General features: G+C 42.1%; 102 protein-coding genes and 1 pseudogene (2 of these 103 cut by a window edge). 68 read left to right on the forward strand and 35 right to left on the reverse strand.

Annotated elements, in window-relative coordinates:
• Positions 1 to 906 carry the 5' portion of an acyl-CoA dehydrogenase family protein gene (locus V6E90_RS11295; RefSeq protein ID WP_332605370.1) on the reverse strand. Its footprint begins 246 nt before the window's first position, so the window shows 906 of its 1,152 coding nt (coding positions 1-906); its start codon is at positions 904 to 906; the stop codon falls past the left edge of the window.
• Positions 907 to 1,235: 329 nt separating this feature from the next.
• Between V6E90_RS11295 and V6E90_RS11300 the strand changes: the two genes are divergently transcribed.
• Entirely contained in the window at positions 1,236 to 2,453 is a 1,218-nt protein-coding gene (locus V6E90_RS11300) for a CaiB/BaiF CoA transferase family protein (protein ID WP_023270082.1), read from the forward strand.
• A 161-nt stretch (positions 2,454 to 2,614) separates the two neighbouring features.
• Positions 2,615 to 3,460 carry an IclR family transcriptional regulator gene (locus V6E90_RS11305; protein ID WP_000996082.1) on the forward strand — a complete coding sequence of 282 codons (846 nt, stop codon included), beginning with the start codon at positions 2,615 to 2,617 and terminating at the stop codon, positions 3,458 to 3,460.
• A gap of 9 nt (positions 3,461 to 3,469) precedes the next feature.
• Here V6E90_RS11305 and V6E90_RS11310 read toward each other — a convergent pair whose 3' ends face one another.
• The 6 genes from V6E90_RS11310 to V6E90_RS11335 form a co-directional block, all read right to left on the reverse strand.
• Positions 3,470 to 4,663 (reverse strand): MFS transporter, encoded by a 1,194-nt coding sequence (locus V6E90_RS11310; RefSeq protein ID WP_332605371.1) that lies wholly within the window; start codon positions 4,661 to 4,663, stop codon positions 3,470 to 3,472.
• 63 nt (positions 4,664 to 4,726) lie between these two features.
• Positions 4,727 to 5,569, reverse strand: coding sequence for an IclR family transcriptional regulator (locus V6E90_RS11315; RefSeq protein ID WP_332605372.1), 843 nt, complete (start codon positions 5,567 to 5,569; stop codon positions 4,727 to 4,729).
• Positions 5,570 to 5,678: 109 nt separating this feature from the next.
• Positions 5,679 to 6,884, reverse strand: coding sequence for a 3-oxoadipyl-CoA thiolase (locus V6E90_RS11320; RefSeq protein WP_332605373.1), 1,206 nt, complete (start codon positions 6,882 to 6,884; stop codon positions 5,679 to 5,681).
• A 14-nt stretch (positions 6,885 to 6,898) separates the two neighbouring features.
• Entirely contained in the window at positions 6,899 to 8,422 is a 1,524-nt protein-coding gene (locus tag V6E90_RS11325) for a 3-hydroxyacyl-CoA dehydrogenase (RefSeq protein WP_332605374.1), read from the reverse strand.
• Between the two features lie 61 nt (positions 8,423 to 8,483).
• Complete coding sequence (locus V6E90_RS11330) at positions 8,484 to 9,245, reverse strand: SDR family oxidoreductase (RefSeq protein ID WP_332605375.1); 762 nt, start codon at positions 9,243 to 9,245, stop codon at positions 8,484 to 8,486.
• A 29-nt stretch (positions 9,246 to 9,274) separates the two neighbouring features.
• Positions 9,275 to 10,063 (reverse strand): enoyl-CoA hydratase, encoded by a 789-nt coding sequence (locus tag V6E90_RS11335; protein ID WP_332605376.1) that lies wholly within the window; start codon positions 10,061 to 10,063, stop codon positions 9,275 to 9,277.
• A gap of 311 nt (positions 10,064 to 10,374) precedes the next feature.
• Between V6E90_RS11335 and V6E90_RS11340 the strand changes: the two genes are divergently transcribed.
• Genes V6E90_RS11340 through V6E90_RS11365 form a run of 6 tightly spaced genes read left to right on the forward strand, consistent with a single transcriptional unit; the run spans position 10,375 to position 16,831 of the window.
• Positions 10,375 to 11,529, forward strand: a complete 1,155-nt coding sequence (locus tag V6E90_RS11340; protein WP_016541027.1) for an acyl-CoA dehydrogenase family protein — start codon at positions 10,375 to 10,377, stop codon at positions 11,527 to 11,529.
• 58 nt (positions 11,530 to 11,587) lie between these two features.
• Positions 11,588 to 12,871, forward strand: coding sequence for an MFS transporter (locus V6E90_RS11345; protein WP_212749887.1), 1,284 nt, complete (start codon positions 11,588 to 11,590; stop codon positions 12,869 to 12,871).
• Positions 12,872 to 12,918: 47 nt separating this feature from the next.
• Complete coding sequence (locus tag V6E90_RS11350; RefSeq protein WP_005316637.1) at positions 12,919 to 13,587, forward strand: 3-oxoacid CoA-transferase subunit A; 669 nt, start codon at positions 12,919 to 12,921, stop codon at positions 13,585 to 13,587.
• On the forward strand, positions 13,587 to 14,240 hold the full coding sequence (locus V6E90_RS11355) for a 3-oxoacid CoA-transferase subunit B (protein ID WP_332605377.1): 654 nt from the start codon (positions 13,587 to 13,589) through the stop codon (positions 14,238 to 14,240). The genes V6E90_RS11350 and V6E90_RS11355 overlap by 1 nt, the downstream gene beginning before the upstream one ends.
• A 39-nt stretch (positions 14,241 to 14,279) precedes the next feature.
• Positions 14,280 to 15,596 carry an outer membrane trimeric porin-like protein DcaP gene (dcaP, locus tag V6E90_RS11360; protein WP_332605378.1) on the forward strand — a complete coding sequence of 439 codons (1,317 nt, stop codon included), beginning with the start codon at positions 14,280 to 14,282 and terminating at the stop codon, positions 15,594 to 15,596.
• Positions 15,597 to 15,613: 17 nt separating this feature from the next.
• Positions 15,614 to 16,831 (forward strand): MFS transporter, encoded by a 1,218-nt coding sequence (locus V6E90_RS11365; protein WP_262757111.1) that lies wholly within the window; start codon positions 15,614 to 15,616, stop codon positions 16,829 to 16,831.
• 23 nt (positions 16,832 to 16,854) lie between these two features.
• On the opposite strand, the gene V6E90_RS11370 is transcribed toward V6E90_RS11365, so the two are convergent.
• Positions 16,855 to 17,307 (reverse strand): PaaI family thioesterase, encoded by a 453-nt coding sequence (locus V6E90_RS11370; RefSeq protein WP_141669887.1) that lies wholly within the window; start codon positions 17,305 to 17,307, stop codon positions 16,855 to 16,857.
• 305 nt (positions 17,308 to 17,612) lie between these two features.
• On the opposite strand from V6E90_RS11370, the gene V6E90_RS11375 reads away from it, so the two are divergent.
• From V6E90_RS11375 to V6E90_RS11390, 4 genes are all read left to right on the forward strand, one after another.
• Complete coding sequence (locus V6E90_RS11375; protein WP_332605379.1) at positions 17,613 to 19,415, forward strand: acyl-CoA dehydrogenase C-terminal domain-containing protein; 1,803 nt, start codon at positions 17,613 to 17,615, stop codon at positions 19,413 to 19,415.
• A gap of 43 nt (positions 19,416 to 19,458) precedes the next feature.
• On the forward strand, positions 19,459 to 20,247 hold the full coding sequence (gene paaG / locus V6E90_RS11380; protein WP_023270078.1) for a 2-(1,2-epoxy-1,2-dihydrophenyl)acetyl-CoA isomerase PaaG: 789 nt from the start codon (positions 19,459 to 19,461) through the stop codon (positions 20,245 to 20,247).
• 82 nt (positions 20,248 to 20,329) lie between these two features.
• Positions 20,330 to 21,085: a class II aldolase/adducin family protein gene (locus tag V6E90_RS11385; RefSeq protein WP_023270077.1), complete on the forward strand. Its 756-nt coding sequence runs from the start codon at positions 20,330 to 20,332 to the stop codon at positions 21,083 to 21,085.
• Entirely contained in the window at positions 21,082 to 22,005 is a 924-nt protein-coding gene (locus V6E90_RS11390) for a 2-hydroxyacid dehydrogenase (protein ID WP_023270076.1), read from the forward strand. Before V6E90_RS11385 ends, V6E90_RS11390 begins: the two co-directional genes overlap by 4 nt.
• A 119-nt stretch (positions 22,006 to 22,124) precedes the next feature.
• Here V6E90_RS11390 and V6E90_RS11395 read toward each other — a convergent pair whose 3' ends face one another.
• Positions 22,125 to 25,598: an indolepyruvate ferredoxin oxidoreductase family protein gene (locus V6E90_RS11395; protein WP_332605380.1), complete on the reverse strand. Its 3,474-nt coding sequence runs from the start codon at positions 25,596 to 25,598 to the stop codon at positions 22,125 to 22,127.
• Positions 25,599 to 25,800: 202 nt separating this feature from the next.
• Here V6E90_RS11395 and V6E90_RS11400 point away from each other — a divergent pair, with 202 nt between their 5' ends.
• A complete protein-coding gene (locus tag V6E90_RS11400) occupies positions 25,801 to 26,739 on the forward strand; it encodes a LysR family transcriptional regulator (protein ID WP_332605583.1) in 939 nt (312 codons plus the stop codon).
• A 232-nt stretch (positions 26,740 to 26,971) separates the two neighbouring features.
• On the opposite strand, the gene V6E90_RS11405 is transcribed toward V6E90_RS11400, so the two are convergent.
• From V6E90_RS11405 to V6E90_RS11425, 5 genes are read right to left on the reverse strand one after another with little or no spacing between them, the layout of a single operon-like run.
• A complete protein-coding gene (locus tag V6E90_RS11405) occupies positions 26,972 to 27,874 on the reverse strand; it encodes a hydroxymethylglutaryl-CoA lyase (RefSeq protein ID WP_332605381.1) in 903 nt (300 codons plus the stop codon).
• Positions 27,871 to 29,862, reverse strand: coding sequence for an acetyl/propionyl/methylcrotonyl-CoA carboxylase subunit alpha (locus V6E90_RS11410; RefSeq protein ID WP_332605382.1), 1,992 nt, complete (start codon positions 29,860 to 29,862; stop codon positions 27,871 to 27,873). The genes V6E90_RS11405 and V6E90_RS11410 overlap by 4 nt, the downstream gene beginning before the upstream one ends.
• Before the next feature lie 11 nt (positions 29,863 to 29,873).
• Positions 29,874 to 30,677, reverse strand: coding sequence for an enoyl-CoA hydratase/isomerase family protein (locus V6E90_RS11415; RefSeq protein WP_332605383.1), 804 nt, complete (start codon positions 30,675 to 30,677; stop codon positions 29,874 to 29,876).
• Positions 30,678 to 30,686: 9 nt separating this feature from the next.
• On the reverse strand, positions 30,687 to 32,288 hold the full coding sequence (locus V6E90_RS11420; RefSeq protein WP_171552145.1) for a carboxyl transferase domain-containing protein: 1,602 nt from the start codon (positions 32,286 to 32,288) through the stop codon (positions 30,687 to 30,689).
• 24 nt (positions 32,289 to 32,312) lie between these two features.
• Positions 32,313 to 33,485, reverse strand: coding sequence for an isovaleryl-CoA dehydrogenase (locus V6E90_RS11425; protein ID WP_016541042.1), 1,173 nt, complete (start codon positions 33,483 to 33,485; stop codon positions 32,313 to 32,315).
• Between the two features lie 148 nt (positions 33,486 to 33,633).
• On the opposite strand from V6E90_RS11425, the gene V6E90_RS11430 reads away from it, so the two are divergent.
• The 6 genes from V6E90_RS11430 (at position 33,634) to V6E90_RS11455 (ending at position 40,894) form a co-directional block, all read left to right on the forward strand.
• A complete protein-coding gene (locus V6E90_RS11430) occupies positions 33,634 to 34,251 on the forward strand; it encodes a TetR/AcrR family transcriptional regulator (RefSeq protein WP_332605384.1) in 618 nt (205 codons plus the stop codon).
• A 113-nt stretch (positions 34,252 to 34,364) separates the two neighbouring features.
• Entirely contained in the window at positions 34,365 to 36,059 is a 1,695-nt protein-coding gene (locus V6E90_RS11435) for an AMP-binding protein (RefSeq protein WP_016541044.1), read from the forward strand.
• Between the two features lie 87 nt (positions 36,060 to 36,146).
• The gene (gene bioB, locus V6E90_RS11440; RefSeq protein WP_332605385.1) at positions 36,147 to 37,139 is read left to right on the forward strand and encodes a biotin synthase BioB; all 993 of its coding nucleotides are present in this window, start codon (positions 36,147 to 36,149) and stop codon (positions 37,137 to 37,139) included.
• Positions 37,140 to 37,163: 24 nt separating this feature from the next.
• Positions 37,164 to 37,904 carry a class I SAM-dependent methyltransferase gene (locus V6E90_RS11445; RefSeq protein ID WP_332605386.1) on the forward strand — a complete coding sequence of 247 codons (741 nt, stop codon included), beginning with the start codon at positions 37,164 to 37,166 and terminating at the stop codon, positions 37,902 to 37,904.
• Positions 37,905 to 38,155: 251 nt separating this feature from the next.
• Positions 38,156 to 39,442 (forward strand): DcaP family trimeric outer membrane transporter, encoded by a 1,287-nt coding sequence (locus V6E90_RS11450; RefSeq protein WP_332605387.1) that lies wholly within the window; start codon positions 38,156 to 38,158, stop codon positions 39,440 to 39,442.
• Between the two features lie 84 nt (positions 39,443 to 39,526).
• Positions 39,527 to 40,894, forward strand: a complete 1,368-nt coding sequence (locus V6E90_RS11455; RefSeq protein WP_332605388.1) for an MFS transporter — start codon at positions 39,527 to 39,529, stop codon at positions 40,892 to 40,894.
• Between the two features lie 68 nt (positions 40,895 to 40,962).
• Here V6E90_RS11455 and V6E90_RS11460 read toward each other — a convergent pair whose 3' ends face one another.
• Positions 40,963 to 41,883: a LysR family transcriptional regulator gene (locus tag V6E90_RS11460; protein WP_332605389.1), complete on the reverse strand. Its 921-nt coding sequence runs from the start codon at positions 41,881 to 41,883 to the stop codon at positions 40,963 to 40,965.
• A 96-nt stretch (positions 41,884 to 41,979) separates the two neighbouring features.
• Here V6E90_RS11460 and V6E90_RS11465 point away from each other — a divergent pair, with 96 nt between their 5' ends.
• The 3 genes from V6E90_RS11465 (at position 41,980) to V6E90_RS11475 (ending at position 46,476) form a co-directional block, all read left to right on the forward strand.
• Complete coding sequence (locus tag V6E90_RS11465; RefSeq protein ID WP_332605390.1) at positions 41,980 to 43,362, forward strand: aspartate aminotransferase family protein; 1,383 nt, start codon at positions 41,980 to 41,982, stop codon at positions 43,360 to 43,362.
• Between the two features lie 61 nt (positions 43,363 to 43,423).
• Positions 43,424 to 44,986, forward strand: coding sequence for a CoA-acylating methylmalonate-semialdehyde dehydrogenase (locus tag V6E90_RS11470; protein ID WP_332605391.1), 1,563 nt, complete (start codon positions 43,424 to 43,426; stop codon positions 44,984 to 44,986).
• A gap of 98 nt (positions 44,987 to 45,084) precedes the next feature.
• Positions 45,085 to 46,476, forward strand: coding sequence for an amino acid permease (locus V6E90_RS11475; protein WP_332605392.1), 1,392 nt, complete (start codon positions 45,085 to 45,087; stop codon positions 46,474 to 46,476).
• A 33-nt stretch (positions 46,477 to 46,509) separates the two neighbouring features.
• Here V6E90_RS11475 and V6E90_RS11480 read toward each other — a convergent pair whose 3' ends face one another.
• On the reverse strand, positions 46,510 to 47,370 hold the full coding sequence (locus V6E90_RS11480; protein ID WP_332605584.1) for an EamA family transporter: 861 nt from the start codon (positions 47,368 to 47,370) through the stop codon (positions 46,510 to 46,512).
• Positions 47,371 to 47,490: 120 nt separating this feature from the next.
• Here V6E90_RS11480 and V6E90_RS11485 point away from each other — a divergent pair, with 120 nt between their 5' ends.
• Entirely contained in the window at positions 47,491 to 47,958 is a 468-nt protein-coding gene (locus tag V6E90_RS11485; RefSeq protein ID WP_332605393.1) for an Lrp/AsnC family transcriptional regulator, read from the forward strand.
• Positions 47,959 to 48,048: 90 nt separating this feature from the next.
• On the opposite strand, the gene pdxR is transcribed toward V6E90_RS11485, so the two are convergent.
• A complete protein-coding gene (pdxR, locus tag V6E90_RS11490) occupies positions 48,049 to 49,557 on the reverse strand; it encodes a MocR-like pyridoxine biosynthesis transcription factor PdxR (protein WP_065342874.1) in 1,509 nt (502 codons plus the stop codon).
• 161 nt (positions 49,558 to 49,718) lie between these two features.
• Here pdxR and V6E90_RS11495 point away from each other — a divergent pair, with 161 nt between their 5' ends.
• From V6E90_RS11495 to V6E90_RS11510, 4 genes are all read left to right on the forward strand, one after another.
• The gene (locus V6E90_RS11495) at positions 49,719 to 51,029 is read left to right on the forward strand and encodes a 4-aminobutyrate--2-oxoglutarate transaminase (protein WP_016541056.1); all 1,311 of its coding nucleotides are present in this window, start codon (positions 49,719 to 49,721) and stop codon (positions 51,027 to 51,029) included.
• On the forward strand, positions 51,026 to 52,474 hold the full coding sequence (locus V6E90_RS11500) for an NAD-dependent succinate-semialdehyde dehydrogenase (protein ID WP_332605394.1): 1,449 nt from the start codon (positions 51,026 to 51,028) through the stop codon (positions 52,472 to 52,474). The genes V6E90_RS11495 and V6E90_RS11500 overlap by 4 nt, the downstream gene beginning before the upstream one ends.
• A gap of 248 nt (positions 52,475 to 52,722) precedes the next feature.
• On the forward strand, positions 52,723 to 54,438 hold the full coding sequence (locus tag V6E90_RS11505) for an amidohydrolase (protein ID WP_332605395.1): 1,716 nt from the start codon (positions 52,723 to 52,725) through the stop codon (positions 54,436 to 54,438).
• Positions 54,439 to 54,628: 190 nt separating this feature from the next.
• Positions 54,629 to 55,384, forward strand: coding sequence for a TorF family putative porin (locus V6E90_RS11510; RefSeq protein ID WP_065342870.1), 756 nt, complete (start codon positions 54,629 to 54,631; stop codon positions 55,382 to 55,384).
• A 239-nt stretch (positions 55,385 to 55,623) separates the two neighbouring features.
• On the opposite strand, the gene V6E90_RS11515 is transcribed toward V6E90_RS11510, so the two are convergent.
• The 3 genes from V6E90_RS11515 to V6E90_RS11525 form a co-directional block, all read right to left on the reverse strand.
• Positions 55,624 to 56,019, reverse strand: coding sequence for a hypothetical protein (locus V6E90_RS11515; RefSeq protein WP_016660364.1), 396 nt, complete (start codon positions 56,017 to 56,019; stop codon positions 55,624 to 55,626).
• Positions 56,006 to 56,935 carry a hypothetical protein gene (locus V6E90_RS11520; RefSeq protein ID WP_332605396.1) on the reverse strand — a complete coding sequence of 310 codons (930 nt, stop codon included), beginning with the start codon at positions 56,933 to 56,935 and terminating at the stop codon, positions 56,006 to 56,008. Before V6E90_RS11520 ends, V6E90_RS11515 begins: the two co-directional genes overlap by 14 nt.
• Before the next feature lie 113 nt (positions 56,936 to 57,048).
• A complete protein-coding gene (locus V6E90_RS11525) occupies positions 57,049 to 57,426 on the reverse strand; it encodes a hypothetical protein (protein ID WP_016660363.1) in 378 nt (125 codons plus the stop codon).
• 505 nt (positions 57,427 to 57,931) lie between these two features.
• On the opposite strand from V6E90_RS11525, the gene V6E90_RS11530 reads away from it, so the two are divergent.
• The 5 genes from V6E90_RS11530 (at position 57,932) to aguA (V6E90_RS11550) (ending at position 64,889) form a co-directional block, all read left to right on the forward strand.
• Entirely contained in the window at positions 57,932 to 59,191 is a 1,260-nt protein-coding gene (locus V6E90_RS11530; protein WP_332605397.1) for a Zn-dependent hydrolase, read from the forward strand.
• A 76-nt stretch (positions 59,192 to 59,267) separates the two neighbouring features.
• Positions 59,268 to 60,668, forward strand: coding sequence for an aminotransferase (locus V6E90_RS11535; RefSeq protein WP_332605398.1), 1,401 nt, complete (start codon positions 59,268 to 59,270; stop codon positions 60,666 to 60,668).
• A 207-nt stretch (positions 60,669 to 60,875) separates the two neighbouring features.
• Positions 60,876 to 62,291, forward strand: a complete 1,416-nt coding sequence (locus V6E90_RS11540; protein ID WP_332605399.1) for an aldehyde dehydrogenase family protein — start codon at positions 60,876 to 60,878, stop codon at positions 62,289 to 62,291.
• Positions 62,292 to 62,407: 116 nt separating this feature from the next.
• Entirely contained in the window at positions 62,408 to 63,736 is a 1,329-nt protein-coding gene (locus V6E90_RS11545; RefSeq protein WP_016541065.1) for an APC family permease, read from the forward strand.
• Between the two features lie 67 nt (positions 63,737 to 63,803).
• Positions 63,804 to 64,889, forward strand: a complete 1,086-nt coding sequence (gene aguA / locus V6E90_RS11550; protein WP_332605400.1) for an agmatine deiminase — start codon at positions 63,804 to 63,806, stop codon at positions 64,887 to 64,889.
• Positions 64,890 to 64,954: 65 nt separating this feature from the next.
• On the opposite strand, the gene V6E90_RS11555 is transcribed toward aguA (V6E90_RS11550), so the two are convergent.
• Genes V6E90_RS11555 through aguA (V6E90_RS11565) form a run of 3 tightly spaced genes read right to left on the reverse strand, consistent with a single transcriptional unit; the run spans position 64,955 to position 66,724 of the window.
• Positions 64,955 to 65,269: a DMT family transporter gene (locus V6E90_RS11555; RefSeq protein ID WP_016541067.1), complete on the reverse strand. Its 315-nt coding sequence runs from the start codon at positions 65,267 to 65,269 to the stop codon at positions 64,955 to 64,957.
• Positions 65,270 to 65,272: 3 nt separating this feature from the next.
• Positions 65,273 to 65,581 (reverse strand): DMT family transporter, encoded by a 309-nt coding sequence (locus tag V6E90_RS11560; RefSeq protein ID WP_016541068.1) that lies wholly within the window; start codon positions 65,579 to 65,581, stop codon positions 65,273 to 65,275.
• Between the two features lie 51 nt (positions 65,582 to 65,632).
• Complete coding sequence (aguA, locus tag V6E90_RS11565) at positions 65,633 to 66,724, reverse strand: agmatine deiminase (RefSeq protein WP_332605401.1); 1,092 nt, start codon at positions 66,722 to 66,724, stop codon at positions 65,633 to 65,635.
• Between the two features lie 654 nt (positions 66,725 to 67,378).
• On the opposite strand from aguA (V6E90_RS11565), the gene V6E90_RS11570 reads away from it, so the two are divergent.
• From V6E90_RS11570 to V6E90_RS11580, 3 genes and pseudogenes are all read left to right on the forward strand, one after another.
• On the forward strand, positions 67,379 to 67,651 hold the full coding sequence (locus V6E90_RS11570) for a hypothetical protein (RefSeq protein ID WP_016660359.1): 273 nt from the start codon (positions 67,379 to 67,381) through the stop codon (positions 67,649 to 67,651).
• A 250-nt stretch (positions 67,652 to 67,901) separates the two neighbouring features.
• Positions 67,902 to 68,356: pseudogene (locus tag V6E90_RS11575) on the forward strand (SRPBCC family protein).
• Positions 68,357 to 68,474: 118 nt separating this feature from the next.
• Positions 68,475 to 69,290, forward strand: a complete 816-nt coding sequence (locus V6E90_RS11580; protein ID WP_332605585.1) for an SDR family NAD(P)-dependent oxidoreductase — start codon at positions 68,475 to 68,477, stop codon at positions 69,288 to 69,290.
• A 64-nt stretch (positions 69,291 to 69,354) separates the two neighbouring features.
• Here the strand turns inward: V6E90_RS11580 and V6E90_RS11585 are convergent, their stop codons facing one another.
• Positions 69,355 to 70,167: an IclR family transcriptional regulator gene (locus V6E90_RS11585; RefSeq protein WP_016541072.1), complete on the reverse strand. Its 813-nt coding sequence runs from the start codon at positions 70,165 to 70,167 to the stop codon at positions 69,355 to 69,357.
• Between the two features lie 267 nt (positions 70,168 to 70,434).
• Here V6E90_RS11585 and V6E90_RS11590 point away from each other — a divergent pair, with 267 nt between their 5' ends.
• The 14 genes from V6E90_RS11590 to V6E90_RS11655 all read left to right on the forward strand — a co-directional run bounded on the left by V6E90_RS11590 (position 70,435) and on the right by V6E90_RS11655 (position 83,916).
• A complete protein-coding gene (locus V6E90_RS11590; protein WP_004652920.1) occupies positions 70,435 to 70,740 on the forward strand; it encodes a non-heme iron oxygenase ferredoxin subunit in 306 nt (101 codons plus the stop codon).
• Positions 70,741 to 70,765: 25 nt separating this feature from the next.
• Entirely contained in the window at positions 70,766 to 71,065 is a 300-nt protein-coding gene (locus tag V6E90_RS11595) for a recombinase-like helix-turn-helix domain-containing protein (RefSeq protein ID WP_005271432.1), read from the forward strand.
• Between the two features lie 17 nt (positions 71,066 to 71,082).
• Positions 71,083 to 72,150, forward strand: coding sequence for an aromatic ring-hydroxylating dioxygenase subunit alpha (locus V6E90_RS11600; protein ID WP_332605402.1), 1,068 nt, complete (start codon positions 71,083 to 71,085; stop codon positions 72,148 to 72,150).
• Entirely contained in the window at positions 72,143 to 72,907 is a 765-nt protein-coding gene (locus tag V6E90_RS11605; RefSeq protein WP_332605403.1) for an SDR family oxidoreductase, read from the forward strand. The genes V6E90_RS11600 and V6E90_RS11605 overlap by 8 nt, the downstream gene beginning before the upstream one ends.
• An 11-nt stretch (positions 72,908 to 72,918) precedes the next feature.
• Positions 72,919 to 73,851 carry a VOC family protein gene (locus V6E90_RS11610; protein WP_332605404.1) on the forward strand — a complete coding sequence of 311 codons (933 nt, stop codon included), beginning with the start codon at positions 72,919 to 72,921 and terminating at the stop codon, positions 73,849 to 73,851.
• 27 nt (positions 73,852 to 73,878) lie between these two features.
• Positions 73,879 to 75,090 (forward strand): NAD(P)/FAD-dependent oxidoreductase, encoded by a 1,212-nt coding sequence (locus tag V6E90_RS11615; RefSeq protein ID WP_332605405.1) that lies wholly within the window; start codon positions 73,879 to 73,881, stop codon positions 75,088 to 75,090.
• A gap of 86 nt (positions 75,091 to 75,176) precedes the next feature.
• Entirely contained in the window at positions 75,177 to 76,400 is a 1,224-nt protein-coding gene (locus V6E90_RS11620) for an MFS transporter (RefSeq protein ID WP_004772867.1), read from the forward strand.
• A 33-nt stretch (positions 76,401 to 76,433) separates the two neighbouring features.
• Positions 76,434 to 76,955 carry a cupin domain-containing protein gene (locus V6E90_RS11625; protein WP_004652930.1) on the forward strand — a complete coding sequence of 174 codons (522 nt, stop codon included), beginning with the start codon at positions 76,434 to 76,436 and terminating at the stop codon, positions 76,953 to 76,955.
• 33 nt (positions 76,956 to 76,988) lie between these two features.
• Complete coding sequence (locus tag V6E90_RS11630; protein WP_332605406.1) at positions 76,989 to 77,804, forward strand: alpha/beta fold hydrolase; 816 nt, start codon at positions 76,989 to 76,991, stop codon at positions 77,802 to 77,804.
• Positions 77,805 to 77,826: 22 nt separating this feature from the next.
• Positions 77,827 to 78,621 carry an SDR family oxidoreductase gene (locus V6E90_RS11635; protein ID WP_332605407.1) on the forward strand — a complete coding sequence of 265 codons (795 nt, stop codon included), beginning with the start codon at positions 77,827 to 77,829 and terminating at the stop codon, positions 78,619 to 78,621.
• Between the two features lie 9 nt (positions 78,622 to 78,630).
• Positions 78,631 to 79,422 carry an aspartate dehydrogenase gene (locus tag V6E90_RS11640; protein ID WP_005187293.1) on the forward strand — a complete coding sequence of 264 codons (792 nt, stop codon included), beginning with the start codon at positions 78,631 to 78,633 and terminating at the stop codon, positions 79,420 to 79,422.
• 12 nt (positions 79,423 to 79,434) lie between these two features.
• The gene (locus tag V6E90_RS11645; protein WP_332605408.1) at positions 79,435 to 80,901 is read left to right on the forward strand and encodes an aldehyde dehydrogenase; all 1,467 of its coding nucleotides are present in this window, start codon (positions 79,435 to 79,437) and stop codon (positions 80,899 to 80,901) included.
• A 38-nt stretch (positions 80,902 to 80,939) separates the two neighbouring features.
• On the forward strand, positions 80,940 to 82,580 hold the full coding sequence (locus V6E90_RS11650) for a thiamine pyrophosphate-binding protein (protein WP_332605409.1): 1,641 nt from the start codon (positions 80,940 to 80,942) through the stop codon (positions 82,578 to 82,580).
• A 142-nt stretch (positions 82,581 to 82,722) separates the two neighbouring features.
• Positions 82,723 to 83,916, forward strand: coding sequence for a hypothetical protein (locus tag V6E90_RS11655; protein ID WP_023270039.1), 1,194 nt, complete (start codon positions 82,723 to 82,725; stop codon positions 83,914 to 83,916).
• A 70-nt stretch (positions 83,917 to 83,986) separates the two neighbouring features.
• Here V6E90_RS11655 and V6E90_RS11660 read toward each other — a convergent pair whose 3' ends face one another.
• Positions 83,987 to 84,982 carry an AraC family transcriptional regulator gene (locus V6E90_RS11660; RefSeq protein WP_332605586.1) on the reverse strand — a complete coding sequence of 332 codons (996 nt, stop codon included), beginning with the start codon at positions 84,980 to 84,982 and terminating at the stop codon, positions 83,987 to 83,989.
• A 349-nt stretch (positions 84,983 to 85,331) separates the two neighbouring features.
• Between V6E90_RS11660 and V6E90_RS11665 the strand changes: the two genes are divergently transcribed.
• A complete protein-coding gene (locus tag V6E90_RS11665; protein WP_332605410.1) occupies positions 85,332 to 86,813 on the forward strand; it encodes a flavin-containing monooxygenase in 1,482 nt (493 codons plus the stop codon).
• Between the two features lie 105 nt (positions 86,814 to 86,918).
• On the opposite strand, the gene V6E90_RS11670 is transcribed toward V6E90_RS11665, so the two are convergent.
• The 3 genes from V6E90_RS11670 to V6E90_RS11680 all read right to left on the reverse strand — a co-directional run bounded on the left by V6E90_RS11670 (position 86,919) and on the right by V6E90_RS11680 (position 89,741).
• The gene (locus V6E90_RS11670) at positions 86,919 to 87,848 is read right to left on the reverse strand and encodes a metal-dependent hydrolase (RefSeq protein WP_332605411.1); all 930 of its coding nucleotides are present in this window, start codon (positions 87,846 to 87,848) and stop codon (positions 86,919 to 86,921) included.
• Entirely contained in the window at positions 87,838 to 88,701 is an 864-nt protein-coding gene (locus tag V6E90_RS11675) for an alpha/beta fold hydrolase (protein ID WP_332605412.1), read from the reverse strand. The genes V6E90_RS11670 and V6E90_RS11675 overlap by 11 nt, the downstream gene beginning before the upstream one ends.
• Before the next feature lie 182 nt (positions 88,702 to 88,883).
• A complete protein-coding gene (locus V6E90_RS11680; protein WP_065342847.1) occupies positions 88,884 to 89,741 on the reverse strand; it encodes a LysR family transcriptional regulator in 858 nt (285 codons plus the stop codon).
• A gap of 167 nt (positions 89,742 to 89,908) precedes the next feature.
• On the opposite strand from V6E90_RS11680, the gene V6E90_RS11685 reads away from it, so the two are divergent.
• From V6E90_RS11685 to V6E90_RS11700, 4 genes are all read left to right on the forward strand, one after another.
• Complete coding sequence (locus tag V6E90_RS11685) at positions 89,909 to 90,595, forward strand: ankyrin repeat domain-containing protein (protein ID WP_023270033.1); 687 nt, start codon at positions 89,909 to 89,911, stop codon at positions 90,593 to 90,595.
• A gap of 1 nt (position 90,596) precedes the next feature.
• Positions 90,597 to 91,058 (forward strand): nucleoside deaminase, encoded by a 462-nt coding sequence (locus V6E90_RS11690; RefSeq protein ID WP_023270032.1) that lies wholly within the window; start codon positions 90,597 to 90,599, stop codon positions 91,056 to 91,058.
• Between the two features lie 19 nt (positions 91,059 to 91,077).
• Positions 91,078 to 92,250: a cyanate transporter gene (locus V6E90_RS11695; protein WP_332605413.1), complete on the forward strand. Its 1,173-nt coding sequence runs from the start codon at positions 91,078 to 91,080 to the stop codon at positions 92,248 to 92,250.
• 440 nt (positions 92,251 to 92,690) lie between these two features.
• Positions 92,691 to 93,146: a hypothetical protein gene (locus V6E90_RS11700; protein ID WP_332605414.1), complete on the forward strand. Its 456-nt coding sequence runs from the start codon at positions 92,691 to 92,693 to the stop codon at positions 93,144 to 93,146.
• 172 nt (positions 93,147 to 93,318) lie between these two features.
• Here the strand turns inward: V6E90_RS11700 and thiM are convergent, their stop codons facing one another.
• The gene (thiM, locus tag V6E90_RS11705; protein ID WP_332605415.1) at positions 93,319 to 94,134 is read right to left on the reverse strand and encodes a hydroxyethylthiazole kinase; all 816 of its coding nucleotides are present in this window, start codon (positions 94,132 to 94,134) and stop codon (positions 93,319 to 93,321) included.
• 24 nt (positions 94,135 to 94,158) lie between these two features.
• Positions 94,159 to 95,319 carry a hypothetical protein gene (locus tag V6E90_RS11710; RefSeq protein WP_065342842.1) on the reverse strand — a complete coding sequence of 387 codons (1,161 nt, stop codon included), beginning with the start codon at positions 95,317 to 95,319 and terminating at the stop codon, positions 94,159 to 94,161.
• A 230-nt stretch (positions 95,320 to 95,549) separates the two neighbouring features.
• On the opposite strand from V6E90_RS11710, the gene V6E90_RS11715 reads away from it, so the two are divergent.
• The 3 genes from V6E90_RS11715 to V6E90_RS11725 all read left to right on the forward strand — a co-directional run bounded on the left by V6E90_RS11715 (position 95,550) and on the right by V6E90_RS11725 (position 97,334).
• Positions 95,550 to 96,023, forward strand: a complete 474-nt coding sequence (locus V6E90_RS11715) for a DUF2147 domain-containing protein (protein WP_332605587.1) — start codon at positions 95,550 to 95,552, stop codon at positions 96,021 to 96,023.
• Between the two features lie 143 nt (positions 96,024 to 96,166).
• Positions 96,167 to 96,643, forward strand: coding sequence for a DUF2147 domain-containing protein (locus V6E90_RS11720; protein ID WP_016541098.1), 477 nt, complete (start codon positions 96,167 to 96,169; stop codon positions 96,641 to 96,643).
• A 217-nt stretch (positions 96,644 to 96,860) separates the two neighbouring features.
• The gene (locus V6E90_RS11725) at positions 96,861 to 97,334 is read left to right on the forward strand and encodes a DUF2147 domain-containing protein (RefSeq protein ID WP_004808015.1); all 474 of its coding nucleotides are present in this window, start codon (positions 96,861 to 96,863) and stop codon (positions 97,332 to 97,334) included.
• A gap of 62 nt (positions 97,335 to 97,396) precedes the next feature.
• Here the strand turns inward: V6E90_RS11725 and V6E90_RS11730 are convergent, their stop codons facing one another.
• The gene (locus V6E90_RS11730; protein ID WP_004652954.1) at positions 97,397 to 97,654 is read right to left on the reverse strand and encodes a hypothetical protein; all 258 of its coding nucleotides are present in this window, start codon (positions 97,652 to 97,654) and stop codon (positions 97,397 to 97,399) included.
• Between the two features lie 340 nt (positions 97,655 to 97,994).
• Here V6E90_RS11730 and pepN point away from each other — a divergent pair, with 340 nt between their 5' ends.
• From pepN to V6E90_RS11760, 6 genes are all read left to right on the forward strand, one after another.
• A complete protein-coding gene (gene pepN, locus V6E90_RS11735) occupies positions 97,995 to 100,601 on the forward strand; it encodes an aminopeptidase N (RefSeq protein ID WP_332605416.1) in 2,607 nt (868 codons plus the stop codon).
• A 111-nt stretch (positions 100,602 to 100,712) separates the two neighbouring features.
• Positions 100,713 to 101,399, forward strand: a complete 687-nt coding sequence (locus V6E90_RS11740; RefSeq protein ID WP_332605417.1) for a dienelactone hydrolase family protein — start codon at positions 100,713 to 100,715, stop codon at positions 101,397 to 101,399.
• 65 nt (positions 101,400 to 101,464) lie between these two features.
• A complete protein-coding gene (locus V6E90_RS11745; RefSeq protein WP_016541101.1) occupies positions 101,465 to 101,902 on the forward strand; it encodes an RDD family protein in 438 nt (145 codons plus the stop codon).
• A 310-nt stretch (positions 101,903 to 102,212) separates the two neighbouring features.
• On the forward strand, positions 102,213 to 102,905 hold the full coding sequence (locus V6E90_RS11750; RefSeq protein WP_332605418.1) for a hypothetical protein: 693 nt from the start codon (positions 102,213 to 102,215) through the stop codon (positions 102,903 to 102,905).
• 56 nt (positions 102,906 to 102,961) lie between these two features.
• Positions 102,962 to 103,681, forward strand: coding sequence for an MgtC/SapB family protein (locus tag V6E90_RS11755; protein WP_065342838.1), 720 nt, complete (start codon positions 102,962 to 102,964; stop codon positions 103,679 to 103,681).
• 114 nt (positions 103,682 to 103,795) lie between these two features.
• On the forward strand, positions 103,796 to 105,628 hold the full coding sequence (locus V6E90_RS11760) for a monovalent cation:proton antiporter-2 (CPA2) family protein (RefSeq protein ID WP_016541104.1): 1,833 nt from the start codon (positions 103,796 to 103,798) through the stop codon (positions 105,626 to 105,628).
• Positions 105,629 to 105,666: 38 nt separating this feature from the next.
• Here the strand turns inward: V6E90_RS11760 and V6E90_RS11765 are convergent, their stop codons facing one another.
• The 4 genes from V6E90_RS11765 to V6E90_RS11780 form a co-directional block, all read right to left on the reverse strand.
• On the reverse strand, positions 105,667 to 106,845 hold the full coding sequence (locus tag V6E90_RS11765; RefSeq protein WP_016541105.1) for a benzoate/H(+) symporter BenE family transporter: 1,179 nt from the start codon (positions 106,843 to 106,845) through the stop codon (positions 105,667 to 105,669).
• Between the two features lie 108 nt (positions 106,846 to 106,953).
• A complete protein-coding gene (leuE, locus tag V6E90_RS11770; protein WP_262757168.1) occupies positions 106,954 to 107,604 on the reverse strand; it encodes a leucine efflux protein LeuE in 651 nt (216 codons plus the stop codon).
• A 72-nt stretch (positions 107,605 to 107,676) separates the two neighbouring features.
• Positions 107,677 to 108,666 carry a transaldolase gene (tal, locus tag V6E90_RS11775; RefSeq protein WP_332605419.1) on the reverse strand — a complete coding sequence of 330 codons (990 nt, stop codon included), beginning with the start codon at positions 108,664 to 108,666 and terminating at the stop codon, positions 107,677 to 107,679.
• Positions 108,667 to 108,782: 116 nt separating this feature from the next.
• The gene (locus V6E90_RS11780) at positions 108,783 to 109,676 is read right to left on the reverse strand and encodes a LysR family transcriptional regulator (protein WP_332605420.1); all 894 of its coding nucleotides are present in this window, start codon (positions 109,674 to 109,676) and stop codon (positions 108,783 to 108,785) included.
• An 87-nt stretch (positions 109,677 to 109,763) separates the two neighbouring features.
• On the opposite strand from V6E90_RS11780, the gene aceI reads away from it, so the two are divergent.
• The 5 genes from aceI to V6E90_RS11805 all read left to right on the forward strand — a co-directional run.
• Positions 109,764 to 110,195, forward strand: a complete 432-nt coding sequence (gene aceI / locus V6E90_RS11785; RefSeq protein ID WP_016541109.1) for a chlorhexidine efflux PACE transporter AceI — start codon at positions 109,764 to 109,766, stop codon at positions 110,193 to 110,195.
• Between the two features lie 185 nt (positions 110,196 to 110,380).
• A complete protein-coding gene (locus V6E90_RS11790) occupies positions 110,381 to 110,776 on the forward strand; it encodes a tautomerase family protein (RefSeq protein ID WP_016541110.1) in 396 nt (131 codons plus the stop codon).
• A 95-nt stretch (positions 110,777 to 110,871) separates the two neighbouring features.
• Positions 110,872 to 111,246 carry a hypothetical protein gene (locus tag V6E90_RS11795; RefSeq protein WP_023270024.1) on the forward strand — a complete coding sequence of 125 codons (375 nt, stop codon included), beginning with the start codon at positions 110,872 to 110,874 and terminating at the stop codon, positions 111,244 to 111,246.
• Between the two features lie 106 nt (positions 111,247 to 111,352).
• Positions 111,353 to 114,811, forward strand: coding sequence for a transcription-repair coupling factor (mfd, locus tag V6E90_RS11800; protein ID WP_016541112.1), 3,459 nt, complete (start codon positions 111,353 to 111,355; stop codon positions 114,809 to 114,811).
• A gap of 198 nt (positions 114,812 to 115,009) precedes the next feature.
• Positions 115,010 to 115,343 carry the 5' portion of an HIT domain-containing protein gene (locus tag V6E90_RS11805; RefSeq protein ID WP_004652971.1) on the forward strand. The gene runs 101 nt beyond the window's last position, so 334 of the gene's 435 nt are visible here — the first part of the coding sequence; it begins with the start codon at positions 115,010 to 115,012; its stop codon lies beyond the right edge, outside the window.

The following is a 115,343-nucleotide window of genomic DNA, read 5'->3' on the forward strand; positions in this document are numbered from 1 at the left end:
ATCTAGAACCATACATTTAGCCGCATAAATTTCTGCTTTGGAATCAGCCAACATGGCTTGGATTAACTGAAAACTAGCAATCGGTTGACCAAACTGTTTACGCTCAATCGCATACTTTAAAGAATCATCCAACATGCGTGTGGCTGCCCCTACACTCAGGGCAGCAATATGCAAACGACCTTTATCCAGAACTTTCATGGCTGTTTTAAAGCCCATACCTTCTACGCCGCCAATTAATGCAGACGCAGGAACACGACAATTTTCAAAAATCACATCACAGGTATGTGCGCCTTTCTGTCCCATTTTTTTATCTCGTTTGCCAAGAAAAATCCCCGAATTTTGACTATCGACAATAAATGCAGAAATACCAGCAGCCCCTTTAATTTCAGGGTTGGTACGTGCCATCACTGTAAATACACCAGCATGTGGGGCATTGGTAATAAAACGCTTGGTCCCGTTTAATACATAAAAATCACCATCTTTTACCGCACTGGTTTTGAGCGCAGCAGCGTCAGAACCTGCATCTGGTTCAGTAAGACAGAACGAACTAATTATTTCACCACGGGCTAAAAGAGGCAGGAAAAAAGATTTTTGTGCTTCTGTCCCATCAATAATTAGACCGCTAGAGCCGATCCCATTGTTGGTACCGATCAGAGAGCGAAAGGCTGGGGAAGTACGGCCAAGCTCGAAAGCAATATAAACCTCTTCTTCCATCGTCAGCCCAAGACCATCGTACTGTTCTGGAATGGTGAGTCCAAACAGGCCAAGTGATTTCATTTGCTCAATAATATCTTTTGGAATTTCATCTGTTTCAGCGACTTCATTCTCATGAGGAATTAATACACCTTCAACAAATTGTCGAATCATATCGACCAGTTGGTTCAGTGTTTCCTGATCTCGAATCATAGTCATATCCTTTGTACAAGCAGCTAAAAACAAAAATACGATGTTCGTAAAATCATCAATATTGATGCGATAGTAATCAAAGGAATCTCACAAAACAATATATTTTGAAAATAAATTTCGCAATGCGGTATGATGTTTGTTGTTAGTGGTTTCTAATCTGTTGATTTAATTAATCTATATTTATTGAATAAAAATCATATTTTTTGATGGGAAATTAAGGTTTGATTTTTTAAAATCTTGTTTGTATATTAAAAATATATATCGCTATGCGAAACTTATGTGAGGTAAGTTTTCCTATAGGAAATTAAGCACAAGTGAGTAGGATAAACATGGGCGCTTTAAATGGAATTCGTGTACTTGATTTGAGTCGGGTACTAGCTGGACCGTGGTGTGGACAGATACTTGCTGATCTGGGTGCAGAAGTGATTAAGGTGGAACGACCAAAGGTCGGAGATGATACCCGATCTTGGGGGCCACCTTGGATGAAGGATGATGCTGGATCAGACACGCGAGAAGCAGCTTACTATCAGTCGACAAATCGTAATAAGCTCTCGGTTGCAATTGATATTGCCACTCCTGAAGGACAGGAACTGATCAAAGCTTTAATTCAGGATACAGATGTTGTCATTGAAAATTATAAGGCTGGTTCGCTGAAAAAATATGGGCTGGATTATGCTGCATTGTCCGCAATCAATCCGGGTCTGGTCTATTGTTCGATCACGGGTTTTGGACAAGATGGTCCACGTGCAGAAGAGCCTGGCTATGATTTTATTATTCAGGGAATGGGTGGGCTAATGTCCGTCACAGGAGAAAAGGATGATTTGCCTGGAGGAGGTCCACAAAAAGTAGGCGTGGCATTTTCTGATTTGGCGACAGGATTATATTCTACGATTGCAATTCAAGCCGCGCTACTCAATCGTCATGTGACGGGTTTGGGCCAATATATCGATATGGCTTTATTAGATGTGCAAATTGCAACAATGGCCAATCAGGGAATGAATTATCTGTCTTCTGGAAAAGTGCCTGAACGGTATGGCAATGCACACGCCAATATTGTGCCATATCAGGTGTTTAAAGCTACTGATCGGGAGTTTATTATTGCATGTGGCAATGATACTCAGTTTATTCAGTTGTGCAGAAGTATTGGCTTACCTGATTTACCGAATGATTCTCGATTTAGTCGCAACGCAGACCGTATTCAGCATCGAGATGAAATTATTGGGATTCTATCAGCGCATTTTTTAACAAAGACAGCAGATGAATGGGTTGCTGCTATTTATGCAGCTAAAGTTCCTGTTGGAGTGATCAATAATCTGGCACAGGCTTTTCAAGAGCCGCAAGTGATTGCAAGAAAAATGCTGGTTGATATGCCGCATCCGCAACGCGAGAAGCTAACTGTGATTGGCTCGCCGATCAAACTTTCAAGAACGCCAGTTGAGTATAAAACTGCGCCACCTTTATTGGGTGAGCATACTGATACGATTTTAACTCGGGTTCTTTCTCAGGAAAAACTGGATGAATTAAAGCTGAAAGGGATTGTTGGATAACAAATGTACCAAAGTCAAAATGCATCTGTATTTTGACTTTGCTTTTTGATTGTACTTAACTAGGTTGTTTAGATATTCATGGATGAGCTTTAACTGTTTATTATAGAAAAAATAGATTATAATTTTCGCAGTGCGAAACAAATATTTAGATTGGTAAAATCATGAATGATGCCGTAGATGCAGAACAAACAGAAAAATTATTAGCGCCTTTAAGGCATGAGTTGTTACATCCGATTGAAGACATGCAAGATGAAAATGACCGCCAATTTATTACGGCTTTAGCTCGTGGTTTAGAGCTGCTACGCTGCTTCACTCCAAAACATCAGCATTTGGGAAATCAGGAATTAGCGCAAATGACAGGTTTGCCGAAGCCAACGATTACTCGTCTCACGCATACTTTGTCTCGTTTGGGATATATCAAGCAAGTCCCGAATTCGAGCAAATTCCAGCTCTCTGTGGGTGTCTTGGCTTTTGGCTACTCCATGCTTTCAAATGTATCGATTCGTTCTATTGCGCATCCCTATATGAAGAATTTAGCTGACTATGCGGGCGCTGCTGTTGCAATGGCAACACGTGATCGACTGAATATGATTTATCTGGATGTGGTACAAGGTAAAGGCAATATGACCATGCGCCGTCAAGTTGGAACCTATTTACCGATTCATTTAAGTTCGATGGGGCGTGCATGTTTAGCTGCCATGCCTGAAGATGAACGAGAATTTTTACTTGATGCGATTCGCAGTAAGCATAAAGAAGACTGGATCAAGATTAACCGTGATCTGGATAAAGCCTTTAAAGACTATCAGGATTTTGGCTATTGTTTTTCGATTGGTGAATGGCATAAAGATGTCAACTCGGTTGCGGTTCCATTAATTCATGAACAGCATGGTTTACTGGTGTTTAACTGTGGTGGGCCGAGCTTTATTATGAATCGAGAAAAACTTGAAGAGGATATTGCTCCACGTCTTTTACATATGGTGAATAATATTCGTACCGAAATTAGTTAAGCGCGTTCTTCATTTTAAAAAACCAGCATCATATTTATGCTGGTTTTTTATATCACGCACACAATAATAAAGACATAAAACGGCAAAAATTAAGCCTAGCATACAGACACCTACCCATCCGAAGTGTTTCCAAGCATAGCTTCCCGCTGTTGTACCTAATGCACCGCCAGCAAAGTAACCTGTCATATAAATCGCGTTAAACCGTGAGCGTAATTCTTGATTAAGTTTAAATACAATACTTTGGTTGGTGACATGTACCGCAGAAAGAGAGGCGTAGAGAATGAGTAAAGCAATAATGTAAAAGGTAAAATGATAGGGTAAAAGTGAAAAAAGTATCCAACTTAAAATTAGCCCAATGCCGCAATAGATCGAAATTTTATGAATATAGCCTTGATCAATAAATTTGCCTGAGAAATTAGCAATGAAAGTCCCTAACACGCCAACAAAACCAAAAAGACCAATGGTAAAGTCACTAAAAAAGTAGGGCGCTGGAGCCAGTAGCAACGACATGGTGGTAAAGGTTAGGCTAACACAAGCAAATGTAAAACCACCAATATAAGTTCTAGTCCTTAAACGTCGATTTTGAATAAAAATCTGTGGTAAAGAACGAATGGTTTTTACATAGTTTTCAGATTTGGTGGGTGGAAATAACCCGATATTACGATGCAAAATAAAGGCAATAACAAGTAATAGAAAACCACTGACCAAATAAATAATATTCCAAGCGAAAAGCGTAGACATCAGTCCAGAAAGCGAACGAGCGAGTAAAACCCCCATCATTAGTCCGCTCAGTAAAAAGCCAACCACACGGCCGCTTTGTTGAATCGGAACCAGACTTGCAGCAAGGGGTAATAACAATTGGGCTGAACTGGAAAAAAGACCAGTAATGACGGTACCAAGCAGTAAAAGATAGATGTTGTGCGAAAAACCGCTAATAATTAATCCACTTGAAGCCAATAGCATAAAGATAAAGAGTAGCTTGCGCTTTTCTATTATGTCCCCTAATGGCATTAAGAAAAGCAAGCCACATGCGTAGGTGATTTGGGCTAGAGTCGGCACCCACGCTGTAGTTGTTTCGGTTAAATTTAGGCTTACACTAATTGAATGAATGAGTGGCTGACTAAAATAATTTCCACCTGTACAAATGCCTGCGGCAATCGCCATTAAAATAATGGTTGGGGTATAGAATGCGTTTTTCATCATGCCTTAGTCATAATGAAAGTGGAACTTTAATCAACTCAACCATGATTGTTTTAAGCACGATTGTTAGTGCGTTTCATTCAAGGCATCTTGAATGTTGTGCACCATATGGATTAAACGTGGTCCAATTTCACCTTCAAGTTTTTCCGGATTTAAATGAAAACTTGGCGCACCACAGTTAAAAACATAAAGACCATGTTTGGAGCTGACCAAAGGTACAGCCACCGAGTTCACTTCTTTATGCCACTCGCCTAAAGACAAACAATATCCATAATCTTGGTAATCACGGAAAGCTCGTTCTAAAGAACGTTTTATGGCTGGCCAGTTTTCGGAATTCTTTTGTTTCAGTGCATCGAGTAGAAAGTTGCGCTCACGTTCAGGAGTTGCAGCTAAACAAGCTCGACCCATTGAACTACTATGGAGTGGTAAGGTTGACCCAATTGGACGGCGCATATTTAATGCAGTTTCAATTTGAACAACATCGATATACACCATATTTAATCGGTCACGCGTTGCCATCGCCACAGGGGCCTGAACATACTGACTCAACTCTTCCATATATTGATGAGCAATATTACGAATCGAGATGTTAGATAATGCTGCGTATCCTAAAGATAAAACACCAATGTCTAATGTGTATTTGGTTGAGTTAGGCAATTGTTTTAAATAACCTAATGACACAAGGGTATTGGTAATACGTGCAATGGTCGGTTTAGGTAAACCTATCATTTTTGCTAATTCTTGGTTGCCAAGCACCTGATTATTTGCAGAAAAACACCTTAAAAGTTCTAAACCGCGTGCTAAAGAAGCAATAAACTGCGGATTATTTTCTCGATGTATATGCGAAATAGGATCTAAACGTATCTCATCAAAATTTATTGGTTTTTCAGTTTCCATGTTTTGAGACATTCGATCCTCAAATATAATTAAAGCAATAGTTTTGCTATTATATTTCGCTCTGCAAAATAAATCCATTCATCACTGCGCTGTTGTGATGAATGGATATCAGAATCAATGGTTATGAAACGTTTTCAATCACCATCGCAAGACCTTGGCCTACACCAATACAGAGGCTCACCACTGCATATTTCTTTTTACGGCGTATAAGTTCGCGTGCCACTGTTAAGCTAAGACGAGCGCCAGATGCACCCAATGGATGACCCACTGCAATCGCACCACCGTTCGGGTTTACACGTGGGTCATTAAAATCAACGTTCAAGCCTTTTAAACACGATAAGACCTGTGAAGCAAAGGCTTCATTAATTTCAATAATATCCATGTCATCTAAAGTAAGACCTGCCCGCGCAACTGCTTTCTTAATTGCTTCAATAGGGCCTGCACCCATAATACGTGGTTCAATACCAGCTGCCGCTGCTGACAAGATTTTTGCCATTGGTTTTAGGCCATATTTTTGCCCTGCTGCTTCCGAACCAATTAAGAGCGCCGCTGCACCATCATTAATACCTGAGGCATTACCAGCAGTGACCACACCACCTTCAAACAGCGGTTTTAACTTGGTGAGTGTTTCAACAGTTGAGCTTGGGCGGGGGTGTTCATCTTCGCTCACTGATTTAGGTGGTAATTTTTTGCCTTGAAATACTTCAATTGGGGTGATTTCACCAGCAAAGAAACCATCCTCTTTGGCTTTTTGGTATTTGGCTTGTGATTGAGCTGCAAATAAATCGGCTTGCTCACGGCTAATACCGAATTCAACCGCAACATTATCACCTGTTTCTGGCATTGAATGACCGCCGTATTGAGCAATAATTTTTTTATTTGGAAAACGAGAGCCAATTGTGGTGTCATAAATTTTTGCATCACGGCTATAAGCACTTTCTGCTTTACCCATGACAAAAGGTGCACGTGACATACTTTCTACACCACCTGCGATATACAAATCACCTTCGCCACAGGTGATGGCACGGGCAGAGTCAATCACAGCACCTAAACCACTAGCGCATAGACGGTTTACTGTCTGGCCCGGCACAGTGACTGGTAATCCAGCTAGTAACAGCGCGTTGCGAGCCACATTACGACTGTCTTCACCTGCTTGGTTGGTATCGCCTAAAATTACATCTTCAATATCAGCACCTGGAACACCAGTTTTTTCTAATAGTTTTTGAATGACAGTTGCAGCTAAATCATCAGGGCGAATTGAGGCAAGTTCACCTGCATGACGGCCAAATGGGCTACGTAAACCATCATAAATATATGCATTTAACATTGAGAAATTCCTTTTCAAGACTCATGAGTAAAAGTAAGAGGTAAATGTAGTGCGACACGACGTTGTAACCACGGGCTAGGGCGGTAACGTGGGTCATGCGTAAGCGCTGTTATACGGTTCAGAATGAGTAAGATTTTTTGGCTACCGACATGATCGCCCCATTCAATTGGGCCAAATGGATAACCCAGGCCTAAGCGGACAGCGGCATTGATATCATCTACAGTTGCAACATTTTGCTGTGCAATATCACAGCCTAAATTAATCACCATGGCTAAAACACGCTGTGCAACAAAGCCAATACTTTCATTAATCATACTCACCAGATTTCCATCTAGATTGAAAATAGAGTGAGCTGCCTGACGGTATTCAGGTTTGATAATAAGTGATGGCATTAAGGTTCGATGCTTTGCAATGCCATAAAGCATGTCTATCGCAACAGTTTGTTCTGGGTTAACGCCTAGGCGAATAGCTGCTTGAGTTGTGTCTTCACCATAACAAGCGAGTAAACATAAGCTATCTGTTTGTGGCTCGGTGTTGGTGTCTAGAGCAATATTTTGCTGAGTTAAATAATCTTCGAGCTGTTTTTTATCTTCATGGAAATCTGTCGCAATCCAAACTTTTGGATATCGGGCTAAACGCTCTACAAACTTGGCAGGTTGTTCACCTGTTTTTGAACCCGTCTCATAGTTATAAAAACCTTGATTGACTTTACGTCCAAGTTGCTTGGCATCTAGCATTTGCTTGGTGAGCGGGCTTGGTTTGTAACGGGCTTCTTCATAATACTGATGATAAATCGACTCCATCACAGGGTGAGAAACATCAAGGCCAGTTAAATCCATTAATTCAAAAGGACCCATTCTAAATCCTACGCCGTCACGTAAAATTCGGTCAATTTCACTGATGTCACAGACATTCTCGTTTAAAATTTTAAGTGCTTCAGTTCCATAAGCGCGACCTGCATGATTAATAATAAATCCAGGGGTATCCTTCGCAACAACAGGGCGATGGCCAAAGGCACGAGACAGATCATTTAAGGGATTAATAATAAGAGGGTCAGTTTTTAAACCACGAATGACTTCGACCACTTTCATGAGTGGAACTGGGTTAAAGAAGTGATAACCCACAACACGTTCAGGTTTTTTACAATTTGCAGCAATCGCTGTAATAGACAGAGAAGAAGTGTTTGAGGCTAAAATGGTATTGTCGGAAACAATATCTTCAAGCTGCTGCATCAAGCTCTGTTTGATATCGAGGCGTTCAACAATTGCTTCTACAATCAGATCGCAATTTTTTAAATCTTCAATTTGCTGAGCAACAACTAAATGGCTATTTGCCTGAGCTGCTTGCTCAAGTGTAATTTTATTTTTGTCGACTAACTTTTGAAATGTGGCAGCTAGTTTTTCTTTGGCCTGTTCTGCTGCACCTGCTTTGGCATCATATAAATAAGTGGTATGACCTGACTGTGCAGCAATTTGAGCAATACCACTGCCCATAATACCGACACCAATCACAGCCATGCTTTTAATATCATAAGTCATGTCGATCATCCTGATGATTAATCTATATTTGAAATTAAACGGAAAAATAGGATTTGGTGATTTAGCTTAAGCATTGTTTATCACCATCAATCGGTAAGATTTGACCAGAAATAGAGCGTCCGCTGTCTGAAGCTATAAATAGGCATAAATCTGCAATATGCTTTGGATTGACAAAATATTTGAGCGACTGATTTTTTAGTGCGTTTTGAGTGACTTCTTCAAGTGAGGTATGGGCTACATTGGCACGGGCCTGTAATACACGTTGAACTCGATCACCATCTACCGCACCTGGAAGGATCGCGTTAACTCGAATATTGTCTGCACCAAGTTCCATAGAAAGCGTTTTGGTAAAACCAATCAGGCCCCATTTGGAAGTGGAATAGGCTAAACGGTATGGATAGCCTAAGCGTCCGGCAATAGATGACATATTAATAATTACGCCTGCTTTTGCTTGCTTTAAATAGGGAATGGCTAACTGGGTCATTAAAAAAGTGCTATTCAGGTTTAAATTAATCACCGTGTTCCAATCATCAAAACTTAGTTCATTTGCTGCAACGGTCGGGCCTGAGATGCCTGTGTTATTAACTAAAATATCAATACCACCAAACTTCTGAACTGCTTCATTAAACATGAGTTTAATTTGTTCATGATCAGCTAAATCACATGTATATATATGCAGCTTTGGATAATCTTTCTGAAACTGTTCTAGGCTTTTAGCACTAATATCACAAACAAAAACTTCATCATGATTGGTTAAAAATGCCTCGGCAATGCATCGCCCAATCCCTGAACCACCTGCACTAATCAATACTTTTCTGCTCATGTTCAATCCTTAGTTATTATCGTTTTTAATTATTTACCTTGATAAGACGGTTTACGTTTTTCAATAAAAGCTTGAACACCTTCATTTTTATCTTCGGTAGAAAATAGTAACTGGAATGATTTTCGTTCTAGGGTTAAGCCCGCATTTAACGGAACGTCTTCGCTCATCAGCGCAACTTCTTTAATTTGTTGCAAGGCAATAGGAGGCATTTTTGCGAGGCTCTGTGCCATTTGAATCGCAGTTGGGATCGTCTGGTCGTCTTCTGTGACTTGTGAAACAAGACCAATCATATAAGCTTCTTCGGCTTTCACCATAGCACCCGTCATAATCATGCGCATGGCATGGAATTTACCCACAGCACGGAACAAACGTTGTGTACCACCAGCACCTGGCATTAACCCAACTTTAATTTCCGGTTGACCAAAGGTTGCGCCTTTACCAGCAATAATAATGTCAGCATGCATTGCAAGTTCACAGCCACCTCCTAATGCATAACCATTGACAGCAGCAATCACAGGTTTAGGGCACTGGGCAATTGCGTTCCAATAACGTTCGGTATGACGTAATAACATTTCTGTGGAAGTTGCGGTTGCCATTTCCTTTAAATCTGCACCTGCGGCAAAAACTTCTTCACCACCTGTGAGTACAACCGCATTGATCTCATCATTAAAAGTCAATTCGGTAAAAGCTTGTGCTAGTTGTTTGCGAAGCTCTGTATTCAGTGCATTTTTTGCTTCAGGTCGGTTTATTTTTACAATCGCTATTTTTTGAATAGAAAAATCAACTTCTACGAAATTATTCCCTGTTAATACACTCATTTTTGAATTCCTTGTTTCGCATATCAAAACTGCATTCCTTTTATGATGCTTATTTTGGAATTTATTTCAAGTCTTATTTAGTCCCTTAGAGTAATTATGATTGGTTAAATAAGCTAAGTGATTGATATTGTGTATTGGTGATTTTTAAAATTTCGTTTAACGAAATTAATTTTCAAAAAAGCTTGAAATTTGTGTTTTTGTTCTCGTACTATGAAACACATCTGCAGTAAACAAGATTTAAAACATGGTATCCAGACAAGCTGGAGATAGCTGGTGGATACGGTGGAAATACATAAAAAGGGAGATCACAGATGATCCGTGATGAAGGGATGTTGGAGCAGTTACTTTCAACAATTCGAGATTTTGTAAAAAATGAATTGATCCCTCGTGAAAACGAAGTGGTAGAGAAAGACAAAATTCCAGATGACATAGTGCAGCAAATGCGTGAGCTTGGTTTGTTCGGCCTTACAATTCCCGAAGAATATGGGGGCCTAGGCATCACCATGGAAGAAGAAGTCAGAGTAGCATTTGAACTTGGACAAACTTCACCAGCTTTTCGCTCTTTAATTGGTACTAATAACGGTATTGGCTCAAGTGCAATTTTGATTGATGGGACAGAAGAGCAAAAGCAAAAATATTTACCACGTTACGCAAGCGGCGAAATTATTGGTTCATTTTGTTTAACTGAACCTGAATCTGGTTCTGATGCGGCATCTTTAAAAACCAGTGCAGTCAAAGATGGTGACTTTTATATTCTAAATGGCACCAAACGATTTATTACCAATGCACCCCACGCTGCAACTTTCACGGTAATGGCACGAACGAATCCTGAAATTAAAGGGTCAGCTGGTATTTCAGCTTTTTTAGTTGAGGCCAACACACCAGGCATTACGTTGGGCAAAATTGACCAAAAAATGGGGCAGAAAGGCTCTCATACCTGTGATGTCATTTTTGAAAATTGCCGTGTACCTGCTTCTGCATTGATTGGTGGGGTAGAAGGTGTCGGTTTTAAAACAGCAATGAAAGTGCTTGATAAAGGGCGTTTGCATATTGGTGCATATAGTGTGGGCGTTTCTGAGCGTATGTTAAATGACGCACTGCACTATGCAATTGAGCGCAAACAGTTTGGTCAGCCTATTGCGAACTTCCAGTTGATTCAAGCCATGCTTGCTGACTCAAAAGCCGAGATTTATGCGGCTAAATGTATGGTCCTAGATGCAGCTCGTCGCCGAGATAATGGCGAAAACATTAGTACAGAAGCATCTTGCGCAAAAATGTTTGCAACTGAAATGTGTGGCCGTGTTGCTGATCGCTGTGTACAGATTCACGGTGGTGCAGGCTATATCAGTGAATATGCCATTGAGCGCTTTTATCGCGATGTGCGTTTGTTCCGTTTATATGAAGGCACTACGCAAGTTCAACAAATTATTATTGCAAAAAATATGATTCGGGAAGCAACAGCCTAATAAAAAATCAAGTGCCATGAGGCAGGGGATGCCTCATATTCTTGCTGAGGATATGGACATGACGACAGAAACAGCTATACAAGAAAGGGATCGCGGGGAAGCGATTCAAACACCTAAAAAGATTTGGATTACCGCATTTATATTCGCTTTTTTAACATTGTTGTGTGATGGGGCAGATTTAGGTTTTTTGGCATTGAGCCTGACCAGTCTTAAAACAGAATTTCATTTAACGGGTGTACAAGCTGGAACATTAGGCAGTTTAACACTTTTAGGTTCAGCAATTGGTGGCCTGATTGGTGGTTGGGCTTGTGACCGTTTTGGACGGGTGCGCATTATTGTGTTTTTTATTGCTTATTCTTCAGTTTTAACCAGTGCGCTGGGTTTTACTGACTCTTATATGCAATTTGCAGTTTTAAGAACTTTTGGAGCGATGGGCTTAGGTGCGCTCTATATTGCTTGTAATATTTTAATGTCAGAAATGGTGCCAACAAAACATCGCTCGACTGTTCTGGCTACTCTTATGACGGGTTATACCTTAGGTTCTTTGTTAGCGACTTTATTAGCAGGTCATATTATTCCTGAACATGGCTGGCGTTTCCTTTATTGGATTGCAATCACGCCTGTGGTGCTGTCAATTTTAATGCACTTTTGTGTACCTGAACCTGAGTCTTGGAAAAAAGCACGTCAATTAAAAGCGCTAGAAGTCGCTCAAAGTAACCAACCTAAAAAACGTCAAAACCCATATATTGAAATTTTAAGAGATAAGAAACACGGCACCATGTTTGTACTTTGGATTATTAGTACAGGTGCATTGCAGTTCGGTTATTACGGGGTGAGTAACTGGTTACCAGCTTATTTAGAGTCTGATCTTGGCATCAAATTTAAAGAAATGGCTATGTATATGGTCGGTACTTTCCTGATTATGATGTTCGCCAAAGTGATTGCAGGAATTATTGCCGATAAATTAGGACGTCGCGCTGTATTTGCTTTCGGAACCATTGGTACAGCCTTATTTATTCCAGTCATTGTCTACTTAAATACACCAACCAATATTTTATGGATGATGCTGTTCTTCGGTTTCCTTTACGGTATTCCTTACGCCATTAATGCCACCTATATGACAGAAAGTTTCCCGACTTCTATTCGGGGTTCGGCAGTGGGTGGCGCTTATAACATTGGTAAAGTACTTTCTATTTTCTCTCCATTAACAATTGGTTTTCTATCTCAAAATGGCTCGATTGGTTTAGGTCTATTAGTGATGGCGGGTGCTTATTTTATCTGCGGTGTAATTCCATTGTTATTTATTAAAGACCGACTATTTAACCCGCAAAAAGCAGAGTGATGGCTTGAGCTGTTACTTCAATTGAATGATGAAAAGGGATACGTGAGATGATAAATAAAATCACCCAGAATATTGAACCGATTTTAAAAGCAATTCCAGATGGTGCAACTATCATGACAAGTGGCTTTGGGGTCACAGGCCAACCTGCTGAGCTCATTGAAGCTTTAATTGATCTGGGGAAAAAAGAGCTGACCATTGTGAATAACAATGCCGCTTCCGGTGATCGGGGATTAACAAAATTGATCATCGCAGGTTGTGTGAAAAAAATGATTAGCTCATTTCCAAAGTCGGCAGGCTCAACTGTATTTCAAGACTTGTACCGTGCAGGAAAAATTGAGTTAGAACTCGTGCCGCAAGGCAACCTAGCCTGTCGCATTCAAGCCACAGGCGCTGGTTTAGGGGCCATTTTTACGCCTACAGGCTACGGAACTAAAATTGCTGAAGGTAAAGAAACGCGAACCATTAACGGTAAAAATTATGTACTTGAATATCCAATCGAAGCTGATTTTGCCCTAATTTATGCCGACAAAGCTGATCGCTGGGGAAATTTAACCTATCGGAAGGCTGCACGAAACTTTGGTCCGATTATGGCCAAAGCAGCAAAAACAACCATTGTTCAGGTCAACGATACCGTTGAAATTGGAACACTTGATCCTGAATGCATTATTACGCCTGGAATTTTTGTGCAGCATGTTGTGAAAGTAGGAGATATTTAATGTCAGTTCAAAAACGTTCTCGAGAAGAGATTGCCATGTTGATTGCACAAGATATTCCTGAAGGTTCTTATGTGAATTTAGGAATTGGCTTGCCGACCAATGTTGCTAAATTTTTGCCAAAAGACAAAGAAATCTTTTTACATTCGGAAAATGGTGTTTTGGCTTTTGGACCTCCACCACAACCGGGTGAGGAAGATGAAGATTTAGTGAATGCTGGAAAAGAACTTGTCACCTTATTAGATGGTGGATGCTTTATGCATCATGGTGATTCTTTTGACATCATGCGTGGTGGGCACTTGGACATTTGTGTTATTGGCGCTTTTCAGGTGGCTGTCAATGGAGATTTAGCCAACTGGCATACAGGTAAGCCCGATGATGTACCTGCTGTCGGTGGTGCAATGGATCTGGCTGTGGGTGCAAAAAGTATTTATGTCTATATGGAACATGTGACTAAAAAAGGTGAAGCAAAAATTGTTGATGCACTCACTTATCCAATAACTGGGGAACAGTGCGTAGATCGTATTTATACCGATTTATGCATTATTGAGCTCAAAGATCAACAAGCCTATGTCACGGAAATGGTAGCGGGTTTAAGTTTTGATGAATTACAGGCGCTGACAGCCTGTCCATTGATTGACGCGACAGTGGTTTAGCCTTACACCCACGGGAAAGGCTTCTTAAAGGACTAAAAGATGAAAAAATTAATTTTAGCTGCAGCTTGCGCTGCGGCTTCAGGGACTATTTTTGCAAATTCTTCTGATATCACAGAACAAAGAATTAATTTGCTAGAAACCGAGCTGCAAAAATTAAAAGCAGAACTTGCGGCTCAAAAACAAACTCAAAATAATTTACAGGTCAAACAAGTAAAGATTGAAGAGAACATAGAAAAAACTAAAGCAACGGTAACAGAAAAGCCCGTTGCACCTTCTTGGGTGACATGGACAGATAATGTTAAAGTCTATGGAATTGCCCGACTAGATGCAGCAGTTGATTTTAAGTCTTCTCCAGATTCAGGCGGCAGAACCACGAGCAGTATTTATCGAACTCCATTTGAAAGCGCGCAACGCTCAAACCATTCCCGTTCGGATGCAAGCATAAATGCCAGTCGACTCGGAGTCTATTTCAACAGTCCAGATAAAGCGATCACAGGAAATGTGGAAGCCGATTTCTTTGATAGTTCCAATATGGGAACTGGTGATGGGAAGTTTCGTATTCGCCATGCTTATTTTACCTATAAAGACTGGACCTTTGGTCAAACATGGTCATTAATGTCCAATATGGAAACCCGAACAGAATCGGTCGATTACACCCAGTTTATTGGTACATCTTATACACGCACACCTCAGGTGCGTTATGACTGGAAAATTGATCAGAATCATGATTTGAAAGTGGCATTTGAATATACGGGTTCACGTGTTTCCGCTTTTCCAACATTGACGGGACGATATACCTTCAAGCAAGGACCATTAATGGCATTGGCCCAAGGCTTTGTGAATGAGAAATCTGTGGATGTGGCAAAAGAGACGGTCAAGAAAGTCAGCTGGGGAGCGGGTGCGGGACTCAAATATCAACTTGATCCACAGCAATCTGTTCAGGCGAACTATCAATATATTGTAGGTGATCAAAAGTTCATGCCTTATACCACGCAAAGTGGGTTGGTGAATGCTACGCCATTGAATGCAGCAGGGGATTTCTCTTTAGATCAGGATAAAACCGATTTAATGATGAATAAGCTAAACAGTTTTAATCTCGGTTATTCGTATAAATTTAATGATCAATGGCGTACCAATGTATCGGCTTCGCTATTTGAATATGATGACAACACTGAATATGCCAAACTGAATCAGGATGCGAATAAACGCTTAACTGATTACGCCCTCAATGTCTTCTATTCACCTGCCGAGCAAATTGATATTGGGATGGAATATCATCAAGGAAAACGTGAGGTCTTTGATGGCAGAACGGCGGATGTGTCGCGCCTTAACTTTGTGTCGATGTATAAGTTTTAACAATAAGGCAAGGGAACATGGATAAAATAGCTCGGCTCGATACAGATGCGATATTGTCAAAAAGCTTTATTTTTATCATGGCAATGACATGTGGAATTTGTGCGGGTTCAAACTATTATAACCAGCCCTTAATCTATTCAATTGCAGATGCATTAAAAGTTAACGCTGATCAAGTTGCTTTAACCATTGTCATTAGCCAACTGTCATATGCAGTTGGCCTTTTTATATTGGTTCCCTTAGGTGACTTTTTTGAAAAGCGAAGTTATATTTGCTTGCTTATGTGTTGTACAGGCCTTGCACAAGTAGGGCTATCCTTGAGTCAAACCTTGCCAGTTTTATATGGCTTTACCTTTTTAGCGACATTCTTTTCTATTGCAACTCAAGTTTTAGTTCCTTTCGCCGCAGGTTTAGCCAGCCCACAAAAAAGTCCTCAAGTTGTAGGCACTCTCATGAGTGGTTTGTTTTTGGGAATATTATTGGCACGTTCTATTGCAGGCTTACTTTCTACAGTTTGGTCTTGGCACGCGGTTTATTTGATTAGCGGAATTGTCATTTTGGGGTTTGCTTGGGTGATGTGGATGAAGTTGCCAGTTGCACGTAAGTCTCACCAACTCAATATTCTACAGATTTATGGTTCATTATTTTCATTAGCAGCTCATCAGCCTCATTTACTGCGCCGTGGTTTTGCCGGAGGAATTGGCTTTGGAATTTTGGCTCTGATTTTTACCACCATGACTTTTATTTTGGCGAATGAGCCTTATCACTTTAACGATTTTCAGATTGGTTTATTTGGAATTGTTGGTTTGGCTGGCGTATTTGCGACCCCTTGGGCAGGTAAGAAAATTGCGGCAGGGCTTGAAAATAAAATTGCGATGATTTGTATGGGGCTATTAATAAGTGCATGGATACCGCTATTTTTTGCACAGCAGTCTCTAGTTGCTTACGCTGTTGGGGTTGTTATGGCTTATTTCGGTTTGTCGGCATTTCATGTTTTAAATCAAAATCTAGTCTATCGAATTTCGGCAGAAGCGCGTTCTCGTATTAATTCGATTTATATGACCTTATATTTTGGCGGAGCGGCTCTAGGTTCCTTTATTGCCGTATATGCTTGGAAACATTGGGGGTGGACGGCATGTGTGATACTTGGAGTAATGATGGCAATCATCAGTTTTATGATTGATCGCCTAGATTTTCATGCAATGAATAACGCAGAGGCGCAGAAAAAAGCACTATAAAGAGGAGTTTGATATTGCTCTTGCTATGTTTTGCGAATGATCATTAAGGTTGCCGAGGCAAAGGCATACACTTTGCCGTTTTCATCTACGATTTTACCTTCGGTACTAATAATATTTCGGCCCGCATTAATTAACTCGGCTGTCGCATAGTAAGACGTATCAATCTGCATGGGGCGAATCATTTTTACATTTAGGTCGATGGTGCCATAACCAACCCCATGTTCCAGTAAGGTATGCGCTGCACTCCCTGTAACTGTATCCAGAGCTGTTGCACAAAAACCGCCATGTACACCGCCTTGTATATTTCGATGTTCCTGTCCAGGAGTAACTTTATAGGTTGCTTTTCCTTTTGAAACCTCAATGAGTTCCATAGGTAGCGTGTGGGCCATAGGAGAAGGAGACACCTCACCATTTTTTAAAGCCGTTAAAAATTCAAGACCAGTATATTTCGGGTTATCCATAAATCGTCCTTGGATGTTTAAGCAATCTCATCACAATACTATAAATTAAATTTTTACGGAATATTATTTCGCAAAACAAAATTTTTTAAATTCTCTTTAATTTCTGCTGTTAATTATGATTAATTAAAATATTGTCAAAATACAATAAATTATGTTTTCTGATAGAAGTCTATTGGTGTTTTTCCACAAAATAAACATTGTTAAAATGAAAATAAATTTTGCAATAAGAAATTTATTTGATATTTTTGAGGTTAGGAAAAATAAAAGTTCCCTCAGGAGCAGTGCTGTCTCTTCAGGGAAGAAAGACAAGGGAAAAAATCATGCCTTTATACAAAGCTCCTCAACGCGATATGCAATTTGTACTACATGAATTGCTTCAAACTGAACAAAGCTACCAAAAATTATCTAAATATCAGGATGTCGTCAGTCGTGAGCTGGTGGATCAATATTTGGAGGCGGCAGCAGATTTTTGTGAAAATGAACTGGCTCCAATCAATCAAAATGGTGATCAAGAAGGTTGTCATTTAGATCAAGGTTTTGTGACCACCCCGCAGGGCTTTAAAGAAGCTTATGATAAATATGTGGAGCTCGGCTTTACCTCACTCACTGCTGGTCCGGAATATGGCGGGCAGGGCTTACCTACATTGCTCCGGATTGCGATTTCAGAGATGCTTTGTGGTTCAAACTGGGCATGGGCAATGTATCCTGGTTTGTCGCACGGTGCGATGCGAACCATTGAGCATCACGGCACTGAACAGCAAAAACAGGTATTTTTAAGCAAGCTGATCCGTGGTGTTTGGACAGGAACCATGTGTTTAACGGAATCGCATGCAGGTTCAGACTTAGGCTTGATTCGTACCAAGGCTGAGCCGAATTCAGATGGAAGTTATGCCATCACAGGAGAAAAGATTTTTATTTCCGCAGGGGAACATGATCTTTCAGAAAATATTATCCACATTGTGTTGGCTCGTTTACCAGATGCGCCGACAGGCACTAAAGGGATTTCTCTGTTTATTGTGCCGAAATTTAATGTAGATGATGAAGGTAATTTAGAAGACCGTAATAAAGTCGTCTGTAGCGCGATTGAACATAAGATGGGGATTCATGGTAACGCAACCTGTGTTTTAAATTTTGATGCTGCAAAAGGTTATCTAATTGGTCCTGAAAACCGTGGGCTCAATTGTATGTTCACCTTTATGAATACCGCACGTATTGGCACTGCTGTACAAGGTCTGGCTGCCTCTGAGATTTCATTTCAAGGTGCTTTAGCTTATGCAAAAGATCGCTTGGCAATGCGTTCTTTATCTGGAGCAAAATGTCCTGATAAAAATGCGGACCCCATTATTGTTCATCCTGCTGTACGCGCCATGTTAATGACGCAAAAAGCATTGTCAGAGGGTGGGCGTGCCTTGGCCTATTTTCTGGCTCAGCATGTCGATATTGTTGAAACTTCAGATGATCCCGAGCAACGCAAAATGTCGGATGAATTACTGGCCTTTTTAACTCCGATAGCCAAAGCATTTTTAACAGAATCAGGCAATGAGTCTGCCAAGCATGGTGTTCAAGTATTTGGCGGTCATGGCTTTATTGTTGAGCATGGAATGGAGCAAATTGTACGCGATGCAAGAATATCCACCTTGTATGAAGGTACCACTGAAATCCAGTCTTTAGATTTACTGGCGCGAAAAGTACTGAAGTCTGAAGGAAAACTGTTAAAAAACATGACGGATTTAATTGAGCAGTTTGTTAGTGAACAGCAATCCAATGAAGTCTTGAAACCTTATTTAGAAAGATTAGCTGAGCTTAAACAACAGTGGTTGACACTGACTAAAACGATTGCAGAGAAAGCCAAGCAAAATTCTGAAGAAATTGGTGCTGCTTCAGTCGATTATCTCTATTTTTCCAGCTATGTGGTATTCGCTTACCTCTGGGCACGTATGGCACAAGTTGCCCATGAAAAACTGGACGAAGGCACGCAAGAGCAAAAATTCTATCAGGCTAAACTCAGTACAGCGAAGTTCTTCTTTCAGAAGCTATTACATCGTACACAAGCACATGCAGCTTCTATTGCGTCTGGAGCAGAGTCCGTGATGGAACTTGATGAGGACGCTTTTTCATTCTGAGTCCGATCCACGGGTTGTAAATTTTTTCAGAGAGTAGTGACAAATGGATTTTGAACATATTTTGATTCGTCAACACAACCGTGTTGGTTATTTGAAGCTTAATCGCCCGGAAGTGCTGAATAGTTTCAATGAACAAATGCACCGTGAAATTGCAGCAGTTTTAGACCTGTGGGCAGTTTCGAAGGAAATAAAAGTGATTGTGATCTCTGGCGCAGGTAAAGGTTTTTGTGCTGGACAGGATTTAAGATCAAGAAGTCATACTGTCATTGCTGCCCCAGATTATGATGCAGGAGCTGCTTTAGAAAAATTCTATAATCCTCTAGTGCTTAAAATTACAGACATGACCAAACCTGTAATCGCTGCAGTGAATGGTGTAGCTGCTGGTGCAGGTGCCAATCTGGCATTCGCCTGTGATTTGGTGGTGGCCAAACAGTCTGCTTCATTCATACAGTCTTTTTGCAAAGTCGGTTTAATTCCTGATGCAGGCGGCACATGGAATTTACCGCAGTTGATCGGTTTGGCTCGAGCAAAAGGGCTGACCATGTTGGGAGACAAACTTTCTGCCCAGAAAGCCTTGATTTGGGGGTTGATCTGGGAGGTTTATGAAGATGAGCTTTTCGATGCAAATGTCACCGCATTGGCTGAACAGTTAGCGGAGCAACCCAGTAGTTCGATTGCATTGATTAAACAAGCTTTAAACCGTGCTACACACAACACCCTTGCTGAGCAATTGCAGCTGGAGCGTGAATTTCAACGTATTGCAGGACAATCAGATAACTATAAAGAGGGTGTGGCAGCATTTATGCAAAAGAGGAAACCTGACTTTAGCTAGATACATTGACTGTGCATGACATTTACATCCAAAAAATGAAAAATAGTACTTGATATCGTAAGCACTTAAATAAGGAGATAACATGAGTCTAAAAGAAATGGTTTCGACAACCGAATGGGAAGCACGTTGTCAGTTAGCTGCTCTATATCGATTGATTGCCTATTATCGTATGACAGATCTTATTGATACCCATATCAGCCTACGTGTAGCAGATGAGAAAGGGCATTTTCTGATTAATCATTATGGTATTCCATTTGAAAGAATGAAAGCCTCTGATTTGGTTAAAATAGATAGTGAAGGCAATATCGTAGAACATTATGATGCTGGTAAAACGGTGAATGTGGCTGGTTTTGTCATTCATTCAGCCTTGCATACAGCGCGTGAAGATATTCACTGTGTAATCCATACCCATACCGCAGATGGAATTGCAGTTTCAGCACAGAAGCATGGCTTGTTACCCATCTCGCAACACGCACTGAAATTTTATAAAAAAGTCAGTTATCACGAGTATGAAGGAGTTGCTTTACTGACGGAAGAAAGAGCGCGATTGGTCGATGATTTAGGAGACAATCGTGTGATGATTTTAAGAAATCATGGATTGTTGGCAACTGGCGATAGTGTGCAGCGTGCATTTCATGAAATTTACTTTCTAGAGCGTGCATGTCAGGCACAAATCAAGGCACTGGCAGGGGGAACAGAACTCCATTTTCCCTTAGAAGCGGTGTGTGAACATACCACCCAGCAATTCGAATCCGCAGGTGTTGAAAAAATTATTCTAAATGCCTGGAATGCAGCCTTGTCTTTAATTGAACTGCAACGTGAGGAATACTGTACATGATTGTGATTGCCACGACTGTACCCAAAGTTCAAAAATGGCTTGAAGATGCTTTTTTACAATACGCACCACAAGGTTCGTATTGCCTAGCCGACAGCGAACAGGCTCAATCTGCGACCACTGCAGTTTCGTGGTTTCCGGATCTGGATCATTTAGAAAAATTGCCTGAATTAAAACTGATTCATTCAATGGCTGCTGGTGTTGAGCATCTGAATTTGCAGCGAATTGGCACGCAGTATAAAGTCTGTCGGGTGGTCGATCAGTTACATCAAAAAGGTATGTTCGATTATTTGCAGTGGGGCATTTTATATTATCAACGATTTTTTGATCAGGCTTTTAGACAGAAGAAACAACAACAATGGCGGCAGTATCCACAACGAGAACATGCTGAATTGAAAATTGGAATTATGGGCTTGGGGCAAATGGGCGGATATATGGCCAAGCAATTTGCTGCGCTCGGTTATCAAGTGTCTGGTTGGTCTCGTAGCCCGAAAAATATTGCACATGTGAGCTGTTATGCAGGTGATGAAGATTTTGACACGTTCTTGGGACAGGCTGAAATTCTGATTAATTTATTACCACTTACGGAAAATAATCAGGGTATTTTATCAAAATCTTTATTTGATTTGCTTCCTGAACAGGCCTGTATCATCAATTGTGGTCGTGGTCAGCATCTGGTTGAGCAGGATTTATTAAATTATTTGGATTCTGGACGTTTACGTGGTGCAATTTTGGATGTCTTTGCAAAAGAACCCTTAGTTGAAAATCATCCACTTTGGCAACATGAAAAAGTGGTGATCACGCCACATGTTGCTTCACATGCACCATGGTCGGTTGTGGTGAACCAAATTTTAGAAAATGATCAGCGTGTTATTCAGGGGCAAGCATTGTTAAATCAAGTGGACACTTTGAAGGGGTATTAGTGTATGAATATCCTCAGTTTAAGCTATCATTCAGTCATACCGACTTTTAATTGTGAATCAGCTGACTGAACATATCTTTTGTCATTTAACATGCCCAGTCAGTGGTTTATTTGAAGATTTTAGTCTTTATTACTGAGCTCTTTTGATAGCTCATCCCAGCGTTGGTTTGCGACTTGCATAGCCTGCATCTTGATATGCCCAAAGCCACGCACTTCAGCAGGTAGTTCGGCAATCTGTTCTGCAACAACTAGATTATAGCTGTTTGGTGATGAGATCAGGGTTTCAACAAAGGCGATGTAACGATCACGCCATGCCTGTTCATGTTGGCGCTCTTGCTGACGAGTAAATGGATCAAAGAAGCTTTCGCGTAGCCATTGTAAACGTGCCAGCAACATCATTGGAAAGCGCATCCAATAGCCAAAGATACGTTTACGGATATTTTGATCGGTACCCAAGGTCGGTGGTGCAAGATGATAGGAAAGACGGACACCACTTCCGAATTGTGATTCGATTGATTTTTTAAAGCTTGCACCTGTTAACAAGCGGGCAACCTCGTATTCATCTTTATAGGCCATGACACGATACAGTTGGGTTGCGATGGTGCTTGCCAATGCTTCAGGAAGCAATTTAGCCACTTGTTCTAACAGCATTCTGTAGCGATCTGCATAAGCCTCATTCCAATAGTCTTGCAGACGTATCGTGCGATCGTTGATGAGTTCAGTGAGTGTTTGTGGCGCATTGGTTCTTGGCAGGCTGGCGAGTAAAGCAGTGACTAATTCTGGATCGCTGGCGAGATGGCAACCAATACGGAAGGCTTCAAGATTTTTGTCAATCGCCGTGCCATTCAGTTGGATGGCTTTTTCAATACTTTCACGTAACAGAGGAATTTGTCCTGATTGCCAAGCCATCCCCAAGAGCAGTTGATTGGCATAGATCGCATCGCCTAAAACCTGTGTTGCGATTCGTGCAGCAGGTAAGGCGAGCAGATTTTCTTTGTGGACACGGCCACGCAGACGATCAATTAAATCGTTAATCGGTGCATACCAGTCGCGCTTGTTAATAAAGTCAGAGGTCGGTGAACCATCTTCATTGACGATTACCATCGCATCTTGTTTTAAACGGGATAGCGCGGCATTACTGCCTGCGACAATAGCATCTGCACCAATCAATAGATCACATTGATGTTCTGGAATTTTAGTCGATGATATTTGCGCATCATCTGCGGCAATTTGGATATAGGAATACACCGTACCGCCTTTTTGTGCCAGCCCAGCCATGTCCATGACACGGGTGGCTTTGCCTTCCAGATGGGCTGCCATACCCAGTAACGCTCCAACGGTGACCACACCTGTACCGCCAACACCACCGACCATAATACGATTCGGCGTATCAACAAGTTGAGGAATGATGGGGCGTTCAGGCCAACCTGTCGCAAAACCTTCAAACTTGGCGGGGCGTTTCATATCACGGGTATGCACAGTGACAAAGCTTGGGCAGAAGCCTTCGACACAGGTGAAGTCTTTATTACAGCTGCTTTGGTTAATCTGACGTTTGGTGCCTAATGCAGTTTCGACAGGTTCAATCGACAAGCAATTGGATTTTTTAGAACAATCACCGCAGCCTTCACAAATGTCACTATTGATATAAAGGCGTTCAGCTGGGTCTGGGTAAGCATCACGTTTACGGCGACGACGCTTTTCACTGGCGCAGGTTTGTACATAAATTAGTGCAGTCACCCCCGAAATATCACGTAACTCACGTTGTACTGCATCAAGATCATTGCGATGGCGGATTTCGACATGTGGCGCAAGGTGCTCTTCAGCATGGATCAGCTCAGGTTCATCCGTGACAATCACCTGTTTTTTAATACCTTCTGCATCGAGCTGGCGAGTCAGTTGCGCGACACTGAGATGTCCATCAACATGCTGACCGCCCGTCATGGCAACCGCATCGTTATAGAGAATTTTATAAGTAATATTAATGTTTGCAGCGATGGCTTGTCGAATCGCGAGATAGCCTGAATGGAAGTAGGTACCATCACCGAGATTGGCAAAAATATGCTTTTCATTGGTGAAATGTGATGCACCCGCCCAACTGACACCTTCGCCCCCCATTTGCGAGAAGGTTTCGGTGCCGCGATCTAGTGACACCGCAATATAGTGACAACCGATGCCACCCAGTGCACGACTACCTTCTGGTACGACTGTCGAGGTATTATGTGGACAACCGCTACAGAAATACGGTTTACGCTCGGCCAAATCTAGTACGCGGCGTGATTCTTGCTCAGCTTTATGCAGTAAATCGACACGACTCTGGATTTGCTGTCTTAAACTTTCAGGCAAATCTAATTTTAAAAACCGTGCTGCCAACATTTTGGCAATCGGTTCAGGTTGGAACTCGTAATGCCCAATCAGCGGTGCTTCCTCAAAAGAGGTACTCCATTCACCTTTACCATGAGGTGCTTTGCCGATCACATGTGGACGTTGCTCATCAGGTAGGGAATACAATTCGTCTTTAATTTGTACTTCAAGAATTGGACGTTTTTCTTCGACCACAATCAGTTCTTGTAAACCTTCAGCAAATTCACGTAAACCTTGTGGTTCCAAAGGCCAGATTAAACCTACTTGATAGACCCGAAGACCCAGTTGTTGCGCTGTTTCATTTTCAATACCGAGAATGCGTAAGGCTTCAATGGTATCGAGATAACCCTTACCACTGGCAGCAATGCCGATACGGGCATGCTCACACGGCCATGTGATCTGATTGAGTTGATTGGCGCGCGCATAAGCCAATACCGCAGGTAAGCGATATTGATATAGCCGTTGTTCTTGTTGGATGCCATGATCTGGCCAGCGAATATGGATGCCGTCGGCAGGCAGCTCGATTTCAGGTAAAACAGGTGTGACACGATCGAGATCGACAATCACTGAAGCTGAAGTTTCAACGATTTCACTGACCAGTTTCATAGAGGTCCACACCCCAGCAAAACGTGACATGGCCACCGCGTGGACGCCCAAATCGAGAATATGTTGCACCGAAGTTGGATAGAAAATTGGAATACCACAACCCATCATCACATGTTCAGATTGGTGGGGAACAGTCGACGATTTACAGGAATGGTCATCCCCAAACAGGGCAACTACGCCACTATGTTCGGCAGTTCCTGCGAGGTTGGCATGGCGAAGTACATCACCTGAGCGATCTACACCTGGGCCTTTGCCATACCACCATGCAGTAACACCATCATATTTGCCTTGACCTGCAAGGTTGGCTTGTTGCGTGCCCCAAATGGCAGTCGCCGCGAGGTCTTCATTGATACCGGGTTGAAAGACGACATGGTGATCTTTAAGTATGCCTCCAATTTGCCAAAGAAAATTATCATAGTTGCCGACAGGTGAACCGCGATAACCCGAAATAAAACCAGCAGTGTGCAACCCATTCAGCTCATCACGGCGTGTTTGTGCCAGAGGTAAGCGAACCAGTGCCTGAATGCCCGTCATATAGGCTGAACCGTGATCACTGATATATTTATCGTCCAGTGATACATCTTTAGTAGCGATCATTTTTGGAGTAACTTTTGTCGCTATATTCATTTATGTCTCCTTAGAATTGTATGTAGTTTTGACTACTTTCTTTTTTCAACATCCGGTTGAATATTTGGAGTAAGTACATCTGAAGCAAAAGATTAAGTGGCTGCGTAATTAAAAAAAGCTGCTCAATCAATGTACATATTTGTCATTGTGGTTGATCCAGACTGGTGCAACAATGCGTAATTTAGAAAAAGATATTTACGTTATGCGCAAAAATCTTGATGGTGGATTGTTACATGCCATGCATGCCTTCCTGAAAGTGATTGATAGCGGGAGTTTCACGGCTGCTGCAGAGCAGATGGATCTCACAACAGCGCAGGTTTCTCGATTAATTAGTGAATTAGAAGGGCGTTTAGGTACAAAACTCCTACAACGCTCGACCAGACAGCATGCCTTGACCGAAATTGGTGCAAACTATGCCGAACAGTGCCGTCAGGTATTGGCAATGGTGGAGGAATCTGAAGCCCAAGCCATGGGCATGGCCGCCAGACCACAGGGGCGATTGCGGGTATTGAGTATGGCCAGTTTTGGGCATCATTATCTGGCGCCGATGATGGCGGAATTTTGTCAAAGTTACCCAGAACTTACGGTTGAATATCGCACTTCGCAAAATGTACCTGATCTTCTCGGCAAAGGTATTGATGTCAGTTTATATCTCACTGAATCTTTGGCAGATTCACGGTTTGTGGCGCGTCGAATTGGGACCATCTTTTCGGTGTTATGTGCATCACCTGCCTATCTGGAAAAGTATGGTGAACCTCAATCCTTGGATGCTTTGCAAAAGCATGCCTGTTTACGTTTGGTCAATCCGTCAATTACCCCACAATGGCATTTGGTCAGTGAAAACAGCTGTTCTTATCAGATTGATATCACTGGGCCGTTAATTGCGGATACACCTGAATTGCTGCTGGATGTGGTACAGCAGGATATGGGGATTGCTTTATTGCCAACCTTTTCATCCATTGATGCGATTCGGGCAGGGCGACTCCGTCGTATTTTGCCTGCTTGGCGATCACCTGATATCGGGGTGTATACCTTATTGCCATCTCGTCATTTTGTAGATGCAAAAACACGGGCATGGCTGGAGTGGGTCGAACAACATATTTCACCAAAAATACAGCAAGATACGGATTATTTTTTATAAGTAATTTGAGAGAGCGTTAGAAAAAGAATAATAAGGATTAAAATTAAAAAAATGCTTCTTTATAAAGAGGCATTTTCTACAGAGATGAATAATATATTTTTAAATCAATCGCATGAGGAGTTTAATCTCAATTCATAAATAGAACGAGATAAAGATGCGACCTGATCCGCTGTACAAATTGGATTGAGTAAGTTTGTTGCCAAACGATAAGTGAATCCGAATCTAGATTTAACTAAGCACATTTTGTTTGCCAATAGGCATTGGCATAATTTGATAAGCTTTTCCTGTTGAGTACATGACTAATATTTTGGCTGGCTTGCATCAGCTTTTCTAAATCAATACCTGTTTCAAAGCCCATATGCGAGAGTAAATAGAACAGATCTTCGGTGGCGACATTGCCAGAAGCACCTTTGGCATAAGGGCAACCACCCAATCCAGCCAGTGAAGAATCAAATACACGAATGCCTTGTTGTAAGGACTGATAAATATTGGCAATCGCCATGCCGTAGGTGTTGTGGAAATGCCCAGCCAAAACTTGGCTATCGAGTTCAGCCAGACAGGCTTGCCAGACTTTTGCGACCCGATCAGGTGTGGCGGTCCCAATGGTTTCACCTAAAGAGACTTCATAGCAGCCCATGTCATATAGTCGTTTCACCACATTCGCCACTTGCTCAGGCGCAATCGCACCTTCATAAGGGCAATCCACGATACAAGAAACATATCCACGGACACGAATATTTTGTGCTTTGGCTGCACTCATGACATCGGCAAACTTTTCAAAGCTTTCATCAATCGAGCAATTAATATTTTTACGGGTAAAGCTTTCAGAAGCTGCGGTAAACACCGCAACTTCTTTGCATCCTACCGCTTGAGCAGTTTCAAAACCTTTGATGTTTGGTGTGAGCAGACTAAATTGCACATCGGTTGTTTGGGGTAATTGCTTAAATAGCTCATCACTCTGCGCCATTTGCGGCACCCATTTGGCTGACACACAGGAACCTACTTCAATTGATTTTAGTCCAGCATTGATCAGATCATGAATGAAGTTTAGGCGTTGTTCGACGCTTAACGTCTGTTTTTCGTTTTGCAGGCCATCACGCGGGCCGACCTCCACGATTTTGACAAACTCACTCATGCAACTTCCTCCTGTACAGGCTGAAATTCCACCAGTTCATCGCCAGCTTTGACCTGATCACCGACCTGAAAATAGGCATCCACAATTACGCCATCTTGCGGTGCGCGAATGGTGTATTCCATTTTCATGGCTTCAAGCGTCATTAAAATATCGTCTTTTTTGACATTATGATTAGCACCGACCAGAACCTGAGTCACCACACCCGGCATGGGTGCTTTGAGGTGTCCTTGGTCTGCTTGGCTATCGTCCTGATGATAATTTTGGTGAATATAGCCAAATTTATGGCTTTGTCCGTTATGGAACAGGGTGATGCCTTGCGGACTCTGGTTAAAAGCCAGTTTTTGCTGAGTGCCATTGATATGAATTACTGCTGTATGTGCATCCAGCAATTGTCCAGAAATCTGATAACTTTCGCCGTTATATTCAGCATTAAAACCATGCTCAGCCGAACTCAGCTTGATGTGAATGTTTTGGTCTAAATAGTTCAGTTTAATTTTTTGCTGGAACGCAATATTTAAACGCCATAACGCTTGTGCTTGCCATAATTGTTTTTGGCTAGCGCGATTGTTGTCGAGTTTACTCAGGAATTCGATAAAGGCGGTGCTGACCACCAACTCAGGCTTAATTTGCTCTGGATGGAACAAGAAATCATGTTCACGCTGAATCAGATTGGTATCCAGTTTGGCCTGTTTAAATGAATCACAACGAACAATCTTTTGCAGAAAGGCAATGTTGTTCCCTAGACCATCAACGTGGAATTGACTAAGCGCATGTTGCATTTGGATCAAAGCTGCTTCACGGTTTTTACCCCAAACGATCAATTTGGCAATCATTGGATCGTAATAGGTGGTGATTTCATCACCTTCTACAATGCCACTGTCGACCCGCACAAACTGGTTTTGCGTTGGGTAATGTAAATAGTCAATTTTGCCAATGGCAGGTAAGAAGCCTTTTTCGGGTTCTTCGGCATAAATACGTGCTTCAAGTGCATGACCATGAATCTGTAATTGATGTTGCAGTTTTGGTAGCGGTTCACCATCTGCGACGCGTAGTTGCCATTCTACAAGGTCTTCACCGGTAATCATTTCAGTAACAGGATGTTCGACTTGCAGGCGAGTGTTCATTTCCATGAAATAGGCGGTACCATCCTGTTCCACAATAAACTCGACTGTACCCGCACCGACGTAATCCACTGCACGGGCAGCATCAATCGCAGCCTGACGCATGGCATCCAGTTTTTCAGCTGGCATTTGCGGTGCAGGAGCTTCTTCAAGTACTTTTTGATGACGACGTTGTACCGAACAATCACGTTCAAATAAATGTACATAGTTCCCGTGCGTATCGCCAAACACTTGTACTTCAATATGCCGAGGCTGAATCACATAGCGTTCAATCAATACATCGTCATTGCCAAAACTGGATTTGGCTTCACGTTTACACGAGGCTAAGAACTGTAAGAAATCTTCACTACGTTCAACCAAGCTCATGCCTTTGCCACCACCGCCAGCACTGGCTTTGATCAGCACAGGATAGCCAATTGCATCGGCTTGTTGTTTTAAAAACTCGGCCTCTTGATTGGTTCCGTGATAACCCGGTGTTAATGGCACACCTGCTTTTTCCATCAAGGCTTTAGAGGTCGCTTTGAGACCCATGGCTAAAATCGCATCGACAGGTGGGCCAATAAAGCAAATATTATGTTGCTGGCAAGCGAGGGCAAACTGGTCATTTTCAGAGAGGAAACCATAACCTGGGTGAATCGCTTGGCTGCCTGTATCAATCGCCGCCTGAATAATACGATTTACCTGTAAATAACTTTGTGTGGCAGGGGATTGCCCAATATAAATCGCTTCATCCGCCATTTTGACATGTTGTGCATTGGCATCTGCATCAGAATAAACCGCAACCGTTGCAATACCGAGTTTTTTTGCGGTACGAATCACGCGGCAGGCAATCTCGCCACGGTTCGCAATTAAAATCTTTTCAAACATGATGATCGTCCTTAATTGTTGTTATTCGAGTGAGAAACCCATGCAGGCTGTTGTTTATTTAAAAAGGCATTCAAACCTTCTTTGGCTTCGCTGCCTTGACGAACTTGAGCAATATGCTGTGCTGTCTGTTGCAGCAAGTCATTGTTCATGGTCTGGTTGCTCACCATCTGAATCAATTGTTTTGCTGCAGACTGAGCCTGCGGGCCACCGAGTAACAGTGCATCAATAATTTCTTGAACTTTCTGGTCTAAGTCTTCTGCATCTGCGACTTCATGAGCCAAGCCAATCTGTTTAGCTTCCCGTGCTGAAATGCGTTCCGCAGTTAAGAAATAACGCGAAGCCTGTCGTGCTCCAATCGCACGAATTACATAGGGACTAATGGTAGAGGGCGCAAGGCCAAGTCGAACTTCTGAGGTGGCAAATTTAGCATCGGTACTGGCAATACAAATATCACAGGCCGATGCCAAACCCATGCCACCGCCAAAGGCGATGCCATGCACACGCGCAAGTGTCGGTTGCTTTAAGGTCGCGAGTGCATTTAGCATCTGTGCAAGTTTTAAAGCATCGGCTTCATTTTCTGCTGACGAAGCTTGACCTGCCTGTTTCATCCAGTTGAGGTCAGCACCTGCTGAAAAGCTTTTACCCCGTCCTGCCAAGACCACCACACGCACATCATCTCGGGTGTTGAGACTGTTAAAGCAGTCATGTAATTCTTCAATCACCGTAGTATTAAAAGCATTGTGCAATTCAGGGCGGTTCAGCCAAACATAGGCCACTTGACCGTGTTGTTCCAGTTGTAAAAATTGATAGCTCATAGACACCTCTTACATGCGGAACACGCCAAATTTGGTTGGCTGAATTGGTGCATTTAATGCGGCAGCAAGGCTTAGACCCAGTACATGACGGGTTTGAGCAGGATCAATCACGCCGTCATCCCAAAGACGGGAAGAGGCATAATACGGATGGCCTTGGTGTTCATATTGTTCACGAATCGGTTGTTTAAACTCATCTTCTTCCTGTGCTGACCACTGTGCACCTTTTTGCTCAATCTGATCACGTTTCAAGGTTGAGAGTACACTGGCAGCCTGTTCACCACCCATCACAGAAATACGCGAGTTTGGCCATGTCCATAAAAAGCGTGGAGAATAGGCACGTCCACACATACCATAGTTACCTGCACCAAAAGAACCGCCGATGATGAGCGTGAGTTTAGGTACATTGGCTGTGGCAACGGCCATCACCAACTTGGCACCATTTTTGGCAATGCCTTCATTTTCATATTGACGACCGACCATAAAGCCGGTGATGTTTTGGATAAATAGCAATGGGATATTACGTTGAGTACATAGCTCGATAAAGTGTGCGCCTTTTTGTGCAGACTCAGAAAACAGAATCCCATTATTGGCAATAATGCCAACAGGCATACCGTACAATGAGGCGAAACCTGTAATCAGGGTCGAACCAAAACGGGCTTTAAATTCATCAAAGCGTGAACCATCGACAATACGTGCAATCACTTCACGGACATCGAAAGGTTTACGTGCATCACTCGGGACAACGCCATAAAGTTCCGATGCATCAAATAGTGGTTCATCAATCTGTTTGTTTAATTCAGTTGGTTTTTTATTCAGATTGGCGACAATGTTACGGGCAATCGCAAGCGCGTGTTCATCATTTTCAGCCAAATGATCGGCAACCCCTGACAGGCGGGTATGTACATCACCACCACCCAAATCTTCACTGCTAACTACTTCACCTGTTGCTGCTTTGACCAGTGGTGGGCCACCGAGGAAAATCGTACCTTGATTACGCACAATAATGGTTTCATCCGACATGGCTGGCACATAAGCACCACCAGCGGTACAACTGCCCATCACTACCGCAATTTGGGCGATACCTTGGCTCGACATACGTGCTTGATTATAAAAAATACGCCCGAAATGATCGCGATCAGGAAACACCTCATCTTGCATCGGTAAGAATGCACCGCCCGAATCCACCAGATAAATACACGGCAAGTGATTTTGCTCAGCAATTTCCTGCGCACGTAAATGCTTTTTCACCGTCAATGGATAATAGGTACCACCTTTGACGGTTGCATCATTGGCGACGATCATGCAGGTCACACCATTAACTTGGCCAATACCTGCAATTACTCCCGCAGCAGGAATGTCATCTTCATAAACTTTGTAAGCAGCCAACTGACCAATTTCTAAAAAAGCCGTGCCGACATCAATCAGTTGGTCAATACGGTCACGTGGTAATAATTTGCCTCGGGCCAAATGTTTTTGACGGGCATTTTCGCCACCACCAAGTGCGACTTTTTGTGCCACTTGTTTCAGATCGCTGACCAATGTTTGCATGGCATGTTGATTGGTTTTGAAGTCTTCACTTCGAACATTAATTTTGCTGTGTAATTGGTTCATAAGCTGCATCCTGATTTATGGTTATTATTTGGTTTCATTAAACAGTTCGCGGCCAATCAGCATGCGGCGAATTTCTGAAGTTCCTGCACCAATTTCATAAAGTTTGGCATCACGCCATAAGCGACCTGCTGAGAATTCATTGATATAACCATTCCCACCGAGGGTTTGAATGGTTTCACCTGCCATCCATGTGGCTTTTTCTGCTGCATATAGGATTGCACTGGCCGCATCTTTACGTAAGCTACGGTCATGGTCGGCTTTGTCACAGGCTGCACCAACCGCATAAACCAAGGCTTTACAAGCCAGCCAAGTGGAATACATATCGGCCAGTTTGCCTTGCATCAATTGAAATTCACCCAAGGCCTGACCAAATTGTTCACGTTCATGTAGGTAGGGAATCACTACATCTAGGCAGGCGTCCATAATGCCTAGCGGGCCAGCACTTAAAACCGCACGTTCATAGTCCAGACCACTCATCAGTACTTTGGCCCCGTTGCCAACACCACCGAGTACGTTTTCAGCAGGGACTTCAACATTGTCAAAAAATAGTGGATAGGTATTAGAACCGCGCATACCCAGCTTATCTAGGTGCTTACCATGGCTAAAGCCAGGCATGTTTTTTTCGATCAGGAAGGCAGTCATGCCTTTGGCACCTGCATGCGGATCCGTTTTGGCATACACCACCAATACATCCGCATCACCGCCATTGGTGATCCACATTTTTGAACCATTGAGAACAAAGTGATCGCCTTTTTGTTCAGCACGCAGTTTCATACTGACCACATCCGAACCTGCATTCGGTTCAGACATGGCTAAAGCACCAACAAAGTCACCTGAAATCAGCTTGGGTAAATACTTTTGCTTTTGTTGCTCGCTACCATTGCGGTTAATCTGGTTAATACACAAGTTAGAATGTGCGCCGTAAGAAAGACCAATAGAGGCGGATGCGCGCGAAATTTCTTGCAACACGATGATATGTGCTAGATAGCCTAGATTGGTGCCGCCATATTCTTCAGAAACGGTTAAGCCCATCAATCCCATATCGCCAAATTTCTTCCAAAGATGGGCAGGGAAGACATTGTCTTGGTCGACTTGTTGGGCAATTGGTGCAATTTCCTTGGCACAAAATGCAGCAACCGAATCTTGTAAGGCAATCAGTGTTTCATCTAGTCCAAAGTTCAAGCTACGTAGGTTCATTATGTTGTCATCCCAGTGATTATATTTGTTGTTCCATTAAGCGTTGTTGTGTGTGCTTAGGAACTACCTTACAATGAATTTTTAAAAAAGTGAATAGATATTCATAAAATGATTTACAATTCACTTTATTTGTTAGAGAATAAAATTTATGAGCTATAAACGATCAATTTTAATGCAGGAGCGGATGGAACAAAATCGCAAATCGATTTTGAGTTCAGCCAGAAAATTAATTTCAGAAGGAGGATTCAAAGACGCACAGATACAAACCATTGCTGAGCAAGCAGGAGTCTCAAGTGGTTTGGTTTATCGCTACTTTGACAATAAAAGTCAGGTACTGATTGAAGTCTTGTCAGAAGCCATCAACACCGAGTTGTTGGTGATTGATGCCATTACAGAAAGTGATCTGACCGCGCAACAGAAGTTGCATAAAGCAGTTGCAACCTTTGTCAAACGGGCACTCAACAGCCCGCAGTTGGCCTATTCACTGATGTTTGAACCTGTGGATTCAAGTGTGGAACATGAGCGTTTTCGGGTAAAGCAGCTGATGAAACAAAGTATTAAAAAAATCCTTGCAGATGGAAATGCAAGTGGCGAGTTTGTTTTGGATGACTTAAACACAACCGCCATGTGTGTGGTCGGTGCGATGACCTATGTGGTGGTTGAACCTCTAGACCCTGCTCAAAATACCAAGTTTGATCAGACGCACAAAGACTATTTTTCTAAACAGATTGCTGACTTTTGTGTGGATGCAGTACAGAAAAAGTAGGGCAGACAGAACGGTTTAACATCACAACAATAGGCAGTTTGAAGAGTAGTTGCAGTCACAACAATTAGATCAGGTAAGAACAGAATTAAAAAAGAATCAAGGAGAATGATTCAATGCAACATGTACGGTTAAGCTATGCCTCTGGAACCAGCTCGCAGCCCCTGTTGGGGATGACGATTGGAGATAAATTTGATCAAGTCTGCCAGCAATATGCTGAGCAAGAGGCGATTGTCAGTTCACATCAGAACCGACGCTTAAGCTACAAAGAACTACAGCATGAAGTGAATGCATTTGCCTGTAGTCTGCTCAAGCTGGGTTTGAAAAAAGGGGATCGCTTGGCGATCTGGTCGCCGAATTGTGTGGAATGGACCGTGACCCAATTTGCCGCGTTTAAAGCTGGCATTATTTTGGTGAATCTGAATACCGCCTATAAAAGTCATGAACTGGAATATGTACTCAATAAAGTCTCCTGCAAAGGCTTGATTATTGCCTCACAGTTCAAGACTACAGATTATCAAGAATTACTCACTAAGATTGCACCTGAGCTGACATCTAGCTCCGATAAAGTGCTTCATTCAGCTCGTTTACCACATTTAAAATATGTGATCAAAATTGATGAGCAGCAGTATACCGGCATCCATCGTTTTCGTGATTTGCTTGAAACGCCGAATCAATCTCAGCTCGATGAGTTACAGCGCTTAGCCAAACAGTTGCAGTTTGATGAAACCATCAATATCCAATTTACCTCAGGCACAACAGGGAATCCGAAAGGAACCATGTTGACCCACCATAATATTTTGAATAATGGTTATTTTGTCGGTGAAGGGATTGGCTTAACGCCCCAAGATCGCGTCTGTATCTCAGTGCCTTTATTCCATTGTTTTGGCATGGTAATGGGCAATCTGGCCTGTATTACCCATGGTGCTACCATGGTTTATCCTGCGTCCGTGTTTAATCCGTTGGAAAGCTTAAAAACCATTGAGCAGGAAAAATGTACGGCGGCTTATGGTGTGCCGACCATGTTTATTGCCATTTTGGAACATGAGCAATTTGCCGAATTTGATTTGAGCAGTTTGCGTACCGGTATCATGGCAGGCAGTCCATGTCCGAGAGAAATCATGCAGCGTGTGATTGATCGCATGCATATGTCAGAAATTACCATCTGTTATGGCATGACAGAAACCTCTCCAGTCAGTGTGCAAAGTTATATTGATGATTCAATTGATAAACGAGTCAGCACGGTGGGGCATGTTCATCCACATTTGGAAGTTAAAATTGTTGATTTAGAGGGTGAAATCGTTCCGCTAGGGACACTCGGTGAACTTTGTGTCCGTGGTTATTCGGTCATGGCGGGGTATTGGGATGAGCCTGAAAAAACCAAAGAAGTCATCGACGCAGCAGGTTGGATGCACACGGGCGATATTGCTGAAATGGACGCTGAAGGCTTTGTCAAAATCAAAGGCCGAATTAAAGATGTGGTGATTCGCGGGGGGGAAAATCTATTTCCAAAAGAAATCGAAGACTTTTTATATACCCATCCCGATGTCTGCGATGTGCAAGTGATTGGTTTGCCCGATATGCGTTATGGGGAGGAGCTCTGTGCCTGCATCATTTTACACGAGCATCATCAAAGCAATGAAGATAGTATACGCAGTTTCTGCAAAGAGCATATTTCACATAATAAAGTGCCACGTTACGTTAAATTTTTTGCTGAGTTCCCGATGACCGCATCAGGCAAAGCACAGAAATTTAAATTGCAGGAAATCATGCGGGCAGAGCTGAATTTGACTGCTGAAATTTTTGATTAAAAACGTATTCCTCCTTTGTACATTGAGATTGAGGAGGAGCTTTGATGTCGTGGTTGCTATCTAAACATAGGATGTCAGGATCAAGAAATGAAGATTAGAAATGATTGGTCACGTGCGGAAATACAGGCTGTGTATGAGCAGCCTTTTTTAGATTTGCTGTTTCAGGCGCAACGGTTACACCGACAATATTTTGCTGCGAATACGATTCAGGTTAGTACTTTACTCTCTATTAAGACTGGCAAATGCCCCGAAGATTGCAAGTATTGTTCGCAATCAGCGCGTTATGATTCAAAACTGGAAGCAGAAAAACGTGTTGCGGTCGAGAAAGTCATTCAAGAGGCACAAAAATCCAAGGCTTCAGGCGCATCTCGTTTTTGTATGGGGGCCGCATGGCGCAATCCGCATGAGCGCGATATGCCTTATGTATTGGACATGGTGCGCGAGGTCAAAGCTTTAGGGTTGGAAACTTGTATGACCTTGGGCATGCTGAATGCTTCTCAGGCGGAGCGTTTAAAAGAGGCTGGTCTGGATTATTACAACCATAATCTGGATACTTCGCGGGAATATTATTCCCATATTATCAGCACCAGAACCTTTGATGATCGACTGGATACACTGGACCATGTTCGTCAGGCAGGGTTGAAAGTCTGTAGCGGTGGTATTGTCGGTTTAGGTGAAAGCCGAGCCGATCGGATTGGTCTTTTACATGAGTTAGCGACTTTGCCGCTACATCCAGAGTCTGTACCGATTAATATGCTGGTCCCGATAGAAGGGACACCATTGGCTCAAGTAGAAAAACTGGATGTAACTGAATGGATTCGGACGGTTGCTGTAGCACGATTGCTTATGCCACAAAGTTACATTCGACTTTCGGCTGGGCGCGAAGCATTAACCGATTCCGATCAAGCCTTGGCATTTATGGCCGGTGCTAATTCTATTTTTTCAGGTGAAAAACTGTTAACCACTGCCAATGCCGGTGAAAGTCGTGACCAAGCTTTATTTCAAAAACTAGGCTTAAAAATAGAAGCAAGCAAACCTTCTATAAAGCAGTTATCAGTTGATGCGATGCTAACCGTTTAAAGCTTTTTAAAAGTAGAGGATCAAATGGCAAAAGATTTTAACAGTCAGAAAGTGGTGGAACGCTATGATGATCATATCCGTCGTCTGATTCCAGGTTATGCGCTGATGCATCAACAAGTCGATGCAATTTTACAGTCCGCTTTAAGTGCAGATGCACAGATTTTAATTGTCGGTTGTGGCACAGGCTATGAGCTTGAATATTTACTGAATAGGCATCCAACTTGGAGATTTACGGCAGTTGATCCTTCCTTAACTATGTTGCAGAAAGCCCAAGCACTGATTCACGGATTGGGTCAGTCCGAGCGGGTGCAATTTATTCATGGCGAAACAGCAGCATTGCCTACACAGCTAAAATTTGATGCGGCACTGTCGATCTTGGTTGCACATTTTGTGCCGCATGCGCTGAAATCAGATTTTTTTGCAGAGATTTCAAAACGATTAAAAGCGGATGGATTGCTCATGACTTACGACCTCATGGCTTGTGACAATCCTCAACAATTTAAAGCGTTGCCATTGCTGTGTCAGAACAATGGTCTGAGTGCCGAGCAAAGCCAAGCCATGATGGAGCGTTTAGCACAAGACTTTTTCACACTCTCTTTTGACGCTTATCAGCAACTGCTTCAGCACACAGGTTTTGAACAGGTGCATTGCTTTAGCCAAGTTTTAACGTATCAAGGACTGATTGCCCAGAAAAAACAGGAGGATATCTTGACCTCGGAACTTTCTGGAAAGGTCGTTTTCACTCAACAAGGAATTCAACATTAGAACAGCAACTTAATTTTTAGCTTCTAACCGATGTTTTTGACAGTGGCTGCAATTGCCGCTGCAAGTTTCTGTTGTCTTTTAAAAAAGTGGCTATTTATTTAAATAGGAGGTGAAAATTAAATAAATCAATGGTTTGAAGTTTTAAAAATAAAAAATGTGGTGTGGTACATCTGTACGACAAAGGATAAAACACAAACAAAGAATGATCTTAAAAGGGTATTTAAGATCAGTCGAAAAGGAAATTGATTTTAATGAAAAAGTTTATTTTAACGGTACAAAAAAGCATATTGGCAACGGCAGTTTTAACGGCTATGTCCTCTGCTTATTCGGGAACTGAAAGTGCTGAAATTGCACAGCTCAGACAAGAAGTTCAAGAGTTGCGCGCCATGCTGCAACAATATGTAAAACAACCTACTCCAACACCATCTAACCCACAAGTCGCGGTTGCAGTTGTGCCACAGGCGACTGAAACACAGGTACCAAAACTGAATATCAGCAAAGGTGGGGCTGAAGTCAATTTATATGGTTATCTCCGTGCCGATGCTTCTTATCAGGCTAAAGGTGCATCCACCATGTATAACAATATCAGTGGCGTACCACTAGAACATACTGCCGAGGAAGCTCAACAAAAAGATCGTTTGCATTCGACCGTCAACGTCACCCGTTTAGGTTTGAATTTTAAAACACCGACAGCCGCTGGTGATGTCGGTGGCAAGCTGGAAATGGATTTCTTTGGTGGCAGCACACGTGATCAATTCCGTATTCGTCATGCTTATTTAACCTTTGATAAATGGTTGATTGGTCAGACTTGGTCCACTTTTATTGCACCTGAATATTATCCAGAAACCATTGATGCAGGAACCTATGTCGGTGGGGCATTACAACGCTCACCTTTGGTACGCTATAGCGATAACTTATCAGCCAATACCAGTTTTGCCGTCGCGATTGAAGATCCAAAATACACGGCAACTTCTGACCCTGATAATGAAATGCGTTTGCCTGCTTTGGTGGGGCGATTGAATCATAAATTTGAGAATGGTTCCTTGTTGTCTGGCCGAACTTTTATGGCTGAGAAAAAAACCAGTAATGATGAGGAGTGGGCATGGGGTGTGGGGCTCGGGGGCAAATACCAGTTAACGCCACAAACCTTCTTAAAAGCCGATTATTACCATGTCAAAGGTGATGGCCGTTTCCTGCTTTGGACCAATAACAGCTATGTGATTGATGACAAAAATCATATTCAGAGCAATGAATTCGATACTATTTCAGCAGGTTTAACTCATCAATTTAATTCACAGCTTCGTTCTACCTTGGGATACGGCTATATGAAAGCCAAGGATGACAACACCTTTGCCCAAATCCAGAAAACCAACCTGACTCAAAACAAAGAACTTTGGCAGGGCTGGATCAATGCCATGTACAACCCCTATAAACCAATTACTTTAGGGGTGGAGTATGTCTATGGCGAGCGTGAAACTTTTGAGGGGCGGAAAGGGATTGATAACCGCTTCAATATGATGGCGAGTTACGATTTTTAATCAAGAGCTTGAATCATCAGTTTTTTCTTTAGGGTGCAGTATGTCGTTTTAAACAAGAATTTATCTCATAGAGGAGATGATTAAATGGCAACATCGACGTTGAATGTCAATGCAATTATTGACCAAGCAAAATTTACCCCTTTTCACTGGAGCATTTTGCTTTGGTGCTTACTGATTATTATTTTTGACGGTTATGATCTGGTTATTTACGGCGTGGTTTTGCCTGTATTGATGCAAGAGTGGTCACTCACAGCCGTACAGGCGGGTATGCTAGCCAGCACCGCCTTATGTGGCATGATGTTTGGTGCCATGCTATTTGGGGCTTTGGCAGATAAAATTGGTCGCAAAAATGTGATCTTGATTTGTGTGACCTTTTTCAGTGGTTTTACTTTCTGGGGAGCTTTTGCATCGACTCCGTTTGAATTTGGGGTGTTACGCTTTTTAGCAGGTTTGGGGATTGGTGGTGTGATGCCAAATCTGGTGGCGTTAACCTCTGAATATGCCCCAAAGCGGATGCGCAGTACCTTGGTGGGGAGTATGTTTAGTGGCTATGCCATTGGCGGGATTATTTCCGCGTTATTAGGAAGCTATCTGGTGGAAAGCCAAGGTTGGCAAATCATGTTCTTGATTGCAGGCATTCCATTGTTGTTATTACCGATTTTATGGAAGTTCTTACCTGAGTCACTGACCTTCTTAGTAAAAAGTGGCAAGACCGAGCAAGCCCATGCCATTATCCAAAAAATTGCCCCAGAGCAGGCACTAAGCCCTGAGACACGCTTATGTTTGAATGACGATAATTTAGGTTCAGGCAGTTCTGCCAAAGCTTTATTTCAACATGGTCGTGCTTTAAGTACGCTGATGTTCTGGCTGTTATTCTTTATGTGTTTGCTGATGGTTTATGCATTGAGTAGCTGGTTACCAAAACTGATGCTGGCAGCAGGCTATTCATTGGGTAAAAGTATCCTATTCCTGCTGGCGTTGAATGTTGGCGCCATGCTTGGAGCAATTTTGGGTGGAATCCTCTCGGATAAATTCCATTTAAAACCCGTAATTTTAACTATGTTTGTAGCAGGGGTATTTGCACTGGTTGGTTTGGGCTATAACTCGCCAGCCTATATTTTATATGGTTTGGTGACGATTGCAGGAGCTGCAACCATTGGGACTTCAATCCTGCTGTATAGTTATGTAGCACAATATTATCCATTGAGTGTACGCTCGACAGGAATTGGCTGTGCATCTGCGGTTGGTCGAATCGGTGCCATTGTCGGGCCGATTCTAACAGGGATGCTGCTGACCTTAGGTCTACCACATAAGCTGAACTTTGTGATGATTGCCATCCCCGCGATTATTGCGATTTTTGCGGTGTTGGTGCTGAAACGGCATGAGTCAGATAGTGGGAGTAAAAGTACGGTCAATCCTGCGACAAATATTGCTGAAACTGGTGAAGCATAGCAGTGCATCATTTTTGATAAAACAAAGTCGATGAGCCCAACGCATCGACTTTTGTATTCTAGTCTGAGTTAAGTCAACGGCATGATTCGGGTTTTTAGGATCTCCATAAAGGTTTTCAAAATCATATTGTAGTTTTTGCCTTTATGGGTGATCAGGCAGATCGGGGTACTGTAATGCATTACGTCCTGCAAAATAGGCTGCATAAAACCATCTTCTACCCATTTTTTTGCATAATGATCGGGTAAAAAACCCAGAAATTTACCTGTTAAGATCAGAAAGGCGATGCCTTCACGGTCACTGGCAGTGGCCGAACAATCAAGCAGTTGGTGCAATTTCGCCGCTTCTGCTGTTGTTGCATAATTGGGTAATACTGCTTGCCAGTTTTTTAAATCCGCAGTGTGAATATCACCTAAATGTTGAAACAGCGGGTGATTTTTACCGCAGTAGAGCAAAGACTTTTCGCTATATAAATCAAAATAATCTAAGCCAGACAATGGGGTGACGAGGGGAATGGCACCTGCATGTAAGCGATTGTCTAAGACACGACATTCAATATCCGACAAGGTGCTCATACTGATATTAATCACCACTTCGGTATTTTCTTCGGCCAGCACAGCAAGCGTATTGGTGATATAGGCACTGGGCATGGTGACCAAGTTATTAATAATCCCAATATTAAACTCACCTTTGAGTTGATTGTGCATTTGATTGATCTTGGCACGAAAGTCTTCAATCGAAGCATTCAATACTTCAATATATTCTAGAATTTCTCGGCCTTCATCGGTCAGGGCGAAGCCTGCTCGACCTCGTTGGCATAACCGAATTCCGAGCCGATTTTCTAGATCACTCATGTGCAGACTAATTGCTGAACGACTGATGCCAAGCATACTTTCAGCAGAGCTAAAGCTGTGGCAGTCACACACCGTTTTAAAAATTTTAAGAAGTTTTATATCAAAATCAGTCACTTGATTTAATTTTTTCGGTTTCATTTAGTTTTGCTTTTTTATATCTAAACTCAAGATAATTTGAATTTATCAAAACTATATCGCGCTGTACACTCCAACAATAACCCCAAAACAAGAAGAGTGATTATGTTTGATATCGACACCACAAATGACCGTGATGATGCATTGGAAGCAAGTCCGTCAGAGGTCCCAATGCGCTTAAATTACCAAGCACATTGGATGCCGTTTACCGCCAATCGTAACTTTCATCAAGATCCACGCATCATCGTGGCGGCCAAAGGTTCATCTTTAATTGACAGTACAGGACGTGAGATTTATGACTCTCTGTCAGGTTTGTGGACCTGCGGTGCAGGGCATAGCCTACCTGAAATCCAGCAAGCGGTAACGCGCCAATTGGCAAAACTGGATTATTCACCTGCCTTCCAATTCGGACATCCATTATCATTTCAATTGGCTGAAAAAGTTGTGCAGCACATGCCTGAAAAACTCCAGCATGTTTTCTTTACCGATTCGGGTTCTGAGTCAGCAGATACTGCGATCAAAATGGCGCGGGCGTATTGGCGGATTAAAGGCCAACCAAGCAAAACCAAGCTGATTGGACGGGCGCGTGGCTACCATGGTGTCAACGTGGCTGGCACCAGCCTAGGTGGGATTGGTGGCAATCGTAAAATGTTTGGTCAATTGATGGATGTCGATCATTTACCGCATACCTTACAACCGCATCTAAGCTTTAGCAAAGGCTGTGCCGAAACGGGTGGAGTTGAGCTGGCTGATGAAATGCTCAAACTGATTGAGCTACATGATGCATCCAATATTGCCGCCGTGATCGTTGAACCTGTTTCGGGTTCAGCAGGTTGTATTGTGCCACCGACAGGTTATTTAAAACGTCTCAGAGAAATCTGTGATCAACACAATATCCTGCTGATCTTTGATGAGGTGATTACGGGCTTTGGCCGAATGGGCACATGGACAGCGGCTGAATATTTTGGTGTGACGCCTGATTTACTCACATTTGCCAAACAAATTACAAATGGTGCCATTCCATTAGGGGGCGTTGTCGCAAGCCACGAAATCTATGATGCCTTTATGCAACAAGACTTGCCTGAACATGCGGTTGAGTTTACTCACGGTTATACCTATTCAGGGCATCCCGTTGCCTGTGCCGCTGCTTTAGCCACATTAGATGTACTGGAACAACAGAACCTGATCACTCAATCTGCGGCCTTAGCCCCAAGTCTTGAAAAACTGATACATGAATTAAAAGGTGCGCCGAATGTGATTGATATTCGCAACTGCGGTTTGATTGGTGCATTGCAACTGGCGCCGCGAGATGGCGATGCCACCATTCGTGGTTTTGAAATGGGGATGAAGTTGTGGAAAGCCGGTTTCTATGTGCGTTTTGGCGGAGACACTATTCAGTTTGGTCCAATGTTCAATAGCACCGAAGCGCAATTATCACGGTTGATCAATGCTGTGGGTGAAACCCTTTATCAAGTGAAATAAAGCTTGGGTGGGGACTTGCCAAAAGCAAATGGAAAATAAGACACAGAGACAAGGAATACAAATGAATAATTTAGAACATTTTAATGCCAATGCGTTCAGCGATACCGATTCAGCTCAAACTCCAGCCACTCATTTGATTGGGCATTTTATCCAAGGTGGTTTGGTCACCAAATCCAACCGAAAACAAGCGGTTTATAATCCAGCAACGGGTGAGATTAGCAAAGAAGTAGCCTTGGCGGATACACAGTTGGTGAATCAGGTGGTGCAGATTGCAGAGCAGGCATTCCCTGCATGGCGCGATACGCCGGTGATCAAACGTGCGCGGGTGATGTTTAAGTTCAAACAATTGCTTGAAGAGAATGCTGAAACATTGTGTGAATTGATTGGGCAGGAGCATGGCAAGATTTGCCATGATGCCAAAGGTGAATTACAACGTGGCATTGAAAATGTGGAATATGCCTGTGGCGCACCTGAGTTTTTAAAAGGCGAGTATTCTAAAAATGTTGGCCCAGATATTGATTCTTGGAGTGAGTTTCAACCTTTAGGTGTGGTTGCAGGGATTACCCCTTTTAATTTCCCTGCAATGGTGCCGTTGTGGATGTTCCCAATGGCGATTGTGTGTGGTAATTGCTTTATTTTAAAACCCTCTGAGAAGGCGCCTTCAGCCGCACTCTATTTGGCTGAATTACTTAAACAGGCGGGTTTGCCCGATGGGGTGTTTAATGTGGTCAATGGCGACAAAGAAGCCGTCGATGCCTTACTACATCATCCTAAGATCCAAGCCATCAGTTTCGTCGGTTCAACCCCAATTGCGGAATATATTTATCGAACAGCGACCTCGACAGGAAAACGCTGTCAGGCCTTAGGCGGTGCAAAAAACCATGCCATCATTATGCCCGATGCCGATATTGATAATGTGGTGACCTCTTTACTCGGTGCCGCCTTTGGTTCATCGGGTGAACGTTGTATGGCCTTGTCCGTTGCGGTGGCCATTGGTGATGAAGTGGCCGATGTGGTGATTGCCAAGCTTAAACAAGAGATGCAGCAATTGAAGTTTGGACATTATGCCGATGCCAGTAATGACTTCGGACCGCTCATTTCGCAAGCACATAAACAGAAGGTACAAGCTTATATCCAAAGTGCCGAGCAACAAGGTGCTAAAATTGTGGTGGATGGACGTGACGCCAAAGCCGTCGGTTATGAACATGGATTCTTTGTCGGGCCGACCTTGATTGATCAAATTTCAGCAGAGATGACCAGCTATCAACAAGAAATTTTTGGGCCTGTATTACAGGTGATTCGTGTCGAAACCATGCAAGAAGCCATGCAGTTGATTAATGATCATGAATATGGTAATGGCACCTGTATTTACACCCGCGATGGTGAAGCCGCGCGCTATTTCACCAATAACATCCAAGTGGGCATGGTCGGGGTGAATGTGCCATTACCAGTTCCTGTTGCTTATCACAGTTTTGGTGGCTGGAAACGTTCACTGTTTGGTGATCTGTATGCCTATGGGCCAGATGGTGTGCGTTTTTATACCCGCCGTAAAACCATCACGCAACGTTGGCCATCTGCACAGATTCGTGAAGCCAAACAATTTGCTATGCCAACTTTAAATTAATTTTTGTTGGAGGGAAGACCGTTGGTTTTCCCTTTTTATTTTTGTAGGAATTGAAACATGTAATTAACGGTTTTATAAGTATTTTTAAGGAATAAAATATGAATAGTGATAAAACAACAAAATTAGGTGAAGGACTTTCTAACCGCCATGTCACGATGATTAGTATTGGTGGTGTTATTGGTGCAGGTTTATTTGTCGGTTCATCTGCTGCAATTGCCAAAGCAGGTCCCGCTGCGGTATTGGCTTATATTATTACCAGTATTCTGGTTTTTTTAGTCATGCGTATGCTCGGTGAAATGGCCGTTGCACAGCCTGACACAGGTTCATTTTCGACTTATGCGCGTAAAGCGATCGGTCCTTGGGCAGGGTTTAGTGTGGGTTGGCTGTATTGGTGGTTTTGGGTGTTGGTGATTCCAATTGAAGCCATTGCAGGTGCCGAAATTTTACATGCTTGGTTTCCACAGGTATCCAGTGCCATTTACGCTTTCGCATTTATTATCTTACTCAGTTTGGCCAACTTCTTTAGCACCAAAAGTTTTGGCGAGTTTGAGTTTTGGTTTGCGCTGATTAAAGTGATTGCGATCTTGGTGTTTATTGTGATTGGTGCATCCGCCGTGTTTGGACTGTGGCCTTTAGCCAAAGATGTCAGTGGTGTGGGTCATCTCTTTTCCAATGGCGGCTTTATGCCTTATGGCATGGGCGGTGTTCTATCTGCGATTTTAATCTCTGCATTTTCCTTCTTTGGTATTGAAATTCTTTCGATTGCTGCGGCAGAGTCTAAAAATCCTGAAGAGAAAATCAAACGCGCGACCAATTTGGTCCTGTATCGAATCATTCTATTTTTCGTAGTTTCAATTTTTCTGGCGGTTGCCTTGGTGGATTGGCGTTCACCCGATTTACAAAAATTAGGGACATTTCAGTATGTCTTGGTCAGTCTGAATATTCCTCAAACCAAGTTAATTATGGACACTGTGGTATTTATTGCAGTGGCGAGTTGTATGAATGCGGCTGTTTATACCTCTTCACGGATGCTATTTGCTTTGGGTGCTCGTCAAGAAGCACCGAAAATGGTCACGAAAATTAATGCAGCAGGTGTGCCAACCATCGCAGTATTTGCATCGACATTGATTGGATTAATTTGTTGTGCAGTGAATTATTTGTTTCCTGGACAAGTATTTGGATTTCTACTCTCGACTACAGGTTCGATTGCATTGGTGGTTTACTTGGTGATTGCAGTATCACAACTCTGTTTGCGCACCCAATTAGATAAAGTTGGGGCTGCTGTGCCTTTTAAAATGTGGTTATTTCCGTGGCTGACTTGGTTTGTGATTGTGGTGATCATGAGCGTGCTGGGCTATATGTTCCTGTCACCTCAATATAGCTATGAAACCACTTTATCTTTAAGTGTCACCTTCATTGTCGTGATCTGTGGACTGATCGTGACCCGAAAGAAGAAAAGTAATCGAACAGTCGCACTACATCTAGACTGATCAAACATCATCATAAGGCCTATGCTTTGAAGTTTAGGCCTTATTACTTTTATAGGAAAAATAGGAGCAGCCCGCGCACGAGAGCATGATGATGGCAATGCCCGTGATTTGATATAGATTGAGGTGTTCTTTTAAGATCAACCAACCTGCAAGGGCACTGACCGCAGGAGAGGCACTCAGTAAAATTCCAAACACTTTCGGTTCGAGTTTTTTCATGGCAAAGATATCCAGTAAGAACGGAATGGTACTGGAAAGCAGCGATACCAAAACACAGAGCAGTAAAATCCAATAAGAATGAAATAGCTGATTCAGATCAGAAATACCAAAGGGTAGTGCAAATAGAGTTGCCACCAACATGCCAATCGCTACTGTATTGCTGCCGCCTTTTGCGACTTTCGTACCGAAAATGATATATAAGCCCCAACATAATGCTGCGGCAAGCGCATAAAGCATGCCGATATAACTAAAATGCTGATTGACACTGCCCAAAGGTAATAACATCAGACCGATAAATGACAAGACGCCCCAAAGTAAATCCTGTTTCTGTTTTGACATGACAATGGCAACGGTGAGTGGACCCAAGACTTCAATTGAAATGGCAATGCCAATCGACAAATGGGAAAAGGCCTTATAGATCAAAAGATTCATGAGACTCAGAATCAGTCCATAAATGATCAGATTCTTCCATTCCATTTGGGGAGGAAAGCTGCGCCAAGGTTTGAAGATCATCCAGAGCAACAGCGCTGAAAAACTTAAACGAATCAGGGCAACCCCTTCAGCGCCAAAGATGGGAAATAGGGTTTTCGCAATCGCAGCCCCAATTTGTACTGATGCAAGTGATAGACATGCTGCAGCCAAGGCCAGTTCTTGTTTCTTTTGAGCAGAAGCATGCATATCGATGACCCATAGAGTAATCATGAGATTTTAATTCTAGAACGATGATGAAATTGTGCTAATTGATTGAGCTGAATGAGTGATTCACTCTATTATTGGAAAAATATGAGGAATTAATTCATGGCTGAGCTATCACTTGATCATTTTGATTATGCAATTTTAAGATTGTTACAGCAGGACAATAAAAGCTCACATCGGCAGATTTCGGAGCAGATCGGGCTGTCTCAAGCATCGATACAACGGCGTATTGTTCGAATGGAACAGGAATCCATTATCGAAAAAAATTGTGCAGTACTGAATCCAAAGCGATTTGGAGAAAAGGTGACTTCGATTATTGAAGTGCGTCTTGCTGAAGATCGTTCTGTGGTGATGGATCGGGCTAAACAATACTTTGCAACAGTGGATGAAATTCAGCAATGCTATTTCGTCAATGTTGGGGTATCTTTTATCATCATTATGATTTCAAATAATTTATCGCATTTTGAAGCTTTGGTGAGAAAGCATTTTGCAGATAATCAAGATGTCAAAACCTATCGGACTTTAATCGTTTTAGATCGGGTCAAAGTCAGTTTAGATCTTTGCTTTTAGTTTGGAATATATCAATGAATAAGCTTCACTTGGTTTAGCGATGGGTCAAGAAAAGACGTACGCCCTAAACCAAGTGTTATTCTGCTCTAATCAACGGCTCTGGGGGAAAAGCTCAAGACCATTTTCAATCAGACATTGACGTAAAATACTAAAAGCAAAAGTCATATCCTGTTCCTGAACACAGGCAAATCCAAGCAATAGGCCCGATTGAATTGGGGTATCGACCCCTGAATAATATTGTGACAATGGGCGAACATTGACCCCGCGCGAAAGTGCGAGTGCAGATATTTCAACATCATTGGCGTGATCAGGTAATTTGAGTACCAGATGCAGCCCCGCATCATGATTAAATTCATGGACAAACACATCGCCCAGATAACGGTGAATCAGTTCAATCAGAAATTTACGTCTTTTACTATACAGTAGGCGCATCCGGCGGATATGCGCTGCATAATGTCCTTCACGAATAAATTCGGCTAAGGCGCGTTGAGTAAGTAAGTGACCGCCTCGATACAGTTCAGCCGAAATCGTTCGTAAGGGCTGTACCAATTGTTTTGGAACCACCATATAGCCAATGCGCAAGGCGGGGTAAATGGTTTTACTAAAGGTTCCAATATAAATGACGGGTGGATTTTCTTCCAAACCTTGTAAGGAAGGATAAGGCTGACCTGAAAAACGGAACTCACTGTCATAGTCATCTTCAATAATCCAGCTACCATGCTGTTTAGCCAAATCCAGCAATTTTCTTCGTCTAGATAAACTGAGATGCGAACCTAAAGGATATTGATGAGAGGGGGTGACGAAAATCAGGCGAGGTGGGGTAGACGGATGTTCTTCTGGAATAATGCCTTCGGCATCGACAGGCATCGGAATAATATTGAGGCCATTGATACGCAGAATATTCTTGGCACCCCAATAGCCTGGATTTTCAATCCAGACATGATCATTTAAATCACATAAAGCCCGTGACACCAGATCCACTGCCTGATGGATGCCTTCTGTAATAATAATCTGGTCGGTTTCACAATTGACGGAACGCGCAATTCGTAAATAATCGGCCAGTGCATGGCGTAATTCCGCGCATCCTCCTGCATTGCTGTAGATCAAATTGGCAATTTCAGGCTGGCGACTTAAGCGTGATTTGATCCGATTAAATTCGGCATGTGGAAATTCGGTGACATCAGGCGCACCGGGTACAAAGGCACCCCACTGATAAGGGGATGCGGCTGCATGTTGAAGTAAACTTGCGCCACGATGAGAAAGTGTCTGTGTAGTCTCTTCTTTGGTTGCAGCAGCATAAGTGAGTGTTGTGCTGACCTGAATATAGCTCTCAGGGAGTGTTTCGGATACCCAAGTACCTCGACCGGTATGCGCTTGAATATAACCTTCAGCACGTAATTGTTCATAGGCATTGAGTACGGTATTCCGTGAAACATGCAGCTCATTGGCCAAATCACGTGATGCAGGAAGACGAGTATTCGGCGCAAGAATGCCTTCCAAAATGGCAGCTCTTAAACAATGAAAAACCCGAGCGGGTAAAGTCCCTTCACTGGCCTGTTGTAAATGCTGCAACAGGTAGTCTCCTAACAGGGTACGCAATTGGCTCTCTCCTTTAGTCCAAAAGTGGCTCTCGTCTATTCCTTATAAAAGGTACACATTAAGTACCCATAGCGCATTTTAGCCTTGTTTCAGCAATACATTGCCATGAAGCAATTTAAATGCCCAAAAAGATGATTGTTTTGTCGTATAGAGGTAACAAAATGGATGCAAAGCATATTGCAATAAATGCTCGTAAACAGCAAGCAACGCCACGTGGTGTTGGCGTGATGTGCCAATGGTATGCTGAACGTGCGAGCAATGCGACTTTGTGGGATACGGAAGGAAACGAATATATTGATTTTGCTGGTGGAATTGCCGTTTTAAATACGGGGCATCGCCATCCAAAAGTCATCGCAGCGGTGGCTGAACAACTGAATAAATTTACCCATACGGCGTATCAAATTGTACCGTATGAAAGTTATGTGTCTTTGGCTGAGCGAATCAATGCCCGTGCACCGATTGAAGGTCCTGCGAAAACAGCATTCTTTACCACAGGCGCAGAAGCGGTTGAAAACGCAGTGAAGATTGCACGAGCAGCAACAGGCCGTCATGGCATTATCACTTTTGGTGGCGGTTTCCACGGCCGTACGTTTATGACTATGGCCATGACAGGCAAAACAGCTCCTTATAAACGTGACTTTGGTGTCATGACAGCAGGTGTATTCCATGCCCGTTATCCAGTTGCGTCTAAAGGAATCAGTGTTGAAGATGCACTGATTAGCTTAGAAGAAATTTTTAGTGAAGATATTGCGGCGCATGATGTGGCAGCTATTGTGCTCGAGCCTGTCCAAGGTGAGGGCGGATTCAACGTTGCACCAGTTGAATTTATGCAACAACTGCGCAAGATTTGTGATGAGCACGGCATTCTTTTAATTGCGGATGAAGTGCAAACCGGTTTTGCCCGTACTGGCCAATTGTTTGCCATGCAACATTATCCAGTTAAAGCCGATTTAATTACCATGGCGAAGAGCTTGGGCGGTGGTTTCCCACTTTCAGGTGTGGTTGGTCGTGCCGAAGTAATGGATGCACCGAATCCAGGTGGTTTAGGCGGTACTTATGCAGGTAACCCGCTTGCCATTGCTGCAGCCAATGCCGTGATTGATGTGATTGAAGAGGAGCAATTGTGTCAACGTGCCAATAGCTTGGGTGAAGAACTCGTGACCATGCTAAAAGCGGCACAAAAATATTCAAACGATATTATTGATATTCGTGCATTGGGTTCGATGGTGGCGGTTGAGTTTGGTGATCATGTCACGGGACAACCGAAACCAGAAGTGGCGAAAGCGATTCAGCAATATGCGATGGATCAGGGTTTATTGCTTTTAACCTGTGGTAAGCATGGCAACGTGATTCGTTTCTTGTATCCATTGACGATTCCTGTGGTTCAGTTCAATCAAGCGCTGGTGATTATCCAGGATGCAATTGCAGCGCAACAGCCTGCACTGCAAAAGCTCGCAGGAGCTGAAGCATGATTGATATCAACTTGCAGGCGCTATTAAAGCATCCAGATATTCGTTTTGATGCAGCGCCAACTGAAGATTATTTTGTAGTGGACGATGCAGCGACAGGACAAGCTTTGGCTTGGGTCAAAGCCTCTGACCAAGCAGAGGTTGAAGCAGCGATTGCACGTTCAGCCATCGCTCAAGCCCAATGGCAGCAGCAAACTGCTTTGGCGCGTGCTGATATTTTGTTGGCATGGCATCAGTTGATCTTGCAACAGCGTGAAGGCTTAGCCCAGATTCTCACGGCAGAACAAGGTAAGTCACTCGCGGAAGCGCGTGGAGAAATTGCTTATGCAGCCTCGTTCATTCGTTGGTTTGCAGAGCAGGCGCGTCGTGTCGATGGTTCTGTGTTAACGCCTGTTCAATCACAACAGCGCTTGATTGTAATTAAGCAAGCGATTGGGGTTACTGCAGCGATTACGCCGTGGAATTTCCCTGCAGCAATGATCACCCGAAAAATTGCACCAGCTTTGGCGGTGGGGTGTTCGATGTTGGTTAAACCTGCGGAACAAACCCCATTAACCGCTTATGCTTTAGCGGTACTGGCAGAGCAGGCAGGCTTACCCGCTGATCTATTTATTTTAATCAGTGGTGATGCGGTTGCGGTCGGGCAAACCCTATGTGCCAGTGATACGGTGCGTAAACTCAGCTTTACCGGTTCAACCGATGTCGGTCGTATTCTGATGAAACAATGTGCGCCCACCATCAAAAAGCTTTCTTTAGAGCTGGGTGGCAATGCGCCTGTGATTATTTTTGATGATGCAGATGTTGAGCGTGCCGTGCAAGGGATTATGGTCAGCAAGTTCCGTAACAGTGGTCAAACCTGTGTCTGTGCCAATCGGATCTATGTGCAAGCTGGGATTTATGACACGATTTGTGAGCGCTTAAAAATAGCAGTTGAACAGCAACTTCGTGTTGGTGACGGGCGTGAAGAAGGTGTAACCCAAGGCCCATTGATTGACCAAGATGCAGTTGAGAAAGTGCAATCACATATTGCTGATGCGGTGAGTCAAGGTGCTTCAATTGTGGTCGGTGGTCAGCCGCATGCATTGGGGAAAACCTTCTTTGAACCGACCATCTTAAGAGATGTCACTCAGCAGATGAAAGTTGCCAAAGAAGAAACTTTTGGTCCATTAGCACCGTTGTTCCGTTTCAATGATGAAGCTGAAGCCGTTGCGATGGCCAATGACACCGAATTTGGCTTGGCGAGTTATATCTTTACCCAAGACATGGCACGCCAATGGCGGGTAGGTGAAGCACTGCAATATGGGATGGTCGGGGTGAATACAGGATTGATTTCTAATGAAGTCGCACCTTTTGGTGGAATTAAACAGTCTGGCTTAGGGCGTGAAGGTTCACAATTTGGGATTGAGGAATATCTGGAACTGAAATATATGTGTGTCGATATTTCTTAATGTAAATGGTTGATGGTCTGAACGAGCGTACTCCTTTCTTCAGACCTTTTTATCCATAAAGCACTTCAGAGATGAGGTGCTTTTTACTTGGAAAATTTTAACTAATTCGGGAAAGATCCATTGCATCTCGATATACGTTTTTATTGAAATGGTACCTATGTTTTCAGCCAAATTGGTTCTCGGTTTTATTGCAAAAGTACGGACAATAAAAATACAAAAATGATCATGGATAATGGAATAAAGGACTTATGAAAAAGAAACTGTTGTTGTGTGTGAGTGCTTCGATGATTGCTTTCAGTGTGCATGCACAAATGCCGCAAGCAGATGTGATTGTGGTGAATGCAGATATTCGCACTTCAAACCCAGCAAAGCCTACAGCACAGGCCTTTGCCGTAAAAGACGGTAAGTTTTTGGCCGTTGGCAATAATGCATTTATCCAAAATTTGGCAAGTCCCAAAACACAGGTGATTGATGCACAGGGTAAAACAGTCCTTCCAGGTTTGACCGATGCACATACCCATCTGTTGGGTGGTTTGGAACTGTGGGAAGGTGTGGATCTGTTTGGGATCACGGATCGACAAGAATGGTTTAAATTGATTGCCAAACGAGATAAAGAACTGGCCAAAGATGCGTGGTTGGTCGGTGGACGTTGGGATGTCAGCGCGATGAAAGACAATCGCATGCCAACACGTCAGGAGTTGGATGCCATTGTTCCTGATCGACCTGTGGTGTTACAGGATATCGATTACCATACCGTCTGGGTCAACAGCAAGGCGATGCAATTGCTGGGGATTGATAAAAATACCAAAGCACCAGAAGGTGGTGAAATTGTCAAAGACCCACAAACAGGCGAGCCGACAGGAATTTTTAAAGAAACGGCAGCCAATCAACTGGTATTAGCAAGCCCTCAATATACAAAAGCATTACTCTCAGGCAAAGCGGCACTTCCAGTGGTTGAAAAAATCGTTGCTCATTTTAACAGCTTGGGAATCACCTCCGTGCATGATATGTGGGCTGAACTCGCTACAGTATATCCAGCTTTGCTTGAGTCACCGAAACAGTTGCCGATGCGGATTCGTTTTGGATTAATGGCTGGTGAAGATCAGGCAACGCTGGCACAACTGCAAAGCTATGCCAAACAACGGGATCAACTCAATCAACGTTTTATCCAAAAAGAGCAGCAGTGGCGGAAAGGACCGCAGTTCCGTTTTGGTTATATGAAGTATTTTGTTGATGGTACGCTAATGAGCTATACCGCTGCACTGAATGAACCTTATGCAGATCGACACCATTTCAACATCGAGCCTATTACTTCGCAGCCAAAATTGAATGACATCGTGAAAAATGCCAACGACGTGGGCTTTCCTGTGGCGATCCATGCCATCGGTGACAAAAGTGTGGATATGGCATTGAATGCGATTGAAAACAGTCCGAAACATCGCCAACTGATCAATCGGATTGAACATATTGAAGTCACCACTAAAACGGCAATCCCTCGCTTTGCTGAATTAGGCGTTGTCGCTTCCATGCAGCCAGACCATGCGATTGCTGGTAATTATCAGGAGTCACGTCTCGGTGAAGCACGCATGCCATATAGCTATGCGTGGCAGTCGTTATTGAGTAGTGGTGCGTCGATGGTGTTGGGCAGCGACTGGCCAACGGCCCCTGAAAATCCAATGCTACAGTTAAGTGATGTCGTGTTCCGCGAATATAATGGCAAGACGCGTTATAGCGATAATGCCTTGAGTTTAGATGAAGCCTTGTATGCCTATACCCAAGCACCCGCCAATGTCGCAGGCTGGGGCAATGAAATTGGCAGTATTAGTGTAGGAAAATGGGCTGATTTTGTGGTTTTACAAGGGGCTTTGCAAACGCCATTAAATAAAGACATTAAAGACTGGAAAGTGGCTCAAACTTGGTTTGCGGGAGAAAAAGTTTATGACGGCAAGCTGAACAGTAAATAATAAATTGAGTGAAATAAAAAAGCCTGCGGGCTTTTTTATTTTTAGTGATTTGATTTTAAATCATGGCTAAATGCATTTTGGTTAAAAAGTAAATGGTTCCTATATTTTTATTTAAATTGGTTCTCGGTTTTATTTCAAAATTAAAGACAATAAAAATTCAAAAATAATCATGTACTAATGGAATAAGTGAATGATAAAAAATACAGTGCTGCTAGGGATTTTCACATCGGCAATATTCTCAACAATTAATGTGCAAGCCGCAGAACAGAAGGCATTTAAAGATCAATTTGCGGTCAGTGGTTCAATGGCATTTTTAACGGAATACTACTGGCGTGGCACAACTCAGACGCAGAGTAAGCCTGCCGTTCAGGGAACGTTAAGAGCAGATCATGATTCAGGTTTATACGCACAACTCTTTGCTTCGAATATACAACTTGATATCGGAAGCAGCATCGAATTCGACTATTACCTTGGCTATGATTACCACTTCAATGATCACTTAAGGCTGAATTTACAGTACTTAGATGTCAATTATCCTGGTGCAGACAAAGCTTTGCCACAGGTCGATTTTGAAGAATATTCAATTGGGCTATTTACATCAGGGCTGTTAAATCAACAAGATGAACTGAATCTTTCATTTTATTATTCGCCAGACTATACCCTTGAAACAGGCAAGATGCTGCGTTATGAAGTCGGTTACCGTTATCCTGTTGCTGATCAATGGAATGCTTATGCACAAGCCGCCTATAACCGATTTGCAAGCAATGAAGCCTACGAGCTGCTGTGGGCGACTGATGAAAAGAAACATTTTTATGATTATAAAGTAGGTGTCGATTTTAATTATCAAGATTTTATTTTTGATCTGTATTATGCCGATGCCAATGTGAATAAGGCCTTGAAAAATGCCGATTCAACTGTGGTGTTTAGCTTGACCAGAATATTCTAATTATTGCAATCAGTCTTATCATTGATTCCAAGCTAGCCATTTTATAAAAATGGTTAAGACATGCACAGTCTGCAATTGATTGAGCTTGTTGAAAGCAAAATATTGCATGTTTATTTTATATAATGAACTTATGGCAAAGAAAAAGCCCCCATCATTTCGATGAGGGCTTTTTTGAATTTGGAACAAGGAAGTAGAATCTAACTTAGTAAGATAGTTTAAATTTCTAGTTCTGGATCATATTAACCAGCAAACCAAAGAGATTGTTGATCACATAAAGAGCTCAAGTTTTTAACTGGTCGGGTCTCTGCTCCAAGTTGGCCAAAGCCACCAGCAATATCTAACTCTTCACCTAAGGTAATTTTTTTACCTTTATAAGTTAAAGTGTGATTTTGATCATCCCACTGTGCAGACTGATCGGGAAATATAATGAGCGTATCATTCACATAGAGACAGTTACCTTTGAGTTGTAAAGGTCCTTTTAACCGTGCAGAGGCAGAGAGTCCATTGGATGAATAACTCGGTATTTTTACAGCATTTAAGGATTCATTTTTTTCCTGCTCAGAGGGTAGTTGCCGTTGACATGCGACAAGTAGCCCGACAGTGGCAAGTATGAACAGTGTTTTATTGATAGACAAGTTGTGCTCCTAGATCGTTCAGATAATCCACACTGGTATAAACAACGGTATTTGTGATGGTTTCACCGCTATCTTTCCATGAGCATGAGGACTGAATACCAAAAGCTGTATTTAATGCAAACCATCGACCACCACTATCTCCACGTACGCAACGCAAAGTACCTAAGCCTGAGGTATGGTTAGTGCCTGCTCCACTTTGAGTATTGCTAACGACTATATAGGTGTTACCACCGTTATGATTTGCTCCTGTAATTGATATTACCTCACCACAGCTTTGTATCAATGCTGTATTTGTTGGTGAAGTTTGTCCAAGGTGACAAACATAAGATCCCTTTACTGTTCCACTTTTTACTACTGTACTGGTTCTATTGCGTTTGCCTGTTAAAGCACGGGCAGGGGATGTTGTATCGGCGTAAAATTCTGGTACAGCCTGTTGGGCTGTGGTTGAACCTGCTTTCATAAAGGCAAGATCCATTGCTGTATCATTACGATACATACCTGTAACTGGTGAAATTGCATATTGAGTTCCATCTTTGTCTTTATAATTTAAAGGAGTTGATGAATTAATACAGTGACCAGCTGTAATTACACCGAGTTCACCTGTTGAGTTTCTTTTTGCTGTAAAGCCTGTCATACAATGATTGCTGCCAGAATTATTGACTAACCAAGAACCACCACGGGTTTTAGTCGGTTGAATCCCTGTTGGAATTTCAGATAATTCCACTTGCATATTAAGTAATTTTTCTAGGGCCAGTTGATCGATTTGTTTTAAGGATTTTACATAGATTAAGGCTTTTGCATTTTGCTCATCATCCACAATCATTTCGACGGTTGGATAGGCTTGTTTAATGGCTGAAAATGATTGTTTAAGTTGATTGACGCGTTGTTGCTTGGTATTTGTAGCTCCTTGAATCAAGCTAATCGGTGCACTTACACCACGTTCAATGGCTCTATATGCCGACTCAACTTCAGTTTCAGTTAAATTGGCGAGTTTCCTAACTTGGATACGCTCTTGAACATTTTCATTTTTTAAAAGTTTGATGCTGCTATCAGGCTTTTTTCTAATTTAAAAATCTGTTGAGGATGGTTGTTACCTACAACATTTATTTTTAAACCAAAGTCTGAACCATTATCAAAATAGATGCCTGAAAGAACATTTTTATATTGATCATTTAAACTGGCGACTTGATTATTTGTATCATGCATAATTAATAATCTTCGCATCGCCTCATCTAAGGTGACGCCATAAGAGGCTGCATAATGTTTTGCATCAAACGCTAAGGTCTCTGCGACATTCATTACTGGTTTTGCAATATTATCTGCTGCAAGTGTATGGGTGGACATAAAGATAATCAAGAGGCTGCTTAATCGTTTATTAAATCTCAATTCCTTGTACTTAAATCTCATTGTTATCTCACTATAATTATTTTGAAATTTGAAACTAGCATATGATTTTATCTGATTCTAATCTTCGATATTTAGATTGTTTATCATAATTTTATTCAAGTTTTTGATGTTTTTATAAAAAATAGGCTTTTAAAAGAATTGTTTTATTGTGTAATTAAACATTTGATACGGTTTTAATTGTTTAAAAAAGCTGATCATATTTTCGCCCAATAAGACCAACATGTTTTACCTATAAAACAGAACAATAATTGTATAAACCAATCCTCGTTTTGCACGATTTGAAGTGGCTTAATAATAAGCATTTAAACACTTTGAAAAACATAATTTCCTTCATTTTATTATTATTTATTTTATTGAAAATTAATGATTTTTTATGGTTTGTAGGTGGTCTTTGAAATTGGTTCCTAAAAGAGTGGTGAAATTGGTACTCGTCTTTTTTTGAATTATTTATCAAAGTGGATGCTAAGGCGACTCTAAAGATATTTAAAAAGGGATGTGCAAGACAATGAGAGTGAATGCAGAGCGATTATGGCAAATGCTCATGGAAATGGCAAAAATTGGTGCGACGGATCAGGGTGGCAATACTCGCTTAGCACTCAGCGATGAGGATATTGCGGGTCGAGCTTTATTGTTGGAGTGGGCGGACAAAATTGATCTTTCTGTACATTACGATGAAGTCGGAAATTTAATCTTACGTCGTTCTGGCCTAAATGATACTGCCTTGCCGATTGTGATGGGAAGTCATTTAGATACTCAACCTAAGGGTGGCCGTTTTGATGGAATTTATGGTGTGCTGGCGGGTATGGAAGTTTTACAACGTTTAGCCGAAGAGAAAATCAGCACCACTCATCCACTTGAACTTGTGGTTTGGATGAATGAAGAGGGCGCACGCTTTACCCCAGCGATGATGGGTTCTGCGGCTTTTGCAGGAGTCATTCCTAAACAACACATTTATGACAGCACAGATAAGCAAGGTGTTTCAGTTTTTGCTGAATTGGTGCGTACAGGTCAACTTGGTAATTACCCACTGGCTCGCCCATTCCAAGCCTATTACGAAGCCCATATCGAGCAAGGCCCAGTACTGGAAAAAAATGAGATTTCGATTGGTGTGGTGACCGGTGGACAAGCGATTCTCTGGTTAGATGTTGAAACCAAAGGTCGAGCAGCACACGCAGGCACCACGCCAATGAATCTGCGGAAAGACACCATGGTCGGTACGGCTGAAATGATTGTGGCTTTAGAGCAATGTATTTTGGAGCAATTCCCTGAAGGTCTGGTGACTTTTGGTGAAATGCAAGTGGCGAATTCATCACGTAATACCATTCCTGGTCAGATTCAGTGGACCATTGACTTACGCAATCCTGATGATGCTCAGCTCAAAGCGATGGAACAAGCAACGCACAAACTATTGCATTCACTCGCAGCACAACGAGATTTAGAGATCACTATTTCACAACATTGGTTAAGCCCAGCGACTTATTTTGATCGCACTTGTGTTGCAACCGTACAAGATGCGGTGGACAACTTGGGATATAGCAATCAGACCATCGTCAGTGGTGCAGGCCATGATGCAATTAATATTGCCAAACACTGCCCAACCACCATGATTTTTATTCCATGTATTAATGGGCTGAGCCATAACGAAGCAGAAGACATTTATGCGAATGACGCTGCACAAGGTGCCGATGTATTGCTGAATGCCATTCTAAATTATGACAAGCAACATGCTGCGCAAAATTCATCAGCGCATGCAGCAACTATTTAACGATTTTAGCCAAGAGCAAAATGTAGGAAATGCAGGCTTCTAACAGAAGTACTGCGAATATTGAGGACGGACAACGATGAACTCTAAATTACCAGTAGAAATTGATATTCAAGATATCTGGCAAAAAGATAAAGACCATGTAATTCACCCATGGACCGATTTTTCGACATTTAAAGACGAAGGTTCTTTAATTATGTCGAAAGGTGAAAATGTCTATGTTTATGATGCACATGGCAATAAATACCTAGATGGTATCGGTGGCTTATGGTGTGTCAATGTCGGCTATGGACGTAAAGAAATTGCAGATGCGGTTGCTGAGCAAATTATGCAATTGCCTTATTACTCTCCATTTGGACATCAAACCACTGCGCCAGCAGCGAAGTTGGCGGCCAAACTGGCAGAGTTAGCACCGGGTAACTTAAACCATGTGTTTTATGGCTGTGGTGGTTCAGTGGCCAATGATACCGCTGTGCGTTTGATTCATCATTATTTTTATCAAATTGGCAAGCCATCTAAGAAAAAGCTGATTGCACGTAAAGATGCGTATCACGGCAGTACTTATATCAGTATGACGTTGACTGGGATTGAAGCGGATCATGTGGGGTTCGAAATCCACAATCAACTGGTTCATCATGTGTCATGCCCGAACCCGTATCGTAAGCCTGAATCTCAATCGATGGAAGATTTCTGTAATGAAAAAGTGCAGGAACTGGAAGATACGATTTTGGAGTTAGGCCCAGATAACGTTGCAGCATTCTTTGCTGAGCCGATTATGGGTGCAGGCGGTGTGATTGTTCCACCTGAAGGTTACCATGCCAAGACCTTAGCCGTGTGTAAGAAGTACAACGTGTTGTATGTGTCTGATGAAGTGGTGACTGCATTTGGTCGTTTGGGGCATATGTTTGCTTCAGAGGCGGTATTTGGCATCGTTCCAGACATCATTACCTGTGCCAAAGGTCTTTCTTCAGGTTACTTACCTTTAGGCGCGACTATTATCTCTGATGAGATTTATGATGCGATCAGTAAGCCACATCATGAAGGTGGTTTGTTGACTCATGGCTTCACTTATTCAGGTCATCCTGTGAGCTGTGTTGCTGCACTGAAAAATATTGAAATCATTGAAAAAGAAAATATTTGTGAGCATGTACAAGACATGGGCGCTTATTTCGAAGAACAGTTAAAAACCTTGGCTGATCTTGAAATTGTCGGTGAAGTGCGCGGCAAAAAATTCATGATGTGTATTGAAAACTTACGTAATAAACAAACCAAAGAGCTATTTGATCGCTCAGTGGGTGTTGGAAAACGTATTGCCAATCATTGTCAAAAATTAGGACTGATCGTGCGTCCGGTTGGTCACATGAATGTGTTGTCTCCACCACTGATCTTGACCCATGAGCAAGTTGATTTTGCCGTGAAGACTTTACGTCATGCAATTCAAAACACCATTCAAGAACTGAAAGCCGAAGGGCATTTATAAACTGAAAGATCATTGTTTATTTCCTATCGCTTCAACTTGCCCTTAGGGGTGAGTTGAAAGTCTCAACCTAAAAATAGGTTGAGGTGAAATAAAAGACATGGACCGAGATGACTAAGTCATAAAGGTTTAGACCGTTGTGGAGTCGTTCTGAAGTAATTGCTGTCAGAGCACTTTAAATGGATGGATGAGCTGAAGGCGAGCAAGCAGATGAAGAATTATATCAATGGACAGTGGCTGGCAACCACAGGTACAGCGCAGATTGCGCTGATCAACCCGAATAATGAAGAGCAGATCCTTCATTATACTGCTGCTTCTACACACGATGTTGATGCGGCGGTCAATGCTGCCAATCAGGCGCTCGATGCGTGGAGTACGACCACGCCTCAACAACGAGCAGCATGGCTAAACAAAATCGCTGACCAGCTAGAAACTGAGAAAACTCGACTGATTGAACTTTCGCATCAAAACAATGGCAAGTCATCTGAGCAGGCGCGGGTGGATGTTGAAAATAGTATCAAATGCTATCGCTATTATGCAGATTTAGTACAAAACATGGCGTTTAGTCAAACCACACAATGTGAAGATGGGACTGAACTGACCCATCAACAGAACCCTGTGGGTGTGGTTGCACTGATTACGCCGTGGAATTTTCCGTTAATCACCAGTGCATGGAAAATTGCACCTGCGCTAGCAGCGGGTTGTAGCATTGTTTTTAAACCGTCTGAACTGGTGCCATTACCTGAATATGCCTTTACTGAAATTTTAGATCAAATTCAGTTTCCTCCAGGGGTGTTTAACCTGATTCTTGGGGATGCTGTTGCAGCGCAACATTTAGTGGTGCATGCGGATGTACAAAAAGTCTCATTTACGGGCAGCACTGAAGTTGGAATTCATGTGATGCAGGCTGCCGCGCCTTCTGTCAAACGTGTGACTTTGGAACTGGGTGGAAAATCACCGATTTTAATTCTCGAAGATGCCGATTTAGATGAAGCAGTCGATAAAGCTTTAGGTGGAATGTTCTATAACAGCGGTCAAATGTGTTCTGCGACCTCACGCTTATTGGTGCATCAATCTATTGCTAAGGCTTTCTATCAAAAATTGAAATTAGCTGTGGAGTCGATGCAGCTTGGCACGGACCTTATAGGACCCTTGGCGATGGGGCCGATGACCACAGAAAAGCAATTCAAGAAAGTGCATGAATATTTAAATATTGCACAACAAGAGAAACTTCAATCCTTGATTGATTTGAATCAAATTGCTCTTCCAAACAAAGGTTTCTTTATCAAGCCGCATGTCTTTATTGATGTGCCTACTGACAGTCGATTGTGGAAAGAAGAAATTTTTGGTCCTGTGATGTGTTGCCGTAGTTTTGCAACCGAAGATGAAGCAGTGCGTCTCGCCAATGATTCTGAGTTTGGCTTGGCTGCAACCATCATCACAGGCTCTGTGGAGCACGGTAAAAAAATTGCTAAACGCTTGCGTTCTGGTCATATCTGGATCAATTCACATCAAATGATTCAACCCGGTTCATTATGGGGTGGTTTCAAAAAGAGTGGCATTGGTCGTGAACTCGGTGAGTCTGGCATTCAAAGTTATTTAGAGGAAAACGTCATTACGATTTAACCCATTTTAAACAGGTTATTGGATCGAGAAAGGGACTTCTCTTTTCAATACAACGCCGATTCGGTGAAAAAACAATGCACTAAATAAGAGTTTGCATTGATGTAGGAGAAATATGCATGGAAAGCGAGAATAATCGGAAAGGACTTTCACTTTGGCAAGTCGTTGTCATTGGCGTAGCCTATATGGCACCCGCAACGGTATTTGATACCTTTGGTATTATTTCCAGAGTGACAGAAGGACGTGTCCCACTGGCCTATGTTTTGGCGTTAATCGCCATGCTGTTAACGGCTTTCAGTTATGCTCGTTTTAGTAAATTATCGCCAAAATCAGGTTCTGCCTATACTTATACCACGGAGACCTGTGGCAAGACTGCTGGCTTTTTTGTGGGCTGGTGTTCTCTGATTGATTATCTGCTGATTCCGTTGGTCAATGTGCTATTGGCATCGTTTTACCTGAATGCATTAATGCCCGATATTTCCTATACCGGATGGGTGCTTATCATGGTGGGGCTGCTAACCCTGATTAACAGTTTCCGCATCAATATTCTCGCCAATTTTAGTTTCGTATTTATTGCTGCCACGATTGCAATGATGTTGGTGTTTATCTTTTTGGTGGTCACGGGCATTGGTAATTCTCACGGCTATGGCAGCGTGATGACGCTCACACCACTGTTTAATGGTAATCCTGAATATCTGACTTTACTCACAGGCGTCTCACTGGTTTGTTTCTCATATTTAGGCTTTGATGCTGTTTCTACCTTGGCCCATGAAAGCAAGAATCCAACCAAGACCATTCCGCGCGCAATCATACTCACCACGGTTTTGGGCGGGATTATTTTTATTACCGTCTCTTGGTTTGTGCAATTGTCTTTCCCATCTCTGGAACAGTTTAAAAATCCAGATGAAGCTTTACCTGAAATTGCATTGTATGTCGGTGGGGTGTTCTTCCAATCTGCATTGTTGACGGTACAAATTATGAATGCATTTGCATCAGGTTTGGCCTCGCATGCCAGTGCATCTCGGCTGCTTTATATCATGGGACGCGATGGGGTATTCAACCAAAAAGTTTTTGGTTCTGTGAATGCTAGATTAGGTACACCTTTATATTCGATCTTTTTTGTCGGCATGATTTCTTTGTTGGCGATTGTCGTCGATTTAGCAACAGTGGTGAGTTTGGTGAGTTTTGGTGCCTTGATCGCCTTTACCATGGTGAACTTTTCGGTCTTTATGAAATTTTTCGTGATCCGCAAAGAACGAACTGGATTTAAAAATATTTTCTTTAATTTATTGCTGCCACTGGCCTCAGTGCTGTGTTTGTTAGGGTTGTGGTTACACCTCGAAAAATCAGCATTGCAGTTTGGTGGAATATGGCTCGTCACAGGTATCTTGCTACTACTCTATAAAAAAATGAGAAAGCAGCCGATCTCCTTTGGTGCAACCACCTAATCAAATCGAAGATTTGCTGAGTTAAAAATTTATTGCTAAGGATTTAAACGTTGTGGAAAAACAGGATATGCAACAGAAAATGAAGACACCGAACCAAGATGGTTTTCAAATGCCGGGTGAATGGTCACCTCAAGAAGCTGTATGGATGATTTGGCCTTACCGTACTGATAACTGGCGCGCCAATGCTCAACCTGCTCAACAGGCTTTCGCTCAAGTTGCTGCGGCAATTGCTCAAACCACACCTGTATTTATGGCAGTTCCATCCGCTGAAATGGATAAAGCACGTCAAGTGATGCCAGAACAGGTGATGTTGGTTGAAATGGAAAGTGATGATGCGTGGACGCGTGATACGGGGCCAAGTATTGTCAAGAATGCTGCAGGAGAGCGAAAAGGGATTAATTGGGTGTTTAATGCGTGGGGCGGAGAGAACGGTGGTCTGTATTTTCCATGGGATCAAGATCAATTAATTGCCCAAAAGATTTCAGCACGACATGATCTTGAAACCTATTCGACTTCTCTCATTTTGGAAGGTGGTGCCATTCATGTCGATGGCGAAGGCACGTTGTTGACGACTTCAGAGTGTTTGCTTAATCCAAACCGAAACCCAGATCTGACCCAGACTGAAATTGAAAATATTCTCACAGAATGTCTTGGTGTAAGCCATTTTATCTGGTTACCTGAGGGGGTGTTCAATGACGAAACCGATGGGCATGTCGATAATATGTGCTGCTTTGTTCGTCCAGGGGAAGTGGCATTGCATTGGACGGATGATCCTAATGATCCCCAATATCCACGATCTGTCGCGGCATTAAAGGTGCTTGAAAATAGCAAAGACGCACAAGGGCGAAATTTAAAAGTATGGAAGTTACCTTCACCGGGGCCTTTATATGCCAGTGAAAATGAAACGATTGATGTTGAAAAGGGCAATGCGATTGAACGTTTTGAAGGTAATCGTTTAGCGGGCTCCTATGTGAATTATCTGATCAGTAATCGACAGATCATCTTTCCTTTATTAGATGAAAGAACGGATGAGGAAGCTAAAGCATTGTTCCAGCAAATGTATCCTGATTATTTAATTACTGGTGTTCCTGCACGTGAGATTTTATTAGGCGGTGGTAATATTCACTGTATTACCCAGCAGATCCCAGCATAAATGCATTCTAGACAGCTATCTGTTTGTAGCTGTCTAGAACAATCTAAGTCTCTATTCAATTGGGCTTAACTGGCGAGTTTTAAGGTAATCACACCTGTGACAATGACACCGACATAAAAAAACTTTTCAATGCTTTTCCGTTCACCCCAAAAGAAAATACCCATTAAAATGGTGCCGATCACACCGATACCTGTATAAACAGCATAGGAAATCGAGACATCAATAGTTTCCATTGCGAGATGTAATAAAAAAAGCGAAGAAGAAAGAGACAGAAGATAGAGTGGGATCGCCGTTCTGTATTTTTTATGAATCAGATCACGAATACTTTTGACTACAAAAATCTCTAACAGCCCTGCAGCAATTAACAGCAACCAACCCATGAGCTAGTCTCCAATTTGCTTTAATTTAACAACGCCAATGATGATCATCACAATTGCCAGCACTGAAATAAAATTCACTGGGTTTTCTATAACATAGGTGTCAAAAACAAAGGTGCCTAAGGTGCCGAGCACCACAAAAAAAACATAAGCATAAGAGGGCTTCATTCTTTTTGCTGCTAACAGTAAAAACAGGAAACTTCCGACAATAAAGAAAATCGTAAATGACCATTCAAATAAGTTTCGAGAATACTTCAGACCAATGGCCCAAAGTATTTCGAATGAACTCGCAATGAATAAATATAACCAAGCCATAAAAACTCACCGTAAGTAGATTAATGAACAAATAAGCAATCTAGATAGATGCTATTTGGGAATTTGTTGAGTAATGCAATGAATATTTCCGCCACCTAATAAGATTTCTCTCGCAGGCACGCCAGTAATTTGATAATCGGGATACATCTTGTGGAACAAAATATAGGCTTGATCATCGGTTCTTTCATCTAATAAAGGAAAGATAATCTGTTGATTACTGATCAGATAATTCACATAAGAGCCCGCTAAACGATTGCCCTCAAAGCGCTCAATGGCATTGCCTTTTTCAACGTCAACCGTTTCATTTTCACTGGCATATAAAGGCCCTGGCGCGGGTAATTTCCACACTTTCAGTTTTCTGCCTTTTGCATCAGTAACGGATTCAAGGATGTCTAATGCTTGCCTTGAACTTTCATATTGTGGATCATTCTGATCATCAGTCCAATGTAAGGCGACTTCGCTTGGACGGACGAAACAACACATGTTGTCGATATGCCCATCGGTTTCATCGTTATACACGCCCAATGGTAACCAAATAAATTTTTCAACGCCGAGCAAGGTGGAGAGTTCATATTCAATCTGAGCCTGCGTCATTTCTGGATTCCGATTGGGATGGAGCAAACACTCGGCTGTTGTCAGTAATGTCCCTTCACCATCTACATGAATCGCACCACCTTCTAAAACCATGCCTGATTGATGTAATGGGATGGAATGAAATTGAGCAACTTGGTTGGCGACCTCAAGATCTTTATCCCAATTGGAATATAAGCCGCCATTTTCGCCCCCCCATGCATTAAAAACCCAATCGACAGCGACATTGTTTCCTGTGTGATCTTGAACAATGGTTGGGCCTGTATCACGCATCCATGCATCATCACTCTCCATTTCAACTAAGGTGACATGTGCGGGAATCGTCGCTTTTGCTTTATCCATTTCAGCATGGGGAACCGCCATAAACACCGGTGTGGTTTTAGAGATCGCTTCTGCTACTTTGGCAAAGGCTTGCTGTGCAGGTAATGCACCTTGTCTCCAGTTATCGGTACGATAAGGCCATATCATCCAAACACATTGTTGTGGCGTCCATTCAGCGGGCATTTTATACATATGATTTTTCATTTGCTTAAACGTCATATCAGGTTTCATTGATCTGATATTAGTTCAGATATTTTGAATGTTAAATAAAGGAGCTATCAGTTTTTTTGAAATCTCAAGGTTTAAATGCTGGTTAAATTGCCAATTTAAAGAGAATTGAAAAATAAAATAAATAAAGATATGAATGAGTTGATGTGAGTTCGGATAAGCATAAAAACAGAGTTTGTTTTCTAAGTAATGGAAAATAACTTATAAATAAATGGCCTAAACTGTATAAAAAATAAAGAAAATAGAACTATTTCCCTCTCACCCATATGGAGGGGGAGAACGCATTTACTGACAGAGCAGAAACAATGACGGCGGATTGTATACATTCATAATGTGTACAAAAAAACGATTTATCGGTTATCCAATCTGATTGTGGACTGAATAGCAGTTTGGATTGGATATTCTAGCATTATGATCAATATGTATATGTGGTCTATTTATGTTTATTGAATGGATTTTGAGTTTTATATTCAATTCTAAAATAAATTTATAATTTTGTCCTAATCTGTTTTTATTTTGCGTTTAATTTGTTAGATCGGCATTTAAAGGGTTTTTTATATAAAGAAAAGACTGTTTTGTTAATTTATTAGGTTTTTTATGTCCACTTCCTTGGGGTAATTTTTAATATGATCTTCCTTTTGATCTAGAGAATTGATAGTGAAGAAATGGGTATGTAAGAATTGTGGTTTATATAAGAAAGTTATTCCAAGTAGTATTAAGTCAGGACGAAAAGTTTTTTTTATACATGACGCTGATAATATCGGTAAGCCAAATAAAATAATAAGTAAAGGGACAGTTGTTAGCCGTAATCAAGATGTTTTGATCATACTGAGTGAAGGCGTTTTATTCATGATTAAAGACAGCGATGTCTATCCAGAAGATGCACCTGTATATTTTGTTTATAACATGTTTGGCACTTGTGAATGTTAAGCAGGTTATTTGCTTTATTTTAGTTAAAATTATGCTGTTTATATTGATAGAAATTGGCACAAAAAGTCAAAATAAAGATGCAACGTCAAGATAAATCATAGGTCATCTATATAATGATCAGGAAAGCGGTCCCGAAAATTATATGAATAAGCTGCTCATAGCGTGCTATTCAGGTTTTGATTTAAATCTGAGCGAAGTTGGCTTTTATATCACCTAGTTTTCGGGTGAGACGATGAGAAGGATGATGTGAATGCCAAAATTTGTTGTAATGAAACAAAGCTTTAATGCACCAGTAGATCTTATTTTTCATCTTTTTTCTAAACACCAAACCTTTAATACGGTTTTATGGCCCTTGCAATCAGTTGTGATTAAAACCGCTACGGACGATCATAATACAGATGGTGTGGGTTCAATACGAAAGATGGGCTTCGGTGTATTTAAACCGATTCAAGAACAAATCATGAAAAGTTTGCCCAATCAGATGATTGAATATCAAATGCTAAAAAATTGCTTATTCAGTTATCATTTGGGTCGGTTGGAGTTTGAAGAATTAGATGGCGTACACATTTGACCTATACCATCTGGTTAGAGAGCAAAGTCCCATTGCTTACAGAAATAACCTTGATGAAGTTGAAGACATCGGCAAACCATGGGCTAAAGAAAATTGCAGCTAAAATTAACCAGTTTCAAATTAAAGCCTTATAGTGAAGTGAGCATCTAATAAAAATAGAATACAACATAAGTTTAATCAGGATAGGCTACAGTCACGGTAGGATAAGAAAATCAACAGATGTGGAGTGCTATTGTGTTCAAGGAGAAAGCAATGGATGTAATGGGTAAGACGATCATTATTACGGGGGCTTCAAGTGGAATCGGAGAAGAGGCTGCAATGCAACTGGCTCAAGCGGGAGCAACGGTTTGCCTGATTGCACGTCGTTTAGATGAGTTGCAACGCATTCAAAGCAATATTCAGGCACAAGGTGGACAAGTCTCCATTTACCCAGCAGATCTGACGGATGTAGAACAAGCGCAAAGCTGTATTGCTCAGATTTTAGCTGAATATCAAAAAATTGATGTTTTAGTCAATAACGCAGCGCGTTCGATTCGACGCCCGATTCTTGAATCACTTGATCGTCTGCATGACTATACCCGTACCATGCAGATTAATTATTTTGCCGCAGTGAATATGACACTACACCTATTACCTCATTTCTTGGCTAACGGTTCTGGGCATATTGTCAATATTTCGACCATGTCTACACAAGTGCCGATTCCCTTATTCTCGGCTTATTTGGCCAGTAAATCTGCATTAGAATCTTTCTCGCGTTCCTTGTCGATGGAACTGAAAGGCAAAGGCATTGATGTCAGTATTGTATATTTTCCAATGGTCAGAACACCGATGTCATCTAAGACAGCAATTTACAAGCATATGAAAATGTTGGATACACCTGCCGCTGCAGGCTGGATTGTGAAAGCGATTCAAGAAAAATCCTATCGTGTTAGCAGTAAATCAGGTCTGGTTGCCAATGCGTTATTAAATACAGCACCGACATGGATGATGAATCTGTCACGTCCTTTATTTGATGCGATGGATAAGCGCTTAAAGAATAAATTAAAGACCGATCAGCCATCTTCATGAAGTCAGATTAAAATGAATGCTGGCTATAAAAAAGCAGCTTTGGCTGCTTTTTTATGCTCTAGATTTAATAAATAAATTTTGAGATTTTATCTGCACTCTGAATCACCGTTTCGGCAATTTCATTTCTAAAATAATGTTCATCATAACTGCCTAAAGGGCAACTCACTGATAACACTGCCGCCATTTTTTGGGTGGACTGTTTGAAAATTGGTGCAGCACAAGCCGCCATATCGTGATTGTAATGCCCCCAACTGACCATAGAGCGTTGAGTTTTGACAAAACTGAGGCGTTGTAACAGTTCTTTAAGATTTTTGGGTGTGAGTTCTGAGAATGTCTCCCATTGATTAAAGTTTTTATAGCGATCACGTATTTCTGTTTCACTAAGATCTGCCAGCATCATTTGCCCAATCACGGTGGCATGCGCAGGCCAACGTGTACCAAGACCAATGTTACTGGTAAAGGTGCCATTCGATTGAATGTTGTTAATGAAAACAATATGGGTGCCTTCCAAAATGGATAAATGCACAGCCAGTTGAGTTTGATCACGCAGCTCTTTCATCAAGGGTGTGGCTAAATCCAATAAGGATTGTTTGGCCAAACTATTAAAGCCAAGTTCCATCACCTTTGAATCGAGTGCATAGGTTTTTTGTGAGGCTTTGCGTAAAAAGCCGCATGATTCCAGTGTATAGATCAGTCGAAAGGCACTGGAACGGTTGACATCCAGAACTTCGGCAATTTCAGTAATGGTCATTTCTTGGGTTTGTTGATTAAAGGCTTGCAGAATTGCCAAGCCACGCACTAAGCCAGGGACTAAATAGCGATCATCATTTTTTGTGAGTTCAGATTCTTGAGAGTCTGTTTCAATGCTTGAATTCATCAGTTTAATTTTCCTACAAAAAACGCAAATCATAAAAATTTAATTTTCTTAGGATTCCTATTCTAACTGCAAAGCATAAAGAAAAGATAGTTTTATATATGAAACAAAATTTCTCAAGCAAAACGTAAGATAATGTGTAATAAATATCAAATTTATGATTTTTAACGATTTATATTGTTTGACATAAAAAACAGCATAGGAGTATTCTTTATTAAAGTTTGTTATATCAAATATTGTTTTATATACAAAACAAATGAGGATGCAAGGATGAGTTGGATCTCAGTTTGTCAGCAAGACGACGTTACCGAAGATGAGCCGAAAGCTATCGAAGTCGACGGTAAGAAAATTGGCGTATTTTTCATTGATGACAATTATTTTGCCATTGAGAACGTTTGCCCACATGCTTTTGCCTTACTTACAGAAGGCTTTATTGAAGATCAGACCGTGGAATGCCCATTACATGAGGCCATTTTTGATATTCAAACCGGTGCGTTGAAAAGTGGACCAGGATGCCGTGATTTATGTACTTATCCAGTACGTGTTGAAGGGCAGGACGTTCAAATTCAACTATAAGTCTTATTTATAAGGATGGAATCTCATGGAAACATTTAATAAGAAGCTAGCGAACTGGATTCATGCCACGCCAGCGACTGAAGCAGGGATGAACAATATTCAGATACCAGGTCAAGCAGAGCTTCTGGTCTGGCAAACACGTTATAAAGTGCCAACGGCCTATGAACAGGATTTTGTTCAACATCTCATCAAAGCCTTTTCTACAGGCATCACAGAACTTACAGATTTAGTGCAGTCTTTAAATCAGCAAGGTTTTCGTTGCGAATCGGGCGAGCTGTGGACTTCTGAAACCTTCTCAGAAGAAATGCAACGTTTAGGTTATTAATTCAAGGAAGAATAGTGATGAACGCAGCAGTATCAGTGACACCGAGTGTAGAAGAATATTTGGATTTGGGTTTACGTGACCAATGGCATCCAGTGCTGGCAAGTTGGGAAGTGGCAGCCAATCCTGTCGGGATTACTCGTTTAGGCGAAAATATTGTGGTTTGGCGTGATGCAGAAGGTCAGGTTCATGCCTTAGAAGATCGCTGTCCGCATCGTGGCGCACGTCTCTCTTTGGGTTGGAATCTGGGAAATCGTGTGGCGTGTTGGTATCACGGTGTCGAAGTTCGCCATGATGGCGTGGTAGAAGATGTGCCTGCGGTGCATGATTGTCCAATGAAAGGTACTTCATGTGTCAAAAGCTATCCAGTGATTGAGCAACATGGTGCCATTTTTATGTGGTTCGGCATTGATGCCCATGAAGCACCGAAGTCACTGGATTTTCCTGAACAACTGGCAAGTGAAGAGTGGAGTTCATTCTTGTGTCAGGCGGACTGGAAAGTGAATCATCAGTACGCAATTGATAATGTGATGGACCCGATGCATGGCAGCTATTTGCATTGCACCTCACACTCAATGGCAGAGGGCGACCGTACTGCGGAAATGAAACACCGTTCAACCCCAAATGGCTTTATTTTTGAAAAAGAAGGCCAAGTCGGTGTGAATTTTGACTGGGTTGAATATGCCAATACCGGTGCAAGCTGGCTACGTCTTTCGATTCCGTATCGTAAAGATTTTGGCCCAGGTGGTGAGTTCTGGATTGTGGGTTATGCAACGCCAATTGATGCTAACAATACCCGTGTATTTTTCTGGCGCTGCCGTAAAGTCAGTGGCTGGCAACGCAATGTTTGGCGTTTCCTTTACCGTAACCATTTAGAAAAATTGCACTGGGATGTGTTGGAGCAAGATCGCATTATTTTAGAAAATCTTGCACCGAATGCCCGTCAACATGAATTTCTTTATCAGCATGATGTTGGTCTCTCTCGTTTACGCCGTTTAATGAAAAAAGAAGCGGAAAAACAGTTAAAGAAAATTGCAGCATTGAATACCTCAAATCGTATTGAAATGCAGGAACAAGTTCATGGTTAATGTCGCATTGTTGCAGGACAAAAAAGTCCTTGTCACAGGTGCGGCAAGAGGCGTGGGTCGAGACTTTGCACAGGCGATTGCGGAAGCAGGTGCGCATGTGGTGATGGCTGATATCTTGACTGATCTGGTGCAACAAGAAGCTGTTGCTTTGCAAGCACAAGGCTTAAAGGTTAATGCGGTAAGCATTGATCTGGCCAATGCAGAATTAATCCAGCAGGCAGTACAGCAAGCAGCTGAACGTATGGGTGGCATGGATGGTTTGGTGAATTGTGCGGCACTGGCAACCAATGTTGGCGGTAAAAGCATGATGGATTATGACGCTGATCTTTGGGATCGGGTCATGAACATCAATGTCAAAGGCACGTGGTTGGTGACCAAGGCATGTGTGCCTTATCTAAAGCTGTCTCAGGCTGGCAAGATCATTAATGTCGCTTCGGATACCGCTTTATGGGGCGCACCGAATCTGATGGCTTATGTGGCGAGTAAAGGGGCATTGACTGCGATGACGCGTTCCATGGCCAGAGAGCTTGGGCCATTCAATATCTGTATTAACACGCTATCACCGGGTTTAACCCTCGTTGAAGCAACAGAATATGTGCCGCAGGAACGTCATGATTTATACGTGAATGGGCGTGCGATTCAACGTCAGCAATTACCGCAGGATTTGAACGGAACAGCCCTTTATTTACTGTCAGAGTTGTCCTCATTCGTGACTGGACAAAATATTCCAGTAAATGGCGGTTTTGTCTTTAATTAAGGAGTTATCTCATGATTACAGGGATTGAGATTTTAAAGTTTGGCGTTGAAGACAGAGCTGCTTCGAATAAGTTTTTGGCAGATTTCGGTCTCAAGCAAACTCAGTCAGATATCGAAGGGGCGGATCTTTATCAAACCCAAAATGGCAGCAAGATCTATTTATTTGATTGCGATGATCAGCGTCTACCCAAAGCGATTGAATCAGGCTCAACGTTACGTGAAGTGACTTGGGGTTTAGATGATGCAGCACAGGATTTGGCAAATTTAGCACTTCGTCTAAATGATGTAGAGGGTTATCAGGCGACTGCGGATATGGTGCAGTGTCTAGATCCGAATGGCATGACGATCCGCTTTCAGAAAAGCTTTACCCAAGATCTACCTGCATTGAAAACAGTAGGCATTAACCAGTACGGCAATGTACAACGTGTCAATGCAGCAAGTCCTGTATATGACAAAGGACAACCGGTTGCGATTGGTCATGTGGTTTTTTTCACACCTGATTTAGCAAAGACGGAACAGTTCTATATTGAAAAGCTTGGTTTCTTCTTATCAGATGCTTATCGCAATCGTGGTGCATTCTTACGCTGTCGCGGTAAAGGTTTCCACCATGACCTGTTCTTGCTTTCGGTGCCAAATAAACCTGCTGGACTCAATCATGTCGCATTCGTCGTTCGTGATATCCATGAGGTGATTGGTGGTGGATTACACATGAACCGTTCTGACTGGTCAACGTTCATTGGCCCAGGACGTCATCCGATTTCTTCAGCTTACTTCTGGTATGTCAATTCACCGCTCGGTGGTGCGTTTGAGTATTACACCAACGATGACTATCTGACCGAAGAATGGCAGCCACGCATCGAAGAACATCGTCTGGAACTCTTTACAGAATGGGCGATTGAAGGCGGTCTGGATGATCATACCCGTCGTCAGGTTAAACCTGCATAAGTACAGATCAGGCAGGGAGAACAAGCTATGGAAAGAATCGTAATTGTGGGTGCAGGACAAGCCGCAGGTTGGGCAGTCAGTACTTTGCGCCAGAATGGATATTCAGGTGAAATTCATGTGGTCTCAAATGAAGACCGTGTGTTTTACGAACGCCCACCATTGTCAAAACAGGTGCTTTCAAAAGAAGCCACTTATGAAAGCTTGCATTTATTTTCCCCAGAGCAGGTGCAGGATTTTAATATCCAATGGCACAAGCCAGCAGTTGCTACTCAGGTAGATCGCCAGCAAAAGCAGGTGGTTCTGGAAAGCGGTCAGGTTTTACCGTATGACAAATTGTTGATTGCCACAGGTAGCCGTGCGCGTGTTCCTGTGAATACGTGGCAGTTTATTCCCAATGTGGTGACTTTACGTAATGTTCAGGATTGTGAGCGTTTAGCCGAAATTTTGCAGCATTCGCAAAAGTTAGCCGTGATTGGTGGTGGCTGGATCGGTCTGGAAATTGCAGCGACGGCACGTAAACAAGGCAAAGAGGTTCATATTTTTGAATATGGCGATCGTTTGTGCGCGCGTAGCGTCAGTCCCGATGTCTCTGAGTTCTTGAAAAACATGCATGAGCAGCAGGGTACCCAGATTCATTTAGACAGTAAAAATCTGCATTTGATTGAAGCGGGTCAGCAAAAAGTTGAAGTGGTCAATCATCCGAATACAAGTGAGCTGTTTGATTGTGCGGTTGTAGGTGCAGGTGCTGATATTGCCAAAGAGCTTGGTGTCAATGCGGGCTTGGACGTGAAAGATGGCATCGTGGTGAATTGTTTTGGACAGACTTCTGACAAGGATATTTATGCCGCAGGTGATGTTGCGATTCATCCGGGGCTTGGGTATTGCATCCAGTCATGGGCCAATGCGCAGAATCAGGCGATTGCTGCTGCAAAATCAATGCTGGGTATTGAAACCGAATATAGCGATATTCCGTGGTTATGGTCAGATCAGTATCACTTCAATATTCAGATTTTAGGCACTTATCAAGCTGAAAAAACAGGGCAGATTGTGGTTCGTAAAAGCGCAGATGATCAATACAGTTATTTATATCTGGATGAGCAGAACCGTTTACTCAACATGATCGCAATCAATGATTCAAAACTGGTCAAACTGGCAAAGCGCTGGATGCAGTCGAATACCGAGTTAGACCCAAAATTATTAGCAGACACTGAATTTAATGTAATGAAATTAAAACCATAAAGCTTAGGGTCTTTTGACGTTTAAACCAACTGTGAAATGTCAACAGATCCTAGATCAGGTTCATGACTCAATCGAAGGGATGAAGTATGAGTAATGAAGAAAAAAGTGGATTAAAGCATTGGGTTCCTGCTTTCGTCCTGATGGTATGTGTCGTACTGGCATTTTTTGACAAAATCAGTATCGCGGTCTTGTTTGCTGACCCGCACTTCCAAGGTGCGATGGGGATTGCACAAGATAAGGCAAAACTCGGATGGCTCATGACCAGCTTCTTGTTGGCTTATGGTTTTTCCTCGGTCTTTTTGAGTTTCCTCGGCGATATCTTTAATCCGAAGAAAATGCTGTTCTGGAGCGTCGCATCGTGGGGCATTTTAATGTTCTGTATGGGATTTACCACCAACTATACCGGTATGTTGATCCTACGCGTTTTGCTCGGTTTGGCTGAAGGACCATTGTTTGCACTGGCGTATGCCATCGTGAAGCAAACCTATACCGATCGCCAGCAAGCGCGCGCTTCGACCATGTTCCTACTAGGTACGCCGATTGGTGCATTTCTGGGTTTTCCAATTACCGCCGCAGTGCTTGCAAAGCACGACTGGCACACCACATTTTTTGTGATGTCAGGTTTAACAGTGGTTGCGCTACTGGCGATTGCATTTGGTCTACGTAATTTACAACTCAAGAAAACCATTGAACTTGAATCAACCAGCAAACGCCTGAATTTCAAAGGTCATATTCACAACACCAAAGTGCTATTACAGAACCGTGCTTTTTGGCTGGTGTGCATTTTCAATATTGCATTGATGACTTATCTCTGGGGCTTAAATAGCTGGGTGCCTTCTTATCTGATTCAGGACAAGGGCTTTAACCTCAAAGAGTTTGGTGTTTATTCAAGCCTTCCATTTATTGCCATGCTGATTGGTGAAGTGATCGGTGCTTTCCTTTCTGACAAGTTAGGCCGCCGTGCTGTTCAGGTTTTCAGTGGCCTGTTGGTGGCAGGCATCTTTATGTATGTCATGGTCATTATGACCGATCCTATTCTCGTGATCGCAGCAATGTCTTTAAGCGCCATGGCTTGGGGCTTTGGTGTCGCAGCAGTATTCGCTTTACTTGCCCGTGTAACAACTGCCGATGTTGGTGCAACTGCGGGTGGAATTTTCAACGGAATGGGTAATTTTGCCAGCGCAATTGCACCTGTTCTGATCGGTTACATCGTGATGCAAACACATAGTTTTAATTTAGGAATTACCTTCTTGGCAGCCGTCGCTGTGATTGGATCGTTCTTCTTAGTTCCTTTATTGAAACGTTATTAATCAAAATATTGAACAAAACCTAGGAGTTAAAACATGACTACTCAACAATTCGAATCATGGACACAACCTGAAGGGACAAATTTACAAGACTGGTTGAATACCCGTATCGCACGTTTCGAAACACGTAAATATGATTTTGATGCATTGAAGTTCCAAGCGGACTATGACCCGAAATATCGTCGTGCACAAATGCGTTATATGGGTACAGGTGCAACAGGTGTGGTCAATGATGGCAATACGGTTCCAGCTGAAAACTTTACCTTTTCAACCATGGTGTTACCTGCGCAATGTGAAGGGCCTTTGCATATTCATCACGATGTTGAAGAAGTGTTTTTCATGTTGCGTGGCGAAATTGACCTGTTCATTGAACATAACGGCGAAAAGTTCGAGACCCGACTAAAAGAGCGTGACCTGATTTCAATTCCACCGGGTATTTATCGTGGTCTGTTCAATCCGGGTCAGGAAGATGCCTTGATGTGTGTGATGTTGGGTGCTGGTAAACCAACCATCCCTAACTATCCACCTGAGCATCCATTGTCGCAAATCAAACGTTAATCCGATTGATCTTATAAATGTTGAAGGAATGACATGATGACACTGATTGAGCGTTTAACTCACTATCCAGTCAAAACTGTTGCCGTAAATGGCGTTGTGCAAGCTTATCGTGAAGCAGGTCAAGGCCAGCCGCTGATTTTGCTGCATGGAATTAGCTCAGGTTCAGCATCCTGGATTAATCAGTTGGAGACACTCAGTCAGCATTTTCATGTCATTGCCTGGGATGCACCGGGCTATGGCTTATCCGATGGCTTAAATACAGATCAACCCAATGCAGCCGATTATGCGGAGCGAGTATTGGGCTTGATGGATGCGTTGAATATTTCAAAAGCCATTGTAGTTGGACATTCATTGGGTGCCTTACAAGCCAGTGCTTTTGCCCATCTTTATCCTGAACGGGTACAGACCTTAATCATTGCCAATGCAGCACAAGGTTATCAACGTTCCGATGAAGAGACCCAAGCACAGGTTTATCAAAAACGCCCGAATATGTTGAAAAGCTTGGGCAATGCAGGCATGGCTGCCAGCCGTGGACCGCATTTGATTTATAAACAGGAACCTCAGGCACTGGCTTTGGTCAGTGAAGTGATGGGGCAACTGACATTAGATGGTTTTACCCGAGCATCTTACTTGCTGGCGTATGACGAAATTCGAAATTATTTAACAGAACTTACAGTTCCTTGTGTGGTGATTGCGGGTGACAAGGATGGAATTACGCCTGCGCAAGCGATCAAGGAACTTGCAGTAGAAATGCAATTGAGCCGATGTCATCTCATTACAGATGCAGGTCATCTGAGTTATGTCGATCAACCTGAACAGTTTAACGACATTGTTTTATCGGCACATTAAGACTTAAACGAGAGATATGGATATGAGCTTCCAAGTTGAAGGAAAAGTAGCAGTTGTAACAGGTGGCTCGTCAGGCATTGGTTTGGCTGCAGTCGAAATTTTAGTTGCAGAAGGTGCCAAGGTGGCGTGGTGTGGTCGAGATGAGCAGCGTTTGGCGGCATCAAAACTATCTATTTTAGAAAAATATCCGCATGCCAATATCTTCACCAGTATTTGCAATGTTTTAGATAAAGAAGATGTAAAACGCTTTGCACAACAGGTCAACCAGAATCTGGGCAATGTCGATATGCTGATCAATAACGCAGGTCAGGGGCGTGTGTCTAATTTTGAAAATACCCAAGACGAAGACTGGATGAAAGAAATTGAACTGAAGTATTTCAGTGTATTACATCCAGTACGTGCTTTCTTAAACGATTTAAAACATTCGGCATACGGGTCGATTACCAATGTGAATTCTTTGCTGGCACTGCAACCTGAGCCGCACATGATTGCGACTTCATCTGCACGTGCAGCACTGCTGAATTTAACTCATTCACTGGCGCATGAATTTACCCAGTACGGTGTTCGTGTCAATTCTATTCTTTTGGGCATGGTGGAATCAGCACAGTGGAAACGCCGTTTTGAAACCCGTTCTGATCCAAATGCAACATGGGAACAGTGGACAGGCAACATTGCCAAAAACCGTGGCATTCCAATGCAACGTTTAGGCAAGCCAGAAGAACCCGCGCGAGCCTTGGTGTTTTTAGCATCGCCTTTGGCATCGTATACCACAGGTTCGACACTCGATGTCTCTGGTGGATTTAACAAACATTTATAAGGTGTTCACATGAAACAGTTGATGATGATTGGTTTTGGCGCGATGGCGGCAGAAGTGTATGCCCACATGCCACAAGACCTGCAACTTAAATGGATTGTGGTCCCTGCACGCAGTGTAGAAAAAGTACAGGCGCAGGTTGCGGCTGATGTGCAAGTGATTAGTTCAATCGAACAATGTCAGGGAACACCTGATTATGTGATTGAAGTGGCAGGACAGGCTGCGGTGAAAGAACACGCGCAAAAAGTCTTGGAAAAAGGCTGGACCATTGGCCTGATTTCAGTGGGGACTTTGGCGGATAACGAATTTTTAATTCAACTGAAAAAAACGGCAGAACAAAACGATGCGCATCTGCATTTATTGGCAGGTGCCATTGCTGGGATCGATGGGATCTCTGCGGCCAAAGAAGGTGGTTTAGAAAAGGTCACCTATAAGGGCTGTAAGAGTCCAAAAAGCTGGCGTGGTAGCTATGCGGAACAATTGGTTGACCTCGATCAGGTCAGCGAAGCAACAGTTTTTTTCCGTGGTACAGCCAGAGAAGCAGCCTTGAAGTTTCCAGCCAATGCCAATGTGGCAGCCACGATTGCACTGGCTGGGCTGGGCATGGATGACACCATGGTGGAACTGACGGTTGATCCGAGCATCAACAAAAACAAGCACACCATTGTGGCAGAAGGTGTATTCGGTGAAATGACCATTGAACTGGTCGGTGTGCCATTGGCGAGTAATCCAAAAACCTCAACCTTGGCTGCATTAAGTGTGATTCGCGCTTGCCGCAATAGTGTTGAAGCAATTCAGATTTAAAAGGATTTGATCATGGTAAAGGAAATTTATATCGCTGGTGAATGGCGATTAGGTAAAGGCGGGATGATTCAAAGTTTATTTCCAGCAGATCAATCGGTGAATGCTGAAATTTCAACGGCGAGTCTGGAAGATGTTAATGAAGCGATTGAAAAGGCAGATGCGGCTTGGCGTAAAGCCGAGTGGCGTAACAGCATGCCACATGAACGGGCCCGTATTTTATATAAAGTGGCCGACATTATTGAAGCGCGTGTGGATGAACTTTCAAAGTTGCAAACCCGTGATAATGGCAAGCCCTTGGCTGAAACCCGTGCCTTGACCATGAGTGCGGCAGCAACAGCGCGTTATGTAGCAGCAGCCTGCGAAACCTTGAATGACGAGTTGACCACGCAACGTGCCGCAGACTTTATGACTATGAGTGTGCATGAACCTGTAGGTGTAGTCGCTGCAATTACCCCGTGGAACTCACCGATTGCCAGTGAAGTGCAAAAATTGGCACCTGCACTTGCGGGCGGCAATGCCGTGATTCTAAAACCTGCGGAAGTCACTTCTTTGATCGCATTGGAACTCGCCAAAATCTTTGAAGAAGCGGGTTTACCGAAAGGTTTGCTTAGTGTCTTGGTTGGACGCGGTTCGGTGATTGGTGATGCAATCGTAAAGCATCCTTTGGTGCGTAAGATTTCATTTACGGGTGGAACCACCACGGGTCGTCATTTGGCACATTTAGCAGCCGATAAACTGATCACAACATCTTTGGAGCTTGGTGGAAAGTCTCCAACGATTGTATTGCCAGATGCAGATATTGAACTAGCAGCCAAAGGTGTGGCTTACGGTATTTTCAGTTCAGCAGGACAAGCCTGTATTGCCGGTTCACGTTTGTTTGTACACAGCAGCATCTATGATCAATTTCTCAGTCGTCTGGTTGAAATCACCAAAGGCTTACGCGTTGGGCATCCTGAAACCGCAGGTGTACATCTCGGCTCTTTGATTAATCCGAAACATTTGGCTTCTGTCGATGACTATGTACAGCTCGCGAAACAAGAAGGTGGGCAAGTCCTTGTGGGTGGTCATGCCTTAACCGAAGGTGAGTTGGCCAAAGGTAGTTATTACTTGCCAACCATCATTACAGGTTTAAGTAATTCAGCACAAACCTGTCAGGAAGAGATTTTTGGCCCTGTGCTGGTGGTGATGAAATATGACGATGAACAAGATTTGCTTGCACAAGCCAATGACAGTTGTTTTGGTCTTGCCGCAGGCATCTGGACTGAAAACTATCGCAAGGCATGGCAAATTGCGCGTGCATTAGAAGTCGGTACGGTCTGGATCAATACCTATAAGAAATTCTCGATTTCTGCGCCATTTGGCGGTTTTAAAGAAAGTGGGATTGGGCGTGAAAAAGGTCGTTTAGGCATTTTGTCTTACATGCAACAAAAAAGCATCTATATGGGATTAAGCGAGCAGCCAAATCCTTGGGCGAATTAATACATTCATGGAATGAACAGTTTTTGAGGAATATAGCAATGACAGAACGTGTAAATGTCGGCGAAGCCATCGCCCGTGTTTTAGAAGCACACCAAGTAGACAGTATCTATGGGGTGATCTCGATCCATAACTTACCGATTGCCGATGCAGTCGGTCGCCGTGAAAAAATCCGTTTTGTGGCGGCACGTGGTGAAGCGGGTGCGGTCACGATGGCAGATGGTCACTCACGCTTTAAAGGACTCGGTGTCGCTTTAACCAGTACGGGTGCGGGTGCGGGGAATGCAGTCGGTTCACTGATTGAAGCGATGAATGCAGGCAGCCCAGTGTTGCATTTAACAGGGCAAGTTGAGCGTGAATATTTGGATCGTGATGCCAGCTTTATTCATGAAACCAAAGATCAGCTGACCTTCTTACGTGCATCGAGCAAAGCTGCATTTCGTATTACCAGCCCTGACAATGCGGTGGGTGTGATTCGTGAAGCGATTCGTGTAGCAACGACAGTACCAATGGGGCCAGTCAGTGTTGAGTTACCGATTGATGTGCAAGCAACAGAAATTGATTTGCCGCTGAACTTAGGGCCAGTAAAAGCCCTTGAATTGCCACAAGCTGAACAGATTGAAGTCGACTTAATCATTGAAGAACTGAAAAAAGCCCAACGCCCCGTGTTCTGGATTGGTGGTGGAACGCTGAACAGTGTTGCGGAAGTTAAAGCCATCGCTGATCTCGGTATTCCTGTGGTGTCATCAACACATGCGCGTGGCGTATTGGCCGATGATCATCCACGTAGTTTAGGCGCATTGCATAACTCGGCTGGCGTTGAGCAGTTGCTTAAAGAGGCTGATCTATTGGTGGTGGTGGGTTCACGCTTACGTAGTAATGAAACCAAAACCTATTCCGTGCAGTTCCCTGACAATATTATCCAGATTGATGCCAATCCCGTCGCACAACAGCGTAATTACAAGGTTCGTAACTTCATCTGTGGCGATGCCAAAGATGTGTTGCAACGCGTATTGACGGGCTTGCAAGGTATCTCAAAAGTCGATGCGGAATATGATGCAGCGGTGGTGAAGGCAAAACAGGCCGCAATGGAGGCATTACGTACGCAACTGGATCAGTACGCTTTAATCTGTGATCACTTACGTGCTGCATTACCGCAAGATGGTATTTTTGTACGTGACATTACCATGTCAGGCAGTACTTGGGGCAGTCGTTTATTCCCAGTGCAAGCACCGAATCAGAACATTCACTCTTTAGCAGGGGCTATTGGTTTGGGGCTGGCCACTGCGATTGGTGCGTCGATTGCCAATCCTGACAAGAAAGTGATTGGTTTGGTCGGTGATGGCGGTTTGATGCTAGGTATCGGCGAAATTGCAACCATGGCGCAAGAAAATACCAATATGGTGCTGATGATCATGAATGATGGTGGTTATGGTGTGATGCGTGGTATCCAGAAGAATTACTTCGGTGGTCGCCAGTATTTCAATGAATTGCATACCCCAGATTATAAGGTTCTAGGCGAAGCAATGGGCGTGAAGAGCTGGAAAGTGGGCAGTGCTGAGGAATTCAAGACGGTGATTAAAGAAGCCGTTGCTTTCCAAGGGCCAAGTGTGATTGAGCTAGACATGCATTCAATTGGGCCATTGAACTTTGCCGGCCCACCACAGAAAAAATTGTATTAATCCCGCTGAGCATTGGCAGTCCGTGCTGATGTGAAGACCGTTTTATGGGCAATTTTTTTTGCCCATAAAACAATAAAAACTATGTTTTACAGGTAAAACAAAAACAAGGCCAACAGGATCGTTGGGATGAAGGGAAGTAGATATGAAAAAGACATCAATGGTCGCGATGCTTGCTGCACTGTATTTGGGTATGACATCCCATGCATTTGCGCAAAGCTCAGCCCTCGAATGGAAAAGTGAAGATGGAACGGATTCGGTAAAATTGGGTGGCGTGGTGCGTTTGAACCAACGCTATGAAAATTGGGAGGGACCTAATGGCGGTTTTGGTAAGCTTTATTTTGATATTTTTAGGGTCGATCTGAAAGGCAAATTTGACGATGCCTATTTTAACGCCAGTTATTTATTTCAAGATCAAGAGAAACGTTCGATTGAGAAAGCTTATGTTGGCTATAATCTCAATGAAAATAATAGTATAGAAGCTGGTTTTGTCTATAAGCCATTCACCATCTATCCTTATCCGCAAAATGGCTGGACTTATCATATTCCATTTTTCTTGGGCTATGGCAATAACATTGCACCCGGTTTGAACTGGAATTTTCACAACAAGGATTGGGATGTGAAACTCGGCTATTATCCGCAAATGTTGGAGACCAGCCTACGTTACTCGCCTGAAAGTGCCACCTATGATGACCTAACGGACAATGCATTTCCCACTCAGAAAGCCTATCAAAATGAAAAACGCCATCAATTTAACACCCGTATTGTACGTAAGTTAGAAACCGAGTTTGGTAAGCAAGAATTTGGTGTATCAGGGGCAATCGCGCAATTGCATAATAAAACGACTGATAAAAATGGTCAGTATTATGCGGTCGGTTTGCACACCGACAATAATTACAAACGTTTTAATTTACAAAGCTCTGTGATTCATTACCAATATGATGCCAAAAATCCAGATGGGGTCAATAATGACATGACCTTGATGGGCAATAATGGTTTTACCCCTGCCTATTTCATTGCTTCAGAAGCAACAGTGGCCAGCTTAAACTTGGCTTATACCTTACCTGTACAGGATATGGGCAAACTTAAAGCCATTCGTTTCTATAATGACTATAGTTATATGGACAAGAAACGTGATGATTGGTCAGATTCACAAATGAATACGACAGGGATGATGTTTATTGCTTCACCGTTTATGGTCTGGGCAGATTATACCTGGGGTAAAAACGCCAACATTATTGGTGGCGCATCCAATGCAACGGGGTTCACCTCAACGGTTTCTCCATATAGTGATCAATGGTTATATCGCATTAATCTCAATATTGGCTTTAGTTTCTAAATTTTAAATCAAGACTTTTTGAAGGGGTGAGTCATGTCGATGATTCGCTCCTTTTGCTTTTAAGCGGCTTTTAGTTGAGATGGTTTTTCCGATATTCTGACGGGGTCTGATTTTCCCACTGTTTAAAGGCACGGCTAAAGGCACTTTGTTCAGCATAGCCGAGTAACAGTGCAATTTCAGTGAGTGACAATTCGGATTTGACCAAATAGCTTTTTGCCAGTTCTAAACGAATGCTTTTTACGAGATCACTATACTGCAGGTTATAACCGCTCAGCTTACGATAAAAGCTTCTTAACGACAGATTCATCTGTTTGGCAATATGCTCCGCCGAGGGTTCACCCATCTTGAGCATATTCACAATCATTCGCTGTAAATCTTTTAAGAAAGTATCAGGATTTGGAATGCTTTTGAGGAGTGCTTCTGCCTGTTGATCCAACAGTTTTTTAAGATGCGGATCATGACTTGGAACAGGAAGATAAAGAATTTCGAGTGGTAGCCATAATTTTAACACATCAGCATCAAAACTGACGGGGCAGCCATAGACCTCTGGGTAAGGTGTAGTATCCGCAGGCGCAACAGCCGAGAACTCAATCTTTAAGGGCTGAATATTTGGTTGATGTAAAATCTTTCGGATGGTACTCAATACGCCTGAAAGTAGAACCTCATTGGAAAGCTGAGAATTTTTATGTACCACGGGCGTCCAGCACATACAAAAACGATCTTCTTTCTGCACAATCGAAAATGAAGCAGAGTTTTGCAAAAGGGGTTGGAAATTCTTAAAACAATTCAAAAAGCTGAGTAGATTAGGGCTGGATAAGGCCAAGTAACCTAAAATATGAATATGGTGAGGTTCCGATAGTTCACCAATATAATGACCCAAAACAGGTGTTGGATGTTGCTGGTAGATTTGTTCGAGCAGATTCCACCATTTGTGTAATGGCATTCTTGGCTGATTGGCATACTGCTGTACAAGTTCATTGAGCTGATGATTCGAAATATTTTGTTGCTGAAGATACTTGTCGATGAGTTCTAACAGCACCGATGGAATACTTGGAATTTCAGTCATAATTGCTCTACTAGTTTTCAAGTCAAATCCTTTAACCCAATTATAGATAAATCATCGTGGCGATAACGTTGTTGATTTACCGCTTTATCTTAGCCGATTCAATTCAAAGTTTTTGTATCATCAAGGGACAGAATCATGAGCTTTGATCTCAAAATCTCTCATTAATAATCAATAGAATAAGACATGATTAGAGTGTAGTTCATTCATTTGACTTTGATTATTTTAATCTGGCATTGACGGTCAAGTCTTTATTGGACAATCAAATTATTTTCCACAGATAGGTCTGTTTATAAAATTGTTGATTTATGAATGGGTTGAACTGACAAGATTTTATATTTTGGAGTGGAAAATGTCAGATTTAAAGCAGGATGTGGTAGTAAATAATCATCAATTTGATGTAGTGATTATCGGGGCTGGTTTTTCTGGAATTGCCGCTGGGATTAAACTGAAACAGCAAAATATCAATAACTTTATTCTGGTCGAAAAATCACATGAAGTGGGTGGTGTTTGGCGGGAAAATACCTATCCAGGTTGCGAGTGTGATGTGCCATCTTCGATTTATTCCTATTCATTCGCACCGAATCCAAACTGGAGTCATATTTTCGCGAAACAAAAAGAGATCCAGCAGTATATTCAAGATGTCAGCAAGCGCTTTAAGCTGGATCAGCATATTCTGTTTAATACCGAATTACAGCAAGCCTCATGGTCGCATGAGCAACAGTGTTGGCAAATTGAGACCAATCAAGGCATCTATCAGGCACGCTTTGTCTTTTTTGCGGTTGGTCCGTTGAGTGAGCCGACAATGCCGACTGTAAAAGGGTTAAATCGTTTTAAAGGTGAGGTCTTCCATTCCGCGCAATGGAATCATGCGGTTGATTTAAGCCATAAACGTGTCGCCGTGATTGGAACGGGGGCATCGGCGATACAGATTATTCCTGCGATTCAACCGATTGTGAAACAGCTTTATGTGTTTCAACGCACTGCGCCATGGGTGATTCCGAAACCGAATCTGGTGCTGCATGATGCATCTAAAAACGTTCAGCAAAAAGTGCCCTTTACCATGCACTCTCTACGCAAATTGACCAGCGTGTCTATGGATATGTTCAGTTCCAGTGTCAATCAACCAAAAACCTTGGAGGCTTTAGGTAAGGGGCTGATTCACTGGATGCACTATCAGATTCAAGATCCAGCGTTACGAGAGAAAGTCAGACCAAAATTTACTTTGGGATGTAAGCGGATTTTATTTTCAAATACCTATTATCCTGCACTCGCTGCCCAAAATGTGGAGCTGATCGATCAAGGCGTAAAGGAAATCACTGCAAAAGGTATTCTGGTAGATGGTCAAGAAATTCCTTTGGACATCATTGTGTGGAGTACTGGTTTTGAGGTGGCAAAACCGCCGATTGCCAAACGGATTGTGACCAAAACAGGTGTGTTGCTAGATGATGTCTGGCAAAAAAATACAGTACAGGCCTATAAAGGCTGTGTGGTGAAAGATCTACCCAATGCCTTTATGTTGCTTGGTCCCAATAGTATTAGTTATAACTCCTTAATTAGTGCAGCTGAAAACCAGATTGATTATGCAGTCAAAGCCATACGGTTTGTCTTGGACAATCACTTAAGCAGTTTTGAAATCTCTACTTTTGCGGATGATCAATATAATCAAAAACTGCAAAATAAGTTGAATGGAACTGTGTTTAATCAAGGTGGCTGTGCCAGTTATTATTTAGATGCTCAGCAAGTGAATGTTGCGAATTATCCGTGGACGATGCAGTACATGAAAAAAGATATGACAGAATTCGATAGCTATAGTTATCGCTTTTATCGCTAAAACCTTAATTAAAAGCCTTATATGAATAAGGCTTTTTTATGTCTGTTTTTCTCGAAAATAAAAAAAAAGGCACATCATGTGCCTAAAAGAGGAAGATTTTAGATATTAACTAGCGCGAAGTTTGGTTAAGGCTTTCACAGCAGGAGAGTGGTTTAACACCTGTAAGGCTTTGTTGGTATCACCTTCATAAAATGGGTGATAGCTGGGTTTAACCCAATGTCTTAAGCTAGAAATCATCGCGAAAAAACTGGGTACTTGTTTGCTGCGGGCGTTTTCAATCGCTGTGTGCCTTAATGCCCGAATGAGTCCGTAGTTTTGATAAGGATCTGCACGTTGGTCTTGTTGCGCTAGTTTTTTAAAGCAATGATAAATGGCAAAGGTGAATAGTGGAGCAATAGCCAACATAATCGTTTGGCGTTGCAGATAGGCAAAGGCTTTGTTATGTTCGCCGCATAAATGCATATATAGATCGAACGCCACGCTGCGGTGTTCAACTTCTTCAGCCAGATGCCAAGTCATTAAATCCGCCATCATTTCATCAGCAGTTTTATTTTGCCATGGTTGGTCATCGAGACACCACGTGCCTAACATGGTGGTAAAGTGCTCAACCGCAGCAGCAATACCCACGCGAATGGTTAGCCAACGATATTCTAGATTTTTGGAAAGGGTTAAGCCAAATGGTGCTGTATTGATTTGTTTAAACATGCTGTCTAGAGAGAGAAGAAATTCATCAATCTCATAATCATAGTGGCGTAAATAGTCTTGAGCGACTTTATGCGCGGAGGCATGGTGCGCTTCTTGATGGACAAAACCTTTTACATCGGCACGTAGCTTTTCATCGCGGACATAAGGCAAGGCTTCATTAAAAGAACGGCACATCCAAAGTTCACCCACAGGTAAAATTAAATGAACGGCATTAATTAAATGAGTGGCAAAAGGATTGTCATAGATCCAATGCTCGGGCGTATGGCTAAAATCGAATTGCACACGGCGTTGCTCAAGATAATGATTTTCCAGTCGTTGTTTAGGATGCATGGTGTTCTCCCTCATTCACGGCATTGATAAAATAATGGCTGAGTTGCTCGGCATTCTGGGCTGGAATCCAATGCGTGGCATCTAGATAGATTTCTTGATATTGACCAGTAAAAAACTGTTTATTCAGCTGTGCACTTTTTTTGCCAACCGCAATATCTTTATTGCCCCAGATAAATAAAGTGGGCACTTTTACCTTTTTAAAGCTGGAGCCAATAGGCGCCAAAGGCATACTGCGATACCAGTTAATGGCTGTGCCGATACGGTTTTCTTCAATGAAATGCTGCTGAAAATCTCTGATTTGTTCCGTATTCATCCCTGAATTTTTCAGCAATAACTGGCTTAGTGATTTGGCTCTTTTAAACAGCAGTTCAGGTATAAAGGGGAGTTGAAAAAAGCCAATATAGTAGGAGGTGAAAATTTGCGTACTGCTGAGCATGGATTTTAAAAACGCACCTGTATGTGGTACTGAAACCAAAGTCAAATGTTTGACTAGATTGGGATATTGTTGGGCCAATTCACAGGCCACAATTGAACCCCAATCATGACCTATCACATAGACGGGTTGCCCTAATAAATCGATGAAAGTTTTGACATCAGCAACCAGTTCCGCAATTGCATACTGAAAACGACCCTTGGGAGAGGCTGCTAAGCTGTAGCCACGTTGTTCAATGGCAAAGGTTCGAAAGTTCTGCTGATTGAGAATGGTACTGGTGGCTTGCCAACTGTGTGCGGTTTCAGGAAAACCATGTAATAGAATGACAGGTTTACCATCGATTGGCCCCGAATCAATCACATTAAAAATCAGGTTATTACGACAATACTGGCTGTATCGTTTTTCTGTCTGTTTTGCCATGCTGACCTACTTATCAAAGATGTCTATTTCAATTGATAGTAATCAGCGCTATAGGCATAGTCTTGACAGTAGAGGATGGAATTTAACTTGTTGTGCCATGGCATATATTTTTGGCACATGCAGCATATGACTTGGCACTTAAAGACGGTTGATTGCAAGATTGAGCGGGTATTTCTGTTTAATCATTCGGCTTTGCTTTGTTCAAAGCGATGTTGCAGCACCGTGGTCATCTGCTGCAATAGAATTGCGACCAGTCCTTCTTTATCCCACGCATAGATGGAAACGGTCATGGCTTGTGCCTTACCCAAAGGTAAATATTCCCGTACCCGATGACCTGTGGTGGTGGCAACGGGCAAAAGTGATAAACCGAGACCTGTTTCAACCCCGACCAATACGCTGGCTAAACTATTGCTGGTAAAGGCGATATAGCCATGTAGGCGCTCGCGTTCAATTCGTTCAAACATTTCATCACGATAGAGCCCACCTTGTGGGAAGGTCACCAAGGGTAGTGGATCAGACCAATCCCCGCCATGATCGATACTTTCAAACCAAGCCATTTCTTCGGGGAAACTGGCATGATGGTCTGAACTGGCCGCTGTTTCTTTAACAATCACAATATCAAGTTGTGCATTGCGATAACGTTCCATCAAATCACGGCTGAGTCCAGCCGTCACATCCAATCGAACAGTACGGTGTTGTTTGCTAAAAGCACTTAAAGCCAAAGCCATATCTGTATTCATAATATCTTCTGGTAAACCAATCCGAATGGGAATCGTACCTGAAGGATCACCCAAAACGGTTAGTGCTTCGTGTTGCAAGGCCAAAATCCGCCGTGCATAGCTAATCAGATATTCACCTGAATTGGTCAGTTGTAAGGGGCGCGAATTACGGTCAATCAAGCTCTTACCCACAGACTCTTCCAATCTAGCGAGTTGTTGGCTGATTGTGGATTGGGTCATATGCAAGCGCTCGGCAGCTAAGGTAAAGCTGCCTGCGTCAAAGATACTGACAAAGGCGCGGAGTAAACGTGGATCAAACATATCGAAATACTCAGAAAACCGAAGTTTGAAATGAGATTGAACTTTGTATTCATAATCTTAATGCATTTCATTAAATAATTTAATTTTTAAATAGCAATAAAGCTGATTATGCTAAACACAGATTCTATTTCTCACCTGTCAAACAAGGCTGATCCATGGAGGGTTCTATGCACAAATCATTTTTGTCTGTTGTATTTGCAATTGCATTGACTGCATGTAGCCACGCAACTTCGGGAGATGCTATGCAAGAAGAGGCCTTACATACGGCGGCTGCACAGAATAATGTGGCACAAATCCAGCAATTGCTCGCTCAAAATATTCAGATTGATGCACGTGATGCGTCAGGTTCGACCGCTTTAATGCTTGCAACACGTGCCAATAATCTCGATGCCGCACAAGCCTTGATTAATGCAGGTGCGGATGTCAATGCCAAAGATCAAATTCAGGACAGCCCTTATCTTTATGCAGGGGCACGTGGCTATTTAAAAATATTAAAGCTGACCTTACAGCATGGAGCCGATTTAAAAAGTACCAATCGCTATGGAGGCACAGCCTTGATTCCTGCGGCTGAACGAGGTCATGTCGATACCGTACGTACTTTAATTGAGGCAGGTGTTGATGTCGATCACATCAATAACTTGGGCTGGACCGCTTTATTGGAAGCGATCATTTTAGGTAATGGCAGTCAACCCTATCAGCAGATTGTTGATGTGTTGATTGCTGCTGGTGCTAACGTCAACATTCCTGATGCTGATGGGATTACAGCGCTTGAGCATGCCCATGCACGTGGTTATAGCACTATCGAAAAAGCTTTATTGCGTGCAGGCGCAAAAGCAACGTTATTGGAGCGTTAAAATGCAGCAGGATCATGATTTTCTGCGTCAGGCGATTGAACTGGCGTATCAAAATTGCGAGCAAGGTGGGCGACCCTTTGCTGCAGTCTTAGTGAAAGATGGCCAAGTGATTGCATCAGGTGTAAATGAAATACTGAAAAGCAATGATCCAACAGCACACGCAGAACTCTTGGCGATACGCGCGGCAAGCCAACGATTAGGAACAGCTAATTTGGATGGTTGTGTTGTATTCGCCAGTGGGCAGCCTTGCCCCATGTGTTTGGCAGCCATGCGCATGGCGGGAATTAATCGTGTGATTTATGCACATTCAAATGATGATGCTGAGGCATATGGCTTATCGACAGCAGCAATTTATGCGGATTTAGCAAAACCTTTTGCAGAGCAGTCTATGATGATTGGTTATGTTCCCATAAGAATCGAAGCCAAGCCAAATTTGTATGGCTATTGGAAGTCTATCTCATGATTGATATACGGTTAAAACCATGAGTGCGATCAAACATCGATCATTGTTGATCATCACCGTTGCTTTGGTTGGATTAAATCTTCGGCCATTTATGACCAGTGTCGGACCTGTTGCCAATCAGATTCGTGCGACTACGGGTTTGAGTCTGCAAGGGATTGCGCTATTAACCCTGGTACCAATGTTATTGATGGGACTGATCGCCTTCGTTGGTCCAGTTCTGCAAAACCTGTTTGGTGAACGTCGCGCGATTGTTGGCGCATTGGTCATGATTTGCGTGGGCTGCGGTTTACGCTTTTTTACTGTACATGGCTGGGCTTTAATCTTCACCGCTGCCGTGATTGGTTTTGGCGTTGCTATGATCCAAGCAGCTTTCCCAAGTCTGATTAAAAGAGAGTTCCATGAACATTTGAGTCCGATGATGGGGCTTTATTCAGCCACGTTAATGGGGGGGGGAGCGCTTGGGGCATTGCTTGCCCCAGTAGCGACAAACAGCAGTGGTGACTGGAAAATCGGGCTGGCTGTTTTTGTATTGCCTGCATTACTGGCTTTGATCTTTGCAACGTGTGTTTTGACTCAGACAGCACAGCAGCATAAACAAATGCCTTCGGTGATGCGGTTGTTCAAGCAGCCAAGAACATGGTTGCTGATCTGCTGTTTTGGTTTAATCAATGGCGGCTATAGTTCGATTGTGGCTTGGCTTGCACCTGCTTTTCAAGCACATGGTTGGGCCGCAACGGCCAGTGGAAATCTGATGGCTGTGTTGACACTGAGTCAAGCAGGGGCAGCATTGCTGTTACCTTATTTATCTCGAAAACAGCGAGATCGTCGAATCTGGGTAGGATTAACTTTAATTTTGCAACTGATTGGCTTCACAGGCTTGGCTTTTTGGGCAGATGCTTTGCCTTATCACTGGGCAATCACCGTAGGAGCAGGTTTAGGGGGATGCTTTGCTTTGTTGATGATTGTGGTGCTTGACCATTTACCTGATCCTGCACATGCGGGACAACTTTCAGCCTTAATGCAAGGTGGTGGATTTTTATTGGCTGCAATTGCACCTTGGTGGGTAGCGGTATTACATGATATGACAGGGACTTATGCTGCAGGATGGATCTGGCATTTAACGATGGTCGTGATTGTTGCGGTATTGATGCTTCGACTCAATCCAAAACATTATGATAAAGTGATGGCCTAAGCGTTTAATCAAAAACAAATCCATGAACATTGATTAAAATTACTTTTAAGGCCTGTTATGAATGAAATCCGTAGCTTAAAGTATAGCAAGAAGATGCATCGTGATTTGAGAAAACATGAGAAATCGAAGTCTTATTTTGATTGTAATGCTTTTTATATTGGGTTGTTCTCAAGCCAAGATGTCGTATAAGCACAGGTTTTTAGAGCAGGTCGAAACACTTACACCCGTTCCATATAAAGCATGCATGGTGAACTTTATTGACCAGAATTGGGAGAGCGTTTGGAAGGACTATCATTTCAAAAAGAAAAGAGAGCCTAAAGCACAGGCCGATATTGTTGAACTGATGATCATGCTAAATCTTGATCAATGTAAGCCATGATTAAATACTTTATTTTCAAGGCGAGATGTTGATGCTCTAAGCTGAGCATAGAAGATGATTTATGAAAAAAAATATAGCGATTACTTTATTAATTCTTTTAACGTTGATTCAATTTCTCGTCATTTTGTATTTATGGAAATACCTTGCGACACCTAAAATTCATGTTTTGGAAAGACCTTTAAGCATCGCATCAAGTTTTGATAACTATTCAGACTACACCATTTTACCTGCAGGGACCGTGTTATATGATGATAGTGACGCATTGAATAGAAGAGTTATGGTGTATTTCAATTTACAAGGCGTTGATTTTAAGTTTATTGAACAAGATGCAGATATTCTCAAGCAGCCCAGTGAAGTCGCAGCGATTAGAGTGACTGAATTGGCAGACCTATTAAAATCTGTACCCTTAACCAAGAAAGATATTTATTTAATTATTCAATATGATGAAAGTTTGAGTGAGGCCGAACGTTTGTTGTACTTTAAACAATATCAGATTGATCGCAACAGCTTTGAATAGATCGGAAATGTTACTCAGCGAAAAAAGCTCAATTTAGTCCATTGTTAGGGCGTTAGTTAATGGGTTCAGTTAAAATTGGATCGATAAAACGCAACTGAAGGTTGCGTTTTTAGCATCGCTAAGTAAGGTATAATACTCAAGCAGGAAAGTCTTTTATTGATTGATAAGTGACCTAAACGATTTTAATGTCGACATATTGCTGGATTAAATTGTCATCTAACATATGCACATAGTCCAAAAAGGCCACATTAAAACTGCCCACCGTTTGTGCATGGTCATAGGCCAATTTTCCTGCAATGGCAAAATGAATATGTGAGGCAAGTGCAGCAATGGTTGGACTGCTGACAGCATGATAGGCTGCAGTTAATGCACCTAAGGCGCAACCTGTTGCGGTAATTTTAGGTTGTAAAAAACAACCACCATTGACTTGAATCACAGCATCAAGCTGTTTCGAGATAATGAAGTCTGATTCACCTGAAATCGCAATACATTCTGTATGTTGTAACAGGCTTTTCGCCTGTGCATAAACCTCATGACTATTTAAAGTGCTATCCACGCCTTTAGACTGAATCTGGCTGCCTGCTAAAGTACTGATCTCAGAGGCATTACCACGAATGATACTCGGCTGGAACCTTAACAATTGATCAACTGTCTCACTGCGCCACTTTAACACTGCCCCATAACCAACTGGATCAAGTACCCACGGCACCTGATGTTGTTGCGCAGCTTGAGCCGAAATTAACATCGCTTCGGTTTGTTCGCTGGTTGGTGTTCCAATATTAATACTCAAGGCAGCACTGATTTTAGTAAAATCTTCGGCTTCGAAGGGATTATCAATCATGGCAGGTGAGGCACCTGCTGCAAGTAAAATATTTGCCACATAATTATTGGCAACACTATTGGTCATACATTGCACTAAAGGTGTTTGTTGTTGTAAGGCGCGCCAAGCATCAATGACTTGATCAATCAATTGTTGTTTGTGTGACATGACATATCCTGAATAAAGTCTTTATTAACGGGTGAAATAATGATCTTGATGCTTGCATTGACGACAAATTAATGACACATAATCTGTGGCATCATAATCCACGATTAAGTCATTTGAACCGCAATACATGCAACGTTTAACTGAGTAAAAACTTAAACGCGGTTCTATTTTTCGCCAAGACTTCCAGACCGGCTGAATAAAAATACTCTCGTCATAACCTAAAAATTTAAACAGCAGGATTTCACTCATTTTGCTAAATGGAATCATGTAAGGTCTTGGTAATGTCGTTGTTTCCCAACGTTCGGTCAAAGCGCGTTCACGATATTGTTCTAAAGTCTTTTTGAGCAAGCTAGTGTTGATAAATTTATCATTTTTTGGCTGCAATGCGTTCTGCTTATGCAGATATTCTAAAGCGGTTTGGATCAGGTAAAAAATCTGCCCCACAGCCAAACCTTCCATTAAACGGTAGCAAAAAGCTTGGAAGGGTCGATTACCTGCAATTTGGATACCCCAAGTTCGACAATAGAACTGCATGAACTGCACAATTTCCTGATAGAGCACCAGATACAATGCGTCTTTGACTTCGTCTGTACTTTTAAACGGAATTCCTTGGCTTAGATTTTCATAAAACCAATGGCGTAATTGTTGGGCCACACTAAACAAGCTTGGATCTGAGTAACCATCCAAACGGACATTGAGATAATAATGCTCCGTTTCTAAGCCTGTATCTTGTGATTTAAGTATCCCTAATTTCAATAACTCTTGAACTAAATGATTCTGAAATAAATAGTTGGGTGTAAATTCTCGATATTTAATATTCTGCCAATGAATCAACTCATCATGTTGTACATCTTCCCGCGCATAGCTGTCCAGCAGGCTAAGCAAGAATAGTTTATGCAAAAAGCTCAGTTGATTCAGGCTGTAAATCACTTCATCTTTGACTTTGTATTTACGTTGTTCTTGTAAAATGGTCTGCTGGGTTTGTTTTTTTCGTTGCGCCGTACACTGAGCACAGTGACAATTTAGTTTGCTGTCACTTCTAAAAACGCGGTGCTGGCAATGGCTGCATTCGTGAAATTGAAATTCTTGGCTGTATTGTTCTGCCTCGACCCAGAACATTGAAGCGTGGCACAGCGGGCAATGGCTACTTTCATCTAACTGTTTTTGTAGAATCTGTAAATCCATTGAGATTAAACCTATGACCATTAAATAGGGGATTATACATGCTGTATCAGTAGAGTGATGCAAAGTTTATAGATAGATAAAAATTATGACTAAAATGAGACCTAATCTACTGAATTTTATATAAAAGATAAGCCTATAGCTTTGTAGTTTTTTAAACTATGCTAAATTCCTGCGCCAATGAGAATCATAACGTCAAATCAATTGAACAAAGCAAAAGCAGAGGGGAAAACATAAATAACCAGATATGGATGCAATGTATGCTCGGCCTAATGGCTTGTTTGAGCAGTATTTTAACCTATGCAAGCCTAATTGAAGGGTATTGGCGCAGCATTGATGATCGAACTGGAGAACAGCTCACCATCATTGAAATTAGAAAAGCGCCTGACAATACTTATCGTGGCAAAATTGTCTATATTTATCCCAATGCACAGGGGGTTGTGGTCACACACTGTATGAACTGCCCAGCACCGTATACAGGGAAACCTCGCATGGGTTTAGATGTGTTAACGGATTTGGTTGAAGATCCCCAAAAGCCGAATAATTTCATTAATGGACGCATCATTGAAAGCAAAACAGGCAAGGTGTACAAAGGCAAAGCGCGTTTAACCGCGGATGCTAAACGATTACATATGCGAGGCTATGTTGGAATTTCTGCTTTAGGTCGTACCGTCGTCTGGATTCGAACCGACAGTGCCAATCCTTAAACATTTATTTTTAATTGTGTGAATTATTTAAAATTTTGTTTGATTTTAAACAATTAAATATCCTTTGGTCATGTTGACTGTTTCTGTACATTTGCATAAAAATGAAGTGATAGACGGATTTATTTTGCATTACGGAGCTTATTATGCAAAAACACACACTCATGAAAGGAATCATGGGCATTTCTTTGACTGTATTCGCGACATTCGGTTTTGCTTCTACACCTGAAGGATTTTGGAAAAGTATTGATGATCGTACCGGCGAGCAACTTTCAATCGTAGAAATTAAGAAAAAACCAGATAATACTTATACGGGAACGATTGTGTATCGCTATCCTGTTCCAGGCGGGGGCAATGTCTTGACGCATTGTGTGAAATGTCCAGAACCTTTTAAAAATAAGCCGATTCAGGGATTACAAATTGCGTGGGGATTGAAAGAAGATCCGAAGAATCCAAATCAATATATTGATGGTCGGGTACTTGAGCCTAAAACGGGCAATATTTATAAAGGTAAAGCACAACTGAGTGCAGATGGAAAGCGCTTACGTATGCGTGGTTATATGGGAATTTCAGCTCTTGGTCGTACCCAAGTCTGGATTCGTACTGATAGTGCGAATCCTTAACGCTATAAACTGCTTGTTAGTCAGCCTAAACGACCCGTTTAGGCTTTTTTTATTTGTACTAAAGAATGCATATATAGGTGTCAGATTGAGCCATTAGATCAGTTATTTCTTATACAAATGAACGCTAGCGTACAGTGTAACTTGGGTAAAAGTGTGATAATTTCCGTGCATTAAACCTATAAAGATGAATAGGTTACTTTTTTAAGACGGGGTTAATATGCTAAATCGTATGCTCATGAACGGAATCATGGGGCTCACTCTTGCTTGTGCAAGCGCAACAACTTTCGCTGCTTCGATTGAAGGCTACTGGAAAAGCATCGAAGAACGTACAGGTGAACAACTCTCAATCGTAGAAATCCGTAAAGGAAATGACGGCCGTTATCATGGGAAGATTGTTTATCGTTATCCAAACTCACATGGCATTGCCCTTACCAATTGCACCAAATGTGCAGCACCGAATACCAATAAACCGATTTTAGGCTTAGAGATTTTATCAGGCTTTAAAGAAGACCCAAACAAACCTGATTCATATATTGATGGTCGGGTTTTGGAACCGACTTCAGGCCGTATCTATAAAGGTAAAGGTGTGGTGACTGGAGAAGGCAAACGTTTACGTATGCGTGGTTATATGGGCGTTTCAGCACTGGGACGTACGGTCGTTTGGCTACGTACTGATAACGCAACACCATAATTAGATATTTATAAAAAAACCTCGAATTGGCTTCGAGGTTTTTTTATGGTTAAAGTAAGTGATTAAACAGGGCATGGTAAGTTTTCGTCCTCCTGACCGATTTTTTTAGCTGCAATAAGCGCTTGTACTTTTTTACTCGGTAGCTTTTCTTTACCAAGTGCGTCATAGGTGTTCACGATATTGGTCACTTCTAAAGTTGTCAGTTCAATTCCCTCTGCTGTTAAAAAAACGGAAATTACATGATGATCCACGCCAGCTTTAGCAAGATCGTGGATCGCCTTGATATTTTCTAAACGATATAGGTGTGCTTTTAATTCCATCGTCTTTACCCTCATGTGTTTTATTGTATGACCTACATTGGCATATTAGGTTAAGCAATAACCGTGCACAAAATGTAAAACGCAGGAAAAAAATGTAAGTTGAGTGATAAAACCCATTTGGTTGTGTAGCATTTATTTAAGAATGGAAAACGATGTTGTAATTTTGTCTAAACGGCATGTGATTTGCTCAATAAATTTGAAAACCTGAAAACTAAACCCAATAAAATTCTTAAAACGGGTGTGTGACCCTAAAGACAGCTTTTGTAAGTTGGCGTATGATCGACTCATCAAGAGTCTTGCCAACAAGACCATCCGACATGATGAAAGATAAGGAATACTGATGAATATTGCGGCGCAACCTCCAGTACAAGCAGATCAAACCATTTATTTAAAAGACTATCAAAAGCCTTCTTTCTTGGTTGAATCGATCAATCTGGACATCCAAGTTTATGATGATCATACGCTTGTTGATTCTACGCTGGTGATGAAACGCCAAACGACTGGTGCTTTGGTGCTTTTGGGGCGTGATCTGGAATTAAAATCGATCCAACTCAATGGGCAACTCCTGAGTGCAGAGCAATATCTGTTAGATAGTGAACAATTGCTGATCGCTGATGCACCAGATCAGGTCATTCTACAAACTCAAGTGATCATTCATCCTGAATCGAATACGCAATTAGAAGGTTTATACAAGGCAGGTGATTTATTTGTCACTCAAAATGAACCTGAAGGTTTCCGTAAAATTACTTTTTATCCTGACCGTCCTGATGTATTGGCCGAATTTACCACACGTGTAGAAGCGGATAAGAAATATCCAGTACTGCTTGCAAACGGCAATTTATTGGAAACTGGAGAGGCTGGGGAAGGCCGTCATTTTGCAATTTGGCAAGACCCAACCAAAAAGCCAAGCTATTTATTTGCCTGTGTGATTGGTGATTTGGCGGTATTGAAGGATCGTTACACCACGTCGGAAGGTCGTGATGTTGCCTTAGAAATTTATGCAATTGAAAAAGATATTCCGAAATGTCATATCGCGATGGAGGCTCTAAAGCACTCAATGCGTTGGGACGAAGAACACTATGGTCGCCCGTATGATCTCGATAACTATATGATTGTCGCCGTCAGTCAGTTCAACATGGGTGCGATGGAAAATAAAGGTTTAAATATCTTTAATACGTCTTGTGTACTTGCTGATGAAGAATACACCACTGATGCTGCGATTATGCGAGTTCAGTCAGTCATTGCACATGAATATTTTCATAACTGGACAGGCAACCGAATTACCTGTCGTGACTGGTTCCAATTGTGTTTAAAAGAAGGTTTAACGGTTTTCCGGGATCAGTCTTTCTCTGAGGATTTACAATCAGCAGCCGTACAACGGATTGATGATGTAGCGGTATTGAAATCGCATCAATTCCCAGAAGATGCGGGCCCCTTATCGCATCCGCCTCGTCCAGACCATTTTGTTGAAATCAACAACTTCTATACCGCGACAGTGTATGAGAAGGGTGCTGAAATCAACCGCATGATGGCAACTCTATTAGGTAAAGAAAAATACCGTCAAGGCACAGATGAATATTTCCTGCGTCATGATGGGCAAGCGGTTACAGTTGAAGATTGGGTTGCGGCATTGAGCGCAGGTTCAGGTGTTGATCTATCTAACTTCCTGACGTGGTATAACCAACCCGGTACGCCAAAGTTAGAAGCTAAAGGTGAATATGATGCTGCTGCACAGACCTATCGTTTAAGCTTCAAACAAAGCTTGAAAGCACATCCAAAATATCCAAATCTCAAAGCAGTGCCAATTCCGGTGGCTCTGGCATTATTTAATGCCAATACAGGTGAACAATATACCTTGCACAGCACTGATCTGTTTGTGAATGAGGTCAAAGATGGCGTGTATTTATTTGATCAAGATGAAGTAACAATTGAATTTACAGGGGTGACTGAGCAACCTGTAGCTTCGTTATTACGTAATTTCTCGGCACCTGTGAATTTAGTCTTTGATTATTCTAATGATGATCTTGCCTTCTTGATTCAGCACGAAACCAATGGCTTTAACCAATGGCAAGCGACACAAACCTTATTGGAACGTATTCTTTTAGAAGACCATAAGGTGGATACCTATATTCAGGCAATTAAAAATACCTTGCCAGACTTAGTGAATAAAGATCCGTTATTGGCATCGCGTTTATTTGATGTACCAAGTGAAAACTATTTAGGCAGTCGTATTGATCAAGACTATGAGCCTGAACTGATTCGTGAAAAGCGTGAAGCTGTGCTGGATCGTTTAGCACGTGATTTAGGTTCATTCTGGAAAGAGACTTATTTGGCCTTAGATCCAGACCAGCAAAAAGAGTTTTCTTTGGCGATGGGCGTACGTTCATTAAAGAATATCACTCTGAATATGTTGGCGCGCCAAGGCGATGAGTCCGTGTTTGATTTGGCTTATGCGCAATATCAACAAACAGGCAATATGTCTGAACGTTTAGGGGCATTACGAGTTCTAGTCTGGAATGATGCACCGCAAGCACAGGCTGCACTCGCAGATTTCTATAACCGTTTTAAAGATGAAGCCTTGTCTTTAGATCAGTGGTTTAGCATCCAAGCATCGAATCCATGTGCGACAGCGGAAACCATTGAATATCTGACCAAACATACGGATTATGATCTAGGTACACCGAACCGTATCCGTGCCGTAAGTGGTGGTTTGGCGGCAAATCCAGTCAATACGTGGAGCTTTGGTGTCGATCATTTCATTGGGTTGGCTGCTTATCTGGATGAGAAAAACCCAATCTTAGGTTCGCGTTTATTACAAGTGTTATCACGTTGGTACACTTTGGCTGAACCACAACGTAGTCAGGTACAACAAGCCCTTAAAGCATTGCAACCTAAAGTAAAATCGAAAAATGTAGCAGAAACATTGAACAGTCTACTTAGTATTTAATTGATTGATTGAATCAATAGGAAAAGGATGTCGTCAGACATCCTTTTTTATTTGACAATCAGTATTGTCAGAAATAGTATGGAAATCATTCGAATGTAACGGATGACTGCAATGGAAATAAAAACAATCACATTACCAACACGTCAAATTGAAGTTGAAGTGTATGCACCCACACAAAGCTCTGAAAAAACGCCTGCTATTTTATTGTTACATGAGTTATTCGGTATTCTCGATGTCTATCGTGAAGATGCCCAAGACTTGGCGGATCGGGGCTATTTGGTTTATGTACCTAATCTATTTAGTGGCGGTGCAGTTAAATATTGTATTCGTGCCATGGTGAGCAAAGCTGGCCGCATCAATGCTGCGGATAGTGAAGTTAATCAAGAAATTCATGTATTACTGGATGCTTTAAAGGCAGATCCTCGATCCAATGGTCGCTTAGGCATGTTAGGGCAGTGCTTAACAGGGGGCTATGTAATTCAGATGGCGAAGCGCGAAGATATGTTGGCACCTGTGGTTTATAATCACTCTTTGGGGATTCAAGGGGCGGGTATTCCAAATAAAGAATCTTTAGATGACGTTCGTATTCTACAAGGACATTGGTCTACGGTTGATCCATTTTGCCCAGCGACCAAGCGTAATAAATTGATCCAGCAATTGGGTGATCGGGTGGAAGCTTATACTTATAATATGCCACATGGCTTCCGTAGCGTGAGTCGAGGATTGCCTGAAGCCCAAGTCGTGTGGCAGCGGACGCTTGATTTTTTTGAGCGAGAATTAAAACAAAACACAATATAAATCATTGGAAAAACAGCGTATTATTCAATTGAACTAAATTTCTACAATTAAAAAATGAGGGAAATATGTCTCATAAATATGAATATGCAGGCTTCTGGATACGTGTGGGTGCCGCCATTATTGATTCCATCATTGTGATTGTTGCCATGATTCCATTAACCATGATTTTTGGTGGTGGCAATACCACAGTTGCCTCTGATGGTTTTTCATCATTCCAATTTATGTCTACGGCAGATTGGATTTGGCAAATTCTCGCCGCAGTCTTTTATATTTTCTGTTGGATTAAATTTGCTGGTACACCAGGTAAGCGTCTGCTTCGATTAAAAGTGCTGGATGAAAAAACAGGTGAAAATGTGACTGTTGGGCAGGCTATCATTCGTTATATTGGTTATATCCCAGCAACATTAGTATTTTTTATTGGTTTAATCTGGGTGGCTTTTGATGCGAAGAAGCAAGGCTGGCACGATAAAATGGCAAAAACTGTAGTGGTAAGAGAGCTTTAATTTAGAGCGAAATTTTATCATGTAATAAAAAATTCATACGATAGGGCTTGTGAATCAATTCGCATGTCCTATAATGCCGTTGAGTTTATTCACGGAGATCCTAAATGGGAAGTTGTTCGAGGTTCGGGTTTAATAAGGGATTAAGCCAAAGCGAATACTGAGCAAGTGAGCTATTTAGGTCGGCTATCTTGCAATGAGATAGCTTTGCTAAAAATTATCTAAACCCTCCTATAAAATTTTGCTGTATCCACAAAATTTATTGTATTGACTGCATCCTGTTTAGTTTGTCACCTAAAATGGGGAGAAGCCTATGTTTTTTCACGCTTCCATTCAATGGCTTGCTATTGTTAACGTATTTATTTTATGTGGATTATTGCTGACTCAAAAGAGTAAGGCGGGTCCACTCATCAACACCGATGATGTCTCCATTACAGCAGCGCAGCAATGTCAGCTAGAAAGCACTTATAGTTATAACAAGGATGGAACTTGGTCTTATCAAGTTGTCCCTGCTTGTAATCTCAATCAAAATTTAGAAGTATCGTTAGGTTATCACTCCAGTAAAGATCAAGACCAGATTCATGGCTTTTCGGTTCAAGCGAAAAGCATTTTAAAGCCAATGGACAATGACTGGGCTGTTGCCAGTAGTTTACAGCTATCACGTGATGATGTTGCTCATCATGGAGATTTAAACTGGTTTTTGAATGTTCCTGTCAGTTTTCAACTCTTAGATCAACGTTTAGCATTGGATACTAATCTCGGTTATCAACAGGCCGATGAGCGCCTAGTTCGCTGGGGAATCGCTTCAACTTATACGCTGACCGAGCATGTCGGTGTAACAGTTGAAACGTATAATCAAGATCGCCAAGCACCATTCTTCCAAACAGCATTACAATACAGTTTGATTCCCAACGTTCTGACCTTAGAAGCATCCTTTGGTGATCGCTTACATCGCCTAAAACAACATTGGTTTGGACTCGGCCTAAGTTATACGCCTTCATCCTAATTGTTTCAAATCTAGTTAATCTGTCATTAAAAACATTGATAATAAATAGGTGTAAGATGCAATTAAAATTTTTACAAAATGTTGATTTATCGAATATTGCTGACACGTTGGTCAGCTTATCCGTTGCTTTTATACTGGGTGCATTGATTGGCGTGGAGCGCCAGTATCGACAACGCACGGCTGGACTCAGAACCAATGTACTGGTTGCTGTCGGTGCTGCAATTTTTGTCGATATTGCGACCAATTTAACGGGTGCAGAAGGCGCGGTCCGCGTGATTGCCTATGTGGTTTCAGGGATCGGTTTCTTGGGTGCGGGTGTGATTATGCGCCAAGAAGGTAATATTCATGGTCTAAATACCGCAGCGACTCTCTGGTGCTCCGCAGCTGTGGGGGCTTCGGCTGGTTCAGACCTCATTATTGAAGCAATACTGGCAACTGGATTTATTTTGGCGGCAAATACGTTATTAAGACCCATTGTCCATGTCATTGACCGTCGTCCGATTGATGATGACACCGAAGTTTTACATGTCATCTATATTATTTGTGACCGTAGTCAGAGTAAGGTGGTGATGGATGAGTTGAATTTAACCTTGCAACACCATAATTATCCGGCCAAAGATATTGAAGTCACACCGTTTGGTGAAAAAGAGGTCGAGATTGAAGTCACTTTGATTGCAACCTCCATTGATGCAGAAGAAGCGCAGCATATTATTAATCATTTGAATGCCATGCCACAAATTAGACAGGCATTTTGGGATAAAAATACCATCAATTAAGCCTTGGAAATAGTTTCTATATCATGTAGTTGAGATAGATTGTCCCAAAAATGATATATAAAATGTCTATTGTTTCACATAAAATGAAGCCAGCTTGATAACAATGAGAACTGTATGAGTTCAGAAGCACATTCAATTAGCTTAATTGCACCCGTGGTTTTATTGGCTGCGGCAGTGATTGCAGTACCTATTTTTAAACGGATTGGCTTGGGTTCCGTCCTTGGTTATTTAATTGCAGGTCTGATTATTGGACCCTTTGGTTTTGCTTTTTTTCATGATTCGGCTTCGATTTTACATATCGCAGAACTTGGGATCGTGATGTACTTATTTGTTATTGGTCTGGAGATGCAGCCCTCACATTTATGGAGTTTAAGGCGTGAAATCTTTGGACTAGGCACTTTGCAAATTGTCGCCTGTGCCTTGGCATTAACAGGTGTCGGCTTATTGTTTGGTTTTAGTTGGCAAGTTGCCTTTATTGGCGCAGCAGGTTTTGTACTGACTTCAACAGCCATTGTGATGCAACTGCTGGGAGATCGTGGTGATATCGCTCAGCCGCAAGGGCAAAAGATTGTTGCCATTTTATTATTTGAAGATTTGCTGATTGTGCCGTTACTGGCAATTGTTGCTTTTATGGCGCCAAACCATGTAGTGGAAAGTACTTCGACACGCTTGGAAAGTATCGGCATTGGTTTAATTGCGATTGCAGGTCTCATTGCCGCAGGGTATTGGTTGCTGAACCCATTATTTAGACTGCTTGCCGCGGCAAAAGCCCGAGAGGTGATGACAGCTGCAGCGCTGCTGGTGGTTTTAGGTGCAGCCTTATTAATGCAAGTCAGTGGTTTATCCATGGCGATGGGGGCTTTCTTGGCAGGGGTATTGTTATCTGAATCGACTTTTAGACATCAGATTGAAGCAGATATTGAACCTTTCCGTGGCTTATTATTGGGCTTGTTCTTCCTCGGTGTCGGGATGTCACTGGATTTATCGGTGGTGGCTCAGAATTGGCAACTGATTGTCAGCGGTGTTTTAGCGATGATGTTTGCTAAGGCCCTGATGATTTATATCGTTGCACGTGTCACCAAAAGCTCTCATACCGAGGCGCTTGACCGAGCTTTGCTGATGGCACAAGGTGGTGAATTTGCCTTTGTTCTGTTCGCCGCTGCATTGAGTGCACAAGTCATTGATAATTCAGTCAAGTCGAATTTGACTGCGATTGTGGTGTTATCAATGGTGTTAACCCCGATTTTAGGCATTGTATTTAAACGTTTTACCGAAACCAAAGATCAGATCAATTTAGACAATGTCAATATTGCTGAAGGCTTGAGTGGCAGTGTACTGATGATTGGCTTTGGTCGTTTCGGTCAGGTGACCAGTCAACTGTTATTGGCAAGAGGAGTAGATGTCACCATTATTGATAATGACATCGACATGATTCAAAACGCGGAAAAGTTTGGTTTTAAAATCTATTATGGCGATGGCTGCCGTTTAGATATTTTGCATGCATCGGGTGCATCTTCAGCCCAAGCCATTGTGGTTTGTGTCGACAGTAAGGAAACCACCAATCGAATTGTTGAGTTGGTCACGCATGAATTTCCATTGGCTAAGCTGCTGGTTCGTTCTTATGACCGCGAACATTCGCTTTATTTAGTGAAGCATAAAGTGGATTATATGATTCGCGAAACCTTCGAATCTGCAATCAAATTTGGTGGCGTGATCTTGCAAGAATTAGGCGTTGATGAAGATGAAGTACAACGCATTACGGATGAAATTCGTGATCGTGATGATGAGCGTTTTGAAACAGAGATCGCTGCGGATGATGTCTATGCAGGTGTAGGTTTACAATATACCCATACGCATCCGCGTCCAACAGCGCCATTAATTCGTCCTAAAAAAGCAGCACGTATTTTAAATGATGAAGAAGCACAGAAAGATTTAGAGGAAAAGTAATCCGCAATGCTTTCCGTGCATGATTTGAATAAGCCCAACTAGGGCTTATTTTTTGCTTTAAATCTAAATAACACTAGTACGAAGATACCTAATAACAAACCCCAAAACGCTGAGCCAATACCCCAGAATTGGACACCTGAGGCACTACATAAAAAGGTGAGTAGCGCAGCTTCACGTTCTTCTACATTTGAAAAAGCAACGGCAATGTTGTGGCTGATCGTTGCAAATAGCGCAATTCCTGCAAGCGCCACAATAAAGATTTGCGGGAATGACATCAGTAGGCTGACCAATGTCGCTGCAAAGAGCCCCATTAAGATATAGAACAGACCACAGCTGATTCCGGCAATATAGCGTTTACTTGGATCGGGATGTACTTGATCATCTAGGCTTACCGCTGCACTAATTGCTGCTAAATTGATTGAGAAACAGCCGAAAGGCGCAAAAATAGTATGTGCGACACCTGTCCAACCCACCAACTGATTCACATGCGGGTGGTAGCCATAGCTTTTAATCATGGCAATCCCTGGCAAGTTTTGTGAAGTCATATTGATGACAAACAGTGGCAAAGCTAAGCCTAAGATGGCAGACCACGAAAATGAAGGTTGCATCCACACGGGTTGGGTCAGTGACCACGTGATTGATTGAAGTTTAAAGTCGATAAATAGTGGGCAGATTGCTGCGCCTAAAATCACCGTCAGTACAATGCTATAACGTGGAAATAAGCGTTTTGAAACCAAATAGATCACAAGCATACTGAGAATAAAGCCAAGATGACTTTCTAGGCTGCTGAAAATCTGAATACCAAATTTTAATAAGATCCCTGCTAGCATGGCACAGGTCAGACTTTGTGGAATATGGGCCAATAATTTTTGAAAAATTCCAGAAAAACCAACAATGGCAATGGCAATACCACAGACCAAGAAAGCACCAATCGCCTCATATAGATCGTAATGCCCAGTTGATGCAATGATCAATGCAATCCCTGGTGTCGACCATGCAGTGGCAACGGGATATTTATATTTCCAAGACAGGATCAAGCCCGAGAGACCAATGGCAAGTCCCAATGCCCAAAACCAAGAACTGATTTGAGCAGTATTGGCACCTAAAGATTGTGCGCCTTGAATGACGAGGATGGCGGAAACACTAATCCCGATTAAGAAAGTAATAAAGCCAGCAAAAACTGCTGGAATTGAAAAATCTTGGAGGAGACGTTGCATCTATGCATCTATACTTGTTTAAAATTTGTTGAAAAGTATATCGTTAATGCGACCTAAATCGTAGTTCTAAAGTGATTGAATAAATTGATCATTCGATCAATTTTATGCTTAGGTGAGCGTTGATGTTGCCAATCTTAAACCAAAACCAAAGAACAAGATTCCAACCAGACAAATCCCTGCAGCTGCAATTTTATAATTATGTTTGAAAAAACTGGCAAGTTTAATCCCAGAGAAAATCAAAGCGGTTAAATAGCTGAAACTTACAATTTGCACAATCAATGCCAATACTAAAAAGCTTAATGCAGGATAGGCATAATCAGGTTCTACAAACTGCACAAAAAAAGACAAGAAAAACAGAATCGCTTTTGGATTCAGTAAGCTGATACTGAGTGCTGTACGGTAAGGATGAACTTGATCAAGTTTCGGTAAATCAGCTAGCTCGGCATGATGTGGTGGCTTATTCCAAGTTTGATAAGCACCTTGTAATAATTTAAAACCTAAGTAGGCGAGATAACAAGCCCCTGTTAATTTAAGAATAATGAACAGAATCGGGAAGGCTTTGAGTAAGGATGCCGCACCTAATACCGTACACAGGATTAAAATAGAATCTCCTGTAAATACACCACAAGCTGCCGCGTAACCAGTACGAATGCCATAACGAGAAGCTACGGACATGACATAGAGAGAGTTAGGGCCAGGTAATAACACAATTAAGATTGTACCAATAATATAAGTGGTTAAATCTGTTATACCGAACACAGTGAACTCATTAAAAAACCGATTTTCGCTAATATAACAAAAATCGGTTTTTATTGGTGAAAAATCGACTAATTATGGTTTGATTTCAGCATCAATCCCAAAAGACTGACGCAGCAATAAACTGAGTTGGTCACGTGCTTTGATAAAGCCATCAATACCCCCTTGTAGTAATTGAAAGGCCATCAAATCTTGTTCAAGTTCAGCTTTAAAACTCTCTTTACTTTGTGCTGGACGTTCAATGCTTTCTGCTTGTTGAGCAAATTCGGCACTTAGTTGAGGTTCAACAAGCTGTTGGTCTTGTTCCAACTGAGCCAAAAGATTTGGGGCAATCGTAAGTAAGTCACAACCTGCTAAACCAAGCACTTGTGCGGTACTACGGAAGCTTGCACCCATCACTTGGGTTGGAATGCCTTGCTGTTTGTAGTAGTTATAAATCTTTTTCACAGAAAGTACGCCAGGATCTTTGGCAATTGGATATTGCTCTACACCTTCAGCTTTTTTATACCAATCTAAAATACGACCTACAAAAGGTGAGATCAGCGTGACGTTTGCATCTGCACAAGCTTGAGCCTGATGCAAGCCGAAAAGTAATGTGAGGTTACATGGAATACCTTCAGCTTCGAGTACTTTTGCCGCTTGAATGCCTTCCCATGTGGACGCGATTTTAATCAGAATACGTGATTGTTCAATACCATAACCTTGATAGAGCTGAGAGAGCTCACGTGCTTTGGCAATTGTTGCTTCCGTGTTGTAAGAAAGAGAAGCATCGACTTCTGTAGAGACACGACCCTCGATCAATTTTAAAATTTCGACACCAAACTTCACAGTCAAAATATCAATGGTACGTTCAATCAGTTCATCACGTTGATAGCCTTCTTGCTTGGCTTGAGTATAAGCATCTTCTATCAGCTCGCGGCTTTCTGGTTGTTCAGCTGCAGCTGTGATGAGTGATGGATTGGTCGTTGCATCAAGTGGACGAAATTTTTCAATCGCTTCTAGATCACTACTATCGGCAACAACGGTGGTTAAATTTTTTAATTGGTGTAATGCATTCTGAGTCATTGATATCGCGTTCTTACATAAACAATATTATCGGTAACTTCTGTTATAACACAATCTGGATGAAAGCAAAGCCCCGCATTTGTTTGCAGAATTGTTCATCCTGTCTACACTTGTACTTATGTCTCATTTTTTTGACGTTGTTGTCGAATGTGGTCAATTAAGTATTTTGCAGCAAGTCCTAATTCACTTTCTCGGCTCCATACTAGATCGACGTAGTATTCAAATTTTGGTGTGAAATCATACATTTCCAAAATCTTCAGTTTCTTTTTAAGTTCTGGATTTTCATTGAACATTTGTAAGGGGAGGACACCCCAACCTAAGTTGCGAATAATCATCATGCAAGCAGAATGATGATTGTCTGTGCGCCAATAGTCTTTAGAATAGAGCAACTCTGGCTTGATACTATGATCACGACTTGCGACTACAATTTGGCGTGTTTGTACGATTTGTTCAAAAGATACGTGATTCAGTTGTGCTAAAGAATGATTTTTAGCAATGACAGGAACAAGCGCTTCTCTTTTTAGTTCCACAAATTGTTCGCGGCTATCCAATTGTTCACGTTCAAACATCAATGCAAGTTGTGCAGATTGATCAAGTAACATCTGTAAAGCATCTTCTTGTGGGGCTGAAAAAATATTCATTTCAAGACTTGGAAAACGCTGCTCCAGCAAGGTGATATAGTCAGTCCAGTTGGTATACAGCAGCTCAGACACTACCACGATATTGAGCGTCGACTCCAAACCAGTACTCAAGGCATGCGCATGCTGTTTCCATTGATTGATTTCAATCAATAATTGTTGCGTTTTCTCGTACAGGACGATGGCTTCTGCTGTTGGAATGGGTTCACGTCCGACGCGTTCAAACAGATTAAGATTGAGGTCAATTTCTAAATTGGCAATCGACATGCTTACTGCAGAGGGGACCTTGCCTAATTTACGGGCAGCAGCAGAGAAAGAGCCTGTTTCAATCACGGTTTGAAACATGATGAGTTGTTCTTGATTAATATTCATCTGTCAAAAATACTGAAAGAATCTGATTGGATTAATCAAAATTATAAAAATAAAATAGCCTCAATCCAAATAAAAGAGTGTTATGAAATGTTGATTTCCAAAAGAAGACTCATTCATGCAATTAGCTATGAAGTGATTTTATTGGTCATCATCGCAATTGCGTTAAGTTTTATTTTTAGTATGCCGCTTGAAGTCACGGGGATTCTGGGTACCATCATGGCGGTCATTTCAGTGTTCTGGAATATGATTTTTAACCATTTCTTTGAAAAAGTGGAACATAAATATCAGTGGGAAAGAACCATTCCAGTCCGCATTCTGCATGCAATTGGGTTTGAAGGTGGTTTGATGCTGGCTACCATTCCAATTATTGCATATATGATGAAAATGAGCTTTATCGAGGCTTTAATTCTCGATTTCGGTTTGACCATGTGTATTTTGGTTTATACATTTATCTTCCAGTGGTGTTATGACCTTGTAGAAGGTCGTTATTTCCCAAATGCAAAACTTGCTTCTTCTTGATGATGAAAAAAAAGCATTCTTCGGAATTTTCTGAAGAATGCTTTTTTATGGTTTTAGAAAAAATGGTTTGATTACAGTATTGATAAAGTCAGAACAATAAAGTTTATTTACTATTGTGTAAGAAAGTAGCAAACATAGTAAAAATAAATAGATATCACAACGCAAGATCGTAGGAGAATAACAATATGCCAAGTGTGCTGATCGAAGTCAGGCAGCAATATCCAGTCGAAGTTGAGCTGGAGATTATGGAAGCGGTGCATACTGCGCTCAGAGATGCGTTTAAAATCATGGCCAGTGATCGAAATGTGCGTTTAATTGTCCATGAAGCACATCGTTTTCAATGTCCGCCAGAAAAGGCAAAACCTGAATGTTATACCTTGATTAGTATTGATGCTTTTCTTGGACGTTCTTTAGATGCCAAGCGTCAGCTGTATAAATTGATTGTGCATAATCTTGAGCCGATAGGCATTCCCAAAGATCATGTGAAAATTATGCTTCGTGAACTGCCCTCGGAGAATTTTGGTGTTCGTGGTGGACAAGCAGCATGTGATGTTAATTTAGGATTTAAGATTGATGTTTAGAACAAGGTTTTAAAGAGGAAAGCTCGATCAGGGCTTTCTTTTATTTGAATATGAAAATAGCCTAAGTAATTTTAAAAGATGAGATAAATAAAAAGATGTTCAAATTAATTTTGCTTATTCTATTCATTGTTTGCCAAGTCAGCTATGCGGGCTATGATTTACATATTACAAAAAAAGAATTTTATTTTAATGAAGGGGAATGTATTACTCCTGCAGAATGGCACGCTTATATGATGCTAGATCCATCAGTAAAAAGTGATCTCCAGAATTCAGCACAAGACTTTCTGATTCTTATTGATAAGCAAGAAATTCCATTAATATATAGTCATGATTCTTGTAGTTTATCGATTAAAAATCCAAGTCCTGAAGCGATTAGGAAAATGATCGAGATTGCAAACAAACTGCATGCAACAGTACAAGGTGACGATGCTGAAATTTATATCACGCCGGAGGAAATAATTAGACGATAATTTATAAGAAGCTGAAGCTTAAATCAGTCGTAGAAAAACTCACACTCCTCAAAAAACATCATGCTAAAATAGGGTACTTATCTTTTTAGATTGCATGATTTTCTCTATGTTTCAACAAGAAATTTCTCAATTAAACTTACAACAATTCAAAGCGGGCGAAAAACGCTGGATTGGTTCCTTGTTAGGGTCATCCGCAGCACTATTATTCAAAGAAATTGCCTCACAAAGTTCAAACCTATATGTCATTGTTGCAAGGAATAATCAACATCTTGCTCAGCTTGAGAGCGAACTCGAATTTTATGGCATCAAGCCCATTATTTTCCCGGATTGGGAAATTTTGCCTTATGACCGTTTATCTCCGCATCAAGACATTGTTTCTGAGCGTTTGGCAATTTTATCGAATATGCCACAAAAAGGGATTTTACTGGTTTCAGCCAGCACTTTAGCGCAACGCGTTGCACCTTATTCGTGGGTCGTGGGCGAACACTTTGATATTAAAGTGGGGCAGAAACTCGACCTTGAAGCGCAAAAGAAACAATTGGTTCAAGCAGGTTATCGCTTAGTTGACACAGTTTATGATCACGGTGAGTTTGCAGTTCGCGGTAGCATCATGGATATTTTTGCATCTGGACAAGATCAACCGATTCGAATTGACTTATTTGATGATGAAATTGACAGCCTAAAATTCTTTGACCCAGAAACACAAAGAACCACCGAATCCTTAAAAAACTTTACTGTTTTACCTGCAAAAGAATTTCCTCTGAAAGAGGGGCGTTCGACTTTTAGAGACCGTTATGCAGAAAGCTTCCCAACTGCAAATCCGAAGAAAAATCCGATTTATCAGGATGTATTAGAAGGAATTGCAACCCCGGGTTTAGAGTTTTATTTGCCATTATTCTTTGATAAGAAGGTGATGGAAGCACAAAGTATGCTGACGACATACTTACCAAAGAATTGCGTTGTCATTACAAATAGTGAAATTGAAGATGATTTTGTTCACTTCTGGAAAGAAGTGATGCGTCGTTATGAAGATCGACGCCATAACATTGATCAACCGATTCTACCGCCAGAAGACTTATTTTTAATGCCCAACCATGTTTTACAGGCATTAAATCAATTCCCTCGAATTTTGGCTTCAGCTGAAGCTTTCGATGCTAAGGCGGGTGTACTCAACATCACTGCTGAACAGCCACCTAAATTGGCTGTTGATCCGAAAAAAGAACAACCTTTTGAAGCAGTAAAACATTATATCGACCAAGCCAAGCACCCTGTTTTATTGGTGGCAGAGAGTGCGGGTCGTCGAGAAACGCTAAAAGATGCGCTACGTGGTGTGTTGGGTGAAATTCAAAATGTAGATAGTTTTGCTCAATTCCAAAAAGATAAGTTACAGGTTGCGATTACCAGTGCACCACTGGACCGAGGGTTGTTGCTGAGTAATCAGCTGTCGGTGATTTCGGAAAATCAGCTTTATGAACACCGTGTGGTGCAACGTCGCCGTAAACGCCAGCAAGAAGTATCTGAAGAGTTCTTGATCCGTAGTTTAACCGAGCTGAGTATTGGTGCACCTGTCGTACATATCGATCATGGTGTAGGGCGTTACGCAGGTTTAATTACTTTAGAAATCGACGAGCAGGATCATGAGTTCTTGCAGCTTGATTATGCAGATGGCGCGAAAGTCTACGTGCCTGTAACCAATTTGCATCTGATCAGCCGCTATAGTGGTGGCGATCCTGATTTAGCCCCATTGCATAAATTAGGTACAGATACATGGAGTAAAGCGAAGCGCAAAGCTTTGGAGCAAATCCATGATGTTGCCGCAGAGTTATTACATATTCAGGCTCGTCGTCAATCCAAACCTGGTTTTGCTTTTGAGCTCGATCATACCGGCTATATGCAATTCTCCAGTGGTTTTGCCTACGAAGAAACTTTAGACCAAGCCAACGCCATTGAAGCAACCCTCCATGATATGCAGCTTGCCAAACCGATGGACCGTTTGGTTTGTGGTGATGTGGGCTTTGGTAAAACTGAAGTGGCGATGCGTGCGGCCTTTGTTGCGGTACAAAATAACAAGCAAGTTGCAGTTCTTGTACCGACGACCTTGTTAGCACAGCAACATTATGAATCCTTTAAAGATCGTTTTGCCGATACTGCGGTACGAATTGAAGTATTGTCTCGTTTTGGCAGCAATAAGACCCACCTAAAAACTATTGAAGATTTGGCTGAAGGCAAAGTCGATATCGTGGTAGGAACGCATAAAATTCTGCAAGAAAACATCCAATTCAAGAATCTTGGACTCATGATTGTCGATGAGGAGCATCGTTTTGGTGTTCGTGATAAAGAACGGATTAAAGCCCTACGCGCCGATGTGGATATGTTGACTTTAACCGCGACCCCGATTCCACGTACCTTGAATATGGCATTTTCTGGGATGCGTGATCTCTCGATTATTGCAACACCACCCGCACGCCGTTTAGCCGTAAAAACTTTTGTACAAGAACATACCGATGATTCGGTCAAAGAAGCAATTCTGCGTGAGTTATTACGTGGTGGTCAGGTGTACCTATTGCATAATGAGGTAGATACCATTGAACGCGCCGCTGAAACCATTCGTCATTTAGTTCCAGAAGCACGAGTTGCGGTTGCGCACGGTCAAATGCGCGAACGCGAACTTGAGCAAGTAATGCAGCAGTTCTATCACAAAGAATATAACGTATTGGTCTGCTCAACCATTATTGAAACGGGTATTGATGTGCCGAACGCCAATACCATCATTATTGAGCGTGCGGATAAATTGGGTCTGGCGCAACTGCATCAATTGCGTGGTCGTGTTGGACGTTCGCATCATCAAGCCTATGCCTATTTATTGGTTCCATCGATCAAACACCTGAAAGGCGATGCCGAAAAACGCTTAGATGCGATTCAACGTGCTTCCACTTTGGGGGCTGGCTTTATGTTGGCAACTGAAGACTTGGAGATTCGAGGCGCGGGTGAATTACTCGGTGAACAGCAAAGTGGTTCAATGCAGGCAATTGGTTATAGTCTGTATATGGAGATGCTCGAAAAAGCGACCAAAGCCATTCAAAAAGGCAAAACGCCTAATTTTGATGCGCCGTTGTCATTAACTGCTGAAATTAATTTACATATGCCAGCACTGATCCCAGATGATTACTTGGGTGATGTCCATCAACGTTTGTTGTTCTATAAACGAATCAGTAATACCGATAGCCAAGAGAAGCTCGACAATATCCGTATGGAGTTGATTGATCGTTTTGGTATTCCACCACAACCTGTGAAGCAATTGTTTAGTGTGCATCAGCTGCGCTTGCGTGCAGAGCAGTTGGGTATTACCAAAATTGATATTAACAGTAATGGGGGATATATCGAGTTTTCACCGGATACTCCTGTGCAGGCGATCAGCATCATCCAACTGATGCAGAAAAATCCAACCTATTACCGAATGGAAGGCGGTCAACGTTTGAAAGTCACGGTGCAATTGGCTGAATACGATAAGCGGATTCAGTTCATTGTAGATTTGCTGAACAAGCTATTGAGTGAGTTAAATTGAGGCTTTTAAGCATTTGATTTGCTGGTTAATTGAGCAAGTTGTGTTTTTTAGCAAATGCGATCCTGTTTTTGATCAGATGTTCATGCAATAAATGAGGAAAATCATTGTTATTTGTAATCAAACGGGTTACTAATAATATTCACATCAAAACTGATGTGATAGTATTGATCATCATTATTCTGCATCATTTATAAAGATATGTTTAGTTTGCATCCACAACTTGCTCAAGATACATTTTTTGTAGGCGACTTCCCGCTTTCAACATGTCGTTTAATGAATGATATGCAATTTCCTTGGTTGATCCTGATTCCACGTGTTCCAGGCGTCACAGAATTATATGAATTAAGCCAAGCAGACCAAGAACAGTTTTTACGTGAATCAAGCTGGTTATCAAGCCAATTGTCACGTGTATTCCGTGCAGACAAGATGAATGTTGCCGCTTTAGGAAACGTTGTTCCTCAGCTTCATTTTCATCATGTAGTACGTTATCAAAACGATGTTGCATGGCCTAAGCCAGTATGGGGAACACCAG

Origin of the sequence: Acinetobacter sp. ESBL14, assembly GCF_036668815.1 — a bacterium.
In the GTDB taxonomy this organism is placed as follows: Bacteria; Pseudomonadota; Gammaproteobacteria; order Pseudomonadales; family Moraxellaceae; genus Acinetobacter; species Acinetobacter gyllenbergii.

What these genes read in the sequence shown, in the direction of transcription:
- V6E90_RS11300 (WP_023270082.1), top strand. Translation starts at nt 1,236, where the DNA reads ATGGGCGCTTTAAATGGAATTCGTGTACTTGATTTGAGTCGGGTACTA.
- V6E90_RS11305 (WP_000996082.1), top strand. Translation starts at nt 2,615, where the DNA reads ATGAATGATGCCGTAGATGCAGAACAAACAGAAAAATTATTAGCGCCT.
- V6E90_RS11310 (WP_332605371.1), bottom strand. Translation starts at nt 4,663, where the DNA reads ATGATGAAAAACGCATTCTATACCCCAACCATTATTTTAATGGCGATT.
- V6E90_RS11315 (WP_332605372.1), bottom strand. Translation starts at nt 5,569, where the DNA reads ATGTCTCAAAACATGGAAACTGAAAAACCAATAAATTTTGATGAGATA.
- V6E90_RS11320 (WP_332605373.1), bottom strand. Translation starts at nt 6,884, where the DNA reads ATGTTAAATGCATATATTTATGATGGTTTACGTAGCCCATTTGGCCGT.
- V6E90_RS11325 (WP_332605374.1), bottom strand. Translation starts at nt 8,422, where the DNA reads ATGACTTATGATATTAAAAGCATGGCTGTGATTGGTGTCGGTATTATG.
- V6E90_RS11330 (WP_332605375.1), bottom strand. Translation starts at nt 9,245, where the DNA reads ATGAGCAGAAAAGTATTGATTAGTGCAGGTGGTTCAGGGATTGGGCGA.
- V6E90_RS11335 (WP_332605376.1), bottom strand. Translation starts at nt 10,063, where the DNA reads ATGAGTGTATTAACAGGGAATAATTTCGTAGAAGTTGATTTTTCTATT.
- V6E90_RS11340 (WP_016541027.1), top strand. Translation starts at nt 10,375, where the DNA reads ATGATCCGTGATGAAGGGATGTTGGAGCAGTTACTTTCAACAATTCGA.
- V6E90_RS11345 (WP_212749887.1), top strand. Translation starts at nt 11,588, where the DNA reads ATGACGACAGAAACAGCTATACAAGAAAGGGATCGCGGGGAAGCGATT.
- V6E90_RS11350 (WP_005316637.1), top strand. Translation starts at nt 12,919, where the DNA reads ATGATAAATAAAATCACCCAGAATATTGAACCGATTTTAAAAGCAATT.
- V6E90_RS11355 (WP_332605377.1), top strand. Translation starts at nt 13,587, where the DNA reads ATGTCAGTTCAAAAACGTTCTCGAGAAGAGATTGCCATGTTGATTGCA.
- dcaP (WP_332605378.1), top strand. Translation starts at nt 14,280, where the DNA reads ATGAAAAAATTAATTTTAGCTGCAGCTTGCGCTGCGGCTTCAGGGACT.
- V6E90_RS11365 (WP_262757111.1), top strand. Translation starts at nt 15,614, where the DNA reads ATGGATAAAATAGCTCGGCTCGATACAGATGCGATATTGTCAAAAAGC.
- V6E90_RS11375 (WP_332605379.1), top strand. Translation starts at nt 17,613, where the DNA reads ATGCCTTTATACAAAGCTCCTCAACGCGATATGCAATTTGTACTACAT.
- paaG (WP_023270078.1), top strand. Translation starts at nt 19,459, where the DNA reads ATGGATTTTGAACATATTTTGATTCGTCAACACAACCGTGTTGGTTAT.
- V6E90_RS11385 (WP_023270077.1), top strand. Translation starts at nt 20,330, where the DNA reads ATGAGTCTAAAAGAAATGGTTTCGACAACCGAATGGGAAGCACGTTGT.
- V6E90_RS11390 (WP_023270076.1), top strand. Translation starts at nt 21,082, where the DNA reads ATGATTGTGATTGCCACGACTGTACCCAAAGTTCAAAAATGGCTTGAA.
- V6E90_RS11395 (WP_332605380.1), bottom strand. Translation starts at nt 25,598, where the DNA reads ATGAATATAGCGACAAAAGTTACTCCAAAAATGATCGCTACTAAAGAT.
- V6E90_RS11400 (WP_332605583.1), top strand. Translation starts at nt 25,801, where the DNA reads ATGCGCAAAAATCTTGATGGTGGATTGTTACATGCCATGCATGCCTTC.
- V6E90_RS11405 (WP_332605381.1), bottom strand. Translation starts at nt 27,874, where the DNA reads ATGAGTGAGTTTGTCAAAATCGTGGAGGTCGGCCCGCGTGATGGCCTG.
- V6E90_RS11410 (WP_332605382.1), bottom strand. Translation starts at nt 29,862, where the DNA reads ATGTTTGAAAAGATTTTAATTGCGAACCGTGGCGAGATTGCCTGCCGC.
- V6E90_RS11415 (WP_332605383.1), bottom strand. Translation starts at nt 30,677, where the DNA reads ATGAGCTATCAATTTTTACAACTGGAACAACACGGTCAAGTGGCCTAT.
- V6E90_RS11420 (WP_171552145.1), bottom strand. Translation starts at nt 32,288, where the DNA reads ATGAACCAATTACACAGCAAAATTAATGTTCGAAGTGAAGACTTCAAA.
- V6E90_RS11425 (WP_016541042.1), bottom strand. Translation starts at nt 33,485, where the DNA reads ATGAACCTACGTAGCTTGAACTTTGGACTAGATGAAACACTGATTGCC.
- V6E90_RS11430 (WP_332605384.1), top strand. Translation starts at nt 33,634, where the DNA reads ATGAGCTATAAACGATCAATTTTAATGCAGGAGCGGATGGAACAAAAT.
- V6E90_RS11435 (WP_016541044.1), top strand. Translation starts at nt 34,365, where the DNA reads ATGCAACATGTACGGTTAAGCTATGCCTCTGGAACCAGCTCGCAGCCC.
- bioB (WP_332605385.1), top strand. Translation starts at nt 36,147, where the DNA reads ATGAAGATTAGAAATGATTGGTCACGTGCGGAAATACAGGCTGTGTAT.
- V6E90_RS11445 (WP_332605386.1), top strand. Translation starts at nt 37,164, where the DNA reads ATGGCAAAAGATTTTAACAGTCAGAAAGTGGTGGAACGCTATGATGAT.
- V6E90_RS11450 (WP_332605387.1), top strand. Translation starts at nt 38,156, where the DNA reads ATGAAAAAGTTTATTTTAACGGTACAAAAAAGCATATTGGCAACGGCA.
- V6E90_RS11455 (WP_332605388.1), top strand. Translation starts at nt 39,527, where the DNA reads ATGGCAACATCGACGTTGAATGTCAATGCAATTATTGACCAAGCAAAA.
- V6E90_RS11460 (WP_332605389.1), bottom strand. Translation starts at nt 41,883, where the DNA reads ATGAAACCGAAAAAATTAAATCAAGTGACTGATTTTGATATAAAACTT.
- V6E90_RS11470 (WP_332605391.1), top strand. Translation starts at nt 43,424, where the DNA reads ATGAATAATTTAGAACATTTTAATGCCAATGCGTTCAGCGATACCGAT.
- V6E90_RS11475 (WP_332605392.1), top strand. Translation starts at nt 45,085, where the DNA reads ATGAATAGTGATAAAACAACAAAATTAGGTGAAGGACTTTCTAACCGC.
- V6E90_RS11480 (WP_332605584.1), bottom strand. Translation starts at nt 47,370, where the DNA reads ATGCATGCTTCTGCTCAAAAGAAACAAGAACTGGCCTTGGCTGCAGCA.
- V6E90_RS11485 (WP_332605393.1), top strand. Translation starts at nt 47,491, where the DNA reads ATGGCTGAGCTATCACTTGATCATTTTGATTATGCAATTTTAAGATTG.
- V6E90_RS11495 (WP_016541056.1), top strand. Translation starts at nt 49,719, where the DNA reads ATGGATGCAAAGCATATTGCAATAAATGCTCGTAAACAGCAAGCAACG.
- V6E90_RS11500 (WP_332605394.1), top strand. Translation starts at nt 51,026, where the DNA reads ATGATTGATATCAACTTGCAGGCGCTATTAAAGCATCCAGATATTCGT.
- V6E90_RS11505 (WP_332605395.1), top strand. Translation starts at nt 52,723, where the DNA reads ATGAAAAAGAAACTGTTGTTGTGTGTGAGTGCTTCGATGATTGCTTTC.
- V6E90_RS11510 (WP_065342870.1), top strand. Translation starts at nt 54,629, where the DNA reads ATGATAAAAAATACAGTGCTGCTAGGGATTTTCACATCGGCAATATTC.
- V6E90_RS11525 (WP_016660363.1), bottom strand. Translation starts at nt 57,426, where the DNA reads ATGAGATTTAAGTACAAGGAATTGAGATTTAATAAACGATTAAGCAGC.
- V6E90_RS11530 (WP_332605397.1), top strand. Translation starts at nt 57,932, where the DNA reads ATGAGAGTGAATGCAGAGCGATTATGGCAAATGCTCATGGAAATGGCA.
- V6E90_RS11535 (WP_332605398.1), top strand. Translation starts at nt 59,268, where the DNA reads ATGAACTCTAAATTACCAGTAGAAATTGATATTCAAGATATCTGGCAA.
- V6E90_RS11540 (WP_332605399.1), top strand. Translation starts at nt 60,876, where the DNA reads ATGAAGAATTATATCAATGGACAGTGGCTGGCAACCACAGGTACAGCG.
- V6E90_RS11545 (WP_016541065.1), top strand. Translation starts at nt 62,408, where the DNA reads ATGGAAAGCGAGAATAATCGGAAAGGACTTTCACTTTGGCAAGTCGTT.
- aguA (WP_332605400.1), top strand. Translation starts at nt 63,804, where the DNA reads ATGCAACAGAAAATGAAGACACCGAACCAAGATGGTTTTCAAATGCCG.
- V6E90_RS11555 (WP_016541067.1), bottom strand. Translation starts at nt 65,269, where the DNA reads ATGGGTTGGTTGCTGTTAATTGCTGCAGGGCTGTTAGAGATTTTTGTA.
- V6E90_RS11560 (WP_016541068.1), bottom strand. Translation starts at nt 65,581, where the DNA reads ATGGCTTGGTTATATTTATTCATTGCGAGTTCATTCGAAATACTTTGG.
- aguA (WP_332605401.1), bottom strand. Translation starts at nt 66,724, where the DNA reads ATGAAACCTGATATGACGTTTAAGCAAATGAAAAATCATATGTATAAA.
- V6E90_RS11580 (WP_332605585.1), top strand. Translation starts at nt 68,475, where the DNA reads ATGGATGTAATGGGTAAGACGATCATTATTACGGGGGCTTCAAGTGGA.
- V6E90_RS11585 (WP_016541072.1), bottom strand. Translation starts at nt 70,167, where the DNA reads ATGAATTCAAGCATTGAAACAGACTCTCAAGAATCTGAACTCACAAAA.
- V6E90_RS11590 (WP_004652920.1), top strand. Translation starts at nt 70,435, where the DNA reads ATGAGTTGGATCTCAGTTTGTCAGCAAGACGACGTTACCGAAGATGAG.
- V6E90_RS11595 (WP_005271432.1), top strand. Translation starts at nt 70,766, where the DNA reads ATGGAAACATTTAATAAGAAGCTAGCGAACTGGATTCATGCCACGCCA.
- V6E90_RS11600 (WP_332605402.1), top strand. Translation starts at nt 71,083, where the DNA reads ATGAACGCAGCAGTATCAGTGACACCGAGTGTAGAAGAATATTTGGAT.
- V6E90_RS11605 (WP_332605403.1), top strand. Translation starts at nt 72,143, where the DNA reads ATGGTTAATGTCGCATTGTTGCAGGACAAAAAAGTCCTTGTCACAGGT.
- V6E90_RS11610 (WP_332605404.1), top strand. Translation starts at nt 72,919, where the DNA reads ATGATTACAGGGATTGAGATTTTAAAGTTTGGCGTTGAAGACAGAGCT.
- V6E90_RS11615 (WP_332605405.1), top strand. Translation starts at nt 73,879, where the DNA reads ATGGAAAGAATCGTAATTGTGGGTGCAGGACAAGCCGCAGGTTGGGCA.
- V6E90_RS11620 (WP_004772867.1), top strand. Translation starts at nt 75,177, where the DNA reads ATGAGTAATGAAGAAAAAAGTGGATTAAAGCATTGGGTTCCTGCTTTC.
- V6E90_RS11625 (WP_004652930.1), top strand. Translation starts at nt 76,434, where the DNA reads ATGACTACTCAACAATTCGAATCATGGACACAACCTGAAGGGACAAAT.
- V6E90_RS11630 (WP_332605406.1), top strand. Translation starts at nt 76,989, where the DNA reads ATGATGACACTGATTGAGCGTTTAACTCACTATCCAGTCAAAACTGTT.
- V6E90_RS11635 (WP_332605407.1), top strand. Translation starts at nt 77,827, where the DNA reads ATGAGCTTCCAAGTTGAAGGAAAAGTAGCAGTTGTAACAGGTGGCTCG.
- V6E90_RS11640 (WP_005187293.1), top strand. Translation starts at nt 78,631, where the DNA reads ATGAAACAGTTGATGATGATTGGTTTTGGCGCGATGGCGGCAGAAGTG.
- V6E90_RS11645 (WP_332605408.1), top strand. Translation starts at nt 79,435, where the DNA reads ATGGTAAAGGAAATTTATATCGCTGGTGAATGGCGATTAGGTAAAGGC.
- V6E90_RS11650 (WP_332605409.1), top strand. Translation starts at nt 80,940, where the DNA reads ATGACAGAACGTGTAAATGTCGGCGAAGCCATCGCCCGTGTTTTAGAA.
- V6E90_RS11655 (WP_023270039.1), top strand. Translation starts at nt 82,723, where the DNA reads ATGAAAAAGACATCAATGGTCGCGATGCTTGCTGCACTGTATTTGGGT.
- V6E90_RS11660 (WP_332605586.1), bottom strand. Translation starts at nt 84,982, where the DNA reads ATGACTGAAATTCCAAGTATTCCATCGGTGCTGTTAGAACTCATCGAC.
- V6E90_RS11665 (WP_332605410.1), top strand. Translation starts at nt 85,332, where the DNA reads ATGTCAGATTTAAAGCAGGATGTGGTAGTAAATAATCATCAATTTGAT.
- V6E90_RS11670 (WP_332605411.1), bottom strand. Translation starts at nt 87,848, where the DNA reads ATGCATCCTAAACAACGACTGGAAAATCATTATCTTGAGCAACGCCGT.
- V6E90_RS11675 (WP_332605412.1), bottom strand. Translation starts at nt 88,701, where the DNA reads ATGGCAAAACAGACAGAAAAACGATACAGCCAGTATTGTCGTAATAAC.
- V6E90_RS11680 (WP_065342847.1), bottom strand. Translation starts at nt 89,741, where the DNA reads ATGTTTGATCCACGTTTACTCCGCGCCTTTGTCAGTATCTTTGACGCA.
- V6E90_RS11685 (WP_023270033.1), top strand. Translation starts at nt 89,909, where the DNA reads ATGCACAAATCATTTTTGTCTGTTGTATTTGCAATTGCATTGACTGCA.
- V6E90_RS11690 (WP_023270032.1), top strand. Translation starts at nt 90,597, where the DNA reads ATGCAGCAGGATCATGATTTTCTGCGTCAGGCGATTGAACTGGCGTAT.
- V6E90_RS11695 (WP_332605413.1), top strand. Translation starts at nt 91,078, where the DNA reads ATGAGTGCGATCAAACATCGATCATTGTTGATCATCACCGTTGCTTTG.
- V6E90_RS11700 (WP_332605414.1), top strand. Translation starts at nt 92,691, where the DNA reads ATGAAAAAAAATATAGCGATTACTTTATTAATTCTTTTAACGTTGATT.
- thiM (WP_332605415.1), bottom strand. Translation starts at nt 94,134, where the DNA reads ATGTCACACAAACAACAATTGATTGATCAAGTCATTGATGCTTGGCGC.
- V6E90_RS11710 (WP_065342842.1), bottom strand. Translation starts at nt 95,319, where the DNA reads ATGGATTTACAGATTCTACAAAAACAGTTAGATGAAAGTAGCCATTGC.
- V6E90_RS11720 (WP_016541098.1), top strand. Translation starts at nt 96,167, where the DNA reads ATGCAAAAACACACACTCATGAAAGGAATCATGGGCATTTCTTTGACT.
- V6E90_RS11725 (WP_004808015.1), top strand. Translation starts at nt 96,861, where the DNA reads ATGCTAAATCGTATGCTCATGAACGGAATCATGGGGCTCACTCTTGCT.
- V6E90_RS11730 (WP_004652954.1), bottom strand. Translation starts at nt 97,654, where the DNA reads ATGGAATTAAAAGCACACCTATATCGTTTAGAAAATATCAAGGCGATC.
- pepN (WP_332605416.1), top strand. Translation starts at nt 97,995, where the DNA reads ATGAATATTGCGGCGCAACCTCCAGTACAAGCAGATCAAACCATTTAT.
- V6E90_RS11740 (WP_332605417.1), top strand. Translation starts at nt 100,713, where the DNA reads ATGGAAATAAAAACAATCACATTACCAACACGTCAAATTGAAGTTGAA.
- V6E90_RS11745 (WP_016541101.1), top strand. Translation starts at nt 101,465, where the DNA reads ATGTCTCATAAATATGAATATGCAGGCTTCTGGATACGTGTGGGTGCC.
- V6E90_RS11750 (WP_332605418.1), top strand. Translation starts at nt 102,213, where the DNA reads ATGTTTTTTCACGCTTCCATTCAATGGCTTGCTATTGTTAACGTATTT.
- V6E90_RS11755 (WP_065342838.1), top strand. Translation starts at nt 102,962, where the DNA reads ATGCAATTAAAATTTTTACAAAATGTTGATTTATCGAATATTGCTGAC.
- V6E90_RS11760 (WP_016541104.1), top strand. Translation starts at nt 103,796, where the DNA reads ATGAGTTCAGAAGCACATTCAATTAGCTTAATTGCACCCGTGGTTTTA.
- V6E90_RS11765 (WP_016541105.1), bottom strand. Translation starts at nt 106,845, where the DNA reads ATGCAACGTCTCCTCCAAGATTTTTCAATTCCAGCAGTTTTTGCTGGC.
- tal (WP_332605419.1), bottom strand. Translation starts at nt 108,666, where the DNA reads ATGACTCAGAATGCATTACACCAATTAAAAAATTTAACCACCGTTGTT.
- V6E90_RS11780 (WP_332605420.1), bottom strand. Translation starts at nt 109,676, where the DNA reads ATGAATATTAATCAAGAACAACTCATCATGTTTCAAACCGTGATTGAA.
- aceI (WP_016541109.1), top strand. Translation starts at nt 109,764, where the DNA reads ATGTTGATTTCCAAAAGAAGACTCATTCATGCAATTAGCTATGAAGTG.
- V6E90_RS11790 (WP_016541110.1), top strand. Translation starts at nt 110,381, where the DNA reads ATGCCAAGTGTGCTGATCGAAGTCAGGCAGCAATATCCAGTCGAAGTT.
- V6E90_RS11795 (WP_023270024.1), top strand. Translation starts at nt 110,872, where the DNA reads ATGTTCAAATTAATTTTGCTTATTCTATTCATTGTTTGCCAAGTCAGC.
- mfd (WP_016541112.1), top strand. Translation starts at nt 111,353, where the DNA reads ATGTTTCAACAAGAAATTTCTCAATTAAACTTACAACAATTCAAAGCG.